Here is a 115,343-nt window from a genome sequence, read left to right on the forward strand (position 1 = left end):
GCCCTTTTTTGCGAAAAGTTCTTTAAGAATTTGATTGTCCAGGCTCAGGTCGGCAAACATCTTTTTCAGGCGTGAATTTTCCTCCTCCAAATCTTTCAGCCGTTTGACGTCAGATGCTTCCATTCCTCCATACCGGCTTTTCCAGTTATAAAAAGTGGCCTCAGAAATGCCATGCTGCCGACAAATCTCCTTAGTAGTGATGCCGGTTTCCTGCTGTTTGAGGATCGAAACGATCTGGGTTTCTGTGAATCTCGTCTTTTTCATCAGTTTAAAATTAAGTGATATTCTCTAATTTCAAACTGTCTGTCATTTAGGGACACTTACATTTCGGCTATGCATAGTCGTTTATATTAACTATTGTACAATCAATTTACAGTTATGTTTGACCTATATTTTCAATCTGGTGATTTCTATAATGATGGTGGCTCTTGGATAAAGGATTTACTGATTCCACTTTTAGGCGTTGGTGTCCCCCTTTGGATATTTTACAAAGGAATTGAAAGCCAACGCTTCCAGGATCAGCAAAAATCAGATGAATTTGATCTTCAACAGTTAATATTTTCACATAATCTTTTTGCATCAGCAGCCGAATTCTCACTTGCAATGCAAGCGAATATAGAATCGGTAGTGTCAAATTTGAAAAGCAGCGATTGGTCAAATGACAATTTACCTACTCCAAGTTCTCATGATCTAAGAAGAATTGTATTTGATTTAGATAGAGAGAAGCTCTTTCATGCATGGAAGCGGAAACTAGCTAGTAACTCGGTATCAACTATATTCGTTGCTTTTGACACAATATATGATGTTGAAAAAGCTTATTCAGCTCGCTGGCTAGAAGCTACAAGAGAAATCACAAATAGGAGGAATAAAATCACCTCTGGCTCAGGAAAGTTAATTCTCGGAATTTCACAAATTGATATAGAAAATAATTTTGACGCTCAGGTCCGTTCTCGATTAATGGAAATATTCGTGTCGCAAAATGAGAAACTAGGGGGAGAAGAACTTGATGCTCAACTCGTCATGCAGCATTTGATTGGCCCAATTTCAGACGAATTTGAGAAAGTAGATACGCATGAGCATCGTAAGTGGTTGCCATTGGCAAAAAATGCTTCTGACTTGATAGCCCTATCACTCCAAATTGAATCCATCAGGAATTCCTTATTAACATATTCATTGGAAACACTTTCTGGAACGCTGAACCCTGCGATAAACGATTTATTAAAGCATTATGATCCTTTTAACGAATATTTAAAACACAAAAATCTTCCAGTTGAAACGGATTGACAAAGGCTTCTAACGTTTGTGTAAGCGACAGTTTACAAATGGTAAGTAGGAATATAATATTACGTTATTGCTTGACTATCATATCGTTAAGTTTGACTTCTAGAACCATTAATGCTTTTATAAGATCTTCAAAACTTAGTGCTTCTCCAAAAATCATATTTTCCCGCATCTGTTTATAATCGGCTTCCCAGGCTGGGAGGAGATTTGGCGGCGGCACGAATGCAATTTTATCAGGGCTATGATTGTCATAGTTTACTTCCGCAAGTGCAGTGAACATTTTGCGGTGGTTGACGATCATTTGATACAGATCAAGGTCTGAGAGCGCTATTTCTGCAAACTCTGTTTGACTTAGCCTTTCAATATCATACAAATGCCTGCTTAATCGGTCGACGCGAACTTTCTCGGGCGCTTTTTGAAACTCCTCGTGCAGAAGGAATATCTTTTCGAGAAATGTCCGTTCAGGATTTACAATAGGAAGCGTAATAGACTTATCAGCAAACATCCGATCACCAAAACGCTCCGCTACTAATGTTGTAAACGTTCTCTTTGTGGTTGGTTCTCTGAGTGAACGGCAACCTACTTCTACCAGGACACCGGGGCGGAGATAGGTTTCCGTCTCGGTCAACTTGGGATAATAAATTTCAATAATGATTGGGTCTTGGTCTGATTGCCCGGTGTCTGTACATTTGATATTAACATTTTTAAAACCGGCTGCTGCAAATTTTGTCGTCAATTCTTCAACAAACTTGGTAGTCATAAAGGAGTATGAGACTTTCCTCAACTTCTTAATTTCTTGTCTGGTTAAATCCCCCGCGAAACCCAAATATTGCCGGTCAAGAGCCAAATCAATATCCTCAGAAAACCTTTGAATTAAATTCCAGCCTTTACTAAGCGAGGTTCCCCCTTTGAAAATCAGTGCAGGTGAGCATTCCATCGAGAATACCAAAGCCAAGGTGTGTACTACCCACCAATCTTTTTCGATGGCCATAGCGGGTAAGCCTATTTTGCGTCCAGTTTCGTTATAGATGTTCAGTTTGGTTGCATCAGAAAGTTGTAACCACGAGCTAAGACTAGGTAAATCAATCATTGGTAATAGTGTGTTAAAGTGCCCTTATTATTTGTCTAATCCATTCGGGAGCCAGTTTTATGTCATGTTGGAGATGATATGGCTTTTCATCTTTCAGTCTGGCTGCTATAATCTCAATTTCTTCGGCGGTGACGTTGCCTTTGCCAATAGAGCGAAGCGCCTGTATTACTAGTTTGCTAATTTCGCCAATAGCCGAAACATTACGGGCACTCGCCTTTTTGAAGGTGATAGTCTGGGTTCCAATTTTGACTTGTCGGGAGGATGAATCTGTGTAGTAAACTATATTCAACGGAACCTGCGTAGTTAGTCCCAATTTATAAAGCGCATAACTGCCCGTGGGAACTGCGCGTGCCTTATCACGCCTTATAATTGCTTCCGCAATGTCTTCAATTCCCGGGAGTATCACGCCAATTACTTCATCTTGCACAGGTCTTACGTAAATTCCCGTGGCCGCACGATGTAACTTGCCACTTTGTACAAGTCGTTCTAAGACTTTTGCAACTGTTTTTGCACTTGAAATGCTGAGAAAACTATCCGGAAAGAACAACGTGCCCCTTGGCGAACGGACTATTCTTTCAAGTATTTGATCATCAGAGCTTTCCATATCAGATCAGATATACGTTTTGTCGCAAATTTAGCTGATATTTGCGACAGTTGGTCAAGCCTGTTGAATATTTCAAGACATTTTCTCAACCCCAACCTCACCTATTCTCCATCCACCCAAGAAAAGCCGGCGCTTTTTCCTTATTGATCAATAACTGATCAGGCGTTTCAATAACCAGCTTAACGTATAGTTTCCGCATAAAATAATGCTCGATTTCCTTGATTGCTGAAAAGTTGACCAGATATTGCCGGTTCATCCGGAAAAATTGCTTTTGGCTCACAGACGCTGCTATCTGATCCAGGGACTGGCTCAGTGAAAATTCTTGTCCGTCGAAACACATGATCATCGAAGTTTCATTTCTAATGTAGAAAAAGGCGATATTTGCGGTTTGGACTGTCGTGTATTTCTGATGCTTGAACACCAAAAAACTGGTTTTCTCAGCTTGCGGAGCCATCCTGCTTAGTAACTCGCTCAGGTCGGGAATTGCTTTTTGCTGGAAGAAGTTTTTGAGATCGTCGACTTTGTCGAGCGCGCCTGCAATGTCTTCTTTCGAGAATGGTTTCAGCACGTAATCCACGCCATTCCGTTTGAAAGCTTCCAGTGAATATTCGTCAAATGCCGTACAAAAAATGACCGGACAAACGATCTCTACCGACTTGAAAATCTCAAAACTCAGCCCGTCGGCCAGTTGGATGTCCATAAAAATCAGGTCTGGCTGCGGCCCCGCCGAAAGTGCCTCAACAGATTCTTCGACACTCTGATATGGACCGGTGATTTTGGCCAGCGGACGCAGTTGCCGTAGCATGTTTTCAAGGGACCGGGCTGTTTTCAGCTCGTCCTCAATGATTACGATGTTCATAAATGATAGGAAGTCTAACCTGAAATAGGTTTTGGCCGTTGATTACCTCAACCTGCTTATTTAATAAATGACTGTATTTGAGCTCGATGTTTTTCAATCCCACGCCCAACGAATCTTCCTGATTCTTTCTGAGCTGGACCTGATTTTCAACCACAATGCTTTCACCTTCCATGAAAATGCGGATTTGCAAAGGTCGGTTCAATGATACAATGTTGTGTTTCAGGCAGTTTTCAACCAATAATTGTAATGTAAATGGAGGGATTAATGTGTCTGAAACGGTGTCATCAAGCTTGTTTTGGAAAATAAATCCATCTTCAAATCTCGCCTTTTGCAGAAAAAGATATGCATTCAAAATGTCCATTTCTTCTTTCAAGGGGATCAAATCCAGCTTGCGGCTTTCCAGCGTATAGCGGTAAAAGTTGGCAAGTTTTAATATAAAATCCACCGATTGCTGATCGCCGGTTTCGACCATTGCTTTGAGCGTATTTAGGCTATTGAACAAAAAATGGGGGTTGACCTGCTGTTTCAAGAGGTCATATTGCGCACTTAGATTATCATTCCGAAACCGTTCCAATTCCATGCTCACATGCTGGTTTTCATAATTCTGCTGCAGCATATTCAGGAACATATAAAACACAAGGTTGATCAAAATTCCACGCACTTCCACCATTAGCATGGCGGGGCCGAAATCAATGTGCGAAAGGATAAGCTGCTGAATGTAAGCCAGTCCCAGCATAAGGACCAGACCAAACGCCAGGGAATTCAGCAATTTGGCATACGATATCTTCTGTCCTTGCGGCTGATTGCTTTTTTGCGAAAGCATGTAGATATTGAAATACCACATAATCACCGCAAACGCAGCCGTAATGCCCGCATTCACAGCCGCTTCCAAAGGCACAAACTTGTGCGAAGCCAACTGCGGCACTGAGGAAAGCAAACCGATCACAACGGAGCTCGTCCAGATGATTTTGTTTGAGACTTTTAAAATTGGTTTTGTTACCATATTCAGTCGTCAATGTGCGATTTTAGTTTTGTTAAGGAAAAACGGCAGCTCGCTGTGACGTTATAAATTGGATCCGTCGTTCTTTTTCCGGCCGGCTGTCGCCAGTCTGATAACCTTTTCCGGTCTGGAAATCATAGTCAAAAGCAAATCGCGTTGCATTTCTATGACGAACATTCACTTGCTCAATGGAATAAATCTCTCCATTCATCCTGGTTCCGTACCATTGCGGCATTGGTTTTTGTTTCCAGGTTACTAATGTATAATGTGCGCCAATGTTTGGTTTGGACAACGAATCATGAGCCGTTTGCAGCGCAAGATCATTTCCATACAGTATTGCAATGGTGCCCGTTTTGTTGTTAATGATAGATTTGATCACCTTTTGGTTTCCGGCATCGTACAGATATTCCGGTGCCAGATTGGCGGTGTTGCGGTCGTCGCAAGACAACATTAAAAATGCCAACGCAATGATATATAGTGAAATGTTCGATTTCATTTTGGTAAAATTATTTAGTCGGAATGTTGAATACAAAGTCATTTTCAGGTGCTAACAGTCGGTGACAATTAGCGCAAGTCTGCTCGAACAGAACCGTTTTGCCTGCCGGTTTCAGATCAAGTCCATCGAATTTAGCAAATCCCCAGCCTTCTGTCGCGCTGTACTTCTTGCTGTCTTTGATCATGAATTGCGCATTTTGAAAGTTGCCCGGCAGCACATTGCCTTCTGCATCCTCGGTCTGTTTTCCCCAAACAACCTTCACTATCCTTGCGCCGTCAGGAAAAGGAAGTTGACGATTTTTAATGGCCGTTACCATAATGTCGTTGCCGTAAACGATCCGCATGCTGCCGCCATCAAATTTGTCTGTAATGCTGATGATCTTCCAGTTTTTGTAATCCGAAGAATAAGGGATTCCGTTTAAAGAAACGGGCGTTTTCGGCGTTGCAACTTGTTGGTTTGAAGAGGTTTGTGACATAATCCGCGCTGTATCCACTTTGTGCCTTCCGGGAAGTGTGTTTACATATTTTTTCAAAACGGCCAGCTCAGATCCGGACACTTTGCCGCCTGAATGTGCCAGCTGATAACGTTTCAAAGGCATCTTTTTCTGCTCAATTGCATTCACCATTTCCCATAGCAACAGCTCTTGCACAGCTGCCGGATTCTTGTCCCATTCTGAAAAGTTAAACCGCGAACGCGCCTCATTAATGTCGTGAGCAACTATGAAAGATGCCGGAGCGATCTTGTCAAACCATTCCACTTTCGATTCATTTGAATGACAATCATAACAAGCCCGCTCCAATATCTGCTTCACATCCGCCGGAACCGCAATTTCGCTCGTCACACGCGGGTTCTCAATGTCGGGCGAGCCGATCTGCAGTCCCACAAAGATTAATGTTAGCACAACCGCTGCACTTTTGTAAAATGTTAACCCTGGCTTCTTCATTTTAATGTAATTGTCTGAGTACCAAAGCTCAAATGTATATTTAATCACTTCTATTCCTGAGCTACAAAGCCCCGAGCCAGACAAAGTTTACCGTGAATTAGACATTGATAAAGGTGAGTTAGACAGCGAAAAAACAAAAACTATTCAGTCATTCACTCATCGCACCGGCGACCCGGTCAAAATTCACCATTAAAACCCCTTGTCTAACTCGTACCCTTAATTGTCCGTTTCGGGGTGATTCTGCTGACGCTGCGCATCAAAACACCTCAATTTTGCCTCAGAACCTAAAAACAAAGCGATATGAAAACTTCAAAAATTATCTACTGGACTGGCGCAGCATTGACTTCATTATGGTTTGGCGCAAGCGGCTTTTTTGAACTGACCAAAAACCCGCTGGTATGGGAAATTACCCAGCAACTCGGCTATCCTGCCCATTTCATTTACATTCTGGGCGTGGCAAAACTTTCCGGTGTGGCCGTGCTGCTGACTCCGAATCGTTTGTTACGATTAAAAGAATGGGTTTTCGCGGGTGTATTTTTCGACATTATCTTTGCCTTCTTCTCCAAACTGGCCGTCCTCGGCTTGCCTGCCGCCATTGACGCAGTCATTGCATTTGTAATGGTTACCGTCACTTATGCAATGTTCAGAAAGCTTTATCCTGCTACTTACGGCAGGATTTAGTTAGCATTAACAGCAGCTGGGATTATAACCAATCAATTTCTTTGTCAAAAACACGAAGCGATTGATTGGTTTTTTTTGCGTTTACTCGCCCTGATCTTTCATTACTTTTTCCCGGTGCTGTTTGCCCCAACTGATCATTTCCAAAATGATCCCGCCAAATGACATGCAGTAATCCGTTTCCGTATACTCAACCAAAACAGGCGTGTCGGGAGTTACCGTTCGTTTGATCAGCTGATTGGCTTCCATATCTTTTAACTCTCTCGACAACATCCGCGTCGTAATGCCGGGAATGCTTCTCTGAATGTCGCGAAAACGCCTGTTTCCATTGCATATTGAGTTAATAATGAGGAGTCTCCATTTGCCGCCAATAACGTACATGGTATCCTGCAATGCCTGAACTTCCTGCTTCTGGTTTCTCGGATCGGACAGGATTTCTCCTGCTTTCCTGATCTGTTCTTCATTCATTATGCCAGTCCTTTTACGGTGCAGATCCTTTTGCTGATATGCGAAGAGCACAGGCGGTTCACACCTGCGCTTGCTTCAAATGCTGCGCTAATTTAAGCCAAATGATCAAAGACTCATTCCTCCATCCATGACGATTTCTGCACCTGTGATAAAGCTTGAAGCGTCTCCGGAAAAATAGGTTACCATTTTGGCCACATCATCGGCACTTCCGATTTTTTTCAGCGGAATGCGCTCGATCATCCAGTCGTCCAATGCAAGGCGGGCTGCCGGATCCAAACCCATTTTATTCAAAATCTCAGTTTGCGTCGGGCCAGGACTGATCGCATTCACCCGGATCTTTCTGGGTGCCAGTTCAATAGCGGCAATTTTCATTACCGCATTCAACGCCGCTTTGCTGGAAGTGTACATGGAAGTATTCGCTCCATTCATGCCGACAACATTGGACGACAAAAAGACAACCGAAGCGCCATCATTCAGGATAGGAATGAATTTGCTAAGTGTAAAATAGGCCCCTTTGAAATTCACATCAATCACATAATCGAAATCACTCTCCGTGGCTGTCTCAATTCCCGCACCACCTAACACGCCTGCATTAATGAACAAAATGTCTAGTTTGCCAAATTGCTCGCTAACCTTTTTTGCCAACGATTCAATGTCCGCAACCTTGCCTTGATCACTTACTAAACCAGTCACGCCAAGCTCGGTCGCAGCCTCCCGGATAGCATTTTCGCGTCGGCCCGTAATGATTACGGCTGCTCCCTGCGCTTTTAATTCTTTTGCAGCTGCATAACCGATGCCGCTATTTCCGCCTGTTACCAGCGCCTTCTTCCCTTTTAAAGTTTCCATTGTCTCCTGAATGTTTTTCGACAAAGGTAAATAGCATTTGGTATCAATATTATACCAGTATACTGTGTGATACCAGCTTACTCGTTGGAAGAATTATGTCTCAATGCACGCTCAATTGAGCCATTACTTCGCAGTTAGTCTTCAGTCAGCACCTTTTTCATCATAATGTCCGTCTGCTCGTCGGCGCCGAATTTGAAGATGTGTTTGTCGAAAGGTTTGAAACCGTTCTTTTCGTAAAATTGGATTGCCTTCACATTTTCTTCCCATACACCCAGCCAAATGTATGTTTTTTGTTCCGAACGGGTGATTTCGAGCGCTTTTTCAAACAACAATTGGCCGATCCTTTTGCCGTGATATTCGTTTTTGACGTAAATGCGCTCGATTTCGAGTGAAGCCGGATCGTGCAGCTCTGTTTGAGCATGACCGGTATTTAATTTCATATAGCCAACAACATTGTCACCCAGCCAAGCAAGGAAAAATTGCGACTCCGGAATATCGAGTTCAAGCGCCATTTTGACCTCACTGAAATTTTCAGTGAGGTATTTGTCCATGTCTGCATCGGTGTTGAATGCTGCAAATGTCTCAAAAAAGGTCTCCCGACCGATTTGCTGAACCGTTGCCAGATCGTTCGCGCTGGCTTTTACTATTGTTAACTGATCCATATTCATGCTGATTTCAAGACAATTTCATCAAAACAAGGCCGGCCGTAATGAGCAAAGCGGCTGTGACGCGCATTGCGTTGACGGGCTCACCCAGTATAAAAGTACCAACCAGGAAAGCTCCGACCGCACCGATGCCTGTCCACACCGTGTAGGCAGTGCTTAGCGGCAAATTTCGCATAGCCAAAGCAAGCAAAGCAAAGCTGGCGATCATTGCGACAATGGTAATTGATGTGGGAACAAGCCGGGTGAAACCTTCCGACTGCTTCATGAAATAAGCCCAGACAACCTCGAGTAGGCCGGCGGCAACCAAATAAATCCAAGACATGACTTTGACCCTTTAGGCCGGGCCGTCCCGAATCGGTTCCCACTATGGGGGAGGCCGTCCTCCTGCATTACGCTGATCCGTTACGATTTGCGTAGCTCTGCAAAACTACGATGTTTTGAAAAATCTCGCAAATTTCATCGTTATTGAGAACGTCACTCACCTTTAATAACCTTTACATTTTTAAACATAAAAGCATTGTCACTAACCCGCACGGGCTTTCCGCTGGCAGTCGTTACATTTCTGAGAACGACCTCTTTGGTCTTGACGTAAGGGTATTTTTCCTTGTAGGAATCATCCGTCATTTCGGGATTAAAATTGGCAAAGATTGCGGGGCCCTCGTAATTTTCCGGATGCTTGGCGTCATCGATACGGAGGTTTTCGATGGTGATTTTCTCGGGCATATAGGCTGTGTAACCAAAATCGTGCTGCCCGGAATTGGAGCCTCCGATTAAAGCAGCGCTGAATGGTTTGCCGTCCGCGGGAACAAAAACGCAGTCGCGGATCACCACTTCTCCCTGCCAAGTGCTGCCATAATCGGAGCGAAGGTTGACGATGTTCCTGCCACGGATAGTGCAATTTTCAATTAATAAAAGTCCGCTGCCGATGGCGTTGATCCCCATGTGCCCAAGTGTAGAATTACGGATGGTTGCATTGGCTACGCCCTGGTGGGCATCGAAACGTGATAGCGTACAATGGTCATAAAGCAGGTTTTTGCAAAAATTAGAACCTAAAATGCCCCAGTATTTATTGTCGTTGATATCATTGGTCTGAGTACAATTGACGAAAGAGACATTCAAGGCCCTGTTGGCGGAAAGATCGTATGACCCCATTGATACAGGCTTGCCAGCCGTGCCGATGGTGCTATATGTTTTGTGGCCCGTCAGGATGGCATTTTTAATTGTCACGTAGGAGCAGTCGTTGATCGTGATAAAACCGCCATAGGGCGCCCCTTGATCGCCCTCGCCTTCAATGTGGTGTTCCAGCCCTTCTACCAGCACATTCGATCGTCTGACCGCAATGTTCCTGCTGTAATAAGTGTACTTTGATTCGGCTTTATTGGCAATGGTGGTAAAGCGTCCCCCGTTGACTTTCAACGGTTTTTCATCAATAGGAAGCGCGGTAATCTCAGTGATCTTGTCAAAATCCCAGATAATGGGCGCATTCATATCCACATTCCCGTTTTTGTCGACAACAAAAATATCGGTCTGCGACGAACCATTGTTCTGGTTAAGACCAAACCGGATGTATTGTTTTACATTGGAATTTGTAACTGTTATCAGGCAGGGGCCGGGCAAAGATGCGTCAATTTTCTTCTGATCCCTTTTAAGCGAATTAATGTTTGCCAGTTTAAATGGTTTCAATCCCGAGCTGACCATAAAAACAGAAGCATCGCGTTTTTGGACTTCGGTATCATCAATAATGAAACCGGCCTTGCCAAAATCAGTGTCCGTCTGAATCATCGCCGTCATGTGTTTTGGGCCAATATAATAAGTGGCGTTATCGTCGGCTTTCACGGTCAGACTGTGCAGGTTGGCAAATGCGTGGGTTGCGGCTATGAAATCAATATCATCCGTTTTTCCATCACCTTTGGCGCCGAATGTGCTATAACGGACAAATCCGGCAGTTTTAAATTTACGAATGTCGTCGGGCGAGACATTCACATGCAATTCGCCATTTTCACCAACAGACACTTGAATCTTTCCCTTTTCGGAAGTGATGACTACGCTATCAGGTCTGCTTTCCCGCTGAGCGAGGGCCAGAAATGTGCAAAAAACGAAGATTATCAGGAGTGTGTATTTCATCGTAGGGATCAGATAGTTGATTATTTTTAACAAAAAAGCAAAACTGACTGACCCGCTACTCTAAATAATCTCCACCCAACCCTCCGTACCATTGACCCGGATCTGCTGCCGGTCGGGAATCAACTTTGTTGCATTCTCCACGCCGACTACTGCAGGCAGGCCGTATTCCCGCGCTATGACGGCTCCGTGGGTCATAATTCCGCCTACTTCGGTGATGAGGCCTTTTATGGAAACAAACAAAGGTGTCCAGCTAGGATCTGTGAAGGTCGTAACCAGAATATCGCCCTCTTCTATATCTGCATCTTCCATGTTCAGAATGACGCGTGCCCGACCTTCTACCACCCCGGAAGAAACCGCCAAACCGACGATGGCCCCGGCTGGTAGGTTTTCGCGCTTGTACCGGCCTGTAATGATCTCACCATCAGAAGTCATCACGCGCGGCGGAGTCATTTTTTCAAATCTTTCATAATCTTCTTTTCTCCGGCTGATGATGTTTTGATCCAAATTATTGGTGGTGACAACCTCGGCGAGTTCTGCCAGATTGAGATAGTAGATATCCTCTTTTTCACGAAAAACCCGCGCTTGCACAAGTCGTTCGGCTTCTTCTAACAGCGCAGTTCTGTAAACAAAAAACCTGTTTACCATGCCATATTTTGGATATTCGCGGTAACCCACAAGATTCCGGATCATGTCGATCATCTGCTTTGTTTCTTTGGCCTTTTGGTCGCCATCGGGTAACTGCCGCAATCGATGCAACAGCTCCTGCTCTTTCTTCAATGCTTCGTATTTTCCTTGCTCAAATTTCCGGCTGCTGGCATTCGGCGTGAAATTCTTAACGTTTCCCAGAATTACCGGAATAAGTATCGACGGTTTTTCGGCCCAGCGGGTTCGTGTAATGTCTATCTCCCCGGCACCGCGCATTCCGTATTTTTTGAGAAAAGCAAGGATCGCATTCTGCGTTTCCTGGCCTCCGTTCAGCCGGGGCAGGGTATCCAGAAAGTTTTCATCTTTTACTTTTTGTAAATGGGCAATTACCTCCGGGTAAGGGCGGACCGCGTCTGCTACGTCCAGCAACGCCAGTCCCATTTCGGAAGTAACATTGTTTGGAACGGATTGCGAAAGCGTGTCGGCTGCATTTTTTTCACCCAGCCATTCATACATTTTCTCGTTCACCCAGGACATTGCATTAATCCCCGCCATTAATATGTCGTAGCTTCGCGGATCGAACAGAGATTTTCTCCATTCCTGAATATCTTCGAGAATAAAGTTGATCAAATCAGCGCCGGATTTTCTTTTAATACGCTGTTTTAGCTCCTCCACCAACATTTCATTCCGCTTGATCAACTCGTTAACGACTTCTACGGAAGCTGCTTCTTTTGAAGACGGAGCGCTCGTTCCCGAAGCATCTAGTGGCGTGGACGGCTCATTCTTGTCTGCCTTTTCCTCAGGCTGCATTTTAATAAAATCCTGCCGTTCGAGAATGGTCAGGAGTGCGTCTTTGATCAGCGGATCTGATTTGCCTAATGTTGTATTTAAAATAATTTCCCTGGTGACGGATGAAGCCAGATTTTCTGCAACGTCTACAAACATCCGTCCGCCTGCTGTACGCATCCTTCCGGGGTTCAATGAAAGGAAAAAAGACAACCCCAATGGTTTCATTGCATCCGTCATCATCTGCTGGTGGCCCACAGACACATAGACGTGCGGGCTGCCCTTAGCACTTTCCGGATCATTAGTCTCAGGAATGGGGAACAAAGTAGTGATCGGACGGCTTTGAACCACATAAAATGTGCCGCCAGCCATGCACCATTCAATATCCTGCGGACTGCCGAAATGTGATTCGATTTTTTTGCCGATGCTTGAAACCTCCAAAATTTGTTCATCTGTAAGTGCTTGTCTGTTCTGCCATTCGGTTTCAATATCCTGTTTCTGAGTGCCACCATGAGTTAAGGCATTGATTAACAACTTCTTTGTGGAGATTTTTTTCTCAATCAAATGACCATCCCGAACTTTATAATTATCAGCACTCACCAGCCCCGAAACCAGCGCCTCGCCAAGGCCGAAGCTAGCGTCGATGGATGTTACCTTCCTGTGCGCAGTAACCGGGTCTGCTGTGAACATGATCCCTGAGACATCCGAAAAAATCATTTTCTGAATAATTACAGACAGCCGGACCTTATGATGATCGAAACCGCCACCTGGGATGCCTGTCTGAATGCGATATGTTACCGCCCGATCGGTAAAGAGGGAAGCCCAGCATTTGCTGATATGCCTCAGGATCGCTTCCTGCCCGATAATGTTCAGATAAGTATCCTGCTGGCCCGCGAAGGAAGCCGTTGGCAGGTCTTCCGCCGTTGCACTGGAGCGCACAGCAAATGCATCTTTTTCATTAAATTTTGTTAGATAACCGGCGATTTCATCCGCCATATTTTTTGGAATAATTACATGCTCGATAGCCGCGCGTATTTTCGCGCTGGCCTCGCTGATTTTCACACGCTCATCCGCTTTAAGGCCCTGTAATGTTTCCAATCGGCATCTGACCTCCTCATTGTTTTCAATTATTTCTTGATAAGCTTGCGTAGTTATACAAAATCCGTCAGGCACCCGCACGCCCCCGATCCTGCACAACTCTCCCAGATTGGCACCCTTCCCCCCGACCGACGCGAGTTCCGTCCGGTCAATATCCTCAAAACCAACAATGTATGCACTTTCATTTCTCATGGCTATGTACTTTATGATTGTTTGTTGTTGAGTTGATCCGTCGCCTCGTTCATTATTTCAATGGCTTTTTGAAAGTAAGCTTCAATGATTTTACTTTCTTCGTCCGAAAAGGATGCAAGCAATTTTTCCGATTTGCTTCTGAATTCCTTGTAAAGCGGCGTCAGGAGCGTCATGATGTTTTCGGTGTTGGGCTCAATGATCACCTTTCTCCTGTCTTCTGCGGCGAACCGTCTTGTTACCAGGTTTTTCTTCTCAAACCGGTCTATCAAACCCGTAACCGCGCCCGTCGTGAGGCCCGTTAATGCCGAAAGCTCGCCGGCTGTCATTTGGCCTCTCTCCATCAGAAAACCCAAATACTTATGGTCAGTGCCCGAAAGCCCTGCCCGCCTGGCAACAGCTTCATGCATTTGAAGCGATGTAAATGCATAGTGCTGGCTCAGCCTTCTTATTTTCCTGAGTAGGTCTTCATCCATTTTTTTATCTTATTTACTAAATATCTTATTCGCAAAGATAATATCAGATTTGTGAGATGTGCAAGTTTGATTGGAAAGGAAATCACAAAAACCCCGCTCCCTTTGCGTTGTAAGCACAAACTTCTTCGTACTTCTTATCAATATCATTTACGAAAATCTTGGAATGGTTAAATTACTTTTTTAATATACCATAATATGTCACCGAGCGTTAACGAATTTTAACCCATATCTAAGTATGCCCAAACCGCTCTACCAGTTACTAATGTTTGCTATGATTTCCGTTTCTGCTTTTGCTCAGGAGCAGGTTACCATTAGTGGTTTTGTTCGCGAAAAGGGAAGTCTGGAACTGCTGCCTGGCGTGAATGTTTACCTGCAAAATTCCACGGTCGGAACCGTTACAAACACTTATGGCTTTTATTCGCTGACAATCCCGAAATCCGATTCTGTCTCAATTTCTTTCTCTTTTGTAGGTTATGAAAGGCAGGAAATAAGGGCTGGAAATGTTGCCAGTCAGCAGATTGACATTTCATTATCCACCGTTAATCAGCTGGACGAGGTTATTATTTCGGGCAAGCGGCAGGATGAAAAGGTGAGCGAATCGGTGCAGATGAGCCAGATTGAAATTCCCATTTCCCAAATCAAAAAAATTCCGGCATTTTTTGGTGAAAAAGATGTGATACGTGTGCTTCAGCTGATGCCAGGCGTACAAAAAGGAACGGAAGGACAAACAGGCCTTTACGTGCGCGGCGGCGGGCCCGATCAGAACCTGATCATTCTGGACGACGCTGTTGTGTATAATGCGAGCCATCTTTTCGGCTTTTTCTCCGTCTTTAACAGCGATGCGCTCAAAAGCGTGGAATTGACAAAAGGCGGTTTTCCGGCACGCTATGGCGGACGGCTTTCTTCGGTTGTTGAGATGAATATGAAGGAGGGAAGCAAAGAAAAGCTCCACGGTGAGGGCGGCATAGGGCTCATTTCTTCACGGTTGACGCTGGAAGGACCATTGGCAAAGAAAAAATCATCCTTCCTCATTTCCGCGCGACGTACATACATCGACGTGCTCGCTGCGCCACTGATCGCGCAACAGCAGTCGGGTTACGACAACAAGGTGAAGCCTGGCTATTTCTTTTATGACCTGAATGCAAAAGTGAACTATGATTTTGGTGCGAAAAACAAATTGTATGTCAGTGGCTATTTTGGGCGTGACAAGTTTAATGTCAGAGAAAAAAGCTCCGATAGTCAGAACAGGTCGGGGCTGAACTGGGGCAATGCTACGGCGACATTGCGCTGGAACCATTTGATCAATCAAAAGCTTTTTGTGAACACGTCGCTGATTTACAGCCATTTCAATTTCAATATTTTCTCTAATGATAAGCAATTTGAAAAAGGAGTGCTGAAAGACGAATTCAGTTTGAAATACAACAGCCTGATCCGCGATTACAGCCTGAAAACGGATTTCGACTATTTTCTTAATGCCAAACACAGCGTAAAATTCGGTGCGCAGATCACTTCCCACCGGTTCGTTCCTTCCGCACTGGCGCTGGACGGCGATTTTTCCGACAGTGACATTGACCTTCAAGCCAAACCCATTAATACCATGGAAGCCGGCGCTTATATTGAGGACACCTGGCAGCCATTTACCGCTTTGAAGATAAATGGCGGTTTCAGGTTAAGTTTTTTTGAAACAAATTCGAAGTTGTATGTGCGCCCGGAACCGAGAATTTCGGCTGCATTGAAATTGGCAAAAGACTTTTCTGTTAAAGCCTCTTATGCCAAAATGAACCAGTATGTGCATCTTTTGAGCAATACAGGACTCGGTTTGCCTACGGATCTTTGGGTGCCTACAACCGACAAGGTGGCGCCGCAACAGTCCAGCCAGATTGCATTCGGCTTCGCGAAAGATCTTGAAAAGCCAGGCCTCGCGCTGACGTTGGAAGGCTATTATAAGAAAATGAACAACATTATCAGCTATAAGGAGGGCTCCTCATTCATCAGTCTGAACGGAGAAAATGCGAACGAGCTGAACTGGGAAGACAACATTACAACAGGCAAAGGCTGGTCATACGGCGCTGAATTTATGGTGCAAAAGAAAACAGGAAAGCTTTCGGGCTGGATAGGATACACATTGTCCTGGACGCAGTGGAAGTTTCCTGAGCTGAATTTTGGCAAAACATTTTACCCCCGTTACGACCGCCGCAACGACCTTTCCGTTGTTGGGATTTACGAGCTCAGCAAACGCATTACATTGTCGGCGACCTGGGTTTACGGGACAGGAAATGCCCTCACGATTCCGGTTTCCAAGTTTATGACTTATAGCAACCGTTTCGTGCCTAATCCATGGGGCATAGCTGCCGATGCCGGCAATGTAACCAATGAATATGGTGAGAAGAACGGTTTCCGCGCCGAGCCATACCACCGGATGGACATTGCCATTCAGTTTCACAAAAAGAAGAAGCGGCATGAAAGAACCTGGGAATTTGGCCTTTACAATGCTTACAACCGCAGAAATCCGTTTTTCTACAACATTGATAACAAAGAAAACCCGAAGGACCCTAACCAGCGGATCAATGTCCTCACACGTTTTTCATTATTTCCCGTGCTTCCTTCTTTTAGCTATAATTTTAAATTCTGACCGAAAATGCGCTTCATTAAAGCCCTTACCCATATCCACGAACCGGTATATTTTCTGTTGGTCATTTGTGCCGTTTTGTTAGCTGGTTGCGAAAGCCTTATTAATGACCTGGACCAGGATAAGCTTCCAAAAACCGAGATAAAGCTGGCCGTTTCCTGTTATATATCACCACAAAGCCCTCGTTTGGAGGCGATCATCACCGAATCGCAACCACTTTTTGGACCTGCCACTTATAATCCTATTATTGTTTCCAATGCAGAGGTTATCCTGGCGGATGATGTCAATCAGGTCCGGCTTCTGTTTAATGATTCCACAAAAAATTACGTTGCCGACAGCGGCGCATTCAAAGTGGTGGCAGGAAAAACATATACATTGACTGTTAATGATGGAAAAAGGTCTGTCCGGGCAAAATGCACGGTGCCTTTTAATAGAGTAAAGACCATGGAGCTGGCCGTCAATAAGGAATGGAATGGATATGGCCCCGATTCATCGGCCTGGTTCCGATTTTCCTGGGAAGATGTAAAAGGAGAAGAGAACTTTTACGCGCTCCGCGGTGCATATACTTTGGAAGAAACTGTGCCGAGATTTTATCCCGAAACGGGTGAAATTACTCCATTTCGATACAGCTATCGTTATGACATTTACGATTATGACAGAGGGGTCTACAATGACATTAACCTCGACGGAATCAAGTTCAATTCTCCCAGAAACGGCGTTTTTATGAGCCCAAAGAGAACAATTACTTATCAGGATAAAAATGGCGTGGAAAAGTCGGTCGAAAATGACCCGCGATTAAGGGACGTACGGATAGAAGTCATGTGCATTGACGAACATTATTATAAGTTCAAACGATCGTTGGAAAACAATGATGACAATCCGTTCGTAGAGCCAACATTGGTATACACCAACATTGAAGGCGGCCTGGGCTGTTTTGCTTCCTTCAACGCAGTTGGTCTGACCGTCAATCCCTGAACTTAAACCGGAACAAAAAAATGACGAAACTTTCGCTTCGTCATTTTGCCCGGGTTTTCAAATGCAGTCTGGTCAGAATTTCAATTCCTTAATTCTCGCAATAACCCGGTTTGCAATGATCTGGTAACCTTTATCATTCAAGTGTATTTCGTCCGTGCCCACATCCGCACGCAGACCTCTCGGGAAATTAAGGTTTTCAAGATCCGTCCTGTCATCATCCGAAGGGCTGTAACTGATCTCTGCCAGCTCGGCATCGGTTGGCGGCGTCATTTCCACGAAAGATTTGCCATACTTAGCGGCAAGCTTCTCATTAATGGCCGTAACCTGCTTGTAATTATCAGTGTCTTTCCGATCCGATTGTCCAAGCAGCACGCCCAGCACAAGGTATCGAGCGGGTGCCGTAATGTAAGCAATGGAGCTGTCCAATGCGGCAATGATCTGATCTTCCGCATCGGATTTCCCAATGTTGTTCCGTCCATACCAAAGTATCTGTGTGGCTGTCTTCAGCCTGGACGCGTCCTCCAAAAGGAACTCTGAATCTTCGGGCACATCCAGTACGCTGACCGCGGCCGGGGTAATGGTGTAATTTTCGCCGAGCTCCGCATTGGCCGTGCGCCGGATTGTGCACCTTACGCCACCTACTGTGCCGGTTCGGCTGTATTCGTCGTAATTTGTTGGTGTGGATAAAAAGGAATTGCTGAGTTTGGTGATCTTAACGGGCTTGATTCCATTCAGCTTATTGCCATCAATGGAAATGGTGAGAGGTGTGCCGCCCTGTCTTACGGCGATGCGTGAGGCAACTTGCCCCACAATCCCGTCGCTCAGAACCGGCCTGCCTGCCAATGCAGCGGCCACAATGCTTCCATAGGGCGCGGTTCCGCCTGCTCCAATTGTGAGACTGTCCCCGAAAAACGCCAGTGTTTTGTCCCTGTCCGGAACTTGCTCTTCTTCTTCCTTCTCCTCAGCTTTATCGCTTTTTGGAAAAATATCTTCTATTATTCCTTCGCAGGACGATAATAGTGTGGTTGTGAAAATGGCCGCTCCAGAATGGAAAAAGAAACGCCTGCGGCTGAATGAATTGTCTGGATTCTTAATGTGCGATTTGTTCTTCTGATCTTCAATCATTTTTAGAAGAGATATGGGGTGGTGCTTATATCTCACTCCAACAATAATCATTCCAACCACAGGCTCATTAATTTACCGTTGAATCAATAAAATTTGTTGCATTTTTCCACGCTATGTTCCTTTGTGAAAAATCAAAAAGCCATGGAACACTTATTCTTACAACTAGCGGGTTTAATTGAAGCAGGATTGGTAATACTAATGCTTTTCATTGGATACAAAATCATCCAGAGCCTCGAAGTAACTTCCTCCAAAAAGTAGTACAATTCTGGGATCGGCGGTCAGCGCAAGGTTAGTTTAAAATAATCACCCTCATCTGATTCGCCCGCTCCTGTAATTTCCCATCCCATTGCCTTGTAAAAGCCGATTGCATTGCTGTTTGCTTGCAAGCATTTCAACGTGGCAGGCCTGCCTAATTCAAGCAAACAGGCATTTAAAAGCAGCTTTCCTATTCCCTTCCCCATAAACGCGGGATCTACAAAAAGGGAATGAATAAAATTCTCGGGCGGCCACCAGGCGATGAAACCAACGGGCGAGCCGGTGGCAATCGCAACCAATATCTCCTCATGCCGAGTGGCCAGGTCAAAATCTGCAAGATCAAAATGCTCGGGATCGGCCCAGAAAAATGCTTCCCTCCTGGATTCCAGAAAAATGCGTCTCAGATCGGAGGCATCTTCCAGGCTGTATTTTTTGATAGTCAAATTCATAAACAAAGTTACCAAACACGGAATCTCAGGAAAAACTGGCCGTTGACCGCGCGTATGGGATATTGTGATGAGGCCGAAATGTTACTAAGCGGTGCTAAAATATTAATTCCTGTCTGAAACCGACCGATTTTATATGCAAGCCCTGCCTTAAAATAAAAAACATTTGCATTCAGAAGCTTATTGATATCCTTCGAGTCCCTTAATGAAACAAATTGCCCTTCCAACGGTTTGTCGTTCCGGTTAAACATCTGAACACGCATCAATGCGCCTGACGTGTGACCGTAAACGACACCAGCTCCTACCAAAAAGTGGTTAACAAATTCATAATGATACTGCAGAGAGACATTTAATCCGATTGTTTTGACCAGATCCGTATTGCGATACCAGTGAGACGAATCCACGCCTGGAATGGTGTCCGTTGCCTGAGCCAGCCGTTTATTGTTGCCGAAATAGGGTTGGCGTGCCTGAAAAGTGAGCATCAACTGGTGCCTGTCACGGAAAGATTTCGAAATCCAAATGCCCGGAATAAGTAAAGTCGCGGGCTTTTTGACACTGTCTATGCTGTTAAACAGAAAATCAGTTTTTGTAAATGGTGTATTGACATTCCATTCCAATCCAACATGAAATGCATTATCCCCTGTTTCTTCGGGCGCATTTTTCAAATCACTAACATTGCTTTTCGACTTTGCTTTGATCTTTCCGGATAAATTGTATTGAGAAATATTTGGTCTGAATGGCATTGGCAAAAGTAGCGATAGCACTGCGTCCTCGTTACGTTTACTATTCTCCGTAACGCCGTGAATGATGTCCGGCCTATTTCCAGAGTCGCCGTCCGGTGTTTGCTTGCCTGTAAATGTTTGCGCGGTTTTCAGCTTTTGCTTATTCGTAGCTGTTTCTGTATCCCTATATTTCGCTTCGCTTTCCGACGCTATTCTTTGCAGGGATGATTTTTTAGTTGAAGATCCATCCTTACCTGAAAGTGCGCCTTTTCCTGAATATGCTTCCTTATTTGACAACGCCTTGCTGTCTGAACGCGCCGATTTATTTACATGAGATCCCGTGCTTTCAATTGTTCCTTTTGCCGCGTGATCGGTTGGGTTTGCCCTTTCCTTGCTTGCAATCGGTTCCTGAATACTCCCTTGTGTCTTATAACTATGATTGTTTTTTAAACTTGCCCTTGACAAATCACCCTCTTTATTTAAAAACAAAACGACTCCAACAACAGTTACCCCAAGCAATGTTAAGCCTGAAATTAATTGTAGTGTGCTGTTTGAAATAATTTTGAATAAGCTGCCCGGTTTTCCTGCAGGCACTTGCGGGGTTAACATATCGTTCATTTTCCCCCAGGCGTCATCAGCCGGGATTTCCGGATCAGGTAACTTTCCGGAGAAAAATTTGTCGATATTTTTGTTTTTGTTTTTCACATTAAAAGATCTTTTCAAAAATTACTTTCAGCTTCTTCCGGCCCTCGCTCAAATGCCATTTCACCGTTCCGTCTGAAATATCCAATGATTCGCCAATTTCCTTTACGCTAAAACCATCCATATAAAACAACCCGAAAACGCGACGTGTCGCAACGGGTAACGCAGATAAGTAAACGATGATGTCAGCAGCTTCAAGCCGGTCGAACGGATTTTCGTCAGACTCGAAGCCCTGTCGATCATCTATTTCCTCATAGTCAAAGTGCTGCGTTTTGCTATCCCGAAGCTGTGTGAGCGCCGCATTGCGGACGGTGGTGTAAAGCCAGTTGAAAAACGCTCCTTTTTGCTCATCAAACTGATCTATGTTTTTAAAAACCTTTAACATTCCATTGTTAACAGCGGTCAGGATCTCATGTTTGTCATCAAAAAATTTCCGGCATAACGCAAAAAGCACAGGATAAAACTGGCGATACAGCTTCTCCTGGGCCTGACGCTCCTGACGCCTGCAACCCGTCAATATTTCGTCTAATGGATCCAATCCGGAATGTTAACAACCGTCAGGACCACTGGATCCGGACGGCTGGGAATCAATAATTGCTTACTAAACTATAATGATTTTTTTGTAAAAATTACTCCGCTGTCATAGGGCCAGCTGATCTCATAACCCGCTCCCGATTTTTTAAGCGTGCCCTGAAAGTTCTTTCCACCAGCACTCACGTAAAGTTGATACGTGGAATCGGGGCTGATGTTGTTTCTATCGAGAAAGATCGTCGCTTCGGATGGTGCTGTTCCCGCTTCACAAGGAAAGCCGCCCAGCACCTCGTTGAATCTGACATCGATCTTCCCAAAATTGTTCATGGCGTTATACGAAATTTGATTATTCCGACAATTGTAGTGCTTTTTGGTTACTACTTTTAGTCGAAGATAAGCCAGCGAGTCCTGCAAAATGGCAGGTGTGATCAGGAACTCCTCACCTGCTTTAAAGGCTTGCCTGCTCGATGTGTCCACATAGTTCAAGCTATCGCCTCCGCCTGTTAAAGTATCGGGACGGAAAATACTATCCCCCGGAATGCTGTCACCCGGGATCGAATCAGCGCTTTGTCTCAGGAAACTTGGTGCCGGATCGTTAAGCTTACTTCGCTCGCACGCAGCGAGTTGGATTAGTCCAAGGAAAATGACGAAAATGATGAACTTCTCTGTTTTCATGACATTGTAGTTTAATATGAATGACAAGTGCCGGCAACCTGCCAATAAAATAAACTACAAGGGATAGCCCCGAGGTTGGGTAACTGATTAAAAAATTGAACATTCCCCTATTGAATGTGCGGCACAGCCGATGAATGACTGTATTTTATCTATAAATGCGGCAATTTCCCAACTACAACTACTTGAAAATGAGATTATAGTTAGTTTTCCGCGGTTGGTCGGCGTTTTAATCCTTCCGGCAGATTTCGTTTTTTTAGGGAATTGCGCGCCTGTACTATTGTATCACCGGACGCAAGGGCGGCTGGAAAAACAAAACCTTTTTAAAATCAGCAAAAACCATGAAAACGCTTATTTCTTCCCTGGTAATCGCCGCAACAGTTGCAATGTCATCTGCCAGTTTCGCTCAAAACAACCATACCTTCAGTGTTTCCAAAGAGACCAAAGATGTGAACTTCGAAGTAAAATCAATTGTGGAGGGTAAAATTGATGTAACAGTCATGAAAAACAAAGGCGAAAGTCTTTCTATTAAATTAACGGACACAAACGGGAATATACTCGCCACCAAGTCATTGGACAAAAAAGATCCCGCTTCGCGCGTCCGGTTCAACCTGAACGAACTTCCAAACGGCGTTTACCATGTGGTGATTACCGAAGGCACATTCAAAGAAACCAAAGAAGTGATCCTGGATACGCAAAATGTGGACAGCTATCGGACCATTACGATGGGTTAACACGTCGCGGCCTGCCTGTCGGACGCTTAAAACCTGATACTCAGGCCGCCATTAACCAATCCTTTGAAGCCATAACCCAACTCCACGAAACCCCCGACTTCTTTTCCCACCCGCACGCCAATGGGCGAATAATGCAGGGTTGGTGACATATAGGAAGTTTCGGAAAGCCCATCGTATTCATTTGTCCAGGAACCAAAAAAGCCTGCGCCCATGGACGAGTACAAGTTGACCCCTGGCCTTTTCAAGTAAAAGAAATTGGTTTCGGCGGCAATAGCCAATGTCCTGGGACGAGGGCCATTATCGATCCATTTAAAAAAACGGGTTTCATGCGCAGCTGAATTATATGCTCCGCTCGCACCTAATGAAAACCTTTCGGAAAGATGATATTTGTAACTTAATGAAAATGCAAAATCATTCACCTCTTTATCGGGAAGCCGGCCCGATAACGCTAAAAAGAAAACGGTGAAAATTTCGGCAGCGACATCTTCCGTTGGCATGATCCCAAAACCTATATTAAGCTCACTCTTCCCTTTATCCTGCGCAATGCAGGGGATTATGGCGCAGATCATCAATACAATTTGCAAAATGAAAGTTTTCATAGTCAGGATGGTTAGGTGAATGGAAAAGGCAAACCGGACAGCGTTTTTGTCCTGATCAAAGTAACTGGAATGATATTAATTTATATCTTGTCCTGCGACATAGATACACGTTGTTCTACGACAAGATTTGATGAAAACCGCAGGTGAGATTAAACCATTGGACCGGATACTGGAGGCTTCGCAGTTTATGCTGTCAGAAGAAGTGAAGGAGCGTTTTACAAAAAACCTGAAACGGTTTATTATTCCGAAAGGGCGGATTATGGTGGATCTCGGGCAGGTTAGCCCCAATCTTTACTTGATAGAAAAAGGCGTCATGCGCACTTATTATTTGCGCGGTTCAGAAGACATCACATCGCTGCTGGTTTCCGACGGGGACATTGTATGCATTGCGGAGAGCTTTCTGCTGCAACAATTGTCAAATGAGGTGCTCGAAACGCTGGAAGATACCATCGTATATGCAATAGGGTACGACGCTTACCGTAAGCTGGTGGAAGAAGATGCTTATATGGCCGGGTTGGCTGTGAAATTGCTGGAACAGCACCTTATCAATTTCACCGACCGTGTCAAAGTTTTCAAGTATCTGTCTGTTGAACAGCGTATTGAGCATTATGTTAATCAACCATCCTCATTGTTCCGCCGCATTCCCGACCATTACATTGCGACCTATTTGGGCACAACTGCCGCAACTTTCAGCCGGTGTTTGAAGACTATTAACTTTGACAAAAGCCGCAAATAAACTTCTGTTTATTTGCGGCTTTTGCATTTTACACAATTAAAAAAACTCGATTCTTAACCAGCCTGCTCAACAGCTTTTGGCTTGCGGCCACGTGGTTTGCCGGTATAAGCTGGCTTTGGCTCGGAACTGGCCAATGCTAATTCGTAGCCCACAACACCTTCTTCATAATTGAATGGTGTTGCTGTAAATGTATATTTCGTAGTATCATAAGCTACGCCGCCTTGTTTCAAAATAATGGCAAGCGGGATCACATATCCTCTGCCGCTTTTTACCAATTCGAATGAGTCCGTACCGTCCGAAGCAGGAATCAGATATACTGTATTGATCTTTCTTTTTCCCTGGTCCGTTCCGATTTTGAATCGCGTAGATTCCGCTTCAATTCCCAATTCTTCAAGAGCAGCAACCGGAAGTACAATTTTACCTGTTGCAGAAATGTAACCGGATGGTTTAGGCTTTGATTTGGTCACCTCACTTTTTGGAAGATTCTCCTGAGGTGAAAAAAACTTAATTGATTTAGCTTTCATAAAATATGAATTAAAATTAGCAGTTATGTCGGGCGAAATTAATAATTATAATTCCCATAAAAAATTTAGCCCAAATAAACATGATCATTTCGGATGAAAAGACCAATCCAATTAAATAAAAACTGAATTAAACTGCTTTCAACCAGTGATTGTAACCGCATTCTATTTACTTCCTCTTTTTGAATTTGGGAGGTTGTACATAGAACTCAACTGTGGCTGCAAACCCGGAAGTACGTACGGGGACGGCACCTTCTATTAACCTGTTGGAGATGTTTTGCCGATACCCGCCAAATATTTCAACACCCGCATAATTACCAATCTTCCGGTTATACGACATGCCCATATCAATGTCGACACGACGGCAAACCCCGAGTGCATCATCATTGAATTTTTGCAGATAATAAGTCCTGCTCACGGCCTCAGACTTTAAGTAAATGATATCCGAAGGTGATATATTTTTCCTGAAAGCGATCTTCTTGGGAAGCATCATTTCCAGCCCTGAATTATCGGAGAAATTGTAGTTAAAAATAAAAACCGGGAGGACTGTTACCCTGAAACTCTTATTCATCATTACACCCAATCCAACTTCCTTATTCATACTTTTCTTACGCAAAAAAGATGCAGACAATGTAAAGTTAACCGGAATTTCACGCCAATATAATCTTCCAAAATCACCACTTTTATTGACATGCGAAGTAAAAATAAACCAGGAACTGCTATCCAGTTTAACCACGGAATTAAGATCCAGCGCGAACGTACGCAAATTCCAGCCCTCCATGTGGCTTACCGGGTTTTCACCAGTGCTTTTAAATTCAAGTTGCTCGGTGCGATAATTGGGACCCAGCAGCACAGTCACTTTTTTATTGTGGACCAGTGGCACCCAGGCGCGCATGAAATATTCTTCCTGTGTAAATCTTTTGGTATCGGTTCCGTTGAAGCGATATGTTTTGCCGGGGGCATGTGTGTTGCGGATGGTCAGCCATTTGGAAGGCGCCATCCCTTCAAGTCCGGGTTTAAGTGACTGGCACACAGCATGTGCGCTCAACAATGTGAGTATAACGAAAAATGGCCCGGGGCTGCGAAACTGCATATATTACACTTGAAAAGGTCTACTGGTACGCGTATGCACACTCATTTGGTCAATGGAAATCCTGAAATACATTCCACATCCCGGCACTAAATCACTTGTTATGAGCAGGTAACGAAATTGGATTTCCAATAAGTTCCAACGAAAAAAGCGGGCATATATATACGTCGTACTATCAAATTAGGGTCATAAATTTTTTCTCATCAAAGTACACTTCAATAAAGTTTTATTTACATTTGTTCATATAAAATGTAACTGCGCGAATACAGACACATTGTGTGTTCCGCAAATGTGATTACGGCATTTCATTTTTATAGTCTCCGTTCATGAATCTTCGGATTCACCAGCATTAATACTCAGCTCTCTTCAAGTCATCATTTTAACAAATGGACGAAATCCGGCCGTTTCACAATTCCTGTTCGCACATTAAAATCGAGAAAAAATGATCAAGATCTGTACACTACTATTAACACTTTTAATCTGTCCGACTTGTTTTGCACAATGGAGCGCTCAACACGATGTAAATAATTTAATTTGTAGCACACCCTTGTACCAAGGTGCGATCAGTCAGTCGGATCCTGAAATAATCAGCGATGGTGACGGCGGTGCAATCATTGCGTGGATCGACTACCGGGACAGAGGTTCCCATATTTACGCGCAACGGATTGACAAGGATGGAATTATTAAATGGCAAAACAATGGAGTGCCCATTTGTACTGCGCCGATGATGAATGCGAGTTTAAGTGGTTTGCAGCTGGCTGTTGACGGCAGTGGTGGAGCAATCATAACATGGAGCGACGAAAGAAATTACAATGGTCCACCGGCCCACATTCCGACCGGTGACATTTATGCACAACACATTAATGCAACCGGTGAAGTGCAATGGAAGAAAGACGGAGTAGTCATCAGCGATGCGGAAAATACACAATCTTCCCCGTTTATTGTAAGTGACAGTCAAGGGGGTGCTTTTATTACATGGCGAGATGATGATAGAAGCACAAATTATAGTGTTTACGGACAACACATTAACGCTTCTGGAACTGCCTTATGGACCACGAACGGTATACTGATAACTTCCTCGCCTAATTTTCATACTGTACATCCGCTGATGGGCGACGGAAACGGCGGTATCATCGTATCCTGGACTCAGAGAGGAATCAGCGTTCATCAAAACTACGTATTTGCCCAACGTATAAATTCTTCTGGAGCTGCAGTATGGCCAGCAGGTGGTGTCCAGGCTGTGTCTCCCACATTTTACCCAGTACAACCAGATTTTATGAGTGATGGACTTGGAGGGTTTTTCCTGACCTGGTCTAAAACTTTGAACCAGTCCTTTGTTACTCACATTTTTGCACAACATGTTTTAGGTAACGGAACACTTGCAAAGCCAGATGCAATTACTATTTGTAGCGCACCTGTGGGGCACAGGGATCCAGTGCTTGTGAGCGACGATAACGGAGGTGCAATCATCGCCTGGCTGGACGGAAGGTCCGGTGATGGATCTACAAATTACAGTATTTATGCACAGCGTATCAATGCTGCGGGAGATGCGATATGGGCAGTAAATGGAGTGAATGTTTCTTTACGCAAGGGCTATCTTAGTCTTCCAAAAATTGTGCGTGATGGCAAAAGTGGTGCTATTATCATTTATAATGAAGACGACCCGTTTGGCATTCGTGGTGTACACATGCAAAATGTATCCAGTACAGGGCAGCCTTTATGGAATTCACTTCCTATTGCGGAATATAGAAGAAATTTTCAGTCAATGGCTATGATCAGTAACGACGATAACGGAGCAATTGTAACTTGGCTGGATGGACGGAAAAACGCTCCGGGAATATATGCTACCCGAATTTTGGAAAACGGCACCCTTCCAGTTACGCTTGTATCATTTAAAGGAGAAACTGAGAGTGGCCATTCAAAATTGACCTGGGAAACTTCTTCTGAAACAAATAATAAAGGGTTTGAGATTGAAAGAAGTATTGACGGAAGAAATTTCAAAAAGATTGGTTACGTTGAAGGAAATGGCACGACCTCTAATGAAAGTAAATCGTATCGCTTTATAGATTCGGAGCCTTTACGTGGCAAAAATTATTACAGATTAAAGCAGTTGGATTGGGATGGAAAATTTGAACATTCTTCAATTGTATTTATTCAACATCCAATTCAGGAAACGTCAAAACTATATCCTAATCCCGTTTCAAACATACTCTTGGTGAACACGCTGGATTTTAAAGGTGAGATTTCAATTATCGATGTAATGGGCCGTGTTGTAGAGAAAGTTTCTGCAACAACAAACGAAACAAACCTGAATGTAGGTAATCTTTCACCCGGCTTGTATCTCTGCCGATTTGGAAATACAACACAGCAGTTTGTTAAAATAAAATGAGCCGGATAATCGGTGATTATCCAGCTCAGATTCAGTTCGTATGTAAACGACAATTTATTTAATGTCCTCGTATTTTCCCTGATTCAGATCGCCGGTTTCAAAGCCTTTTTTGAACCAATACATTCTTTGTTGTGAGCTTCCGTGCGTAAACGCGTCAGGCACCACGTAACCTTGCGATTCCTTCTGGAGTTTATCGTCACCGATTGCGTTAGCGGCAGTCAATGCAGCTTCCAGATCACCCGGTTCGAGGATATTGCTCATCTGCTGGGCATGGTTTGCCCAAACGCCCGCCAGAAAGTCGGCTTGCAATTCAAGCTTTACGGACAACTTGTTGTATTCTTCCTTACTGATCCTGCCGCGCTGTTCTTGCAACTGGCCTGAAATGCCCATCAAATTTTGCACATGATGCCCCACCTCGTGCGCGACCACATATGCGACGGCAAAATCACCGGGCGCCTTGAACCTGTCGCGCAGTTCATTACAAAAGTCGAGATCAATGTACACCTTCTGATCCGCAGGGCAGTAAAAAGGTCCCATAGCGGAAGACGCGCCTCCGCAAGCACTTTGCGTGGCATCTTCAAATATCTGAAGCTTCGGTTTTTCGTACTGGGCATCATTGGCCGTGTAAATATCTGACCAAACGTCTTCAGTACTGCCTAGGACCGCAGACACGAAATCGGCTGTCTTGTCATCAGGACGCGGACCGGGAGGACGGGTTTGTGCAGGTTGTTGCGTTTCCGTTCCTTGTAAATTGCCCAAAATCTCACCAGGGTCCTGTCCAGTTAACAAGCCGATCGCGAGTACGATGATCATTCCAATGCCACCAATCGCAACTTTACCACCGCCAGACATTCCCCGGCGGTCTTCTACATTTCCACTTCTTCGTAAATCCTGCCAACGCATATTTTCAGATGTTTAGATGTTATCAAGTGAATAAAAACCATGCCAATATACGTCACTGATAATTATTGTATAAGTTTAGCTCACAAAAACAAAACAGCCGACAATGAACCAGGAAATTAACCACCCATTACCCGAAGCTTACACAGCGATTGACAATGCCACAAAAGCATCCGGTTTTACAATGGCCTCGGACATTCAGACTTGCTCACTACTTAAAACACTAGCGGCTGCAAAGCCAGCGGGCAAATTTCTGGAACTGGGAACCGGCACCGGATTATCAACAGCCTGGATACTGGACGGTATGGACAATGCCTCTACATTGGTCTCCATTGATAATGAAGCGGAATTTCTGGCTATCGCCAAGGATCATCTGGGGCAGGATTCCCGGCTTACACTAACATTAACCGACGGTGGCGAATGGGTGGAAAATAATCTTACGGAAAAGTTTGACTACATTTTTGCCGACACCTGGCATGGCAAATACTTAATGCTGGACGAAGTGCTGGAAATGCTAAATAAGGGCGCCTACTACATTATCGACGACATGCTCCCGCAGCCCAACTGGCCCGAAGGTCATGATCTGAAAGCGATAAAACTTATTGAAGATCTGGAAAAAAGAACGGATCTGGTTTTGACGAAACAGGTTTGGGCCACCGGGATTGTGATTGCGGTGAAGGTGTGAATGAAAATCGCCGATTTTACATCTTATCAACAATGTAAAATCGGCGATTTTGTTTGTTAGAATGTTATTTCTTGATAATGTGAAAGGACTTGTCTTTCAGCTTAATCAAATAATTGCCAGGAATTAATGGACTGACATCCATTGTCTTGATCCCGTTTTCGTCAGCCTTTCGAAGCACCTCGTTTCCAGAAACGTCGTAAATGGAGATCTCCGTGTTCAAAGTTTCAGAGTCTATATTCAGTGTGTTAGTCACTGGATTAGGAAAAAGGCCCGTCGGTTTTCCTTCAAATTTAACTGACTTGATTGAGCTGTACGCGAACGTTTTGTCCTTATCAATCATTTTCAGGCGATAGTAATTTGCTCCTGTTTGGGGTTTAAAATCGATAAAGCTATACGAGTTTGCCTTTTTGCTATCGCCGGCAGAATAAACAGATCCGATTTTTTCCCAGGCTTTGGCATCATTGCTACGCTGCAATTCAAAATAATCACTGTTCATTTCGGACGCCGTCTCCCATGTCAAGTCCACTTGCTTTTCATTGGCTTTCGCTTCAAACCTGACTAGCTCAACAGGCAATGTGCTCGGATCCGCAAGAATGGGGGCATCGGCGTAGCGCCACGGACCGTAAACTTGCCCGGTGATCGCTAATACAGGACTAAATCTTACACGCGCTCTGATTTTGTTCAGGAAGTCTGTTTTGTCAACCAAGCTTTTCAATTCCACCTCGGTAGTCAGTAAATCCGTCAAATTTCCCTGTCCCGTTGATTGCGTACTATTTGTAATAGGACTCGCATGCGAAAAGCTTTGACCCTGGCCAATGATTTCCCAAACCACCTTACCCTTATTACGTCCCAAAAAGGACTTTGCATACAACCCAACTCCAAAGTCATCCTTTCCCAGATTGTCTTTGCTTATGCTTGTTGAAAGATCGCTGTTGTAAAGGTTGAGGTTTCCTCTGACGGCACGGTCATTATTTACACTGATGCCATCGCCATTGCCATGATAGATGAATGCCCGCCCTGTTCCTGAAAATTGATTAGCACCAGCAATCACATCCTCAATTCCATCAGCGTTAACATCTCCGGCTGAGGATACTGAATAGCCCATGCCAGAATTTATATGGTTTCCACCAATTATAGCAGCAACAGAAGTGATAACACCATTTTCAGAGCCATGATATACGAGCACCGCACCTTCTTTACCCTGGTCATCCGTATAAGCTGGTGATCCGACAAGAATGTCATTATAACCATCCCCATTAACATCCGCCGAGCCAACAGAAGCACCCATTAATGCATCTGCCTGATTACTTTCGATAATTGTTGGTGTGAGCTTTTGAATCCCTAATGAGGCACCATAATATATCGCAACTGCTCCCTCATTAGCTTCGCCATTGCTGTTATTCTTAAGACCGACAATTACGTCAGAGAAGCCATCGCCGTTGATATCCCCTGCGCCAGCCACATCCCACCCCATTAATGCTTTCGTTTTATTCAAATCCAGAATAGTTCCTGAGTTCCCCAAACCATCTTCGCCTCCATAATAGACAAATGCAGCTCCCTCCTCTTGAGTATTTGCACTACCATTAAATTTAAAAGAACCAATGATGACATCATCATAGCCGTCACCATTAATGTCTCCTGCCGAAGAAACAGCGCTACCAAATTCAGATCCAAATTGACTTCCCAATTGAAAATATGCTACGCCATTTTTGATACCAGTTTTTGATCCATAAGAAGCCATAAAAGCACCAACGTTTGGTTTTAAATAAGTACCATAGGAAGGTACTCCAATCACGATATCGTCAAAGCCGTCTGCATTTAAATCTCCCGCACCACTAACTGACCACCCAACTCGTGCTCCTTGCGTTAGATTATATTGAATGTTCGTTATTGCTACTGACAGACCATTAGGCGAACCATAATATATAAATCCGGCCCCACAATCAGTGACCCCTTTTAAATCATAAAGAGGCGCTCCAATAATCACGTCACCATATCCATCGCTATTCACATCACCAGCAGCCGCAACGGAGTGGCCAAAGTTAGCCAAAGCCTGTCCCATTGATATTATCAACATTGTACTTAGATCTACGCCCATCCCGTCTGATCGGTAAAGAAAGGCGGCACCTTCATCGTTAGCACCATTGTCATAAAAAGGTGCACCCACAATCACATCATCATATCCATCTCCATTCACATCCCCCGCGCCCGAAACAGAATAGCCAAGATCAGCACCTGCTTGATTAGCTATAATCTGCACGCTAAAATTTGTTTCAACACTTGCGGCAGATCCATGGAAGACAAGTGCAATTCCATCGTCATTTGTCACTTGATTGTAAGACGGCGCCCCGACAATAATATCACTAAAACCATCACCATTCACATCACCTGCGCTAGCGACGGAAGTTCCTAGTTCGGCTTCGGCTTGACTGCTGGTCACGAAAGATTTTGCCGGTAAACTTCCCGTTATTGAACCGAAATAAACATGCGCCCAACCTTCTTGCACATTTCCAGCGTTATCCCTACCAGGCTCTCCGACAATCACATCACTAAATCCATCGCCATTTACGTCACCAGCACAAGCGACTGAAGAACCAAAAGCGCCTCCGGCTTGGCCGCCTTCCATGAGCGTTTTTGCCTGATTTTGAATTCCTATTCCTTGCGAAGAGGCAAGATGGATACTTACGGCGCCTTCCTGGTTCTGTCCATTTGCATAATTCGGCGAGCCAATTATTACGTCGCTATATCCGTCCCCATTCAAATCGCCCGCACTACTTACTGAATAACCAAATTTTGAACCTTCTTGCTGCCCAAACAATGTCATTGCAGGACTATGCACGATACCCGAGCTTGCGCCAGAATAAATAAATGCCGCACCCAGGTTAGGCGAAAATAGGTTGTCGTAAAAATATGCTCCGACAATGAGGTCGCTAAAACCATCACCATTAACATCTCCTGCACAAGCTACCGATTGTCCATAATATGAAGATGCCTGATTTGATTCTAATGTATCAGACGGGGTGCTTGAGATTCCTGATTGTGAGCCCATAAAGATGAGAGCAGCACCTTCGTTTTGTTCACCATGAGTGAAACTTGGCGCTCCAACAACAACATCACTAAATCCATCTCCATTAATGTCGCCTGCTCCCGCCACAGATTGTCCAAATGACGCTGTTGCCTGATTTGATTCAATCTTCACCGAAGTTAGGTTTAGACCAAATGCAGAACCGTAATAAATGTACGCTGCGCCTTCTTCCGTTTCACTATTCGAATAACCCCATGAACCTACGATAACATCACTAAATCCGTCTCCATTGACATCCCCGGCACTTGACAATGAACTTCCGAAGTACGCATTGCCAACATTACTGTCTCCTGTGTAAGTGATGCCATTGTTAACCGTTATTCCAATAGATGAGCCCAAATAGACAAAAAATGCTCCTTGATTTGGTTTGTTGGCATCATACAAAGGCGCTCCTACAATCACATCACTATACCCATCACCATTCACATCTCCTGCACTTGCAACAGAACTCCCTGCTTGTGCTCCCAGCTGCTTACCAACCAGCAATGCATTAGCATTGCCCGGATTTCCACTTGAAACAAGCGGATCAATGGTCACAGGATAAGCTGCGGACTTTGTGTTTACAGCTATTTGTACTAAACCATCTTTGTAAGACAGCGTTGCCGGGAGATCTTTTCCGTTTGCGTCCCAGCATTTTAGGCCGTCATAGGTGAGCTTTGGTGCATCGTCATTCTTTTCATTTGCATAAAATTCTAGCTTATTGTTAGGCAGCTGCTTGACAATCAGACCCTCGGCGGCCAATTTTACCGCGAGCTCATCAGTGCCGCCAGGCGCGTTTTGTACAATGAAATTTTGTCTGACGCCTGCTTCGGTGTTGATATATTCTTCTGTAAGGATGCCTTGTCTGAGTTGGATCTTGTTTTCGGTAATAACGGTCGCCGTGTCCTCAGATGAGATTGCCAGCTTCCTGCTGTCTGCATATAAACCGTCCAACTTCAAGGTTAACCGGAAGTCATGACCTGCGGAGTCAACGCGGTTTTTGATCGTAAAAAGCCCCGGCTTGAAATACGCGCGCAAATTTTGCTTTCTATTTGGACTTTGCGGAATGCCGGAAACGGGATCCTTCGTAACATGATACTCCCTCGCTGCAATGCTGCTGTAAATGGTCGCGAGCGTGCTGTCCGGAACATTGCCGTTTTCTGACAATTTCCCTTGTTTCGATTTGCCTGCTGAGCGCTGTGCTTCCAGCAATTTGGGCTTATGCGGTGAATCGGCTGTTCTGAAATGATAATACCGCATTGCACTGCACGCAACCAGCAATACAAAAAAAGTGCTTCCTAAGTATTTTTTTCTCATTCCACTTCATGTTAAAAGTTTGCAAATCTGTTACTCACCGCAGCGCTATTCGCTCAGTTTTGTCACAAATTTCAGATTTGCATTAACCTCTTACCATTTCGTTGAATGAAAGGTAGCATTCACTTTTTTGCCGGTAAATATTGCCTTATCGCACCACTAAAACCTTCTGCTGCATTACCTTATTCCTCCCGGTCAACCGGACGATATAGATCCCCGTTTCTGTCCCCTGGATCGGGATGCTGAATGGGCCGTTTTTGCTAATTTTTTCCGACATGAAGACCTTTCCGGATGTGCTGATAAGCTCCATTTTGGTAAAGGAATCATTGATTACCATGTCGATTATGCCGTTGCTGATAAGTGAAGGCCTTACGAAGTTTGCGGATAATGCATCGGTTGACTTTACGACAACGATTTTTGAGTATTCAAAGCTGTCGTCCTGGTCAATCATTTTCAGTCTGTAATAAAGGTCGCTGGTTAAATCGACAGGATGAGAGAAAGTGTATTGCGAGCCTGAAACAGCGTTTTCACCGCTTACCGTGCCAACCTTTTCAAACTGAACAGCATTAAAACTTTGTTCTACGTCGAAGCCCCTGAAATCTTCTTCACTCGAAGTTGACCAGGACAATTTTACCCCTTCATTTCCTCGCGTTCCGGAAAAATTTACCAATGTCAAAGGCAATTGCGAATCGGATATGATACGATAAATAGTGCTGCCGGTTACCGCATAAATTTCTCCGCTTTGGTCTTCACCTATGTCTGTAATTCCTGTTACCGTGGAGGTTTCATAGCTTTTGACGGATTCATCCGCGGAAATTTTGTGGATGTCCCCTGAAAAGTAATCCGTGCCGATATACCAGCCATACATCAGCGGAGAGCGTGTGCCCCGGTATACCACGCCGCCTACCACGGACCTGCCGCGCGTGCCGTTTGCATATGCATAGGCCGGATCCACATATGGCCCGGCGGCATCGCATCCCGTCCGGTCAATGTCTGGCGTGGGTATATCGCCTTCAAAACACCGCCAACCGAAATTGGCATTGTTCAGCTGTGCAGGAGTCCGGTGGTTGATTTCTTCCCTGGCTCCCTGCCCGACGTCCCCGATCCAGATATCGCCGTTAAGCCTGTCGAAACTCCATCGGAAAGGATTTCTTAACCCTAATGCATATACCGGGTTGTTGTAGGGATTCCCTGCCGGAATCGCATATTTAACAGGGTTCGTATCCGGAACATTCACATCTATACGGAGAATCTTACCCAAAAGCACATCCGGATTTTTGGCATTTTGATTGGGGTCATTGCTGCCGCCTCCATCCCCGATTGACAAATACAAGAAACCATCGCTTCCAAAATGCATTTCTCCCCCATTGTGATTGGTATTAATGGGATGTGGAATTTTAATAACTTCGAAGCCTGTGTTGGGATTTACGGTATTGTTACTGGCGGGGTTAGTGGCCCTGTATCTTGCCACCACAAGATCGCCCAGCAGATTGGAATAATAAGCGTAAAAATATCCGTTTGTTTCAAAATCAGGATGAAAAGCAATGCTCAGTAAACCGTCTTCATTGCCTGTAAGCACAACCTGTCCGTTTTGATTCAAATTAAGAAAAGTGATAGGCGTTCCCAATGCACCGGGCGCAAAAACTTTGATTATACCGCCTCTTTCAGCAACAAAAATCCGATTGGAACCGTCACCCGCATGTACAAGTTGCATGGCAGACGTGAGGCCTGTGATAAATGGTTTTTGCGTATCGATCGCAACCTCGGGTGCCTGGGACATTGCCTGACAGATGCAAAGAAACAAGCATGACGAAGTAAGGGAGATTTTGGAAAGAAATTGAAAGTTGAAGTTTTTCATAAGCCAGATAGATTTTAGTAATATTTCTACAATTGCCTTGCATTAATACTACAATATCTGTGCCTTAATGTAACCAACAGCGATTTTAAACAGAAAGGCCGTCTGAATGTAAAATCAGAGGGCCCTTTATCTTCTAGTGCTTAAATGTTGCTAGTTATACTGAAACTCCCCGAATTCACTCGTAATAGTGAGTCTTTTCGTTTCAGAAGCTTCTACCCTGCCTACAATCTGGGCATCGATTCCAAATGATTTCGAAATTTCAATAACCCTCTCTGCATGTTGCGGAGAAAGGTAAATTTCGAGTCTGTGCCCCATATTGAACACTTTATACATTTCCTGCCAGTCGGTTCCACTTTCTTCCTGGATCATTTTGAACAGTGGCGGGACTGGAAGTAGGTTATCCTTGACAATGTGAAGGTTGTCAACAAAATGTAGAATTTTTGTCTGAGCGCCTCCGCTGCAATGCACCATGCCATGAATTTCTGATCTCATTTCTTCCAGCAATGCCTTAGCGACAGGAGCATAAGTCCTTGTAGGTGAAAGCACAAGCTGGCCCACATTCAATGGCGTTCCCTCTACGGGATCGGTCAGTTTCTTTGTTCCGCTATAAATCAGATCCTGGCTTACTTCAGGGTCGTAGCTTTCCGGGTATTTTGTTGCGAGATATTTACCTAAAACATCATGACGGGCAGAAGTAAGGCCGTTGCTACCCATTCCACCATTATATATTTGCTCGTATGTTGCTTGTCCGCAGGATGCAAGCCCAACAATCACGTCACCGGCGGCAATGTTTGCATTATCAACGACTTCCGACCTTTTCATCCGCGCAATCACTGTGCTGTTTACCGTAACCGTCCGAACCAGATCACCCACATCGGCTGTTTCGCCGCCTGTGCTGTAAATTTCGACGCCATAGCTGCGCAACATTTCCAGAACTTCCTCCGCACCATTGATCACCTCAGCGATCACCTCACCTGGAATCCGGTTTTTGTTACGGTCAATGGTCGACGAATATAACATCGGCCCGGTTGCTCCCACGCACAAAAGATCATCCGTATTCATCACGATCGCATCTTGCGCAATGCCTTTCCAAACAGAAATATCGCCGGTTTCTTTCCAATACAGATAAGCCAGGGATGTTTTTGTCCCCGCCCCGTCGGCGTGCATAATGGTGCAATATTCCGGATCGCCGGCCAAAGTATCGGGTACGATTTTGCAAAAAGCTTTTGGAAAAAGCCCTTTATCTATCTTTTCAATTGCCTTATGCACATCTTCTTTGGAAGCCGAGACACCGCGTTGGAGATAACGGTCGGTAGTTTTCATTTGAGCGTATTTAATAAATTTGGCACAAAAATAGCAAAAATCCCCCTATTAATGTCCGTTCACTTAAGTGAACGGCTAGTGGGTGAGGGCGATTGCGGGTTGGCTGGTTCCCATCCGTATTTTTTCATAAATCTTTCATTTTCTTGTTTAAATGACTGCTTGCGGTGATGCTCTTCCTGGTTTTTAATATAATTTCTCACAATTTCTACATGTCGCTCACTTACGCTGACCGCCCAATAATCATCCTGCCACATAAATTTCCGTTTCGTCAATTTATTTTTATTAATCCAAAAAGATGATTCTCCCTTTATAAGCTGTGCGACTTTACTGATGGTCTGTTCTCTAGATAAAGAAACCAAGCAATGCGCATGATCTGTATATCCGTTCACGGCATCCAAAAAAATATCCTTCTCCCAAGCATTCTTATGCATATGCGCAAAGACATTTTTCCGGATTGAATCATTTAAAAACGGGTGCCTATACTTTGTCGCAAATACCATGTGAACCCAAACTCTCGTCCAACTCATAATGAATAATGATTAATTGAAATATTCATTAGACGGTAATCGGTAACCTCGGTCACATCACAAAAGTATCCCCGTCATTTTCAAATGACGGTTTATACCCATTTGCTTGTAAATTTGTAATGTCAATATCATCTTCTACTTCAATTTACAAGTGCTTTGAAACTCTGGCAAAAAGAAAATACGGTTACTTCTGAAAAAATAGAAAAATTTACCGTCGGACGGGATCGCGAAATGGATCTCAACCTGGCGGAATATGATGTACTGGGCAATCTGGCACATGCTAAAATGCTGGAAACCATTGGGCTATTAACCGCTGAGGACCTCAGCGCGTTGGAGCAGGAACTTAAAGTAATTCACTCCCAGATTCAACAAGGCCACTTCGCGATTGAAGATGGCGTAGAAGATGTCCATTCACAAGTGGAATTGCAACTGACCCGCAAGCTGGGCGACACCGGCAAAAAAATCCATAGCGGCCGCTCGCGCAACGACCAGGTGCTGGTGGACATGAAATTGTACACGCGTGCCCGGCTTTTTGAAGTGGTTCAGGCCACAGAAAAGCTTTTCGACGTGCTGGTAAGGCGTTCTGAAGAACACAAAAATGATCTTTTACCCGGCTACACCCATTTGCAGATCGCTATGCCTTCCTCATTTGGCTTGTGGTTTGGTGCTTATGCAGAAGGGCTGATTGATGATGTGATCCAGTTAAATGCCGCTTACCGACTTGCTAACCGCAATCCATTAGGTTCGGGTGCAGGATATGGCTCCTCTTTCCCTTTAAACAGAAAATTAACCACAGAATTGCTGGGCTTTGAAGGGATGCACCATAATGTGGTGTACGCCCAAATGAGCCGTGGGCGCACGGAACAGGCCGCATTAACAGCCATTGCTTCGCTGGCGGCAACCGTTTCCAGATTAGCGATGGACGTTTGCCTTTATAACAGCCAGAATTTCAGCTTCATCGTTTTACCCGACGACCTCACAACCGGAAGCAGCATTATGCCGCACAAAAAGAATCCGGACGTGGCGGAATTGCTTCGCGCCAAGACAAACCGGATGAAAGCATTACCGATGGAAGTGACGATGGTTCTGAGTAACCTGCCGTCTGGTTATCATCGTGATATGCAGCTTTTGAAAGAGATTCTAATGCCTGCTTTCGATGAAATCCTAGATTGTCTGGACATTGCCGCCTTTATGCTGGAAAATATGAAGGTGAAGCAAAACCTGTTGGATGACGCCAAATATGATCTGCTTTTCAGCGTTGAACGTGTTAATGAGTTAGTGATCCATGGTGTTCCTTTCCGGGACGCATACCGCCAGGTCGGCAGTGAAATTGGAGATGGAACATATGCTGCTCCGCGTGATTTGAAACACACGCATGAAGGAAGCATTGGAAACTTGCAAACCATAGAAATCCAGGAGCGTATGAAGTATGAGATCGCCGCTTTTGGATACGACAAGGTTACAGAAGCATTGGAAAAATTATTGCGGGGTTAATCAAAGGATTGTGATATGTGGCGGAAGATAATTGTGCTGTTTCTGGCTATTACTTTGTTCTCGTTTGAGAATGCTGGACCGGGTTCCCTGGCAAAAAATCTGTCAGCACAGCCTTTAAAAGTGATCCTTTTTCTTGATCCCGAATGTCCGGTTTCTAATGCTTATATGAAGGAAATAAAGAGCATTTACGCTGATTATAGTGCCAAAGGAGTTAGTTTCGAAGCTTATTTTCCAATGGAAACAGTGACAGAAAAAGACATTCAAGCATTTTTAAAAAAATATAACGCAACATTCCCCGGCTTTCCCGATCCTGAGCTGCGAAAAGCAAAACGCTACAAAGCGACCGTAATGCCGGAAGTTGTTTTGTTGAATGAAGCTGGCGTTACTGTTTACCAGGGTGCAATCGACAACTGGTTTTACGCATTGGGAAAAAGCCGGCCAAAAGCCACGGAGCTTTATCTGAGAAATGCGTTGGAAGCAACGTTGAATGGTAATCCGATGATGCAAAGCAAAACACAGGCAATCGGCTGTTTGATCAATATGAAGCTGGATTGATAGCGGGTAGGATGTTGTTTCATCCCTCCGGGATTTGCATTTCGCAACCCTTATTATTTGCTACCAATATTGCGTCGCGCTGCGACTTTTAGAAAATGCAAAAAAAGAGGCAGGCCAAGCGGCCCGCCTCTTTTTACTATAACTAAATCTAAAAATATAAAATCAAGGCTTGTCCCACCAAACACGGCCTGCTGCGCTGGTCAGGTCACCGAAGCCAGGCAATGCTGCCATCGCGTCGTAAGCTGCTTTTTTGTTAGCGAAGTTAGGATCTGATTGTGATGGTAATGTAATCGGTGCGCGACGAGGAATAGTCAGCGGAACGTTTAGATACGAGACTCTTGGCAAAGGAACCACCGAAGTCGCGTTAGGATAGCCTGTACGCTTATACAAAGCCCAGCCTTCCTGTGGCTGCTTCATGAAGTTCAGATAGCTCTGGCTCGCAATTTGATCCATCGCCTTTGCTGCATCGAAAGCGACGCCTGGCTGTGCCAGATAAGCGGTGATTTCTGCTGCAGTTGTTGGCGTGTAGTTTGTAAGTTTAGCATTCACACCTACTTCATTATACCAATCCAGAGAGCTTTTCACACCGGCTTCATACCATGTTTTTGCAGCTGCAGCACCCGTGGTTTTGAATGCAATTTCAGCACGCATAAAGCAATATTCTGCATAAGTGATCACAGGAAGATAAGATTGTCCTGTTCCTGCATTTCCTGCCGCATCCGCTTTTCCGGTATTAAACAACCGAGGCTGAATATAGGACAATGTATCAACGGTCTGATTGTTCGACTTGATCGTTTTCAAGGTGTAGTAACGCTGGATGTTAGCCGTTAGTCTGGACTCATCGGGACTTGTAAAGCTTCCTACGTAACGTCTTCCTTCGGTAGTACCAGCTGGAAGTTGCTTGTCAGCGATCAGCAGGTTAATGGTTGCCTGAGCATACTGGTTAGGCGTAAAGAAAGCATCGATACGTGGATCTTTGTTTGTCCACATAAAGTCAACCATTGGTTTTGGCGCTCTCAATTCATCTGTATTCCAGTTTCCGCCAGCTGCATCCCCTGTAAAGTTTGCATTGCCAATGAAAATCCATGCGTCTGCATTGCTGCTCATCAGATCCGTTGCCGGCTGAGCCAGCACGTCTGTGATAATGGCAGTCCCTGCTGCCGGATCTGCTTTCTGCACGCGCATCGCCATTCTTAAACGCAATGCATTCGCAGCTTTGATCCATTTTGAGATATCACCTTTGTAATACTGATCGTAGTTCGCTCCCAAAGAATATTGGGGAACGGATGGCGTAGCTTTCAAAGCTGTAACGGCTGCTTTAATTTCAGCGTCAAGCTTTGCAAAGATCTCCTGCTGCGTATCGTATTTCGGCTGAAGTGTTCCGCCGTAACGGCCCTGGAATGCTTCCGTGTAAGGAAGGCTTCCGTAAATGTCCGAAACGTAAAACGTGTAATACGCTTTAAGAATGCGCGAAAGTTGAATCATTTGATCATAACGAGGCTGTTCGGCAGCATCCAGCTTAGACACCAATTGTTCCAGATCATACAACCTGTCGCCTACGCCATTATAAAGGCGTCCATAACGGTTCGCGAAGTTGTCGAAGTTCAATGTATACGAGCCCTGGTTACCATTCGGGGGCGTTGTATACTGCATCCAGGGCATAATGCGGCGATACAGATCGTAAAACGCTTCAAAATCCTGGTTGTGAATAGCAACCGTTGCCTGCAAAAACTGGTTTTGCGGCGGTATTTCAGTAAGCGCATCGGGATTTTTGTTAATGTCCACGAAAGCTTCCTTTTCGCAGGAAGAGAGAAATCCCACTGCGGCTAGTAACAATATTTTACTTTTTAGAAATCTCATAACAATTTTATTTTTGAATGGGCTGTAACAATTCAGGATTACAATCCTACACTAACTGAAAATCCAAGGTTACGCGAGAAAGGCAGACCGCCATACTCCATAAACTCACCCGCTTTGTTGCTGTACAAACCTTCCGGGTTGATACCGTCTTTCGCTGTGCGATACAGGTAACCCAGGTTACGTCCAACCAGGCTTACGCGAAGTGACTGTATTTTCGCTTTTCCAAGCAATGTAGTCGGAACATTGTAGCCAATAGAAACCTCGCGAAGCGACACCCATGAGTTTTCGAACGTAGAGTACTCGCGGATACCTGATGACCATTGCGTAAGGTTCAGATAATAAGCGTAAGCAGGAATTGGTTTTACATAACCAGCTGCAACTGCGTCTGCGTATGACATGCCGCCCAAATCTTTCGGAGCGCCGTCAACAACAACTTGGAATCCATTCGCCAAAACCCCTTCCGGAATGATACCGTCCGTTTTTGTATTGCCTTCTGCATCTGTGTAAGTTACACCGCCATGCTCAGGATCTCTTCCTGGAAGTGTAAATGCGAATGCTCCTGTCGAAGAACCGTACTGATGCGTTGCTGATGACATCAGACCACCGATTTTCGCGTCAACCTGCGCAGTTGCTGTAAAGTTCTTGTAACGGAAGCTGTTTACATTGCTTGCAAGGAATTTTTCCATAACGGTTCCCAATTCTTTGTCCGCTTTTGATCCGTAAGAACCATTACGAACATAACCGATACCGCCTTCTCCTGAAATCGCTCCGATCACTTTTTGTCCATTCGCAGGATTATTGGCATCATTTGATTCGTAGATCGCAAAACCGTAAGGAGTGATGATCGTCCCATAATCTTTTCCAACTCTTGCAACGGACTTGATATCAGCACCAAAACCAAGGTTCAGTTCGTAAGTTGTGGTTCCTTCAACCAACTCCAACACTTTGTTGCGGTTGCGGGAAAAGTTGACGCTTGTATTCCATTCGAAATCCGCTTTTTTAATTGGCGTTGCCGTTAACAAGATCTCAACCCCTTTGTTCTGAATTCTACCTGCGTTCACGATTCTGCTGCCTACACCCGATTCTGGTGTTGTATTCAAGCTCAGGATCTCGTTTTTAGTGATCTTGTTGTAATATGTTGCGTCGATTCCCAAACGGTTGTTGAAGAAACGGATATCAGCACCAAATTCAACTTCTCTTGCCAAACGGTTTCTCAGGTTGTAGTTAGGAAGCGTGTTTGGATCTCTGAAACCAGACCAGTTAACAGAACTTCCGTCCGCTTGTTGATAAGCAGGCTTTGGCTCATAAACACCAGTTTGGTTGGTTGACCATGCATCTGTGTCACCACCTGTGTAACCCAAGCTGGCCCTTAACTTACCAAATGAAAGCCATGATGGAAGATCCTTCAATGATTCAGTCGCGATCCAGGAAAGACCTACAGAAGGATATGAATAGATGTAGTCACCACTTCCGTTTGCATAAGTCAATGTTGAAGACCAGTCTGTACGATAGCTGGCGCTCAATGTTAACGCATCTTTGTAAGTAAGGTCACCATATGCATAAAGTGCGTCGATTCTTTTCGAAGGTGTAAGGGAGAAGTTCTCGGTTACCAGCGTGTTGATGCTGTTAGATAATGAATAAACATCAGGAACACGAAGACCGCCGTTTGTTCTCATATCAAACTTACGACCACCGATCAGACGATTGGTTTCTCCACCGGCTGACAAGCTGAAATTAAAGTTTTCTCCGATTTGCTTGGTAGCAGTCACCAAACCTTGGAAACGTGTCTGTGATTTGTTTTCCGAATATTCGCGGAATTCACCACCTGAGTAGTTAACATTATCTCCCCTCTTTTGGCTGTTTCCAGTGTAAAGTTCATTCTGAACATTACCGCGAACCAGGAAGCTCAACCAATCTGTGATATTTCCAGTTAAATCAATATTCCCTCTGAACACTTTTTCATTACGGAATTGTCTTTCCTCAAACGTCTGGAACATGAACTCCGTAATGTTGTACGGGTCAGCAGTTCCTCTGCGGCGGCCTCCTGCAACTGGATCAATGTAGTTTTTAGACCAATAATCAATATCCAAGCTACGTGGACGGTTGTACACAAAACGGAAAACCGGGTTGTAGTTTCCTCCCTGACGGATTGGGTTCACCATGTCGTTGTCTGTATAATCTGCACTTACGTCCAGATTCAGGATTTTACCGATTTTTTGTGTTCCGCGGATGTTAAAGTTGTTTCTCTTCAGCTCAGTTCCCGCAACCATGATCGAAGTGTTTTTCAAAGTAGAGAACGATGCACGGAATGAGCTGCGTTCGTTACCACCTTCGATAGCCAGGTTATGGTTGATATACTTTCCAGTTTGGAAGAAGCTCAAAGGATCGTTTGCTTTCCACTCCACCATACGGCCATCCAGGTCACGCACTTGCTGACCTTCAAATTTAGGACCATAAGAGAACGGGAAGTTAGGACGGTCCACTTCTGGAACGCCGTCGGCGCCAGTTGCAAATGTTGAGCTCAGACCTGCACCGTATTCATTTTGCAGATCCAAAAACTTGTAAGCTGTTTCAAATGTAGAAGTTTGGTTGTAAGTAACACCCAAACCTTTGTCCTGACGTCCTTTTTTGGTTTGAACAACCACAACACCATTCAAAGCCTCAGAACCGTAAAGCGAACTTGCAGCTGAACCTTTCAACACAGTCATAGACTCAATGTTGTCCGGGTTGATGTTTTTCATGATGTTACCAAAATCCTGCGCAGCTCCCCAGGAGTCAGCACCTGATGTTCCAGGGCGGATAAGCACACCATCCACAACGAAAAGTGGCTGTGTATTAGGGCTTAATGATGCGTTACCGCGGATACGGATACGTGAAGAGGACATTGGACCACCCGTTCCCTGGTTGATCATAACCCCTGCTACTTTACCCTGAAGCGCGTTAACCATGTTGGCATTTGCAGTTCTGGTAATGTCATTTCCTTGTACGGACTGTACCGAGTAAGACAGTTTCCGAGCCTCCGTAGACATACCAAAACCGGTGATCACTACTTCGTTAAGCGTTTTGTTGTCTTCTTCCAGATTCACCGTCAGCTGGCTTGCATTCCCAACTTCCACTTCCTTGCTGATGTAACCAATAGAAGAAAAAACAAGAACGGAAGTGGCAGAAGGCACACTCACGCTGAATTTTCCATTGGCATCAGTCGCACCACCGGTGTTAGATCCTTTTACAAGGTAGGAAACACCTGGTAATGGATTCTGATCCTTGTCTAGCACCGTTCCATTAACGGTTTTTCTGTCCTGGGCCATGCTCCATGTGCTCCCGATAAGAAGGAGAAGCAAGGTTACCAGACGGGTTAAAGTCGTAAACTTTTGTCTCATGGTAAACTTTAGTAAGTTAAATAAAGGTGGCTTAATGGGTCTTTACTGATGTAACCTAAAATGACATTTCTTAAAAATAGACCGGGCATTTTTGGACAGCATGAGTATTGATAATTCAAAATAAATATAATTATTAACAAAAACATAACATTTATTAAAAAATATTAATAATAAGCATATAAACCTAGTAGAGTGTTTGGCTATATCAACGTTTCACCTTTATTCTGGAGAGTAAATGCTGTCCGATGCGCTCACCCTGAACCTGCCCATTTACGATAGCCGACCTGAAATGGATGCCACCGTATAGCCTGCTGATAGCCGCTTCATCGCTGGCGTCCCTGAAAGATTTAAACCTGCGAACAGGCAGTCCATAAGGGGTTTCAGTGTTATCATCGAAAACAAAATTGTCCCCTAAAATTGCGGTCAGCACAACTGCCGCTGCGGTGGAAATGACGCTATGGCCGCTTGTATACTCAGGAAAAGGTGGCGTTTGGAGCAGTGGTCGCCATTTTTCGTCCATATAAGCATTGATAACCGTCTCAGGACGGATAAACTGGCTTCTGTATTTTTCATCCCAGCAACTGATAAATCCATCGAACAAAGCCATTGACGTCAGCACATAAGCAGCTGCGGTTTCCTGCCAGTTTTTACCTTTACTTTCGGCCGCCTGGCCTGCGATGGATATCCAATGACCTCCGGGTGACAGCTTCTTGGTGGCAAAATTGAGATGCCCCTGGGTGTTGAGATAAAAAGGATTACAGTCCCAGAAACTCGCGATCAGGATTTGTTCTTTGGATAACTTTCCGGTAACATTATAAACCTCCCGCACTTCCCGCATGAACAAACTCGCCGTATCTGTATTATATGCATGTGGCGCAACCGGCTTGAATTGCCCGGCCGAGTCGAGGCTTACCGGGCGGATTTGGGACCAATAAGGCTCCACAGCGTCGATAAAACCAGGTGGAGTTGGCGTCCATTTACCCTTTTGCTTGCTGTAAGTATATCGGCGTTTCGCCCGCGTTAATGCGTAATTGTCTTTCGCTGACCACGTTAAAATGCTGTCGCTTACGGCTTGCCCCAGTTTTATTGAATTATTGTAAACCAATGTGTCCTTCTCCCGGAAGTCATTTAGAATCACATTGACACTGTCTGTCAGCAAATGCTCTGAAAAGACCAGTTTCCCACCGGTTTTTAAAAAAGCGTAAACAGCCGCCAGTTCATAGTTGATCTTTTCATCTTTTTTCAAACCTGCTATATCCGGGAAATGAGCGATTTGTCCGTGTAGCGTTTGATAGTTTTTATCCCCCATAACCAGCGTTTCGTATGCCGCAACATTGGCATAGAGATAGATACGACTGGCAACGGGCGGCGAAAAAATATCATGTACAATGGCACGGGTAAGGTTTTTTTCCGCCCTATGCAAAAGCTTCGGTGACGGCCCGACAAGCGGCGCAAAGCCCGACACGTAATGGCAAACCAGCAACGTTACCAGCATATGTAATGTAAATCGCTTTCTCATTTCTGCCTGGTATGTTCAAATATTATTGGATCGCCACCATTAACGCCTATCACTATACGCATATCATTTAGCCGGATCGCGCTTCTTATTTCACCACCAGCCCAAAATCCGGATCTGTCAGGGCTTACAGTCTCGAACTTGAAGGGCGCTATCTGTCGCAAGGTTACGCCTATGGACGCGTCGCAAGGCCCCAGTTGCACGCGATAGCATGAAAAGTTTCCCGCTAATAGCAGGCCGGTTTTGGTGTCTCCATCCATTTCCACCGGAACAATGGCGCTAACCCTCGAAAATTGCGCCTCCTCGGGCAGTTCGTGGATTTGGAATTTGAAGTCGCCTTTATTTTCTAAAACAATGCTCGATAGTTGCTTGCAATACACCTTTTTACTTTTTTCAACTGCTTCCTGACCAAATATATCCGTCATGGTCGCGTCTGCATACAGCGCGTAGCTCGTGTATTTTCTTTTCAGGAATGGCATCTGGTCCAGCATTTCGTCGCGGGAGAACATTGGGTAATTTTTGTCACCGATAAAGTAAGTGCAGACCGGATCGACCACGCCGTTTTTATCAAAATCATCATAATAGATTGTCACAGGCTGTTCGGCGGACGCTTTGTATTGATTATTAAGGCCGCTGTTTCCTATAACAAAATCCATATCGCCGTCATGATCCAGGTCAACTGGCATTAATGCGGCCCACATGCCGTCTGTGTCTTTTAGTTCCGCGGGAAGCTGTTCTACAAATGCATTACCGGTGTTTTTGAAAACTTTAACCGCCATCCAGTCGCCTATTAGCATTAAATCCGGCTTTCTATCCTGATCCAAATCTTCAAACACCGCACCTGTGATCATTCCCGGATTAAGCAGATCCTTGGACCAATCGGCAGTGACATCCGTGAACTTAACATTGCTTCCCTGGTTATCATTTCTTAAAATATAACTTCTCGCAGCCATCGGAAATGATCCCGGAACAGCGCGCCCGCCAACAAAAAGATCCATATCGCCGTCTCCATCAATGTCTGCACTTACTGCACATTGCTTGGGGTTTTTCATCGATGGCAATGCCAAAACCTCTTCATGAAAATTTCCCTTCCCATCATTGATATACAAATGGTCCCGATAGGCTGGTGCCTGATCTTCAAACTCGTTCCCACCGCTCACCACGTACAAATCCGGGTCGCCATCTTTGTCTGCATCGAAAAATAACGCATTCACTTCTTCACAAGCCACATTTTGTCGCCACGGCTGGGCATTTGCACCTTCAAACTTACCATCCTGTTTTTGCAGGTAAAGCACTCCAAACTGATTGGAAGCGCCTCCGAAAAACAAATCCTCCAACCCATCCCCATTTACATCCGCTTTGGCCAGTGCCGGACCGAGCCTGGATAACTGATAAGGCAAAAGCACTTCGACTTTGAAGTCAACAAATTCATTTTCCTTGTGAATAAAGTCAATACCAATGCTTTGAGCAGCGATTTTTTGAAATAACGTTTTTGCAGGCGTCACATCCCGCTTGCTTGCTTCTTTCGCTTCTGATTCTTTCAATGTCAGGACTTTATCAGTTGGATTCACCAGCATTGCCACTTTTCCGGACGGCCAAACGACTTTCAGCGAATCAATTCTGCCGGTTTTTCCCAAACCAAAATGCAAGTCCGACGTTACTGTCGCCTGGTAACCTCTCACAGGATAAAGCTCCGCATATTGTGAAATGCCATTGGCATAAACCCAAACCTTGCTTCCCAAAGCCTGCGTATTTTTGCCCACGCCTGAGAGCTTGATGGTCAACCCTTTCTGCCCGCTGTTATTTTGATAAATCGAAACCGGTTCGTTAATGTTTGAGATCACAATGTCGAGATCGCCATCGCCGTCGAAATCTGCATAAGCGGCTGCATTGGAAACTGCCTCTTCATTGAAACCCCATTTTTCAGACACATCTTCAAATGCATATTGCTTAGAGGCATCCGCCGTGTTCCGGAACAGATAGTTTCTCAGCTTGTTGGAAGGCATTTTCTGGACAAGGCTGTAAGTCTTAAAATTAAGGTTTCCTTTGCCTACCTCCTTCATTTGCTCGTCTGCAACGGTGTATTTGAGGAAATCCATATTAGTGAAATCGCGCAGATAACCATTGGTAATGAGCAAATCCTTCCAGCCATCATTGTCAAGATCGGCCATTAAGCCAGCCCAACTCCAATCGGTGTTGGAAATACCCGCCATTTGGCCCACCTCACTGAACTTAACATTGCCCTCTGCATCAGTTCCGCGGTTCAAATGCAGCATATTACGCATATTCTGGTGATAATAACCGCTGTCGAGGAGTAAATGATATTGATCGTAAACGTCCGGACCTTTGAGCAATTTTTGTCGGTGATTGTCTTCCGGGAGCATGTCCAGCGTGAGCACATCGGGTTTTCCATCATTGTTAAAATCACTCACATCCGCGCCCATTGAAAATTTGGAAACGTGTGTAAATGATTTTTTCAAAGACTCTGTAAATGTCCCGTTCTTATTATTGACATAATAACAATCCACTTCCGTGTAATCGCTCGTTGTATACAAATCCGGCCAGCCGTCCTGGTTCATGTCTGCCACAATCACGCTCAGACCGAAATTCAATGCATTATTGATGATGCCCGCCTTTTGGGTTACGTCCTTGAATTTCAGTTTCCCAATCTCACTCACGTTCTCAAAAAACCTGTTCCCATAGTAAGGATTGGGCGTTGCGCGCATTTCGCGGGTGTTCAGGAAGGGGTTAACCGTGTGATTCGAGTGGTTCAAAAGGAACATATCCAGATCGCCATCTTTGTCATAATCAAAAAAAGCAGCCTGTGTGGATTGAGATCCAATCGCATTCAAACCAGCATCCACCGCCATTTCCTTAAAAATCGGAACGCCGTTTTTGACGCCCTGATTGATAAAAAGCTCATTATTACGGTCAGATAGCTTGCGGAAAAAGCCTGAATGGCAAACGTAAATATCCAGGAGCCCATCGCCATTTACATCCGCGACGCTCACGCCTGTGGACCATGTTCCGTTGCCCTCGATTTTTGCTTTTTTACTAATGTCTTCGAAACCGATTTTTCCGCCAGCTGATTTGTTGAGATACAACTTATTAGGAACCGTATTTCCCGAAATAAAAAGGTCCGGCTTGCCATCATTGTTGAAATCGCCAATGCCGATGCCGTTCCCATTGTAGAGATATTCGTAGCGGAAAATGTGCAGCGAATCATTCTCTTCGATCTTATTAATAAAATTAACTTTTGTGTCTTTGGGTGACAAAAGTGTGAAGAGGCTTTGCGTTTGACCCGGTTTAGAAGCGCCGAGGAGGGAAATTAGAAAAATAAAGAAAAAGTAGAGTCTACCCATGCGCTAACATTACCCGGTAAAAATGCCTAATTCCATTTGTAGACCAGATTTTCATCTCCGGCCACACGCTCCACATACATTAAAATCAACGTCATCATTTCCTGGTCGCTCCGCATATTTCCCGTCGACATCACCAGTTCTGGCGGACTGTGCGGGTTTGCGGGATTGGCTGCGGTGTTGTCATAAGTGCCTTCCACGTGCACCACGGCGCCTTTTGGCAATAATAAAGGCTTTTTGTATTTGTAAATTTCCTGCCAGCGAAAGTCCCAGGCAGGCACATGCACAAGCTTGATCGTGTCACCCGCCGCGGTGGTCGCATAAGCCTTGAATTCCTTCCCCAGATAATGCATATGCGGCCAGGCGTACAGCAGCGAAACATCCGGCTGGTTATTCGCAATGCGCAGTCGGAAGCTCTTGATCTCATCGGCAAAAATCATGAACGGCGGACTGATATCCTTTTCCCCGATCCCGCCGGAGCCCAAACTGATCACTTTAACCTTCCGTTTGATCGGGCTGGATTTAAAGAAAATATTAACGCCATCAATGCTTTCGGCATCAACAGACGACGGTCCGAAATGCACGGTTACCAGCACGACGCCACGTTTTGGCATGACCCAACCCATATCTTCCGGGTAAGTTTCAACAGTGGTTCCGGGAATCCAGCCGCCATAGTAAGTCATTTCTTTTTTGTATTTGACCCACTCGTAATACTTATCGCCGGAAGGTCCGCTGAGGTCGACAAAATCGACGGAATTATTCAGGTCAATCGCAGGGTCGGCAACCGGGTGGATCGCGAAATTGGCGTGGTGGATGAGTTTTTTGTTATTCGAGGTAAACTCAATGGCTTCAACATTGGCTTCTTGCGCGAGTTCAAAAGGGATTTTGAACATTACAAACCTCTCTGCGGCATCACCTTTGACAATAAATGCGTCCTTAATGCGAAGCGAAAGATCCGGCTTGCGTTTGTAAGCCGTCCCGGCGTTCACCCGCGCCTGTAACTCCTGTTCAGCTTTCAGGTTTTGCTTTCCTTTTGGGACGCCGCCATCAATCCAGCCAACAATGGTTTTAATATCTTTATCGCTCAGCGAGCGGTCATTGGCAAAGGAATTAAAATGGTTATCCGCTTTCCAGGGCGGCATATAACGTGAGCTCACGACCTGTTTGATGAAGTTGGAGCGCTTGGTAACATCCTCAAAAGTGATCAAGGGAAAAGGAGCCGCTTCGCCGGTCCGGTGGCAAGGCACGCAATTGGCATGAATAATGGGCTGGACATCCTTATAAAACTCCGGAACCTGGCCTGCACACAAATCACACAACAACAAAAGCACAAAAATTAGGCCTTTTCGGAACGGCATGGTACTGAGTGGGTTTAACCCACGCAATTTAATAATAGAAAATTGATTTTAAAATAATTTAAGAAATAGGATTTAATGCTATCACCGTCCCCGCCGCTGACTTTGCTGCTGCCAGCAATTCATCTGCGTGACAAATCGTAACCTGCTTAACACCTTCATTTAATGCTTCAAATGCGCTTTCGAGCTTTGGGATCATGCCTTTGTTGATAACGCCGGATGCTTTGTAGCTTGCATAGGAAGTTGGATTGAGTTGTGATATGACTGCGTTGTCATCGTCAGGATCGGATAGGACGCCTTTTTTCTCAAAGCAATAAATCAGGTTTACTTCGAACAACCCGGCCATGGCAACGGCGGTCGCAGAGGCCATTGTATCGGCATTGGTGTTAAGCAATAACCCTTCGATGCTGTAAGTAAGCGGGGCAATTACGGGAATGAGGCCGCTGCTCAATAATGCGTTCACTTGCTTGGCATTTACTGCTTCGATATCGCCCACGAAGCCGTAATCGATGGTTTTCACGAGTCTTTTTACTGAACGTATGATGCCGCCGTCAGCGCCGGTGAGGCCGATGGCGTTACAGTTGAATGATTGGAGCTGGGCAACCAGATTTTTGTTCACCAATCCGCCATAAACCATGGTTACCACGTCCAGCATAGCCTTATCCGTAATTCTGCGGCCTTCCACCATTTGTGTTTCGATCTGCAATTTGGCTGCCATCTGCGTTGCCACCTTTCCACCGCCATGCACGAGGATTTTGGGAGCATCGAGTTTGGAAAAATCGTTCAGAAAACGGGTGCAGGCTTCGGGGTTGTCGATAACATTACCGCCAATTTTTACAACATAAAGGGGCTGGGACATTGTAGTGGGTTTTTACGCTGAATTTGAGCCGGCAAAGTTAGCAGAAACAAACAGCGGTGGAAGCGGAATTTTCTTTGATGAATTTTTTTGGCAAAATTACGTTGACTAAGCAAAGCAGAATTAAAACATTATGAAACGCCGCCTTCTCATTTCCCTTGTTCTTTGTCTATTTTTTTCGCAATCCGTTTTTGCTCAATTACAAAAGGCCAAAGCACACTGGACTTACACATTTTCCAAACCGGAAGTAAAGAAGGGCGAAACCGTGGACCTGGTTTTCACGGCCATTGTTGATAAAGACTGGTACATTTATTCCAGCGATTTTGACCCGGATCTTGGGCCAATGCTGACGACATTCAATTTTGAAAAAAACAATACATTTGAGGTTGTAGGCAAGCTTAAACCGCAGAATCCGAAAGAGAAATTCGAGGAAGTTTGGGGTGGAAAAGTGCGTTATTTTGAAGGAAAAGGTGTTTTTAAACAAACTATAAAAATACTTGCGGACAATCCGGTCATCAAAGGCGCTTCCGAATATCAGACTTGCAGCCATGTAACAGGCCTCTGCATTCCGGGCAATGATGATTTTGAATTTAAAGGCCTGAAAGTCGTTGCTGGCGCGGCAATCAATGACGCACAGCCAACAGTCGGTAAAACAGAATCTGCAACAGATTCATCCTCAACCGTTACAGCCACGCCGACCGACAAATTAGCTGACACTTCTTTCACCATCAACGCAGGTGACGCCGACACATCTGCCCAGGCAGAAGCTGCTGCAACATTATCACAAACATTAAGTTCAGAAGATGAATCGGCCGATAAATCGCTCTGGGGCTTCGCATTAGCCGCATTTTTGTCCGGTTTGGTTGCCTTGCTCACGCCCTGCGTTTTCCCGATCATCCCGATGACGGTAAGTTATTTTACCAATCAGGAAAAAGGAAAGCTGAAAGCATTGATATACGGCATTTCTATTGTTTTGATCTATACATTAATAGGAACCGTTGTTTCGAGATTGAATGGCCCTGCATTTGCCAACTTTCTAAGCACGCATTGGATTCCTAATCTCTTGTTCTTCGCGATTTTCTTCGTTTTTGGATTGTCCTTTTTAGGGCTTTTTGAGATTGTTTTGCCGAGTGGTTTCGTAAATAAAATGGACCAAAAAGCCGATCAGGGTGGTTATGCGGGCGTTTTCTTCATGGCATTTACATTGGTGCTCGTTTCTTTTTCCTGCACAGGTCCTATTGTGGGAAGTTTGCTGGTGGCCTCAGCGGGCGGCGAAGTGGTAAAGCCCATCATTGGTATGGCTTCTTTCTCGGCAGCATTTGCGATTCCGTTCACATTGTTTGCCCTTTTTCCACAATGGCTAAAATCCCTGCCCAAATCCGGCGGCTGGTTGAATACTGTAAAAGTGGTTTTGGGCTTTCTGGAACTGGCATTGGCACTGAAATTTTTCAGCATTGCCGATCAGGTTTACCACTGGCGTTTGCTGGACCGGGAAATTTATCTTGCATTCTGGATCGTAATCTTCGGTCTGTTAGGATTTTATCTTTTAGGGAAAATCAGAACGCCGCACGATTCTCCGCTTGAAAAAGTGAGCGTCCCCAGATTGCTCTTATCCATCGTTACATTCACATTTGTTGTTTACATGATTCCCGGCATGTGGGGCGCGCCGTTGAAAGCATTGGCTGGTTACCTGCCTCCACAATCCACATTGGATTTTGATCTAAACAAAAGGACCGCAGGAGTTGCTTCAAACATTGCCCCCGGCGAAACCAGAAAATACGCTGACCTTTTCCATTTGCCTCACGAACTGGAAGGTTTCTTCGATTATAAAGACGCGTTAGCCTACGCAAAAAAGGTTAATAAACCCGTATTCATTGACTTCACCGGCCACGGCTGCGTGAACTGCCGGGAAATGGAAGCGAGGGTATGGGTCGATCCGGCAGTGCAGCAACGACTTAGAAACGATTACGTAATCGTCGCGCTTTACGTGGATGACAAAACAGAACTGCCTGAATCATCCTGGTACACATCGAAATACGACAACAAAGTCAAAAAAACCATCGGCGCCCAAAATGCTGATTTGCAAATTGTAAAATATAACAACAACGCACAGCCGCATTATTGTTTGGTCGATCATGAGGGAAATTTGCTCGTGAAGCCGAAAAATTACGATTTAAACCCAGCGAATTTCGCGGCGTTTTTGGATAGCGGAAAGGCGGCGTTTAATAAATAGGCCCGCCACGCCCCGCCCCCCCATTTTCCGTTGGCTTAAGCCAACGGAAAATTCTTTTTTTGTGCCTGAAATTAATATTATTCCTTTTCCTGAAACCTGATCGCTTTATGATGAAGAATTGCTCCTTTTTGTTGCTACTCCTTTTTCCTTTCTCTCTCTTTGCGCAAACCTTCCGCCCGCCTGCAACACCCCTGATCACCATTGACCCCTATACAAGCGTTTGGTCGTTTGGTGACCAGCTGAATGGTTCTGTAACGAAGCATTGGACGGGCAAACCGCATTCGATGGATGGCCTTATCCGTGTGGATGGCAAGACTTATCGCTTCATGGGCGCCCCTACGCCGGAGATGAAAACGATTTTGCCAACGGCTAAGCAGTCGGCATATACAGCCAAATTCACAACCGTGAAACCGGATCCCAACTGGTGGTATAAAGAGGGTTATAACATCAGCACCTGGAAACAGGCCCCGGGCCCGTTCGGAACAAAGGATCGTAACGACGCAATGCTCAAAGGCGGAACCGAATTCCAGCAGGAAGTCTGGTATCGCCGCGAATTCACATTGACGGCTGCTGAATTTGAGAAACCAACTCTAAACATTTTCCATTACGATGATGTGCAGGTTTTCATTAATGGCGTTCCCGCATTTGACTGCGCACCTTGTTTTACAGGTGATTATGAGTTTAAGCCGATCAGTCCTTCGGCGCGTAAGGCATTGAAAAAAGGCAAGAATATTTTAGCTGCTTATTGTAAAAATGGCGCTGGCCCGGGATACATTGACATTGGACTGGCGGATGAAATTGCCCCCAAAGGTGCAGACGTGATTCAGCCCGCTAAACAAACCGGTTTTGAGATGACTGCGACCAAAACGCTTTATGATTTTGAAGCAGGCCCCGTGCAGTTGAAAGCCGCTTTTATAGCGCCCTTGCTTTTGAAAGACCTCAATTTGATCTCCCGTCCGGTCAATTATGTAGTATACGAATTGAAGTCTACGGATGGGAAAACGCATCAGGTTGAAATACTTAATGCTGTTTCGGGACTTTGGGCTGTAAATGACGCAAGCCAAAAGGTCGAAGGCAAAAAAGAAACTCAGAATGGACTGTTAATGCTTTCTCTTGGCAATACGGAGCAAAAGCTGTTGGGTAAAAAGGGTGACGATGTCCGCATTGACTGGGGCCGCGCTTATTTGGCTGGCAATGCGTCCGATGTAAAAAGTGCTGGCCTGGGCTCGCCGGGAGAGTTGATCAAAACGTTCTCAAAAGGCGGCTCCGTTAATGAGAATCAAGATGTTTCCTCAAATGCGGATGCCAAATCGATGGCTGTTGTACTATCGGAAAAAATTGGTGGTGACGTGAAAACACTCCATTTAATGCTAGGTTATGATGATGGTTATTCTGTTCAATATTTCGGGCAAAACCTGCGGCCGTGGTGGAATAAGGATGGAAATAAAACCATTCAAGCTGAGTTTAAAAGTGCTGAAAATGATTTTGCCAAAATCATTAAAGAATGTGAGTCAACGGACGAAATGATCTTCGACGATGCTTTGAAAGCTGGTGGAAAGCAATATGCTGAACTTTGCGTTCTGGCCTATCGCCAAGCTATTTCCGCACATAAATTAGTCGCCGATCCCTCAGGCTCTCCATTGTTTTTGTCCAAAGAAAATTTCAGCAATGGCTCCATTGGAACCGTCGATATCACTTATCCATCCGCTCCGTTATTCCTGCTTTATAACCCGACATTGTTAAAAGGAATGATGGAACCGATCTTCTATTACTCCGAAAGCGGCAAATGGACAAAACCTTTCGCCGCGCATGATGTAGGCACTTATCCGCTCGCAAACGGCCAGACTTACGGGGAGGACATGCCTGTCGAAGAATCCGGCAACATGCTAACACTGACTTACGCCATTTGTAAAGCTGAGAACAACATCGAGTTCGCCAAAAAACATTGGAAAGTGTTAAGCATATGGGCCAATTATCTCAAAAAAGAGGGCTTCGACCCAGCTAACCAACTTTGTACAGACGATTTTGCCGGTCACCTCGCGCGCAATGCCAACTTGTCGATCAAGGCAATTATGGGCTTAGCGTCCTATGCGAAAATGGCTGAGCAGCTTGGCGAAACGAAAGAAGCCGCCGAAGTAAATGCATTGGTAAAAGATTTCGCCCAAAAGTGGATGCAACTCGCCGACAGCGGCGATCATTATGCACTTACTTTCGACAACAAAAATTCATGGAGCCAGAAATACAACATCGTTTGGGATGAACTCCTGAAATTGAATGTCTTCCCAAAAACTGTCGCGGAAAAGGAAATCAAATATTATTTAACCAAACAAAAACCCTTCGGCCTCCCACTAGACAGCCGCAAAACCTACACCAAATCCGACTGGATCATCTGGACCGCTACATTAGCTACGAACCAGCAGGATTTCGAAGCATTGGTGAAGCCTGTTTATAAATATGCTATGGAAACCCCCGATCGCATTCCACTTTCCGACTGGCATGAGACTGTGAATGGGAAGTCGGTTGGATTTAGAGCGAGGTCGGTTGTGAGTGGTTATTGGATGAAGGTTTTGGGGGAGAGGTGGAAGTGAGGTCTTTAAAAGCACAAGGGCGGCCCGGAAACATCCGAGTCGCCCTTTATTATTCGATATACTTGTGTGGGATCAATGATTAAACGTTACATCTTTAATCGAATTTTTATCCACAAAAACGTGTGCGTAAGCATAGCTGCCAATTTCGCCACCTGCAAAAAAATCGAAAACTTCTTCGTTACTAACGGCATCAAATGTTATGGTCTGGGGAATCCATGTAGCCTCTTTACCTTTAAGATTTACTTGCACAAACTTTGCGTTTAAATTAATATATATGTTAGTCGCGTATTCTTGCGGCGTCGTGTAAGCACCTTTTAGTTTTGTGGTAGCCAAATAAAACGTGATTGCGTATTTTCTACCAGGAGTCAAATTCTTAATTTTTGTTCCAGCATATGAGATATCGTTTACAGATCCATGGTTAGAAACTGTTACGACAGAATTTGCATTTGGGGCCGTCGGAACCGGAGGCAAAGGCTTCTCCCACGGAAAAGCGTTTCCTCCCCACAAATGCGTAAGGCTGGATGTGCCTGCCGGAATGAGCGGGTCAGCTTGGCCGGGGCCGAAGCTATATGCTTGCCAACCTGCGGGATATACTTCCTTCCCAACTGCCCCAATGGTCGGAGCGAAAAATGGTAACACATATGTCACGCCCTTGTGGCTTGAATGGATATTCTCCTGCTCTTGTTTCAGAGCTGGACTTACGGCCGCATCCTCCTTCGAGCAACTGCTCATAAACATCAAACAAGCCAGGCCAAGGCCGATCGGCAATTTTTGTAATAAATTCATTTTTGTCGTTTTTGTAGTTAAAGAATTGTTTCTGTTACTGGCTACAAAACAAGCTTTTAGATTACTATTTAATCGCTTTCAATGACTGTCCGGGCGTCCAGGGTTATTTGTCGGTTGAGAAAGGTACTGATGAAGACATTTGTGATTTTTGTATAGCAACTATTACTATAAATAGGGTGTGATATAACTTAATGTGAACGGGAAGTCGGTTGGATTTAGAGTGCGGTCGGTTGTGGGTGGTATTGGATGAAGGTTTTGGGGGAGAGGTGGAAGTGAAATTTTTTTATTAACTAGTGGCCAGAATAAAATTCCGGCCACTACTTCTTATAAGGGATCTTCTGGTAGCTGATATTCCTTGACGGAATTGTGATCGACAAAAATATGAGCATAGGCAAACTCACCTTGCTTACTTGTGTAAGCAGTAAAACTTATAATTTGTTCAAACCCCTTGGCTTCAACAATCATGGAAGTCTTAATCCATTTAGTTGGATTACCTGGGTCAATACCAATACCCGTTGGGGTCCCTAGTTCACCATTAGAATTACGAAGAGATACCTCAACTTCATTTGCATACGCCTTGGTAAAGTTATTTTGCGCAAGTTTGGAAACGGTGCTTGCTACATAAAAATCAACAGAGTAAAACTTGCCTGGTTTTAAGTTTTTGATTTTCGTTTCCACTGCAGATCGTTGGTTGGTTGATAAATGATTATCTGACCAAGTTGATTTTGCATGAGTGCTTATAGTGAGTATCGACGTTGCGTTGGGCACATTTGGAATCGGCTGCAACGACTTTTCCCAGGGCAATCCTTCTTTTCCAAACAAATATGTTAAGTTGGAAGTCCCTGTCGGCAATTCAACCAGATCATTTGAATAGGTCAGATCTCTTTGCCAGCCGGCTGGAAGGATATTGGATCCTGTCGGACCGTAGGTTGCCGGCATATTTGGTGCAACCGTTAAAATAGGCGGTATGCCACGCATACTCGCATCCGTCCTCTCATTCTTCGCCGGCTCCGGATTCTGCACATCCTCCTTCGAGCAGCTGCTCATCATCATTAAACCGGCCACACCTAATGCGACTGGTAATTTTTGTACTAAATTCATTTTTTACTGATTTGTAGTTAAACATTTGTTTGTTACTGGCTACAAAACAAGGCTTTATGAATGAGCAAGCCATTCACAATGAACAAGTGGAAGGTTACGGTTACTTCTCGGTAAAAAGCGGCATAGGATAGCAATTTTTGAACAGTAGTTATTCCCGATTGCGCTCGAAAATAGCCCAGTAGCTTGCCGCTAAATTCCAATAAGTACTAATTTATTTACAGGCCACTTTAATAGGACTAAATGCTCTCGCCCCATTTGCATTTCTCCAAACACTTTCCGAATATTCGCATTCCTATAATACAGTACAAATGAAAAACTTACACGATCTGCCCTGTTATGGTGCGGGACGGCGAAAGCCCCCGGATGTTTACTTAGTAACATTAGGACGCCTAAAACAGGGCACCCATTTTGCTGCTTTTTTGTCAAAGAATTGAGGCGATGAAGGCGGCTTAGGATATAATGTGTGTTTTTTAGAATGGCCAGGGCATTTACCTGTGGCCATTTTTTTATGTGTGACTTGCAGAGAACGTCAGCGTCTAAAGATGATAATCTAAACGCGCTTGACTATGAAAATTTACTAGTGTATATTTTGAAATGCTCTGATGAGAGTTATTATACTGGGGTTACGAATTGCTTGGAGCGGCGATTGGCGGAGCATACTTCCGGGCGTAAAGAGACGAGTTATACTTATTCCCGACGGCCGGTTGAGCTAGTATTTTCTCGGAAGTTTAAATATGTTAATGATGCTATTGCTTTTGAGAAGCAGGTTAAGGGTTGGAGTAGGAAGAAGAAGGAGGCTATTATAAATGGGTAATGGAATGAATTGAGCCCCTTATCGGAGTGTCACAACAGCACCCATTGGAAAATATATAGGGCGCGTAGAAAATAGCGCCTTTATAAAGCCTGTCACCCTGAGCGGAGTCGAAGGGGGCGTTACTGCTTGGTAGTAACGCCCCCTTCGACTACGCTCAGGGTGACAGGGGATGGGAGCGTTGTGCACTTCCCTTCGGCGGCTCGGTCCGCTCAGGGCGACAACTCACAACCCTACCCTTCCAAAACCAACTCCTCCCTCCTCTGTTGCTTCTTGGCTTTGCGCTTTGCAAAGCGCTCTTTCACTTTGTCAACGACGTAATAAACGCTCGGAACAAGGAAGATTGTTAGTAGCAGTGAACTTGTCAAACCGCCGATGATTACCCAGGCCATGCCGTTTTTTACTTCGGCACCGTCACCCGATGCGAGGGCGATGGGGAGCATACCGGCGATCATGGCGATGGTGGTCATCAGGATCGGGCGGAGGCGTTCTTTGCCGGCTTCAATTAATGCGTCTTTTAATGCGTGACCTTCTTCTTTCAATTGGTTTGTGAAATCGACGATCAGGATGGCGTTTTTGGCTACCAGACCCAGGAGCATGATCATACCCACGATCGAGAAGATGGTTAGGCTTTCCATGGTCAATGCAAGGGCGGTTAATGCGCCTACTAATGCAACCGGAATCGAGAACAATACCACGAATGGGTAAATGGTGCTTTCATAAAGGGCGACCATGATCAGGTAAATGAGCACGATGCCGAGTACCAGCGCCAAGCCCAGACTGCCGAATGCATCCGCCTGGTTTTTAAGGTCACCACGGTATTCGATAAAAACGCCTTCCGGCAGTTTTACACTAGCCATTTTGGCCTGAATGTCGGCTCCGATAGAACCGGATGGACGGCCAATTACTTGTGAATTAATACTGATAGAACCCAGACGGTCGATGCGTTGCAACACACTTTCGCCCATTCCTTCTTTGATGGTTGCGAATTGGGATAGTTCAAATGCTTGTCCCGCGCTGTTTACAAAACTGAGGTGACGGATATCGTCGGCGCTGGAACGGTTGAACTGGTCTAATGTTACCATAATATCGTATTCCTTGCCGTTTTCCTTGAATTTGGAACGGTCATCGCCCCGGAATGCGGTTTGCAATGCGGCGCCAACCTCGGCGGCGTTGATGCCGAGTTGTGACATTTTTTCACGGTCCAGTGACACACCTACTTCCGGCTTCGGATCATCTACGGAATAGTCCACGTTCGCGGTCCCCGGTATCGATGCTACAACTTCTTTCACCTGCGCAGCCACCTTTCGGATCGTTGGCATATCGGTTCCTTTTACCGCCACCTGGATCGGTGCCTGGTTGGCATTACCCGTGATGGAAGTGGGGGCAACCGTTACTTTTACACCTGGAATTTGCAGGATTTCTTTTTGAATTTGTGTACCAAAATCTTCCGAGGACATGGTACGATCCTTTTTATCAACCAATTGAACCGTTAAATCGGCAATATTGCTGTTGGAAGTTGTGCCTAAACCTGTGCTGCTGTAACCGACGTTGGTAAAGACTTTGGTCACTTCTTTTCTGCCTAACAATAGTTTTTCAACTTTCTGCGCAACCTGATTGGTTTGGTAAATGGATGCAGTTGGCGCCAATTCGACGGAAACATTCAACTCGCCGCGATCACTTTGCTGCATAAATGCTGCTCCGATAAACCCTCCCGGAACCAGTGCGATCGACCCTACGATCAATGCAAGAGACAGTATGAAAACATATCTCTTGTGACCCAAAACCCAGGTCAACATGCGGCCGTATTCGTCTTTGATCCGATCCAAAAACCTTTCGAAACCGAGGTTAAGCTTGCCCCAAAGCGTATTTTTATCCAAAATTTCAATTTTACCAAAACGCGAAGCCAAAAGTGGAGTAAGCGTAAATGATACGAACAAACTCATTAATGTAGAGAACACAACAACGAGGGAGAATTCTCTCAGAATGTTACCGATCAAACCGGAGGTTAATGCGAGCGGCACGAAAACCACGACGTCAACCAATGTGATCGCGAGGGCTGTGAAACCGATTTCTGCACGTCCATCCAATGCGGCCTGCCATCTGCTTTTGCCCATTTCCATGTGGCGGTTGATGTTTTCCAAAACCACAATGGAGTCATCGACCAGGATACCAACGACCAGCGAAAGGGCCATTAATGTCATCAAATTGAGTGAGAAACCTAAAAGGCTCATCAAAATGAAAGTCGGGATCATCGAAGACGGCAATGCTACAAGGATAAACATCGAACTCCGGAAGCTGTGCAGGAACATTAACATCACAATAGATACGATCAAAACCGCAAGTCCAAGGTCAAATACAACAGCATCGGCTGAGGCCAATGTGTAAATGGATTGGTCAGATGCAATGTTAAATTTTAAGCCCGATGAAGCATATTGTTTTTCCAATGTCGTCAAACGCTCGCGTGTCAACTTACTCACATCTACTGCATTGGCATCGGATTGCTTCTGGATTTGCAAAGCAACCGACGGCGCACCATTAATGTGGTTCACGGCAGTTGCGTCGGCAGTGCCGTCATAAACTTCGGCAATGTCTTTCAAAAATATTTGTCCGCCAGTCGAATTACGGCCTACTATGACATTTCTCAGATTTTCAACAGTGGTCAATTTCGCATCAAAACGGATCGAAAGCTGATCTTCCTGTGTCTTAACCTGACCTGCTGGATATGAAGTGTTTGCATTGTTGATCGCAGCCGAAACTTGGGCAATCGACAAGCGATATGCCTTTAATTTATCCTGGCTGATATTGACCTGAATTTGGCGTTCCGTTCCACCAATGATCGTTACCTGGCCTACGCCGGTTACGTTGGAAAGTTGTGGTTTCAGTTTGTCGTCTATCAGATCATATAGCGCTGATGGCGACATATTGGCCGTAACACCCATTCTCAAAACCGGGATTTCGTCGGTTGAGAATTTATTGATTACCGGACGATCGGCGTCATCGGGAAGCAGTGAAATTACTTGCTCCACTTTGCGTTGCGCTTCTTGCTGTGCCAAATCGACGCTGATGCCTTGTTTCAGCTGAATAATCACAGATGAAACGCCTTCCTGAGAAGTGGAATTGATCTGATCCAAACCCTCGATCGCCGAAACGGCGTCTTCAATGTGTTTGGTAACATTGGTTTCAACTTCGTCCGCAGCGGCACCCCGATACGTTGTCATAACACTTACAACATTGGCCTCAAATTTCGGCAACAAGTTGTAAGACAATTGTTTATAGCTGATCACACCAAATAGTATCAACACCGTGAATACTACTATGATGAAGAGCGGTCTTTTTACTGCTACTTCGGTGATTGACATAACATTCTGATTTGTTGATGGATACTATTTTGTAACATTAACTGCCGCACCTTCGCTTAGGTTGATCTGCCCTGTTGTAATCACCGTTTCACCCGATTTCAAGCCTGACAAAACTTCAATATTGTCGCCCAATTCGCGACCTACCTGGATCTTGCGTTGTTTGGCAACACCATTCTCAACTGTGTACACATAAGGATTGCGCACGCTTTCCACCAACGCACTTCTCGGGATCAGCAATGCCTGCTGGCTGCTTTTCTGGCTGAATTCAACACTTACGAATGTTCCTGCGCGCAACTGATTGGAATTTTTAATCACAATCTCCACCGGATAATTGTGCGATTCATCGCCCTGCGGCGCAATGTAAGAGATCACGCCATCGATCTTTTTATCAGGAAAAATGCTTGAACCCACTTTCACATGCTGACCTTCTTTCAACTTATAAACATCGTTTTCAGAGATCATAACTTGCACTTTCAGGCGGGAAACGTCCAGAATTGTTCCTAATGAAGTTCCTATATTCACAAATTCACCCGGCTCAATGTTCTTCTTGATCACGCGGCCGCTGATCGGAGCTGCGATGGAAGCGTCATTGATCTGTTGTTTGATCTGCTCAGCCTGATTTAGTGCGGTTTCGTAATTGTATTTGGTATCGGTTACCTGCACTTCTGTCGCAGCATTACCCGCCAAAAGTTTGTTATAACGATCTGTGTCTTTCTTCAACTTATTGATATTAAGCTCAGTAGCTTGCAACGAAAGCTCTTTCAGCTTACTATCAACCTTAACCAGCGTTGCGCCCTGCGACACGTAAGTTCCAAGGTCATATTTAACAGCCATAACCTTACCGGCAGAGGTCGCCATAATTTCAGCTTGTTTGAACGGAATCAGACTTCCCGTGCGAACCAATTGCTGGTCCGTGCTGCCTTCTTTTACGGCAACAGCGGTCACCGGAATGGTCACATTCTTGTTGTCTGGCATTACTTTCTTTGCGTCCATCTTGGACTTGTTGGCCACCAGACGGAAGCCGATCAGTACACCAATGATTGCGATGGAGCCGATGATGATGAGTTTTCTTTTCATGGTATTCTTAATATTGAAATCTTGTTATGGCAGTGTTGAATAAAAATTGTTGAGTGTGCCTTGTGACTGTTCGATGCCCAGTTTAGCCTGGTAATAGCTTAGCATTGAATTGATATAATTGCTTTGCGCTTCTTTATAAGAGGTTTCTGCATTGAGCAGGTCTGATAAGGTTACGGTGCCTTCTCTGTATTGCAATGTGGTTACGTCGTAAACTTCTTTGGCCAGAGTCACATTACTTTCGTCGTTTCCAAGGTTCAGTTTGGCTTTTTGAAGCTGTGTTGTTGCGTTATGATTTTGCAGCTCGTAATTCTGGACATTCAATTTTAGCTGTTCATTTTGTGTTAAAAGATTCAGATCAGCTTGCTTGTATTGGGCGTCCCTTCTGAAACTATCGAAAATCGGAATGGACAATTTCACGCCTATCGCACCGAAACTAAACCAGTTGCCCCACGACTCACCCAGGTTTTGACCCAGTGACTGCATGCCGTATCGGCCGTAAACGGACAATTTGGGAAGGTAACCCGCTTTAATCCGCTGTTTTTCCAGGGATTGCAGTTGCATGTTAATGTTCTGGATTTTGAAGTCGGTAAGGTTAGCGGCATCAAATTTTTCTGGCTCCACCAATTTGAATGGCTGGTTTAATGGGTTGTCTGTCAGTTCGAGCTGTTCGGCAAGTGGCATTCCCATTTGGAATTTTAGCTGGTTTTGAGCCAGGATTAAATTGCTTTCTGCCAATGTCAACTGTGATTTGATGTTATTCAAACTCACCTGCGTGCGATCGAAATCTACTTTTTTAATGACGCCATTATCCAGTTGCAGCTGCAAGGTGCCAAGTATTTGCTGGGTTTTATCGAGGTTATCTTTTAAAAGGTCAATTTGTGCGCTGGTGACAAAAACCTGATAATAAGCGTCGGTGACATTGAATATGATGGTTTCCTTGGTCTTCTGAGCATTTAACGCAGCGTTTTCAAGGTTCGGCTTGTTAGCTTTGATTCCCACCAGCAATGCCTGGTCGAAAATCACCTGGTCCGCTTGCGCCGAAACGTTGGTAGAGTATTTCGTTCCCAGCGCAACGCGACGATCTTCTCCGCCAAAAAGCGCTCCTGGCAATACGGTCGATTGCAGCTTAATGTTATCATCCAGTGCCCCGCTGCCCGCTACTTGCGGCAAATAACCCGCTAAGGCCTCACGACCCTGTTGCACGGCAATGCTTTCCTTGTACTGAGCAATCTTCACATTGCCATTGTTCTTGATCCCGTAAGCAATGCAATCTTTCAGGCTCAGGCGTGTTTGCGCCCACGAGGGGCCAGCCGTTGCAACGAATGCCAGCATTGCTATGATCCATTTACTTTTCATCTTTTCTGATTATTAATTTTTGTGGCTAATGTTGTATTTAGTTGATAGGTCTACTGGTGATATATCAACTATTTATTTAAAAAATTTTATTTTTCTGCTACGGCTGCTACTCTGTCCAGATAACTCATAAAAGTTTTCCGTTCCTCCTCGGTGAAATGTTCCATCACGCGGTTGTCGAAGGCAATCACTAATGATTGAATCCGCTCACAGACAAACTTCCCGCTCGGTGTTAATGTTACAAGGTTCTTTCTTTTATCCTCTATATCACTTTCAATTTTTAAAAATCCGTCTTTGTGCAATGTCTGCACAGAGCGCTGGATTCCCGCTTTATCTTTTTGAAGCACATTAGCAATGTCCTGCTGCGTCATGGCGTGCTCCTGGAAATATACAACCATGAGTATAGGCAGCTGCTCAGCCAGCACCGGAATCCCTTCCTGAACCAACTGCGCATTCATTTTTTTGAAAACAATCTTCGTCACAACGCCCAGCTTAAATTGCAGGGAGTTTTTCATGTCTTCCTTTATGTTCAAAAAAAATTTAGGATGTGTCGTGTTCATGATGCAAATGTATAATACGTTGACATATCAACCAAATGTTTATTAAAAAAGTTTTTGGAGGCCAAAAACTTTTTTAATGTGCTTACTTACTCAGCGTCTTAATCAACATGCCTTTCGTCACCTTGTCCGAAAGCGACATACCATTAATGATCGCCAACTCATCCATTTGCTTGTCCTGCTGGTTATTATCCTTCAAGGCATCTTTCAAAGAACCATCGCGTTGCACGGTTTTAATTCTGATGCGGTCGGGCTGGCGATTGAGAATGTTGCCATCCGTAACCGACTTGAAACCTTGTGCAATGGATTTGAACTGACCAACACTTCCACTGAAATTCGCAGCTTGCGCCACGCCATGAATTGCGTAAATATTGCCGCCATATTGAATCAGCCAGGTTGCAACCTGAATTGAGTTCGCTGTGGGTGCAGCTTGCTGACCAGTTTGCGTCTGAGCGGCTTGTGTGGAAACCATCACGATGGCAGGATTGCCGTTGATGGAAGTTTTTTCGTTTTCAGACACTTGTAAGCTATAATTTTTGACCACACCCTGAGCCGCCTCTTCCAGAGTTTTTCCAGGTGCAATGGTGAACAGCACCATGGATTTTCCATCTTTTGCAGCCATCTGGAACTGCGCCGGTGAATTTTCATACTGCCAACCGCTCGGAACGGGAAACTGCAATTTCAACTCTGGATGGTAAAACGTATTATTTTCTACAAATCCCTGCTTAGGGTCGGTTCCATAAATGATGCCTTCTATTTTACGCAAATATGCATCGCGGTTCACATTGTATTTAGCCGGATGCTCTTTCTGATATTCCGTAGCCAACTTTTCTACTTTTGTCTGTCTGCCGCCCGGATCCGGGTGTGTAGATTGGAAAGTAGGAATCGTCTGTCCGCTTTTCTCACTGATTTTTTTCAATGTTCCAAAAAAATCGGCCATCTGGTGTGCATCATAGCCGATCTTGCTGGAATATTCCACACCGATTTTATCCGATTCGGTTTCATGTTCGCGGCTGTAACTTAAAAGCAAAAGGCCCAAAGCCTGTTGCGTCTGATCTGCCAGTCCCCTCACTGTTTCAGAAAGCACCATTCCGGCTAGCAGCCCAACCTGCCCAAAGATCTGTGAAGTTTGCTGGCGAGCCGAATGCCTCGCCGTAATGTGGCCAATCTCGTGCCCCAAAACGCCCGCAAATTCTGCTTCATTGTTAAAGTGCGCCATGATACCCCTTGTAAAGTATACGTAACCGCCAGGCACAGCAAAAGCATTGACAACCGGGGAGTCTACAATAAAGAATTGATATGGTAAATCGGGCCTGTGAGAGACATTAGCCATGGCTTTCCCCTTCTCATTAATAAAGGATTGCAGGTTTTTATCATCATAAATACCCATTGTAGCCACAATCGAGGTATGGGATTCGGCGCCAAGCGCTATCTCCTTTTCCTTCGACATAAAGATTATTTCCTTCTTACCGGTAACCGGATTTTTGGAGCACCCGGACAGGAAACCTGCGCTCAGGAGGCACACAAGGATGTGAAATTTCATTTTCATACAATTAAAAAAAGAAAGACTAAACGAGAGAGTTATTCAAAATTAAACGTCTACGCTATTAACGAAAGAATCATGCCAATTGGGAAGTGGGCAGGATGCGTCCGGTTTGCAAACTAAATATATTTTATATTAACTGTGCTAATTATCTAAATTACGCCAAATTGGTATAGAGTTTTTCAATGAAAAGCCGACGCCGGTTCAGCAAGGACAACTGAAATTACATTTACACTATGCATTCGAAAAAAAGTATTTTCAGCCTGTTACCTTCCTGGTTGGTACGCTTCGACTTCATGGGCGTTTTCGAGCAGGATCCGTTTGGCAACTACTTGATTATCAAAAGAATAATTATTTTTATCATTGGTTGGTTTACTTATTACAGATATACCGCAGTTAATAAAATTGAGATTATTGGAAGCGATCAGCTTATCGAACTTCCCGATAACGGCGTACTTTTCCTGTCTAACCATCAGACGTATTTTGCAGATGTCATTGCTTTTTACCACATTTTTTGTGCTACCAAATGGGGCTATAAGGACACCATATCGCCTCCATTTTATTTGTTTTCTCCCCGCGCGCGATGTTATTATGTAGCCGCTTCCGAGACCATGAAAGAAGGCATTCTTCCAAAATTATTCAGCATTGGCGGCGCTATTACCATTGAACGTTCCTGGCGCGCAAATGGTGAAAATGTGAAGCGACAGCTCGATAATGCTGCGCAGGACAAAATCGGAATGGGCCTGAAACATGGCTGGGTCGTAAGTTTTCCACAGGGAACCACAAAACCTTATGCACCGGTGCGGAAAGGGACGGCACATTTGATCAAAGATCACCAGCCCATTGTAATCCCTGTGGTTATCAACGGTTTCAGAAGAGCATTTGATAAAAAAGGTTTACGGTTTAAAAAAAGGAATACCAAGCTGACAGTGCATTTTAAACCGCCCATGCATTTCCTACCAGACGAATCGCTCGAAAGCATGATTGATCGCGTTACGAAGGCGATTGAGCAGGAAGCGCCTAAGGATGGAGCAGCAGCTATTCCCGTAGCCTGACATCCGGATATGCAATCTCTGCGTAAATAAGTCTCGATATCCCACACAACATTCTAATGAAGGGCAAAAAAGTACTAATTACCGGCGGAACAGGGCTGATTGGCAAAAGGCTCACTCAATTGCTGCTTGAAAAAGGCTATGAGGTGGCATACCTGAGTCGCAAAAAGACCAGCATTCCGGCTGTTCAAGTTTTTGAGTGGAATGTTGATAAAGGCTATATCGAGGAAGGTGCGCTGGAAAATACGGATTACCTGATCCATCTTGCTGGCGCAGGTGTCGCGGACGAACGCTGGACCGAAGAACGCAAAAAGCTTATCATTTCCAGTCGTACGGAAACCATTGAACTGATCCGGAAAAAGTTGGTAGAAAAAAACATCCGGCCCACCGCATTTGTCTCTTCTTCGGGAAGCAGTTATTATGGTGAAGACACGGGCAATGTGCGTAACACCGAAAATTCGCCTCCTAACAATGATTTTTTATCGCATGTAACAGTCGTTTGGGAAAAAGCGGCCGATGACATTGCAGCATTAGGCATAAGAACCGTGAAACTCAGGACCGGAATTGTTCTAAGTAATGAAGCCGGAGCAATCCCAAGAATGGCTGCTCCGGCGAAATTCGGCTTTGGTGCCCCCCTGGGTTCGGGTAAGCAATGGATTTCCTGGATCCATATCGATGACCTTTGCCGAATGTATATTGCAGCCCTGGAAAACGAATCGTGGGATGGCCCTTACAATGCCATTGCAAGTCAGCCGGTGACAAACGAGGAGCTTACCAAACAAATCTGTATTGCGCTTAACCGGCCGCAATGGCTGCCCAATGTTCCCGCATTTGCCTTGAAGATGGTTTTTGGAGAAATGGCAAGCGTAGTTTTAGGCAGCAGCTATCTGGTTAATGAGCGAATCACAAAGGAAACCAGTTTCCAATATCACTTTAATGAACTTGACAAAGCATTAAAAGACATTCTGGCCTGATTTAGGCGATTGCAGCCGGTTACTATTCTTCTTCCTCTTCTTTTTCTTCTGCAGTCAAAACCTGAACAGTTTCAAGCCATTTATCTCTCTGTAATTTGGCCTTAAAATTATCCATTACATTCAATTGAATGTTACCATTGCTGAATGTAGACATTTGCAAACCCACAAAAGCCAGCGCTTCATTTAACCTCGCTTCCAGCGGTGTGCTGGTAAAAATGCAATCGTTCCAATACCATTCCAACGACTCCCCGGCCACTTCCTCCACAATGTCGATGTAATCTTGTAATGAATAACCAACAAAAGGCTTTCCAAAGCGCGCCCATAGTAATTGCATTACTGTATCAAGCGACTGCGTATGATTGGTTTTTTTCCTTAAATAAAGATCCAGGATAAGCGCCACCAATGCCCCTTTGTGATAAACAGACACCTTTCGGTTTGGAATGCCTTTTTCGTAACCATCCAGCCAAAGGTCAAAAGACGAATCTGCGAGCGACTGCGTTGCATGCGAGCTGCTTTCGAAATGCCTTTTCATGTAAACCTGTAATTCCTTGATGTAGTTTTCTTCTGTGAAAACGTCTGCACGTTTCAGGAAAAGATCGCCATAATAAGTGGTGCAGCCTTCCGCGACAAAACACGTCCGAAAATAATTTTCTTTGGTAAAATCATATGGAAGCAACTCAGCAGGCCTTATGCGTATAATGTTCCACGCGTGAAACAACTCGTGCGAGCTCACACCTAACAGATCGGAATAAAGCCCTTCGCCCTCGTCATCAGGCCCCAGAACAATCATTGTAGAATTATGATGTTCAACCCCATGATAGAAGGCGGTTGGCAAGATCAAATTAAGGAAATGATAGTCCTTCTCAGGAAACTCGCCCATAGTCGCGATCTGCTCACGAGAGAACCGGCGGAAATCACGTTCGATTCTCCACCAATTTGGCTGCAAGTTACCATGCATCCAAATCGAAAATTTAACACCACGAACCTGATAATCACATTTTTGCAAACTTTCAGACGCAAGTAACGGGCTGTCTACCAACTGATAAAAATCCTTTGCCTTTAATACATTTCCCACAGCAGGAAGTCCGCAAGCAATCTGGTAACCCTCTGGCAATTCAAGCTGAATGGTGTAGGCCTCACCAATACGCCCCTCAGTATACATGCAGAAGTTGATGAAATTGAGATACCACAATTCCTCATCTACGTAACTGCTTCCCGCATTTTGAATGGCTGCATAAAATGTATAGCGGATCCTGACTTCTTTTTCACCCGCCGTTGCAACCTGCCAGCGGTCTTTCGTTACTTTATGAATGGGGAGATTCTGATCGGTTGCGGAGATCGCTTCAATAAATTGAATATTTTTGGCGAAATTTTGTATTTCATATCGTCCGGGTCTCCAAGCAGGAAGCTGAATTTCGATAACATCTGCATCAATTTCAGGTATAGTGTAAGTAATGTTGATGAGATGAGACTGCGGATCAGATACGTAAATATTATAATGCATAGAGAATGAAAGGTAATTTGAGGAGTGGGTAGCACTAATTCAGGTGTAAACCAAAATCCGCGATTTCTACGTTACCAGTTACAATGTTATAAAATAAACGATTTTAAGATGAAAAGTAAAATCCTCCTGTTATGCACGGTCCTGTTTAGCATTATAATCAGTCCGGCATTAATGGCACAAGATGATGAATATTACCGCCCCGACTCGCTCCGAAAAGAGAAAACCGAAGAAGTAGAAAAGCCGCCGGTTGAACAAAGAGAACTGATTGAGAAAAAACCACTAGCCGAATTCAAAGACCGCCCCTTCGTGGACAGAGTGCGGTTAGGCGGCAGTTTTGGGCTAAGCCTGGGAACGGTCACCAATATAAACCTTTCCCCTATGGCTGGTTACGAACTCACCGAAAAGCTGGTGGGCGGCGTAGGCGTGACAGGAATGTATTACAAATCGCGCTACTTTGGTTTCAATGAATTCTATTATGGAGGACGGGGTTTTTTAATGTACTCCATTTTCCCGATGGTCAATGTCATTGCGGAACTGGAAGGTATGAATGTAGAAGTGGATACTTTTACAAAATACGATACACGCAAATGGATCGCGTCGCCCATGCTGGGAGCGTCCTATTCGCAGCCGTTAGGTGCCCGGTTTATAAAGGCCGTTCATTTCACAGCATTGTTTAATTTCAATTATAACAATCAGCTCGATGATTACGGGAATAACATTTCACCTTACGGCAGTCCGTTTGTGTTTCGGATCACATTCCTTTAAAGATTCTGGTTTATACTATATAATAATGAACCACTGTGCCACCGCAGTGGTTTGATTTTTTACCACCTACATGAAAGCTTGCTGCGAAGCCTGCTACAATTTAATAACTGATATTATGGAAAATCCCGTTCTGATTTTTGGTGCCGGCGACCTGGGCGTTCAGGCATTGGATATATTTAAAAGAAACAATGTACTCGTTTACGGCCTTCTGGATGATCATAAGGAGTTGCATGGCAAGGAATTCGGAGACGTGAGCGTGTTGGGAAACACGGACGATGCTGGCTTTTTAAGCATATTAGGAAGCAAATGTGAGGCATTTGTTGCAATAGGTGAACGCTCGGTTCGCGAAAGGCTTGTGGAAACACTTACCGACGAGTACAAAACAATGCCGATCAATGCGATCCACGACAGCGCATTGATCTCTGAAATGGCAACAATAGGCCATGGTAACCTCATTGGTGCGCGGGTAACTGTTGGTGCGAAGTCGAAAATTGGGCATCATTGCCTCGTGCAGACCGCCGCTGTTGTGGACACCTGGGCGCAAGTTGGCGATTACGTGACGATTGGAGCAGGGGCCATTATCAATGACCGTGTAAAAGTCGGCGATGGCGTTTTTATCGGTTCCGGGGCTATTATCGTAGCCGGAATTGAGATAGGCAAGAATGCACGGATTGGTGCTGGCTCGGTTGTGGTTGAAAATGTGCCTGCCAAAGCTACTTATTTCGGGAATCCTGCGCGTAAGATCTGACGCCAATAAAATTCCCCCATAGTTTTTTTATTAAATCGAAAGACATTACCTTTGCAGTCCTTTTGACAGAAAAAGTGAAAGAGCTAAGTAAATACAACATAGACATTTACGGTTTGGAAGACAAACAGTATGCCTATGAAATGGAGTCGGGAGATGCATTTTTCCAGGAGCTGGAACAGGATCTGATCGAGTTTGGCCATTTCAAAACGCATGTTGTGCTCAACAAATCTGCGACTATGATCCAGCTTAATTTTCACACAGTTGGAAGCGTAACGCTCACTTGTGACAGGAGTCTGGAACCATTTGAGGAACCGATTGATCAGGATGATCGCATTATTTTAAAGTTTGGCGATCATAATGAGGAGTTGACGGACGAGATCGAGATCATCAATCGCAATACGAACAGGATTAATGTAGCCCGCTACATTTTTGACTTTATAGCATTAGCGCTTCCCGTCAAAAAAATCCATCCGGACCTGCGGGACGAGGAAGAAGAAATTGATCCGTTGGATGAAGCCGACGGCATTTTGGTTTATTCCTCAGAGGATGTTGAAACCGAAGAAACAGAAGAAGACGAAAAAATAGACCCTCGCTGGGAAGCCCTAAAAAAGCTAAAAGGCGAAAACTAAGCTAGTCAACAGGTGGACTGGCAAGAGAACGTTAACCGTCGGTTTAAACCGACGGAAAAAGAAAACAACAATAAAACAACTTACAGAACATAAAGCATCATGGCACATCCTAAGCGGAGACATTCCACAACCCGTCGCGATACGCGCAGAGCACATGATTTCCTTACCGGAAAACAATTAGGCACTGATTCTTCGACAGGAGAAATCCACCAATTCCACCGTGCGCACGTTCACGAAGGCAACTTGGTTTACAGAGGTAAAGTTGTAGTTGAGAACTACTCCAAAACGGTTTAGTATCAGTCGATGAGTATACCAATTTCGCAGCAGCCGTATAAAAGTTGTTGCGAAATTCTTTTTTACTACGGCACATCTGCTAAATTTACACCTTCGATTTCTAACTTATTAGTCTAAAATAACAGCGTGTAAATGAAAATTGCGGTAGATGCTATGGGGGGAGATTTAGCTCCACAGGCAATTGTTGAAGGGGTTATTCAGGCCGCTTCTGAACTACCATCCGAGGCGAGAATCGTTTTAATTGGCCGTGAAAGTGCGATTTGGGACATTTTTAACCAAAACAATTTCACTCCTACTAATATTGACGTCGTTCACGCAGAAGATGTTATTGAGATGGGGGAACATCCAACCAAAGCCCTTTCTCAAAAACCGAATTCCAGCATCGGGATCGGTTTCAAGCTTCTGAAAGAAAAGGAAGTTGACATATTCTGTAGTGCCGGTAATACAGGCGCTATGCACGTAGGAGCGCTTTTTAGCATTAAGGCGATCGAAGGAATCATAAGACCAGCGATTGCAGGATTTGTACCACAGGTTGGTGGCGGATATTCGATTATGCTGGATATTGGCGCTAACGCCGATTGCAAGCCAGAAGTGCTTGCACAATTTGGAGAAATAGGCTCTATTTTTGCTCAATATACTTTTCAGATAGATAAGCCTCGAGTAGCCCTGATGAACATTGGGGAAGAAGAACAAAAAGGTTCTCTTACAACCCAGGCTACTTATCCCCTGCTCAAACAAAACAAACGAATCAATTTTATAGGAAATATTGAGGGTAAAGATCTCTTTACCAATAAAGCTGACGTAATTGTTACAGACGGCTTTACAGGCAATGTCTTATTTAAATTGGGCGAATCATTTTACGAAATTTCTAAGCAACGAGGTTTCAGCGATGAATTCGTAGATCAAACAAATTACGAATCCATTGGCGGAAGCTCGATCATTGGTGTGAATGGCAATGTCATGATCGCCCATGGGATATCATCGCCGGCAGCAATAAAAAATATGATCGGCTGGGCGTATAAGCAAGTTAAGTCGAAAGCATATTTGCATATTGCGCAGGCATTGAATTAATTTCCAATTGCTGACAACCACGAAATGAGTAAATTGATTCTGTTCCCTTTTACAAAAACCTATTCGGATTTTGAATAGTTAAATTTATCATGACCCATATAAGAGCCTCTATAACAGGAATACAAGGGTATGTGCCTGATTATATTTTGACAAATGCTGAACTTGAAACAATGGTTGCGACAAACGACGAGTGGATCGTCAGCCGCACCGGCATCAAAGAAAGGCATATCCTCAAAGGCGAAGGTTTAGGGAGTTCTCATATGGGTGCCGAAGCTGTAAAGGGATTACTTGCCAAAACAAATACCCTTCCCAGTGAAATTGACCTGCTGATCTGCGCTACTACAACCCCTGACTTTGTTTTTCCCTGCACCGCCAATCTTATCTGTGATATGGTAGGGATCAAAAACGTAGGAAGTTTCGACATTCAGGCAGCCTGCTCAGGTTTTGTTTATGCACTCACCCTTGGCTCTCAGTTTATTGAGACTGGAAAATATAAAAAGATAGTTATCGTAGGCGCCGATAAAATGTCCGCGATTGTCGACTACACCGACCGTAAAACCTGCATTTTATTTGGTGACGGAGCAGGCGCTGTTCTGCTTGAACCAGATACCGAAGGAAACGGAATCATTGATTCTATTATTAAATCAGATGGCGCGGGTTATCCGTATCTGAACCAAAAAGCAGGAGGAAGCCGCTATCCGCCCACACATGAAACCGTTGACGCGCGTTTGCACCACGTATTTCAGGATGGCGCCCAGGTATTTAAGTTTGCTGTGACCAATATGGCTGATATCTCGGCTGAGATCATGGAGAAGAATGGCCTTAGCGGTGATGACGTCGCATGGCTTGTTCCTCACCAGGCAAACAGAAGGATCATTGAAGCAACTGCGCACCGCATGGGTGTGGGAATGGATAAAGTAATGGTGAATATCCAGAAATATGGAAACACGACCTCTGCAACCATTCCACTATGTCTCTGGGATTATGAATCACAATTAAAAAAGGGTGATAATCTCGTACTCGCTGCCTTTGGAGGCGGATTTACGTGGGGTTCCATTTATTTGAAATGGGCCTACGGCGAATAAAATATCAATACTAATTTTTGAATTAAAATGGCAACTACCGCAGATTTGCGTAACGGATTAGTGATCAATTTCAATCACGATCTTTTTCAAGTAATTGAATTTCAGCATGTTAAACCTGGAAAAGGCAATGCATTCGTGCGTACCAAGCTGAAAAGCCTTACTTCGGGCAAAGTTTTGGACAATACATTTTCTTCCGGTGCGGGCATCATACCTGTTCGTGTAGAAAGACATAAATTTCAATATTTATACAAAGACGAAGTAGGTTTCAATTTCATGAATGCCGAAACGTTCGACCAGGTTCTGATCGATGAAAAGCTGGTTACCAATGCCGATCTGATGAAAGAAGGGCAGGAAGTTGAAATCCTGATCAATACGGAAACAGATGCAGCACTTCTTTGCGAATTGCCGCCATTTGTGGAGCTTGTTGTGACATATTCTGAGCCTGGCTTAAAAGGCGATACAGCTAACTCTCCTAAAAAAGCCATTGAGGTGGAAACCGGCGCAAGGATTATGGTTCCTTTGTTCATTGAAGAAGGACAGAAAATTAAAGTTGACACACGCACCTACGATTACGTAGAAAGAGTAAAATCATAATTTCGTAACCTGTGTAAGGTAAATGACCTGGCTTACACGCTTATAACTGAGCCTCAACGGATCAACGCCCACAGTTTAATATTTACTAAATGGAAACCAAAGAAATCCAAAAATTGATTGACTTCATTGCCCAATCGGGACTTGATGAAGTGAACATTGAAACAACAGACCTTAAAATAAAGGTGAAGCGCTATGGTTCTGCACCAACAGCATCATTGTCTTCATCGCAAGCGGCACCAGCTCCTTCGTACGCGCCAGTTACGCCTACAACGGCTGTTACGCATTCCGCTCCTACCGAGCCAACGGTTTCCTCTGAACCAGCATCTTCCAATCTGATTACTATAAAATCGCCAATGATTGGCACATTCTATCGCGCGTCAAGCCCGGAAACACCTGCATTTGCGAACATTGGCGACGAAATTAAGCCAGGCAAAGTGGTTTGCGTGATTGAAGCGATGAAGCTTTTCAACGAAATAGAATCTGAAATCTCAGGAAAAATCGTAAAAATACTGGTTGAAAACGCCACACCGGTAGAGTTCGACCAGCCGTTATTCCTTGTAGAGCCTGTTTAAGGCAATGGACGATCTGTAAAACTTAATTGATTTTCATGTTTAAAAAGATACTCATTGCAAACCGGGGCGAGATCGCCCTGCGTGTTATCAGGACCTGTCGTGAAATGGGCATCAAAACGGTTGCTGTTTATTCCACAGCCGACCGTGACAGTCTCCATGTTCGCTTTGCAGATGAAGCCGTTTGTATCGGCCCGCCGCCAAGCCGCCAGTCCTATCTGAGCATTCAAAATATCATTTCAGCAGCCGAAGTTACCGGCGCAGATGCAATACACCCGGGTTACGGGTTCCTGTCTGAAAATGCTGAATTCTCTCAAATATGTGCCGATTACGGCATCAAATTCATTGGTGCAACTGCCGCCCAGATCAATGGAATGGGTGATAAAGCAACTGCAAAAGCAACCATGATCACAGCCGGCGTTCCTGTCGTTCCGGGTTCGGAAGGGCTTTTGGAATCGGTTGAACAAGGCAAAATGCTGGCAGAAGGCATTGGTTATCCTGTTATCGTAAAGGCAACTGCCGGTGGCGGTGGTCGCGGAATGCGGATCATTAATAAGCCGGACGAATTCGAAAAAGCGTGGAATGATGCACGGACGGAATCTGCTGCAGCATTTGGAAATGACGGATTATATCTTGAAAAATTCGTAGAAGAACCTCGCCACATTGAAATTCAGATCATTGGAGATCAGTTTGGTAAAGTTTGCCACTTATCCGAGCGCGATTGTTCTATTCAGCGTCGCCACCAGAAACTGGTTGAAGAAACACCGTCCCCGATCATCACAGACGAACTACGCGAAAGAATGGGCGCAGCTGCCATCAAAGGTGCGCAAGCCATCGGTTACGAAGGCGCAGGAACGATTGAGTTCCTGGTTGACAAACACGGCGAATTCTTCTTCATGGAGATGAATACCCGTATCCAGGTAGAGCACCCCATTACTGAGGAAGTTACTGATTTTGACCTGATTAAGGAACAAATTAAAGTTGCAGCCGGTGAGCCAATTTCGGGCGTTAATTATACGCCCAAGCTGTTTGCAATGGAATGCCGCATTAATGCTGAGGATCCGGCCAACAATTTCAGACCAGCTCCTGGTAAGATCACCAACCTGCATTTCCCTGGCGGTCACGGCGTTAGGATCGACAGCCACGTTTACAGCGGCTACACCATTCCACCAAATTACGATTCAATGATTGCCAAGCTGATCGTCAGCGGGCAGTCACGCGAAGAAGTGATTACGCGTATGAAGCGTGCATTGCAGGAATTTGTCATCGAGGGAATCAAGACAACCATCCCTTTCCACATTAAGCTCATGGATGACCCGGGTTTTAAATCCGGAAATTTCACAACAAAATATCTGGAAACATTCGACTTTTCGACGCTTTAAAGCGGTGATGATTTCAAAAAAAGGCTGCCAGTGCAAAACTGGCAGCCTTTTTTTTTCGCAACACGATTAATGTATCATTGCGAGCATTTTTGTAGTGGCGTCAAGTCCCTCTTTAATGGTCCTCACCGACGGCGTCCCGTGATAATAACCCGCTAAATGCAGTGTATCGTAAGCTTCGTTTAAGTAAGACAGCAATGTCTTGTTGTACTTCCTAAGCCGGTTACGATAATCTTCAATGCTTTTAGGCTTTGCAAATCTGTCACCTTCTCTTTTCCTCAGATATTCATCAGCAATCATCAGGGCAGCACTATATGCGGTCCCGGAAGCCATCTGAACATATTTAATGTCTTTGTACTCAATCCCTTCCTTCTGGGCCTTCGTACTCAAAATTTCCCGCGCATTAGCGAGATACCTGTCAATTTCCGGATAATCCATGTGCGTGTATTTGTTTGTTAATCATTAAAATTAGTATCTCTATCTTGGAGTTTCCTGGAAAGATAACAAATTTCAAATGAACAAAAATAGCCCGAGCATCAGGCTATTTTTGTATCTCTCTTAAACAGTCGCCGGCAGTGAATATGGCGCTCTGTATTTTCTTGTCAAATACTTGTTAGCATCGTCGTCATTTACAAATTTTTCCGTTTTTGGATCGAAGGTTAATGCTCTTCCGGTGCGGTATGCGATGTTTCCGAGATGCGCCAGGCCGGATGATAAGTGAGCGGTTTCTACCGGGCCGTTGACCATCTTTGGATCTTTCGCGATAACAGCGTCTATGAAGTTTTTATAATGGTCACCGCCTGCTTTGCGCGTTGGGCCGGGCTTCTTTTCTTTTCCAAGGAATGTTTCGTAGAAATCGTAGCCTTTTACCACCATATAGCCCTCGGAACCGTAAAAAATGTTCCCTATTCCAGTGCCGCCTTCGTCATTGGTCATCCAGGGGCGCACTTCAAATTCAATGATCTTTTTTTCTTTGGGATACACAAATGACGAGGTCAGCACTTCCGGCGTTTCCTTTGCATCATTCCACAAGAACTTGCCGCCCGAAGACGTGATCTTTTCAGGGAAACTGTCGACGCCGAGACCCCACATACACATATCCGTTTCGTGAATGCCCTGATTTCCAATGTCTCCGTTGCCGTAGTTCCAATGCCAGTGCCAGTCATAGTGCACATAATTTTTGGAAAAAGGCTTCATTTCGGCGGGACCCGTCCAAAGATCGTAGTTTAGTCCTGCCGGCACGGGTTCGGTGCCTCTGTCGCCAATGTCCGGCCTCCATTTGTATACCAAACCTCTGGCCATATAAACATTACCAATCAATCCGTCCCGCAAATGCTTTACTGCTTCCTGCAAAGCCTCTGAGCTGCGTAACTGGACGCCGTGCTGGACAACTCTTTTGTATTTATGAGCGGCTTCTACAAGCTTCCGTCCTTCGCTAAGATTATGAGAACCAGGCTTTTCAACATATACATCCTTCCCGGCCTGACATGCCCAGATAGCGGCCAATGCATGCCAGTGGTTAGGCGTTGCAATGCTGACCGCGTCGATTGTTTTATCTTCAAAAACCTTCCGAAGATCGTTTTCCGTTTTGACTTTTTTACCCGTTTTCTCCTCAAATTCCTTTGCCCGCGTTTGCAGCACATTATTGTCGGGATCGCAAAGCGTTGCGACTTCAACATTCGCCAGATTCGTAAATCCTTTGATATGGTCCTTTCCGCGGCCATTAACTCCAAGCACCGCTACGCGCAAACGGTCATTCGCACCAAATGCACTTGCCGGGATAATGTATGGAATGGAGAGCGCAACTGCGGCCCCGGTGGAATTTTTGATAAAATCCCTGCGCGAAACTTCGTTCTGTTTATTCATATTCGGGAGATTTAGGATGGGAACAAGACGAGACTGAATGTTAAGACTATATAAATGAGACGATTATTTGGATAAATCCCCTTAGTAACCGATTATAAATAATACCATTATTTTACCGATTAGTACTATTATCCGTCAAAGAATCCGAATAACGCCATATGCACTAACTGTCAGGATGGAGAGGACGCTGATCCAGAAGAAAATATCGTAAGTTAAAGAGGGTTTCAGGGAAGCTGGCAGTTCTTTGAAACGAAAAACGAGCGAAACATACACGATCAGGAGCAACAGAATGGAAGTTGCTATTCCTCCCAAAATCACCATTAGAACCGGCGATTGGATAAACAGAAAAAGTATGCACCACGCGGCAGGTAAAATCCATGAAAGGATCGCTATGCTTTTACGCTGGTTTTCCACAGAATTAAATTTCATCCAGCCCAACTCTCCAAATGCATCTCCCCAAACCCTGGCCCAGCTCGCCGTTGCTGTGAAAAGTGTGGAGTATAGTACAAAAAAAGCACCCACCAGAAAGACGTTCTTTGCCCAGGGCCCGAGCGTTTCCGTAAAGATGCGTGACAACACTTCTATCATTTCATAGCCTTCCGGAACAGCGCCTCCGCTATGCAAGACCGCCGCGCCCAACAAGTAAAATGCAGCAGTAACAATCGTATAGACGACCATTGACAACACAGCATCCAGATACATCACATTAAACCAGCCTTTTGCCCGGTCCGCCCATTCCTTAGTCCCGTCATTTGGGCCGGTGTAGGCCGCATAACCTTTTTCTATACACCAATAATTGTAATACATAATCTCGTCCCCGCCCACCCCGGTGATGCCGAATGCACCAAAAGCGATCGCAACCAAACTGGTTGGTAACGAAAATTGAAGACCTTCCTTAATCTGATCCCAATGAATGGCATATTGGGTGCCCTGCAAGAGAATCAATGATATGAGAATGATGCCGGTAAAAAGAATGATCATTACCAATGATCCCTTTTCCACAGGTCCATAATGCCCGCGATAGACAAGAAATGAAGTAATTAAAACGGAAAGAATAGCCCAGACATTAACCGGAATAGCGGGCCAGGCCATGTTCAAAACAATGGCTACGCCGCCGACGATTCCGCCCACCTGCAATAATTTCAACCCTTGTAAAGAAAGCCATAACCAGATGCTCCAATGTGCTTTTCCCCATTTGCGACCCGGCAACTGGTTGAAGTTATGCATCATGAACGTGCCTGTGTAAATGGCATTCTTACCAAATTCCAGTTGCAACGCCACTTTAACCAAACAGCTTACAATAATGACCCAGAAAGTGATGAAACCGGCCTTAGCACCCAGTGCAGTGGTGGCAATGAGCTCACCTGAACCCACAATCGCTGCGGAAAGTATGAAACCGGGGCCGAGATATTTTAGTCTTCCGGCAAATGTGGAAGGAGGAGAAAGAATCCTGCTCATCTTGAAGCTTTCTTCTGAAAAGCAACACGATGCGCAGGACTACTTTTATTGTTAATCAACTATTAATCAAAGATTACCAACGGCCTGATGGATCTGCTTGACCGTATCTTCGTAATTATCGTCATTGGGTAACCCAAACAGCGACTTTTCCTTAATGATCTTGGCAACGTTCTCAGGAACGAGCTGTTCCCATCCCGGCTCGCCTCTTTTGATCTTTTCAAGCACGCTGTCCGTAGTAATGTGCATATGCTCCTTGTTGTAATTGACAATGTCCTCAATCTTGTCATTGATAACCAGATATTGAAACAATGGCCTCAAATGATCCGGAACGACGAAATTGGCACAACTATAAACCGATCCGTCGGGTTGTAATGTAGGGTAAATGAAGAGCTTAACTTTCCTGCTGAAAAGGGTCGCGAAAGATTCCAGAATTCCCCCGGGAAGCGATTGATAATGTTTTTCTTCAAAAATATCCTGCAAGCTCGGACTTCCCAGCAGCAATCCCGCTTTCAGTTTGGTCAGTCGCGAAAGATAGGCCACCAGACGATAATACTCGTGGTGATTGGAGATCATTACCATGTGTCCCAGTGAACAAAGAATGTCCACACGGTCCAGAAAATCCTTTTCGTCAATATCGCGGTCACCGCTTTTGAGGTTATGCAATGTAAGCTCAGAAATCAGCACGACTTTGGACTCATCCACATCCTCCTCATCCAGGAACTGCTTCTGACCATTGCTGATTAGGTCAATATGGACATTGGTAATGGGCCTTAACCGGCCGCGCATCATCAGAATGTGCTTTTTATATAATGCTTCCGAAGGCTGCAAAACACCACCGTCGCTGCCAAACAAGGCTGCATCCGTAAAACCGTTTTTTACAAGCCGGAGACTCATCAGCCGGTTATCCACTTTGGCAAAATCCGGCCCGCTGAAACGTACCATATCAATTTCAATGCGATCCGTCGTAAGATCGTCCATTAATGATATCAGAAGGGTTTCCGGTGATTTATAATAGAAAAAACAACCATACATCAGGTTGACCCCAATGATCCCCAAAGCCTGCTGCTGCAAAATATTCTCATCATCACGCATCCGCACGTGGATCACGACGTAATTTGTCGGGCCCATGGGCGAAAGCTGAAACTGCAATCCGATCCAGCCATGCGATTCATTGGTTTTCTGGAAATTGAGGGCAACAACGGTGTTGGCAAATGCAAAAAACTGACTCTCTTCACCCCGCTTTTCGGAAAGGCGTTTTTCCACAAGATTGTACTCGCGGTTGAGCATTTTCATCAGGCGGGACTCCACCACGTATCTTCCGCCCTCTTCCGTTCCATATATTGCATCACTGAAAGTCATATCATAAGCAGACATGGTCTTCGCTACTGTTCCCGACGCCCCGCCTGCCTTAAAAAAATAAGCAGCTGTTTCCTGACCTGCCCCTATTTCTGCAAAAGACCCATAAATCCTGCGATCCAGGTTGATCCTTAACGCTTTTTGTTTTGTACCAAGATTCTTTTCGTACATAACTGTATATTAGTAAGATGAAAAGCAATATGTGTAAATATAAGAAAAATACAGTTAACAGTTGATTATGGCTGACTGACTTCAACTACTAAAAAGGAAAAGTTCTATAATTATTGTTCTTGCCAATGCCTAATGTTAATTCATCGATATGGATGCGTACACTACTCATTTGTTCACATATGGCACCTTGATGCGGGGTTTTGATAACCCCTTTGCAGAACGGCTTCAAAATAACTCCGTATATGAGGGAAAAGGATATTTCCCTGGTTTGCTTTATCTGATTTCCTGGTATCCGGGCGCGATTTACGACGCTGATTCTGTATCAAAAGTACACGGGGAGATTTACAGGCTTTCCACGTTCGAAGCCGTGATCCCGGAACTGGACGATTATGAAGACGTTTTTGAAGATGAACAAAGCAGCTTATATGTCCGCAAAACAGTGTCGATCATCAAAGAGAGCGGCGAGACGATCAATTGCTGGGTATATCTTTATAACCAGCCGGTAACCGGTCTGCCATTAATCGAGGAAGGCTGTTTCAAGCATTTGCATTAAGGCGCTCGCCGATGATCCTGAGGCCGTCCAGTGTTAAATTATTGTCAATTTCTACGAACTCGTCCTGCAATGTTTCAATGATGGAAGAAAGTCCGCCGGTGGCAACGGCAATGCATTCGCCTCCCATTTCCTGCCTGATCCGCTGCAAAAGTGATTTAACTAGGCCTTCGTAGCCTAATAAAATACCTGCCTGGATCGCTTCCGTTGTGTTTTTTCCAATGGCTGTTTTGGGTAAAACCAGCGGCACTTCCGGTAATTGGGCCGTGTTTGCAAAAAGCGCTTTCACTGCCGTCATAAGCCCGGGAAGAATCGCTACGCCGAGGATTTTCCGGTCTTTTGAAACCGTTGTGAATGTTAATGCTGTTCCAAAATCCACCACTACGCAATTTTCCCGGTAACGCGTCATCACCGCAACGGAATTGGCAATCAGGTCAGCGCCTATCTCGTGTGGATGGTTAATGGCAATAGAAAGATCCGGATAAATGTCGGGGCCCACGACGATGATCTCATCGCCAAACATGGAGCGCAGCACTTTTTGAATAATGGGCGTCATAGCCGGAACTACGCTGCTCAGCACCACCGTATCCACATCGCCGAACCATAATCCTGCTTCCAAAAAATGCAGTCTGAGCCGGGATTCATAATGTGTTTCATTTTCCTGGACTAGCGAGCGCATGCGCCAGATATATTCCCAGTCATCCGATTGGTAAAGCCCAAAAACAGTGTCGGTGTTACCAACATCAACGGCTAAAAGCATAGCAAAGAATTTACAATTGCAGACAAATTAAAGGCATTAATCTATAATTTTAGCAAAAAATGTGCGTAATGCCTCCTGGCTGTTTTTCTTTCCATCGAAATATCCGTTACCAAAAGTTATATGCACCGCTTCTATCGTTATTGGTTTGCTTTACTGACTGCTTTTCCATTTTTCAATTCATTTGTATCCCGCGCCCAGACTATCCCGGAATGGCAGGACCCGCAGGTTTTCAGCGTTAACACCGAAAAACCACGTGCCGATTTCCTGCCTTATCCTGACGAAAAAAGCGCATTATCCGCAGACAAAAAAACATCCTCGGTTCGCTCATTAAACGGAACCTGGAAATTCAAATGGGCTTCCCACCCATCCAAAGCGATGCCCCAATTTTTTGACCCCAATGTGCAGGACGCGGGTTGGGAAAACATTCCCGTGCCCTCTAACTGGCAGATGATAGGAGCCCGCGAAGGCCGCAAGTACGACCAGCCGATTTTTACCGATAGCAACCAACCTTTCAAGTCACCACCGCGCATTCAGGCAGATACCAATGCTGTGGGCATGTACAGGACCACATTTAATGTTTCGGACGATGTGAAGAGCAAGGAAATGTTCTTACAATTCGCCGGTGTGCAATCTGCTTGTTATGTGTGGCTGAATGGCGTCGCGATCGGTTATCACGAGGACGGCATGACGCCTTTTGAATTTAATATTACCGAAGATGTAAAGCAAGGTCTTAATCATCTGGCCGTTCAGGTAATTAACTGGTCCGATGGCAGTTACCTCGAAAATCCTAACCATTGGCGGTTGTCAGGGATTTTCAGGGATGTAAATCTGCTTGTACGCCCAAAGGTTCTCCTTGCCGATTTTTCAGTCAGAACGCTTTTGGATGCAAATCAGGAACATGCGACATTGAAACTCAGCGCTTTTGTGAAAAATTATACGGAGCAGGCGATTCACGCACATCAGATCTTATTCACATTGTACGATGCCAACAAATCCGTTGTTGTCACGCCTGTCAGCCAAATGGTAGGCAAGCTCGACCCGGCAAAAGAAGGTGCAGTGCGTGTGGATATTCCCATTCCAAATCCAGTCAAATGGACAGCGGAAACGCCTTATTTGTACACATTGTCCGTTCAATTAATGAATTCGGATGGAAAGGTGATCGAAGCCACAAGCCAGGCCGTTGGTTTCAGGGAAGTGAAAATAAGAAGCGGCCAGTTGCTGCTGAACGGAAAAGTGATTACCGTCAAGGGTGTCAACAGGCGGGAATTTGATCCTGAAACGGGTATGGTAATGAGCCGCGAGACCATGATCAATGACATTACATTGATGAAGCAGCACAACATTAATGCAGTTAGGACTACGCATTATCCCAACACTTCTGAATGGTATGAACTCTGCGACCAATACGGGCTTTATGTGATCGATGAAGCCAACATTGATGACCACGAAATTTCAGGGCAGAACATTGTCCTGGCCGATCTGCCACAATGGCGCTCGGCATTTTTGGCGCGGGGCAATGCGATGATAGAACGGGATAAAAATCATCCTTCGGTGATCAGCTGGTCATTAGGAAATGAATTGAAAACAGGGAAAAATTTCATGGATATGGCCGATTACATTGCCCTTGCCGATCCGACACGACCAGTTGACAAGCATCCAACCGTGCTGAACGACTTTGGATTAAACTGGATAGATGAGAAATTAAGTCTCAACAAGCCCGAACGCATTCCTCAGCCAGAGCTCAATGAGATTAAAAAGCGCTATCAGTTTATAAAATTTGAATCACCCGACACAATGCGCATCGGCGAGAAGACGGTAAGCATACTGAATAACTACGATTTTCTACCATTGAATGTGTTTGAGCTGGTGTGGTCTGTCCTGGAAAACGGAAAGGTTATTGGAAAGCCGGGAGTGATCAATAATCTAAATGCTGCGCCAAGGCAGCGGCAACAAATTTCAATCCCTTATGAATTGCCGGCAACGCAAAAACCGGGCGCTGAATATTTCCTGAATATCAGTATACGGATGAAAGACGGCACATTCTGGGCGCCGAAAGCGCACGAAGTTGCGTGGCATCAAATAGCCATTATAAAACCGCAACAACAAGCTCCTGTTCTTAGCCTTTATAATGAGAAACCACTTCGCGTAGCGCAGATCAGCGCTGGCCGCGTCTCGATTACCGGCCAGGATTTTGCGGTAACATTCGATAAAAGAGAGGGAATGATCTCTTTTAAAAATAAGAAGGACGAAATGTTGCAAACACTGCCTGAAACGCTGGAAACGACAAATTCAGAGATGAAAACGCAACGATTGACACCAACTGTTTACAAAGTAACTATCAATAACACACGCCCAGGCAATGCTGGTGAAGTAGCGGTCGCTTCGGAATACATTGTTTATGCAACGGGCGATATTTATATCAAAAAAACTTTCAGCCCGGCCAACTCGTGGCATTCGATTATGAGGTCAAGCCCGCAATTGAGTATGCTGGCTATGTTTAATAAATCACAGTGGTACGGAAGCGATTCTTACACCAGCCAAAGTGCGAATGGAAAAATCGGGCTACACAGTGGAACGGTCCTGGAACCACATTTTATCAATATAATGCCGCTGGCGAATGGGAAAAGCACAAATGTTCGCTGGACCAGCATTACCAATCAGGAAGGGACAGGTTTGTTGGCAGTCAGTGACACGGCTTATCATTTTAACGCTCCTGGGTATACGAACCATGGTCAAACGGCTCCGAACGAGGATCGATCTACACTGGCAGACAAAGCAACATTCAGCTACGCATTCCGCCTCAAACCAATTGACAACACGTCCAACATTGAACAGATCGCAGCTTATACATTGCCTTATGTCGATCAGAAATCTGATTCAAATGTAGCTGCGGGCACTGTAAGCGACCCTGATTCAGAAGAGGAAGAACCCGCAGAAGAAGTGGTTGCAGCGCCCGTTAGAAAGCCTGTGGTACGGAAAGCCCCGGTTAGGAAAAAGCCAACTTACAAACGTAAATCTTCGCGGCGCAGGAGAAGGTAGGCTTACCAAGATTAAAAATTTAGAAAGTCTTAACGCGGAGCAAGCACATATTGCGCTTTCACACTGATAACCTGCGCTATTTTCACAAAAACGACCTGTGGCACTTCAATTTTGTGATCGGTTAATGGCACCTCAAAGTCGGAGTTAATGGTAATTTTGCCGCCTTCTATTTTCATTTTTCCCTTGATAGTCCGTTCTTTGGTAACCCCATGAACGGTGAATTTTCCTGTTGCCGAAACATCATATTGGCCATCTTTCGTATAATCAGGCGCATTATCTACTTTTCCGCTGAACGTTGCGGTCGGATATTTAGCCGATTCAATGTAGTTTTCGTTGAAATGCTCCTGCATGAGTTTATTCGGAAAACTAAACTCCCGCATGTTCATTCTAATGGCAATCTCATTGTTGGCGGTGTTCAAAATCACCTGACTTTTCTTGTTCTCCGCATTCACATTTTCCAGGGGCGTTTCGGAAGAGAATTTCGTATTACCAGTGGACGTGGCGAACTTTCCCTGCGCCAGAAGCGGCCGGAAAGGCATAGCGGAAGTAAGCACGGTTACGAAAACCATGGCTAATAGATGCGTTTTCATAATTGTTTAGTCAGTTTGCTGCCTTCTTATTCTTCTTGTCAAAACTGAAAGTGCGGGAAAGGTTAAACCCGTAATGAATGTCGCCCTTACCCCAGGTGCCGGCCGTTTCCCCGATAAATTGCTTTTCGATCATCCCCAGCGAATTGGTAAAATGCAATTGGAAAACGTGGCCGCCGGTCTCAATGTCAACCCCGAACGACATGGAATCATAATATGGGGCGGTGATTGTGTTTTTTTCCCGCGCTGTATAAAAATATTCCCCGTTCAAAGAAACGCGTTTGGATAATTTGAACCTTCCACCTACACCAAGAGCCAGCAACACTTTTTCATCTCCCAAAACCTCTGGCTTGTTACGGTGCAGGAATGTAGGCGAAAGTTGTAAAGAAAGCCTTTCTCCAAATTTGCGGGCAATAAGAACCTGTGCGGAATAATATAGTTTGTCCTGAAATTCAAGTTCCTTGTTGACCGTCGCAACCCCGGTTCCGCCAAAAAGCGTTATCGAAACGGGAATGTTCCTGGCACCGTCGCTCTGTTTCAGCACTTTTAGTTTACCAAAAAAATCGTAAACCTTTTGTGAAGTGCTCCTGCCTACCCCAATCATGAAATCGTCCGTTATCCCGTATTCAAAACCCATCCGCATTGTCGCCTGGTCCAGTCCGAAAAACTGGTAAGCACCCGAATTAAGCCGTCCAAAACGGTGTGAAATGCGAAAATCCAGATGCTTCTTTTTCATTGTTTCAACGGAATGCCCGTTGACGACGCGCGTGGATTTAAATGTGGCAGAAACGGGCACGGTAACCATGCTATCCTGCTTCGAAAGTTCGCTAAGCAGATCGTCCTGGGCATAGAGAACCGTTGTTGAACAAGTCAACATGAGCATTAGGCGGAGTAATTTCATTGTTTTTGGGCAGTTAGGCTGTAACTGTTAATGTATTGCCGTCGGTGGAAAGGGCAGTTTTGTAAGCTTTTAATGCGGCTGTGGCCGGGCCTTGCGTCACAGCGCCGGTTAGTGCGTATTCAGACTGGTGCGTAGGGCACTGAATGTTATTAGGCCCTGCCTGATATCGAACCGGATTTCCCTCGTGCGTGCAGATCTTGGATAAAGCAACATACTGGTTGGTGGACGTGAATGCCACCAAAACGTCGCCAAAAATTTCGTATTGTCCTGCCGTTTTCAGCTTTTTGGTTGCATCTTTGGTAAGGTCAATGGTGAAGTTGATTGCGGAGCCCGTGGTTGTGCCGGTAACCCCCGTGCCGCTGCCACCGCCGCCTGGATTTGGCTCCGGATCGTCGTCGCTTGATCCGCAGGCTGTCATGGTGGTTCCGAGGCAATAAAAGGCCATGAGTGTGGAAGTGCTCAACCCAAGACTTCTCAGGAATTCACCTCTTTTCATTTTGTCTTCTTTAACGTTCTCCATAGTGAATAATAAATTAGTAGATACAATTCGGGTATGCGGCTCTATTTAAAGGCGGGTGTATAGCGCAATGATATCCACATTCCCACTGTTGTGAGATTTACTTTTCCGTAACCGACACCTTTTACCGGAATGCGGATGTAAGGTTCAGCCACAAGGGATAATTTCTTCGTAATCGTACGTTCGTAGCCAACGGATGCATTGATATGGCTTAGTAAGAACCAGCCCGTTTTGCCTTGCCAGTACGGTTTTTGGCCATGAATATAATGTTCATAATTATAGTTGTAACGCTCTTTTTGGGCATAATATGAGGACACCCCCGTCCCGACAAACCATTTAGACTGCTCATCTCGAACAACATTATACCGCAGCCCCACAGGGATTTCGAACATTGTGCAACTACCGTCAACGTCATAAGGTGTATTAATGTCTGTGACATATTTTGGCAATTTATACTCGCCCGCATTCGCAGTATAATCCTTTACGCTGCGAACAACACCTGCTTGCAGATAAAGTCGCGACGATAAGCCATATTCAATCAACAATGAAAATGCTGCTCCGGGCTTTGTATAATTTTTAAAACCAACCGTCGACAAATCCGGCGAATAACCTAGTCTCACAGCCCATTTGGCATAATCCTTTTTTACTTTTTCAGGCTTTGCGGGTTCACTAGCAGGTTCTGGCGCACTAAATGTTACCGCGGGGATTTCAGGTTGGTTTTCCCAATTCAATGTTCTGCTTGCTAATGTTGCGGCTGAAATCAGTAACCGGGCCTGATCCTCACTGATTGTCTGTTCTATCCTATCCTGATTTGCTATAATATCCTGACTTACCGCATTATTCCCTAAAACTGACCTTACTGCTTTGCTTTCAGCAATCTTGTTAATGGAAAAAGCCCCGTCGCCTCCCTCCTGCTTTGAGCGGTTAGGCTCTAAGTACACTCCGCCTGTCTTAGACTGGCTCCGGGGCAATTTTTTCCTGCGTTGGTAATCGGTAATGTTTGAATTTGATATAGAGGACGATTTCGCAATTTCCGCTTCCTTATTACGTATCATTTTAGAGACAGAGGGAGCCGCTGGCTCCTTGGATTTCCTTGTTGCATTCTCTTCCGCCCTGGAAACAGGGGGAGCCACTGGATCCTCGGGTTTCCTTGTTGCATTCTCTTCCGCCCTGGAAACAGGATGAGCCGCTGGCTCTTCCAGTCTCGGTGTTATGGCTACATTCTGCTTTGTTTTTGCACTTTCTGAGACTGTACTTTTAGTGAAAAAGTAAACTACAAATCCAGCCGGAACCAGCAATGCCAGTAAACCCAATGGCCACCATTTTTTAAACCAACCGCCTGCGACTTTCCCGTCGTGCGCGTCCAAACGTTTCTTTAATTTATTCCAATCCTCCGGGTCAAACTGTGGATCAAGCTCTTCTGATGACTTTCTGAAGAGCTTATCCAGTTCGTCATCTGGTAACTCTATCATAATCGCCAATATTTATTTTGGATAACATTTCTCTTAATTTTTCTCTTGCACGCGACAAATTAGACTTTGACGCCCCTACCGAAATATTCAGCTGGTCTGCAATCTCTTCGTGTGTATAGCCGTCTATTACTGATAAACTAAATACAATTCTGTAAGAAGGGGTCAGTCTTTGGATCAGCTCCATCAGTTCTTCATGCGCGAGCTTGCTGATAACTGTTTCATCAACGGTCACATTGTCCGCAACTTCCACATCATCAAAAACATCGCGGCGTACTTCTTGTCTGTAATGATCGAGGGCTGTGTTAATCATAATTCTGCTCAACCAGGTTTTAAATGAACGGCTGGAATCAAAAGTATCCAGCTTTGTAAAAACCTTATAAAATCCATCGTTGAGTATTTCTTTCGCCTCTTCCCTGCTACGTGTATAACGTAGACAAATGCTCATAGCATAGCCGTAAAACTGTTTGTACAACAGCTCCTGACTGCGGCGGTTTTTCTGTAAACAGCCGTCGAGTAGTTCAATAAGAACAGCGGAGGTATACCCGGGCATGCTATTTGCTCTTTTATCACTATTACGAGAAACCCAAAGCCAGGGTTGCTTGCAAGGTTGCAATTTTTTAGTGATTTTTTATAACTATTTGATAATGTTTTAATTAAGTCACGAATTACCTGTGACTTTTACCCTTCCACACGTAAAATGTGTGGATTTTTTTTCCAAATTGATAGGCATAGCTTAATTACTCGACGTTATAATCCTGACCGGTCAGGAGCAATGGAATGACTGAAAATCGCCCTCATCTCAACATTATTGACTCCCGTTTCCTCGAACTGGATGCGTTACGCGGACTTGCAGCCATCATGGTTGTCCTGTTTCACTATACAATTAATTCTAATGCTGTACTGCTCGGATGGGAATTCCGGTATGGTGTCACCGGCGTTGATATTTTCTTTATGATCAGCGGTTTTGTGATATTCCTGACCATATCCAGGGTAAAACAATGGCAGGATTTTGTGGTTTCAAGATTTGCAAGGTTGTACCCGGCATTCTGGTGCTGCATGTTTCTGACGGCAATCGTTACAATGTTTTTCGAACCGGAATTGGTCAATTTGCAAAGGCTACTAGCGAATATAACCATGATGCCGATATTTTTCGGACAGGAAAACATGGATCAATCGTACTGGACATTATTGGTTGAACTGATTTTCTATTTTTGGATCCTGGTGCTGCTGGTTATTGGAAAAATCAGAAGCATTGTAGGCGCTGGTCTGACATTTACTGTCCTGATTGTTCTTTTTCACGCGTTTTCACCACAATATCCAAGTTTTCACGAGTTCGCCACAAGGAAAATCGAGCTACTGAACCACTTTCCGCTTTTCTTCTCCGGGATACTTTTTTACCTCATCAGGAATGGAATTCATGTGCGCCGAAACTCTTTGCTGATTGTTTTCAGCCTTTTAGCTGCCTGTTTCCTGCACTATCAGGGCGGCAGGTCACAATATCATGTAACACCGACCGAACATTATGTGATCTTCGCTATTTTTCACATTGTTTTCGCATTGGCAATATTTGGCAAACTCGGATTCCTGAATCAGGCACCTTTGCTGTTTCTGGGAAAAATATCCTATTGCCTGTATCTCGTCCATCAGTACATTGGCATGCGTTTGCTGTTGATTTTTACCGATTTTTGGCACATAAATATTTATCCTGCACTGCTGATTACGATTGCAATGGTAGTTTTTATCGCCTACCTGGTCAACAAATTTGTAGAGATCCCGGCTAATCTTTTGATCCGTAACTGGTACAAACACCGGAACCAGAAAGGCTCACATACCCGGTCCCGTGAGATCGCCATGCAATAGTTTCCGTATCTTACTTACTTTTGCTGCCTAGCTGCGCATATTTGAATAGTTTTTTCAAATAATGTGTTCCATATGCACTATACTGATTATTAATGGCCAAAAGTGAAACTACTCCTGAACAACCGTCGCCATTTGCGGTGCGGAAAATAAGCTGGCAAGGGCTTAAAACGACACTTGATCTGCTCAAATACCTTCGGCCCTACCGGATCACATTCTTTATCGGGCTGGTATTTCTCGCGCTTTCCACTGCTACGTCGCTGGCGTTTCCCAAGCTGGTCGGCAGCATTATCGAAGTCATTGAGGGAAAATCGCCTTATACAATCAATCAGATAACGCTTTTCCTGTTTTTTGTGCTGATATGCCAGGCGGTGTTTTCCTATTTTCGTGTTTATCTCTTTACCAAAGTCAGTGAACTGGCAATGACTAATATCCGGTCAGATGTTTTTACCAAAATCATCACCTTACCCATTGCCTTTCTCGAACAGCGTCGCGTAGGAGAGCTGACAAGCCGCATTACTTCTGACGTTTCTCAACTCCAGGGATTGCTTTCTTTCACATTAGCAGAGGTTTTCAGGCAGGTCGCTACCCTGGTCGTCGGCGTTTCCATTCTCTTTTATACGTCATGGAAACTGACGCTTTTCATGCTGGCCACATTTCCGGTCCTGGTTATTGCTTCCGTATTTTTCGGTCGGCATCAGCGCAGGCTTTCCAAAAAAGTGCAGGACGAGCTGGCTGCGGCCAATGTGGTTGTGGAGGAAACATTGCAGTCAGTTAATGTGGTCAAAGCATTCACCAATGAGCCACTGGAAGTAAACCGTTATCAGCAAATCCTGAAAAAAGTCGTAGATCTTTCGCTCTATGCTGCTGCATTTCGGGGCGGGTTTGTCTCATTTATTATTTTTGCGCTTTTTGGCGGGATCGTCGGTGTTGTATGGTATGGCGCCGGGCTTGTCCAGGCGGGCGAATTCGGGCTTTCTGATCTTTTTACATTTATACTTTACACCACATTCATAGGTGCATCCATCAGCGGAATGGGAGACCTCTATGCACAGATCAACCGCGTGATCGGCGCTTCTGAGCGGATTTTTGAAATATTGGAGGAAGAACCTGAGCTGGATCTCGAAACCGCGAAAAACGCTTCGGCCAGTCCAATCGAAGGAAGCATTGCATATCAGGATGTGCACTTCTCCTACCCATCCCGCCCCGATCTTGCTGTTTTAAAAGGGATATCATTTCAAATTCAGGCAGGAGAAAAAATTGCCCTGGTGGGTTACAGCGGCGCTGGAAAGTCTACGATCATCCAGTTGCTTATGCGTTTTTATGATTACCAAACGGGCAACATTCTCGTCGATGGCAAATCTCTTAATGAATATGGCCTCACTGAATTACGCAAGAACATTGCCATTGTGCCGCAGGAAGTAATGCTTTTTGGCGGAACGATCTATGAAAACATTGCCTATGGAAAAGCCAACGCAACCCGGGAGGAAATTCACGACGCTGCCAGGCGCGCCCATGCCAGAGAATTTATTGATACATTTCCCGAAAAGTTTGAAACAGTCGTCGGTGAACGCGGCATCAAGCTTTCAGGCGGGCAGCGCCAGCGCATCGCCATTGCACGTGCCATTCTGAAAGATCCCAAGATTCTGATCCTCGATGAAGCAACAAGTTCACTCGATGCAGAATCTGAAAAGCTGGTGCAGATCGCACTTGACGAATTAATGAAAAACCGCACCACGATCGTCATAGCGCATCGTTTGGCAACGATCCGGAAAGTGGATATGATTTATGTGATCCGCGAGGGCCGCATTGCGGAATCTGGTACGCATCAGCAATTAACAGTTATGAACAATGGTTTATACGCAAATCTGATCAAATTGCAGTTTGAAACCGCAGAAAGCAATTGATGGAAACAAGCAGCATAACCCAAAGATCCCCACGAGAATTTTTTGAAACAGAAAAAAACAAAGCAGCCATCGCGGAAGCAGCCGCTTTGCAGAACTTCAATCAGCTAGCCATTGCCAGGTTGCTCGTATTTTTTGCTATGATTTTCTTCCTATGGCTCTGGAATAATCAAAATCAGCCCGCTTGGGGATTAGTAGCACTCGGTTTACTCATTATTTTCCTCATTTCAATGCGCCGTCAGCAGGCCGCAAAGAGGTTGCGCGATTTGCAGCGTAATTTGGGCATTATCAACTCAGATGAGCTCAACAGACTTTCATTCCGCTTCACCCGGGACGACTCAGGCTTGCAATTTCAGGAAAAGGAACATGCTTTTGGAAGCGATCTGGACATATTTGGAGAGTATTCCTTATACAAACTTTTAAACCGCACGCGAACCGCTGAAGGAAGCCACCGATTTGCCAATTGGCTTAAAAATCATGCAGATACAAAAGAGATCCGGCTCAGGCAGGAAGCTGCTGCCGAATTCAGCAGGCATCCTGAAATGATCCAGTCTCTGGAAGCAACTGCATTACTACATGAACACGCCGCGCAGCAACTGGGCGAATTTCGCCAATGGTCCAGGGAATTCATGGATAAAGACCTGGCGCGATTGTTGAATTTTCGATGGTTTAGCGTTATTACTGTTTCTATTGCAATCCTTTTTCTATTTTCAATCCTTCCTGCCTGGCCCTTGTTGTTGTGCATCGCTGTCAATGTTGTGCTGATAGCGCGTTTCAAAGCGTACATTGACTCCGTTACAAACCGGACAACCGCCCTGGGAAAAACATTGGTTTCCTATGGTGAGATCCTGGAAGTTGCCCAATCCTTTCCTTACCAGTCGCCATGGTGGACGGGTCGCAAGGAGCGAATTAAAGGTTCGGGCAATGCATTGAAACAAGTAGGCGTGCTTTTCGCAAGGCTGGATTACCGCAACAATATCTTTTTCTCCCTGCTTGTGGGCATTCCAACGCTCTGGGATATATTTTGCCTCGCAGGACTCGAAACCTGGAAACAAAATCACCACGACAAGCTTGCTGATTGGCTGGAAGTCCTCGCCGATGCAGAAGCAATGAACAGTTTAGCAGGCCATGCATTTGCCAATCCCGAATATATTGCACCGGATGTAACCGACTCGCCTGAATTTCAAATTGATACCATTGCAATGGGCCATCCGCTCATACCATTGGAGCGACGCATTAGCAATGATTTCAGTGTTTCGGGCACGGGACATACGATACTGGTAACCGGCTCCAATATGTCCGGCAAAAGCACATTCCTCCGGACAATCGGGCTTAATTTTGTATTGGCGCAAATGGGGGCTGTGGTAAGTGCGAAGACTTTTAAATGTGCTCCGGTGCGCGTTTTCAGCAGCATGCGCACGCAGGATTCGCTGGAAGAAAGCACCTCGTCTTTTTATGCTGAACTAAAAAGATTGCGAAAACTGCTGGAACTGGCCGATGAACGAAACTCAGCGCCTGTTTTTTATTTATTGGATGAAATTCTGAAAGGCACGAATTCCTCCGACCGCCACCGGGGAGCAGAAGCATTGATCCGGCAATTGCACACTAAAAAAGCATCAGGCCTTGTTTCCACGCACGATCTCGAACTGGGAGAATGGGGCGCAACAGAAAATTATGTGCACAATTTTCATTTCAGGTCCGATGTTGAAAACGGCGAACTGCTGTTCGATTACAGGCTTCACGACGGGATTTGCAAAAGTTTTAATGCTTCGGAATTAATGCGGATGATGGGCATTGACATAGGCAAATAATGTTTTGCCGGGATTTGCGTAACTTTACAGAGTACAATTACGTTTCTTAGTTCTGATAGTGGATTAAGGATTTATAATTAGATTTAATACTTAATTAATAACAAATAACGATTACTGAAACCTGAATGGAAGTATTAATAATGGCAGGGCAGCTCATTCTGGGCTTATCAATTTTGGTAGGGTTGCATGAATGGGGGCATATGTTTGCTGCAAAGATGTTTGGGATGCGAGTTGAAAAATACTTCATTGGTTTTCCTCCGAAGATATTCAGCTTTCAAAAAGGAGAGACAGAGTATGGCATTGGCGCGATCCCGTTGGGCGGTTTCGTCAAAATATCTGGTATGATCGACGAATCCATGGATACGGAGGCAATGAGTAAGGAGCCTCAACCGTGGGAATTTCGTTCAAAACCAGCCTGGCAACGCTTAATTGTAATGTTGGGCGGGATTATCGTCAATGTGATTGTCGGGATTTTCATATTCATCGTCATCGCATATAACGACGGGGATAAATATCTTTCCAGCACAGAGGTTAACAAATATGGCATTGTAGCCGGCGATCTTGCCAAAGAAATTGGTCTTCAGACTGGTGATAAAATAGTGCGGGTTAATGGTAAGCCGTTCACGAATTTCGACGAGCTAGGAAGCTCCGAGGTTTTGCTGGGAAGCAACAGCTCTTACACAGTTAACCGCGCAGGGAAAGAAGTTGAGATTGACATCCCAAACAATTTTATCGAGAAACTGTCTGATCCTGAGGAAAAAAGAGGCTTTATCCGCCCTTTGGAACCGTTTAAGATCGGTGAGGTTGTGCCGGCATCACCCGCACAAAAAGCAGGTTTGCTAACGGGTGACAAGGTTGTTTCTATCAATGGACAGCCTATCCAGTTTTTCCACGAATTGCAGGCACAGCTGCAAAGCCTGAAAGGCAAAAAAGCAGAGCTGATCGTGCAACGCGGAGCAGGGCAAAAAACATTGAACGCCAATGTGGATGAAGACGGAACACTGGGTTTTTATCCTGAAAGTCTTTTGAATTACACGGCTATCGAATATACATTGCCGCAAGCGATTTCCGCCGGAACGGGCGACGCATTTGCCGTTGTTTACAATAATATCAAAGGGTTTGGTAAAATATTCAGAGGCGAAGTTTCCGCCTCGAAAGCATTGAGCGGACCGATCGGCATTGCCCGTATGTTTGGTGGCGTTTGGGACTGGAGCCGCTTTTGGTATCTGACCGGCTTGCTTTCCATGGTGCTTGCATTCATGAACGCCTTGCCAATTCCGGCACTGGATGGTGGCCATGCGGTGATCCTTTCTTACGAGATCATTTCGGGGCGCAAACCATCAGACAGATTTCTTGAAAACGCTCAGAAAGTCGGCATGGTGCTTTTACTCGGCCTAATGGCTTTTGCAATATTTAATGATGTCTGGAAAGCCGTATTCTAATATATTTTTCAAAAAAAATAAGGAAAGGACCAAGAGCTTAATCCTCTTGCCTTTCCTTATTTTTTTCGTTTTTACCCTGTCCTCATCCGTGCACGATTACCATGTAAGCGTGACGCAGATGCAGTATAATCCTGCGCTCAAAACTTTCGAAGTGAGTATACGTATGTTCACCGACGATCTGGAACGTGCGTTGTCACAGCGTGGGCTGGCCCAAGGAAATGAGAAACAGCGCGTTGTTATAAAGAACGATGACAAAAATGATCCGTTAGTCGAGCGATATGTTTTGAAATCATTCGTTTTGACGGATAGTCAGAAAAAGCCCGTTGCGATTAAATACGTGGGTAAGGAGCAGGAAGAGGATGCGACGTGGGTATATTTAGAAATTCCATTTCAGGGTCCCCTGAATGGTTGTAAGTTACAGAACAGCACATTGATGGAAGTTTTTGATGATCAGGTCAACATGACGAACATTAAAAACGCCTCAGAAAAACGAACATTCTTGTTTAAAAAGGGACAAGCTGTACACATTCTTTAGCCAAAATCCGGTTAGTAAAAAGCCTGACACAGCCGTTGGTGGCATGGCTATTTTGTTTTATTATTCCCTTTCTTTTGAAAGTCATTATTTATATATTGGGAAAAGATTATCTGTCATTTTGACAGAATGCCTATGAAATTTGAACCTTCTGACTTATATAGTCGGCTGCTCATGTCCGATTCGGATATGGATAGCCTTGAAATTGTCCCTCTTGGTGGCCCTGATGGCTCCGACGAGCCATTTGAACTACCTGAAGAACTTGCCATACTGCCAATCAGGCAAACAGTGCTTTTCCCCGGAATGGTAATACCCGTAACCGTCGTGCGCCAGAAAGCCATTCGGTTAGTCAAAAAAATATACAGGAATTCGGATATCAATCAGCGTATATTAGGTGCTGTTACTCAGGCGATTCCAAATAAGGAAGACCCTACGGCTGAGGATCTTTACAATGTTGGAACCGTTGCTCAGATACTGAAAATGATTACGTTACCCGATGGTAATGTAACCATAATCGTGCAGGGAAGACAGCGTTTTGAGATCAAAACAATTTTGCACGAAGAACCTTATCTGACTGCCGAAGTAAAGGCCATTGATGACTCATTTGTTGGCCCTACCAAGAAGGAATCCAAAGCACTTTTGCAATCCTTAAGGGATGGCGCACACAAGATCATGCGCCTGAACCCGGAAATTCCGCAAGAAGCCCGGATTGCGCTGGATAACATTGAAAGCCCTATTTTTCTGATCCATTTTCTTTCTTCAAACATTAATGTAGACGTTGCCGACAAGCAAAAGTTACTGGAAGAAAGAAACGGTCACAAACAGGCGACGCTCTTGCTTCAGTATATGATGCGGGAAATAGAAATGCTGGAATTGAAAAGGGAAATTCAAACGAAAGCCAGTTCCGACATTGATCAGCAGCAGCGTGATTATTTTCTCAGACAACAGATAAAAGTCCTGCACGACGAACTCGGCATGGACAGCCCTGAGCGCGATCTTGACGAAATTCGTCTGAAAGCCAGTCAGAAAAAATGGTCGGATTCTGTCCGCAGCCACTTTGAAAAAGAATTGACTAAGCTGCAACGCATAAATCCAATGGCACCCGAATATCCGGTGACCATGAATTACCTGGAAATGCTTGTTGATCTGCCTTGGGGACAATATACCAAAGACAATTTCGACTTAGTCCGCGCGCAAAAAGTGTTGGACGCAGACCATTTCGGCCTGGAAAAAGTAAAGGAAAGGATCATTGAATATCTGGCTGTTTTGAAGCTGAAAGGCAACCTGAAAGCACCTATCCTTTGCCTGTACGGCCCTCCGGGAGTTGGTAAAACTTCCTTGGGAAAGTCCATCGCGAAAGCATTGAACCGCGAATACATCAGGATGGCGCTTGGAGGCGTGCATGATGAGGCTGAAATTCGCGGCCACAGAAAGACATATATCGGCGCTATGCCGGGAAAAATCATTCAGAACATTAAAAAGGCAGGTTATGCAAATCCTGTGTTCATTCTGGATGAAATTGATAAAGTAAGCTCGGACTACCGCGGCGATCCGTCGTCGGCATTGTTAGAGGTGCTTGATCCCGAACAAAACTCCTCATTTACAGACAATTACCTGGAAGTTGAATACGATCTTTCCAAGGTTTTGTTTGTAGCGACCGCTAATGCTTTGGACACTATCCACCCTGCTTTGCGCGACCGGATGGAGATCATTGAAATGACGGGTTATACGATCGAAGAGAAATTGCAGATTGCAAAACGTTATCTCGTTCCAAAACAACGCAAAGACCATGGCCTGAAATCGACGGACATTAAAATCGACGATTCGGCGCTTACCAGGATCATTGAAGGTTATACAAGAGAATCCGGTGTAAGGAACCTGGAACAAAAAATAGGATCCGTTGTCCGCAAGATTGCGAAATCCGTCGCAATGGAGCAGGACTATCCAAAAACCATCAAACCAGAGCAAATTGAGAAATATCTTGGCGCGGAAATTTTTGACAAAGATCTGTATCAGGACAACGATTTTGCTGGGGTAGTAACCGGTTTGGCCTGGACTTCGGTGGGCGGTGAAATTTTATTTATTGAAACAAGCCTCAGCCGCGGAAAAGGAAATCTTACATTATCCGGTCAACTTGGCGATGTCATGAAAGAATCGGCCGTGGCCGCATTATCTTATCTGAAAGCCAATGCCGACCGCCTGGGCATTGATTACCGGATCTTTAACCATTACGACCTGCACGTACACGTGCCTGCCGGAGCGGTGCCTAAAGACGGGCCTTCTGCCGGTGTAACAATGGTCACTTCCATGGCCTCGATCTTTACGCAGCGCAGGGTGAAACCATTCATTGCCATGACGGGTGAGATCACATTAAGGGGCAAAGTTTTACCAGTGGGCGGCGTTAAGGAGAAGATCCTGGCGGCTCGTCGTGCGGGTGTGAAGGAAATTATTCTATGTGTGAAAAACCGCAAAGATGTGGAAGAGGTGCCAGCAAACTATATCAAGGAATTGTCGTTCCATTACGTGGACCAGATTGATGAGGTGCTGGAATATGCATTGTTGCCGGAGAAAGTAAAAAATGCGACAAACTTCGTTTTTCCCGAAGAGAAAAGAGAAAAAGAAGAAAGTGGATATGTTACTTTGGGCGTTTAAAGCGTTCTCGAAAAATAAATAAGATTTGTTTTCAAAAAAGGCGCCCTTGGGCGTCTTTTTTGCTTAAGGGTTTGGAATTCAAAAACACGTCCTGATATCAACAACTATTCATTACTAAAATGTCCCTACCGCAGCTTTCTCCCGAACTATTGGACCAGCGTCCCGATTTGTTGCCTAACCATCAAAATCTGCTCGCGTTGCCTGAAAAAATCATTCAGTTTGGCACGGGAGTGCTCCTGCGCGGCTTACCCGATTATTTTGTGAACAAAGCCAATCAGCAGGGAATATTTAATGGACGAATCGTAGTTGTCAAGTCGACGAACAGCGGCGGAACGGACGCATTTGCATCCCAACAAAATATTTTTTCACACAGCATCCGGGGAATTGAGGACGGAAACCAGGTAGATAAGCTGGTGATCAACAGCGCCATTAGCAGGACTATTTCGGCCAATAGTAATTGGGCCGAGATCCTGGAATGTGCACATAATGCGGATTTACGGATTATTATTTCAAATACTACAGAGGTTGGCATTCAATTGACAGAGGATAATGTTTTCGCAAGTCCGCCTGCATCCTATCCGGGAAAATTGACCGCTTACTTATTCGAACGCTTTAAAGCATTCAACGGAAGTGCCGACTCAGGAATGGTAATCGTTCCCACTGAACTGATTGTTAACAGCGGACAGAAACTGCGTGACATTGTTTTTGAACAAGCCAGACGCCATAATCTCGACCAAAATTTCATACAATGGCTCGAAGCGCATAACCATTTTTGCAGTTCACTGGTAGACAGGATCGTTCCCGGAAAACCTGATGCAGAAACGGTTGCCTCGATTTCCGGAAATCAAGGTTACAAAGACGATTTGCTGATTGTTTCCGAGGTTTACAGATTGTGGGCCATTGAAGGAAGCGAACATGTGCGATCTGTGCTGAGCTTTGCTGAGGCAGATAAGGGTGTTGTAATCGAACCCGACATTGACTTATACAGGGAATTAAAACTGCGCCTGCTCAACGGGACGCATACGCTTGCTTGCGGCTTGTGCTTCCTGAGAGGCCTTGACACGGTGAGTGAAAGCATGGAAAATCCCGAAACCGCTGCGTTCATTGCCGATGTAATGTTGCGGGAGCTCGCGCCTGCGATCCCTTATCCGGTGGATCCCGTGCGTGCGCAGGAATTTGGCAACCAGGTTCTGGACCGTTTTCGGAACCCGTTTATCCGCCATCAATTGGTTGACATTACGGTTCAGTACACGGCTAAAATGAAGATGCGGAACATTCCCACCCTGCTCAGCTACTACGAAAAATTCGACCAGGCACCCCAGCTTTTTGCAAAAGGTTTTGCTGCATTCCTGAAATTCATGAAGCCTGTTGTACATAAGGATGGCGCCTACTACGGCGATCGTGATGGCCAGCCTTACTCAATCCGCTGCGATGCGGCGCCCTACTTTGATGAAATGTGGAAGTCTGCGGCTTCACCATTGGATCTTGCCATGAGAGTAATGTCTGATATCTCTCTTTGGGATACGGATTTAACCCAACTTCCCGGATTTCTGGATGCTGTAAATGCGCACATGATCGAACCGGAAGCATTGGAAACTTTACGCATCGTTCCAGGCGCAGACGCTCCTAAACTTGACATTTAGTCAGCGCTCCAAAGCCTTAATTTATCATAAAGAGCCTGCGAGGCAATCTCGTTGGAGCTGTAATAGATCTGATCCGTTTTTGTTGTAATAAACAGAAACGGATTTATTTTTTTGTTGACAAATAATTTAATCGTCCGGCCATCTTTGGTCTTGAAATTTCCTTTTGCAAAATCTCCTGCTGCAAAGCCGTTTGATCTATAGGAAATAGGTGGTAACTCCGGAACAAGTTCGATTTTGGCAATGTCCGTTTTGCTCAACTTCAAACCATACATTCCCTTTATTTCCAAATTGTTATCGGAAAATATAAGCTTGCTGTCTTGCAGGCTGGAATAAAGCTGTGTAGAAATCCCGGCGATGATGACCAGCAAAATGGCCATTCCCACATAAGTGCCGGATCGCTGTCCCTTAGTTCCGCGGTAGTATTTGTTGCCTTTTGCAATCAAAAAAACATAGGCTAGCAGCGGATATATAATGATAAAAGAGCCTGCCCAGTTATTATTGAGCAAGGTCAGGATCAAAAAGCCTGAAATCAGCGATATACCAAGGAAAATGTGGAATCTTTTAAAAAACCTGACATAACCAATAATGTCCATCTTGGCCCGGTCGGCTTCCGACATGGTGTTGTAACCGGATAAAATGTATTTCGCGTTGCCAGCCGTCACAGTGAAGCCGAGCGACGTAAAAATGACAGCAAGAATGATTGCGGCGGTAAACATATGCTGATGAAATTGAGGGTAAATCACTTGCAATTTGGGCAAAAAAATCGTTGGCATCATTTTTGACTTCCAACACCCTGAAACTCAAAATCCAGTTAACCCGATTTTTACTATATAAACGTGAAAAGATCTGTAAAAATATTAATAGGAATAGTGATTATCCTTATAATCGCCCGCCTGTTGCTGCCCTATTTTGTGGTACGGTATGTGAACAAAGTTCTCGCTGACATGAATGGTTACACCGGCCATATCGAGGACGTGGACATTCATCTGATCCGGGGCGCTTACCAGATCGACGGCATGAATATCCGGAAGGTCAACGGCAAGATCAAAGAGCCTTTTATCCTGATCCCAAAGATGGACCTTTCGGTGCAGTGGGAGTCTCTACTGAAAGGTAAGCTCGTGAGCGAAGTGGAATGTCACAACCCGGAGATCAACTTTGCATTCAGCAGCAGCGAAGAGGGAAGCCAGACGGGTGCAGAAAACGACTGGACAAAGGTTATCAAGGATCTTTTACCTATTGAAATAAATCGTTTTCAAATCATCGACGGCAAGGTGGACCTTACCAGCATTGTAAGCCAGCCGAAGACGGACCTCACATTAAAAAACTTCCAGCTGGAAATTGCAAATATCCGTAATGTGGAAGAAAAGGGTAAGGCATTGCCATCTCCCGTTAAAGCGACGGGTGATATGCCCGGGTTTGGCGGAACAATGTTGTTTACAGCGAATATGATGCTGCTGAAACAAATCCCGGATTTCGATTATAATATGAGCCTGAAAGACCTCCAACTAGTGAAGTTAAATAGTCTGTCGCGCCAATACGGAAACCTGGATTTCGAAAAAGGGACGATGAGCCTTTTGAGCGAAATGAAAATGGTCGACGGCAAGCTTGAAGGCTATTTGAAGCCGCTTACGAAGGATATGAAGATCTTCAAAATGAAAGAGGAGAACCGGAATGTGAGCCAGTTCTTCCGCGAGTTGCTGGCAGAAGGCGGTGCATTTATTCTTGAAAATAAAAAGAAGGATCAGGTTGCTACGCGGATCCCGCTAAAAGGAACCGTCGGCGACATTTCCACTGACCTGTGGCCAATCATTATCAATGTGTTGCGTAATGCTTACGTGGAAGCGTTTAAAGCCGAATACGACTCGTCAATGAGCGTGAAGGACACTATCAAGGAAGTGCGCAAGGACCGGAAAGAGAAGCGGAAGGAAAAACGTGAAGCGCGGAGGGCGAAGCGCGAGCGCAAAAAAGCGGAACGTAAAAAAGATTAGGTTCCGCTTTCAATAATAATGATATTTTAAAATTAAATGGCTTCCCGGAATTTAGTAACCAGTGCAATGCTTTCGGCAACTTTCTGCTCGATCCAGGCGTATTTACCGTCTGCAATAATGTCTTTTGGAAACAAATTTGAGCCCAAACCAACGGCATATGCGCCTGCTCCGAACCATTCATTAATACTCTCGGCAGTAGGCTGCACACCTCCCGTGACCATGATCTTCACATTGGGCATAGGTCCGCGGATCGCTTTGATAAACTTAGACCCTACGACATCGCCGGGAAAAAGTTTAACAACTTCCGCGCCGGCTTGCTGCGCGTTATAAATCTCTGTTAATGTTGAAACGCCCGGAATCCAGGGAATATTGGCTTTTGCACACGCATAACCAACTGCCGGGTTGAGGCAAGGTGTTACGATAAAGTCGGTTCCTGCATCGATAAATTTCTGTGCAGTTTCCGCATCGTAAATCGTTCCAATGCCCATGGACAATCCTGGCAGGCTTTCTTTTGTGTAAGCGATCAGTTCAGTAAAAACGGTGAATGCGTTTTCGCCGCGATTGGTAAATTCAAATGCCCGAGCGCCGCCCCTGTAACTGGCATTGATCACTTCCTTCGCAATTTCTATATCACTATGATAAAACAAGGGCAAAACGCCAACCTGATTTAATAATTTCAATGTCGTTTCCTTATCCATGTTTTTTGTTTTTTTGAAACAGCAACCGGCTCAATATTGCCAAATCAGCAATTCTAGTTTAACGCTTGATCCTGCCGGATGTTTCTCCCTGCCTGATTGCCTCAACTTCCTGTATCGTGGAAATCAATGCATCCCCTTCAATGGTATGCTTTAATGCTGAGGCGGCAACGCCAAATTCGAGCGCTTTTTGCTGATCATTAAAAGTAATCAATCCGTGTATCAAACCGGCTATAAATGCGTCTCCGCCGCCAACTCTGTCGATAATCGGGTTAATTTCCGTGTCTGCGGTCTCCAAAAGCTCCTTTCCGTTCCAAAGGTAAGCCCTTAGCAGATTGTGTGAAGCGCTGATGGATGTCCGTTTTGTATCAACAATAGTCTTTACCTGCGGAAATGCCTTCTGTAAATTGACGCAGGAATCAACAAAATCGTTTCCTCCAATGCCAAAAATCTCCTTTATATTTTCACTGTTTGCAATCACAATGTCGGTTCCTGCAGTTAACTCAGGTAAGATATCGGATGGTTTTTTACCATATTTCCACAAATTCGCCCTGTAAAAAATGTCCCCTGAAACGGTTAGCCCATACTTTCTGGCCACTTTGATTCCGTCCAGAAGTGCATCCGCAGCTCCCTGTGAAAGTGCAGGCGTGATACCCGCCCAGTGAAACCATTTGGCGTCTTTCAAAATGCTGTCCCAATCAATTTCCTTCGGGTCTATTTCGGCGAGTGATGAATTGGCCCGGTCATAAACGATCTGACTGCCGCGTAATGCTGCACCTGTTTCCAGGAAATAAACAGCCATTCTGGGACCTCCGTAGATGATATGGGAAACATCAACGCCGTGAAAATGAAGATATTGTGCCGCAGCCCTGCCAATAGGCGAGTCGGGAAAGCGGGTTACATGTGCCGTATGATGTCCCCAATAAGCCAAAGCCGTGGATACATTTGCTTCTCCGCCTGCATAGGTAACATTCAGTTGACGAGCTTGTTCAAAACGGGAAAAACCGGGTGTAGAAAGCCGCAAAAGGACTTCTCCAAAAGAAACTATTTGAGCCATACGCAAACCTACCTAAAATCCGAAATAATTACTTGCATTCCGATAAGAAATGTCCTCAACCAGCTTACCCAGCCATGGAATGTCATTGGGCAGCTCACCGTTTTCGACATCATTACCGATAAGGTTACAAAGAATTCTGCGGAAATATTCGTGACGCGGATAGGAAAGAAAGCTCCTCGAATCGGTAAGCATGCCTACAAAACGGCTCAGCAGGCCCATGCTGGAAAGTGCATTCATCTGGCGCTCCATGCCATCCTTCTGGTCCAGATACCACCAGCCTGAACCAAACTGCATCTTACCGGCAATGGTGCCATCGTTATAATTACCTGTCATCGTGGCCAACACCTCGTTATCAGCTGGATTAAGGTTGTAAAGTATCGTTTTGGCAAGTTGATCGGTTGAATCCAGTTTATTAAGAAACTTCGACATAGCCTGCGCCTGGCTATAATCACCAATGGAATCCCAGCCTGTATCCGGGCCGAGCTCCCGCAGCATACGTGCATTATTGTTACGCAAAGCACCCAGGTGGAACTGTTGCGTCCAGGTTTTTGCATGGTCCATTTTCGCTGTTTCAAAAAGCACCATGGATTTGAATGCTTCACGTTGCAGATCGCTCGGACGCTGGCCGTTACGGGCAGCTATAAAAGCTTGTTTTGCAGCTTCTTCGTCAAATGTTGCATAAATGTGCTCCAATCCGTGATCCGAAAGTTTTCCTCCCATGGATGCGAAAAAATCGTGGCGGTTTTGTAACGCGGCCAGGAGCCCTTCATATGTGTTAATTTCTCCCAAACCGGAAGTTTCGCCAAGCTTGGTAAGATATTGGTTAAATTCCTCCGGTGAATCGATCAGTAACATTGCCTTGTCCGGGCGGAATGTCGGCAGCACTTTAATGTCAAACCCGCCGTCTTTAATCGCCTGGTGATCAGATAGCGGGTCTGTTGGATCATCCGTCGTACAAATGATCTTTACATTCATTCTTTTCAAAAGATTTTTTACAGAGAAGTCCGGCTGTTTCAATTTCGCCGAACATTCTTCATAAATCTCTCTTGCCGAATCTTTATTTAATAAAATATCAATATCGAAATAGCGAAGCAATTCCAAATGTGTCCAGTGATACAGCGGGTTGCGCATGGTATAAGGTACGGTAATCGCCCATTGCTCAAATTTTTCCCAATCGCTCGCATTGCCTGTACAAAAGCGCTCATTAATGCCGTTTGCGCGCATAGCACGCCATTTGTAATGATCGCCATACAGCCAGATCTGCGTTATATTTTCAAACTGCTTATCCGCCGCGATCTGATCGGGAGGAAGGTGGCAGTGATAATCAATGATGGGCATTTCTTTGGCATAATCATGATAAAGAATGCGCGCAGTTTCCGAACGAAGCAGAAAATCGTCCGATATGAATGTCTTTTGTGCAGTAGCGATTGTTGTCATACCCCCACCCCAAAAGGGGCTATTTTGATGTTGTTTTACGTTCAGGTTCTTTTGCCCCCAACCCCCTAAAGGGGGCTTTATTTTATATGTTAAGATCAATGCAAAGTTCCCATTAGGGATTTAGGGGCCAAACCCCAAAGCTAACCTACTAGCGGAAGCGCCAAGTCCCCTTTAGGGGATTTAGGGGCCAAACCGCTCAATAGCATATTCCAACCCCCTTAACTCAGCCAGTCCGCGCAGGCGGCCGATAGCGGTGTATCCGGGATTTGTTCTTTTAGACCCTGACAGATCGTCGAGCATTCTGTGACCGTGGTCCGGACGGAACGGCATTCTTAAATCTGTCCTGCCGATTTCCATGCGTCTTTTTTGCTCGGTAAGCAATGCTTTCATGACATTATACATGTCCACGTCACCGTCCAAATGATCGGCTTCGTAAAAACTGCCATCGTGCTCTCTTTTTGTTGCCCGCAAATGGATGAAATGAATGCGGTTGCCCAGTCTGTCCACCATGCCGCTGAGATCATTATCAGGCCTTACGCCATAGGAACCTGTGCAAAAGCAAATGCCATTGGCCTCATTATCATATGCTTCCAATAACAACAGCGCATCATTCTCTGTGCTTACTACCCTTGGAAGACCCAAAATAGGATAAGGAGGATCATCCGGATGAATAGCAAGCCTCACGCCAGCCTCCGCGGCCACGGGCGCAATGGCCTGGATGAACTGATACAAATGAGTTCTCAATTCCAGATCACCTACATGCGCATATGCACTCAATGCAGTCCTGAATTCTTCAATGGTGAAGCTTTCTTCCGACCCTGGTAAACCTGCAATAATGTTCCTTACCAACTTTGTTACCTCAGCCTCTTCTGCATTATCCAGCCAGTTTTTAGCTCTTTTCTTTTGCTCATCACTGTATATTTCCTCTGCTTCCGGTCTCTTTAAAAGATAAAGATCAAAAGCCGCGAAATGTGTTGCATCAAATCGCAAACCTGTTGAGCCATCCTTCATCGGGGCATCCAGATCGGTCCTGGTCCAGTCCAGGATGGGCATGAAGTTGTAGCAAACGGTGTCTATGCCGCATGCGCCCAAATTCGCTAAGGTTTGCTGGTAATTTTTAATATATCGTTCAAAATCTCCGGTCCTGGTTTTGATCGCTTCGTGCACGGGGACGCTTTCCACCACCGACCACGTCAGTCCGGCTTGCTCGATCATTTCCTTACGCGCCTTTATTTCAGCGATTTCCCACACTTCCCCATTACGGATATGGTGCAATGCTGTTACAATTCCCGTTGCTCCGGCCTGGCGGACGTCCTGTAATGTTACAGGGTCATTGGGGCCAAACCAACGCCATGTTTGTTCTAATGCCATTGTTATAATTATGCTACTAACCTATGTTCCGGAACGCGTTCGCGCAAGACTTTCAAAGCCCGGCTCATTTGTGTTTCCACTGTTTTGACTGAAATTTCAAGCTTTTCCGCAATGTCGCGGTAGCGCAGGCCCTCTTCACGGCTGAGCCGGAAAATAATCTGGCATTGCCTTGGCAAAGCCTGAATGCATCCTTCCACGTGATCGAAAAACTCATTGAAAGTCAGTTCCTCAACGGGCGAAAAATGGTCTGCATGCGACATATTCCACTGCACTGAATCGAGGGATTCGCGCTCATTCTGCCGATGGATCCTGAGTTTCAGATAATCCAGTGCCTGATTTCTCACTGCTCTGTAAATGTAAGCCTGAAACGAAGTATGCACTTCAATCTGCTCCCGATTTTTCCAAAGTTTTACAAACACATCAGAGACAACTTCCTCCGCAATCTCCCTGGTAATGACCACACGCATTGCATAATTACAAAGAGATCTGTAATGATGTGTAAACAATTCCCGAAAAGCATGGTAATCTCCGGTTGCCACTACTTTGCCAAATAAATTTTCCAAAGCACTTTTCTGGGAATGGGCAGATGGTAGGGTGTTGGTAAATGATTTTGCTTCCATTAATGAGCTAGGTTAATTATAGAAAATTTCCATGATTAGTAGTGGTGTGAGGTGCAGTGCCCTCGTCAACAGTGAACCTAGTTTAACCATTGGTTCGTTGATACACAAAATATAATCTTGAAAAAAATCAATAAATTTACGCAACCGTTCCCGGAACCGTTCCCGTTTCCGTAATTTTTCCCGGAACTTGGTGCACACTTTGTAATTTGTGCAACAAACTGCGATTAGTGCATTCTTTATACAAATTGTTGCAATTGTATTATTCCCATACTAATTCATGAAAAAAGTCTCTATCACCATTAAGGAAATTGCCAGACAGCTCAACATTTCAAAATCCACGGTGTCACGGGCACTGCGCGACAGCAGCGAAATCAGTGAAGAGACAAAAAATAAGGTCATCGAGCTGGCGGAAAAACTCAACTATTACCCCAACCCGATTGCCATTAGTTTGCTTAAAAACCGCACGCAAACAATTGGCGTGATTGTACCCGACATTGCCAACCGTTTTTATTCGTCCGCGATTGGAGGCGTGGAAGACATTGCGTATAGCCGGGGTTATCATACAATGATCTACCAGAGTCATGAATTGCTCGAAAGGGAGCGGTCCGCTTCACGGCACATTGCATCACGGCGCGTCGATGGCCTTATCGTGGCCATTTCCAGCCAATCGGAAAACATTGATCATTTTGTGTCTTTGCAGGAACAGGGCATTCCCGTTGTGTTTTTTGACCGGGTAAGTGATGCCATGCAAACGCATAAAGTGCGAGTGGATGATTACAAGGGTGCATTTGAAGCAACAGAACACCTTATCAAGAGAGGTTGCAAACGCATTGCGCACATTGCAGGCCCCAAGCCCGTTTCCATTACCCGATTTCGCCTGGAAGGTTACAAAGATGCTTTGAGGAAATACGACATTGATTTTAAAGAGGAATGGGTCCTGCATAGCGAAATCACGCAAGCGGGAGGGACAGAACGCACTTACCAGCTTATGGCCTTGCGCGAGCGCCCAGATGCAATTTTTGGGGCAAGTGACCGGATTACCATGGGGATCCACTGGGCGCTGCGGCAGCTCGGTTACCGCATGCCGGACGATGTTGCGGTGGTAGGGTTTTGTGATTTGGCTATGTCTTCCTTACTCGATCCGCCGGTAAGTTCGGTTACGCAGCCTTCTTTTGAAATGGGGCAGCAAGCAACGTCTCTGCTTTTGGATCTGATAGAAAGCAAAAATACCCCGGCCGAATATGAGACCAGGGTATTGCCTTCGAATCTTGTGATTAATAAATCTTCAATGCGGATAACGCGATGAGTCTTATCCCGTGAGCGTCAACCGGTAATCGTTTTCAGCTTTCTTTCAAACTCTGAAAGGATCTTTTCTTTCATCTGTACCTTCCGTTTCTGAATGTTGATACGTCCTGCTGCCTGCTTGTCCTGCTCAGGATCGCCCGTTGCAGTCCGGTCAAATTCAAGTATAGCAAATTCCAGGTCGCTTTTTTCGCGTTTTGCCAGCCATTCCAGCTCACGATACTTCGTTCTAAGCTGCTCTTCCGGGCTTTTTAATTCAAATGCAGGATATTTCCGGCTGATTACACGGGCGAGATAGCTAAGTTCAAATATCTTGTCACAGACCATTCTGAAACGCTCCGCGAGTTCTTTATCTGCCATTTTGAAAGGAATCTTGATTTCCTTCCATTTGCTCAAAAGCACTTTTGCTTCCTGCGACGCCTCAATGATGTCCGGTGCGCGAAGCAATGTTTCAGCTTGTTGCAATAATTTCTGCTGCTCTACAATCCTTGGATCAACGCGTACTTTTGGCTCAATGCCTTTGGCAAGGTTGTATTTGTCATAAAACAATTTCAGAAAGTGCCTGTAAGCCTTATTAACCTTGAAAAAACGCTTTGGCGGCACTTCTCCAATGTTGTTCCAGGCATTGCGCACTTCCCTTGCTTTCTGATAAGCATCGTCAAGATCACGTGAATAGCTCAGCGTTTTGGTGATCTTGATCAGCTTTTCGTATTCTTCTATACGGAACTGGTTAATTTTATTCTGCTCATCGAAATAATCCCTGCGTCGTTGGAAGAAATCATCCAGGATTTGTTGAAATGTAGTTTCCACTTCTTCCTGATATTCCTTCTCCACAGGCCCGGTGCGGATCCATTTGGCTTTGATTTCCTGAATCTGGTCCGTTGCCGCGGTGTAATCTTCAATAGCCGCCGCCACTTTCACATCCTCGATCAATGCGCGTTTGATTTCCAGGTTTTTAAGCTGGTTAACCTCAATCAAACCTTTCAGATACTCCTCTTTTTCTTCCAGTCGCTGCAACAACGGAACAAAGTCCCCAAGTGCATCAAAACCTTTAAGCTTACGTTGAAGCTGGATCAGCTTGGTCAGATAAGAACCCTTATTAAGTGCCTCGTCTATTTCTTGTTCCAACTGCTCCACTTTGTTCAGAACGATGTTAAAACGATTTTTAAAGTAATCAATCGCTTCCTGCTCTGTTCTCTTTACTTCTCCAATTTGCCGGTCGGGGAATTCCAAATACCCCTTTAAAAATACTTTGCTGTCTTTAACATAGCCGTATTCATCATTCAATGTGGCATTTTCCATTCTTTCAATTTTTTTATCTGCTAAGTGTAGGGATAATAACGATATTTGTTACGCACAAATTAAACAAAAAATGAGTAACGAAACCATTATTTTCTCAATGTCGGGGGTTAACAAAATCATTCCTCCAAACCGGCATATCATTAAAAACATCTATTTATCCTTTTTTTATGGTGCAAAAATCGGGGTTTTAGGTTTAAACGGATCAGGTAAATCGACGCTTTTACGCGTAATAGCAGGAATTGATAAGGATATTCAGGGAGACGTGGTTTTCTCTCCCGGCTATTCTGTTGGAATGCTTGAACAAGAGCCAAAACTAGACCCAAATAAGACTGTAAGAGAAGTTGTAGAAGAAGGCGTTCAGGAAATTGTTGACCTTTTAAAGGAATATGACAAGATCAATGAGGCTTTTGGTGAAGAAGATGCCGACTTTGACAAACTCCTTGAACGTCAGGGAGAAGTGCAGGAAAAACTGGATTCGACAGACGCCTGGAACCTGGACAACAGACTGGAAATTGCGATGGATGCGCTGCGTTGCCCGCCCTCGGACGCCTTGGTTTCTACGCTTTCGGGTGGTGAAAAACGCCGGGTTGCGTTGTGCCGTCTGTTGCTTCGCCAGCCTGACGTTTTGCTGCTGGATGAGCCTACCAACCACTTGGATGCGGAATCCGTGCTTTGGCTTGAAGAGCATTTGAGACAATATAAAGGAACGGTTATCGCCGTAACCCACGATCGTTACTTCCTGGATAATGTGGCTGGCTGGATCCTGGAACTGGATCGCGGCGAAGGCATTCCCTGGAAAGGAAATTATACTTCCTGGCTTGAACAAAAGCAGGAACGTTTGAAAAAAGAAGAAAAAACAGAATCAAAACGCCAGAAAACATTGCAGCGCGAGCTCGAATGGGTGCGTATGGGTGCAAAAGGACGCCAGGCAAAATCCAAAGCGCGTTTGGGCGCTTACGAGCGCTTATTGGGTGAGGAAGGTCGAGAGAAAGAGGAAAAATTGGAAATCTTCATCCCGGCAGGACCCCGTCTTGGGAACAAGGTGATTGAAGCACATAATGTTTCAATGGGCTTCGGCGACAGGCTTTTATACGAAAATCTGAACTTTGCATTGCCACCTAACGGAATCGTCGGCATTATTGGTCCTAACGGCGCTGGTAAAACGACGCTTTTCAAACTGATTACCGGCCAATTGAAACCGCTCGAAGGACATTTTGATGTAGGCGACACGGTGGAACTGGCTTATGTGGATCAGGAACACGACAATCTGGATCCTGCGAAAACCGTTTACCAGAGCATTGCAGACGGAAATGACTGGATCATGATCGCAGGCAAGCAATCGAACGCCCGCGCATATGTGAGCCGTTTCAACTTCGGCGGCGGCGACCAGGAAAAGAAGGTCGGAAACCTGTCCGGTGGAGAGAGAAACCGGGTACATTTGGCGATGACATTGAAAGAAGGCGGCAATTTGCTTTTGCTTGATGAGCCTACAAATGATTTAGATATCAATACATTAAGAGCACTAGAAGAAGGTTTGGAAAACTTTGCAGGTTGCGCAGTGATCATTTCCCATGACCGGTGGTTCCTTGACCGCGTTGCGACGCATATCCTGGCTTTTGAAGGCGATTCTCAGGTTTACTGGTTTGAAGGAAATTTCTCAGAATATGAAGAAAACCGCAAGAAACGCCTGGGTTCCGATCTGACGCCAAAGCGGATCAAGTACAAGAAATTAGCTTAGTAAAAACAGTTAATCATTATCAATGAGTCAGATTTCATCTTTGGATAAAATACATTTCATATCAATTGGTGGAAGCGTCATGCACAATCTTGCCATTGCGCTTCATTTAAAAGGATTTCTCGTAACGGGTTCGGATGACGAAATTTATGAGCCATCGGCAAGCCGTCTCGAAAAATACGATTTGCTTCCGTCAGTAACGGGCTGGTTTCCCGAAAAAATCACAGCTGACCTTTCAGCTGTGATTTTGGGCATGCATGCGCGGCAGGACAATCCTGAGCTGGCCAAAGCAAAGGAACTGGGGATTAAAGTGTATTCTTATCCTGAATATATTTTTGAACAAAGCCAGAATAAACAACGCGTTGTCATTGCAGGAAGTCATGGAAAAACGACCATTACTTCCATGATTTTGCACGTTTTGAATTATAACAAGCGTGTTTTCAATTATCTGGTCGGTGCGCAGATCGAGGGTTTTGATAACATGGTGAAGCTTTCCGAGGAAGCGCCCCTTATTGTGATCGAAGGAGACGAATATTTCACTTCACCCTTGGACCCGACACCGAAATTCATGCATTACCAGCCGCACATTGCACTAATCAGTGGCATTGCATGGGATCATTTCAATGTGTTCCCAACCTGGGAATCGTATGTAAAGCAATTTGAATTACTGGCTGATTCTTTACCAAAAGCGGGCGGGATTATCTTCGACGAAACCGATGATATGCTGGATGTGATTGGTCAAAAAGAACGCCCGGACGTTGTGAGCAAGCCTTACCACGCACATCCTTACAAAATTGAAGATGGCAAAACGATCCTGATCACG

Annotated in this window: 95 protein-coding genes (1 of these 95 running past the window's edge); 37 read left to right on the forward strand and 58 right to left on the reverse strand. The window is 44.9% G+C overall.

The genetic code is table 11. The features are described from left to right. A partial coding sequence (tnpA, locus tag B5X68_RS23420; protein WP_141110303.1) for an IS66 family insertion sequence element accessory protein TnpA occupies positions 1-264 on the reverse strand: 264 nt, incomplete at its 3' end. Positions 265-378: 114 nt separating this feature from the next. Between tnpA (B5X68_RS23420) and B5X68_RS23425 the strand changes: the two genes are divergently transcribed. Next, on the forward strand, positions 379-1,284 hold the full coding sequence (locus tag B5X68_RS23425; RefSeq protein WP_082217206.1) for a hypothetical protein: 906 nt from the start codon (positions 379-381) through the stop codon (positions 1,282-1,284). 64 nt (positions 1,285-1,348) lie between these two features. On the opposite strand, the gene B5X68_RS23430 is transcribed toward B5X68_RS23425, so the two are convergent. The 6 genes from B5X68_RS23430 to B5X68_RS23455 all read right to left on the reverse strand — a co-directional run bounded on the left by B5X68_RS23430 (position 1,349) and on the right by B5X68_RS23455 (position 6,273). Beyond that, positions 1,349-2,371: a nucleotidyl transferase AbiEii/AbiGii toxin family protein gene (locus B5X68_RS23430; RefSeq protein ID WP_082217207.1), complete on the reverse strand. Its 1,023-nt coding sequence runs from the start codon at positions 2,369-2,371 to the stop codon at positions 1,349-1,351. A 13-nt stretch (positions 2,372-2,384) separates the two neighbouring features. Beyond that, a complete protein-coding gene (locus tag B5X68_RS23435) occupies positions 2,385-2,975 on the reverse strand; it encodes a DUF6088 family protein (RefSeq protein ID WP_170916716.1) in 591 nt (196 codons plus the stop codon). Positions 2,976-3,072: 97 nt separating this feature from the next. Beyond that, positions 3,073-3,834 carry a LytR/AlgR family response regulator transcription factor gene (locus B5X68_RS23440; protein ID WP_082217208.1) on the reverse strand — a complete coding sequence of 254 codons (762 nt, stop codon included), beginning with the start codon at positions 3,832-3,834 and terminating at the stop codon, positions 3,073-3,075. Beyond that, positions 3,815-4,837: a sensor histidine kinase gene (locus tag B5X68_RS23445; RefSeq protein WP_082217209.1), complete on the reverse strand. Its 1,023-nt coding sequence runs from the start codon at positions 4,835-4,837 to the stop codon at positions 3,815-3,817. Before B5X68_RS23445 ends, B5X68_RS23440 begins: the two co-directional genes overlap by 20 nt. A gap of 31 nt (positions 4,838-4,868) precedes the next feature. Then, positions 4,869-5,330, reverse strand: coding sequence for a hypothetical protein (locus B5X68_RS23450; protein WP_082217210.1), 462 nt, complete (start codon positions 5,328-5,330; stop codon positions 4,869-4,871). A 10-nt stretch (positions 5,331-5,340) separates the two neighbouring features. Next, a complete protein-coding gene (locus tag B5X68_RS23455) occupies positions 5,341-6,273 on the reverse strand; it encodes a heme-binding domain-containing protein (protein WP_082217411.1) in 933 nt (310 codons plus the stop codon). 300 nt (positions 6,274-6,573) lie between these two features. Here B5X68_RS23455 and B5X68_RS23460 point away from each other — a divergent pair, with 300 nt between their 5' ends. Beyond that, positions 6,574-6,954, forward strand: a complete 381-nt coding sequence (locus B5X68_RS23460; RefSeq protein ID WP_082217211.1) for a DoxX family protein — start codon at positions 6,574-6,576, stop codon at positions 6,952-6,954. An 81-nt stretch (positions 6,955-7,035) separates the two neighbouring features. Here B5X68_RS23460 and B5X68_RS23465 read toward each other — a convergent pair whose 3' ends face one another. The 7 genes from B5X68_RS23465 to B5X68_RS23495 form a co-directional block, all read right to left on the reverse strand. Beyond that, on the reverse strand, positions 7,036-7,419 hold the full coding sequence (locus B5X68_RS23465; RefSeq protein WP_082217412.1) for a winged helix-turn-helix transcriptional regulator: 384 nt from the start codon (positions 7,417-7,419) through the stop codon (positions 7,036-7,038). A gap of 105 nt (positions 7,420-7,524) precedes the next feature. After that, positions 7,525-8,265 carry an SDR family oxidoreductase gene (locus tag B5X68_RS23470; protein WP_082217212.1) on the reverse strand — a complete coding sequence of 247 codons (741 nt, stop codon included), beginning with the start codon at positions 8,263-8,265 and terminating at the stop codon, positions 7,525-7,527. Positions 8,266-8,399: 134 nt separating this feature from the next. Continuing rightward, entirely contained in the window at positions 8,400-8,927 is a 528-nt protein-coding gene (locus B5X68_RS23475) for a GNAT family N-acetyltransferase (protein ID WP_082217413.1), read from the reverse strand. Positions 8,928-8,940: 13 nt separating this feature from the next. Continuing rightward, positions 8,941-9,252 (reverse strand): DMT family transporter, encoded by a 312-nt coding sequence (locus tag B5X68_RS23480; RefSeq protein WP_082217213.1) that lies wholly within the window; start codon positions 9,250-9,252, stop codon positions 8,941-8,943. 152 nt (positions 9,253-9,404) lie between these two features. Beyond that, positions 9,405-11,054: a hypothetical protein gene (locus B5X68_RS23485; RefSeq protein WP_082217214.1), complete on the reverse strand. Its 1,650-nt coding sequence runs from the start codon at positions 11,052-11,054 to the stop codon at positions 9,405-9,407. Between the two features lie 60 nt (positions 11,055-11,114). Next, complete coding sequence (gene ppsA, locus B5X68_RS23490; RefSeq protein ID WP_082217215.1) at positions 11,115-13,775, reverse strand: phosphoenolpyruvate synthase; 2,661 nt, start codon at positions 13,773-13,775, stop codon at positions 11,115-11,117. A gap of 11 nt (positions 13,776-13,786) precedes the next feature. Further along, entirely contained in the window at positions 13,787-14,248 is a 462-nt protein-coding gene (locus B5X68_RS23495; RefSeq protein WP_082217216.1) for a MarR family winged helix-turn-helix transcriptional regulator, read from the reverse strand. A gap of 235 nt (positions 14,249-14,483) precedes the next feature. Between B5X68_RS23495 and B5X68_RS23500 the strand changes: the two genes are divergently transcribed. Then, positions 14,484-16,880 (forward strand): TonB-dependent receptor, encoded by a 2,397-nt coding sequence (locus B5X68_RS23500; protein WP_082217217.1) that lies wholly within the window; start codon positions 14,484-14,486, stop codon positions 16,878-16,880. Between the two features lie 6 nt (positions 16,881-16,886). Continuing rightward, positions 16,887-17,852, forward strand: coding sequence for a DUF4249 domain-containing protein (locus B5X68_RS23505; RefSeq protein WP_082217218.1), 966 nt, complete (start codon positions 16,887-16,889; stop codon positions 17,850-17,852). Between the two features lie 72 nt (positions 17,853-17,924). On the opposite strand, the gene B5X68_RS23510 is transcribed toward B5X68_RS23505, so the two are convergent. From B5X68_RS23510 to B5X68_RS23530, 5 genes are all read right to left on the reverse strand, one after another. Next, positions 17,925-18,977 (reverse strand): SGNH/GDSL hydrolase family protein, encoded by a 1,053-nt coding sequence (locus B5X68_RS23510; protein ID WP_229208539.1) that lies wholly within the window; start codon positions 18,975-18,977, stop codon positions 17,925-17,927. 278 nt (positions 18,978-19,255) lie between these two features. Next, a complete protein-coding gene (locus B5X68_RS23515) occupies positions 19,256-19,681 on the reverse strand; it encodes a GNAT family N-acetyltransferase (RefSeq protein ID WP_082217219.1) in 426 nt (141 codons plus the stop codon). Between the two features lie 8 nt (positions 19,682-19,689). Further along, the gene (locus tag B5X68_RS23520) at positions 19,690-21,123 is read right to left on the reverse strand and encodes a hypothetical protein (RefSeq protein ID WP_082217220.1); all 1,434 of its coding nucleotides are present in this window, start codon (positions 21,121-21,123) and stop codon (positions 19,690-19,692) included. After that, the gene (locus B5X68_RS23525; protein WP_082217221.1) at positions 21,107-21,640 is read right to left on the reverse strand and encodes an RNA polymerase sigma factor; all 534 of its coding nucleotides are present in this window, start codon (positions 21,638-21,640) and stop codon (positions 21,107-21,109) included. The genes B5X68_RS23520 and B5X68_RS23525 overlap by 17 nt, the downstream gene beginning before the upstream one ends. Positions 21,641-21,708: 68 nt before the next feature. After that, positions 21,709-22,308, reverse strand: coding sequence for a hypothetical protein (locus B5X68_RS23530; RefSeq protein ID WP_082217222.1), 600 nt, complete (start codon positions 22,306-22,308; stop codon positions 21,709-21,711). A gap of 338 nt (positions 22,309-22,646) precedes the next feature. On the opposite strand from B5X68_RS23530, the gene B5X68_RS23535 reads away from it, so the two are divergent. Continuing rightward, complete coding sequence (locus B5X68_RS23535) at positions 22,647-23,039, forward strand: T9SS type A sorting domain-containing protein (protein WP_082217223.1); 393 nt, start codon at positions 22,647-22,649, stop codon at positions 23,037-23,039. 26 nt (positions 23,040-23,065) lie between these two features. Here B5X68_RS23535 and B5X68_RS23540 read toward each other — a convergent pair whose 3' ends face one another. Then, positions 23,066-23,638 carry a hypothetical protein gene (locus B5X68_RS23540; protein WP_082217224.1) on the reverse strand — a complete coding sequence of 191 codons (573 nt, stop codon included), beginning with the start codon at positions 23,636-23,638 and terminating at the stop codon, positions 23,066-23,068. A gap of 130 nt (positions 23,639-23,768) precedes the next feature. Between B5X68_RS23540 and B5X68_RS23545 the strand changes: the two genes are divergently transcribed. Beyond that, positions 23,769-24,374, forward strand: coding sequence for a Crp/Fnr family transcriptional regulator (locus B5X68_RS23545; RefSeq protein ID WP_082217225.1), 606 nt, complete (start codon positions 23,769-23,771; stop codon positions 24,372-24,374). A 53-nt stretch (positions 24,375-24,427) separates the two neighbouring features. Here the strand turns inward: B5X68_RS23545 and B5X68_RS23550 are convergent, their stop codons facing one another. Both B5X68_RS23550 and B5X68_RS23555 read right to left on the reverse strand, forming a co-directional pair. Next, a complete protein-coding gene (locus B5X68_RS23550; RefSeq protein ID WP_082217226.1) occupies positions 24,428-24,898 on the reverse strand; it encodes a hypothetical protein in 471 nt (156 codons plus the stop codon). A gap of 166 nt (positions 24,899-25,064) precedes the next feature. Beyond that, complete coding sequence (locus B5X68_RS23555) at positions 25,065-25,988, reverse strand: DUF6268 family outer membrane beta-barrel protein (RefSeq protein WP_082217227.1); 924 nt, start codon at positions 25,986-25,988, stop codon at positions 25,065-25,067. 439 nt (positions 25,989-26,427) lie between these two features. Between B5X68_RS23555 and B5X68_RS23560 the strand changes: the two genes are divergently transcribed. Next, positions 26,428-28,374, forward strand: coding sequence for a T9SS type A sorting domain-containing protein (locus B5X68_RS23560; RefSeq protein WP_082217228.1), 1,947 nt, complete (start codon positions 26,428-26,430; stop codon positions 28,372-28,374). Positions 28,375-28,428: 54 nt separating this feature from the next. Here the strand turns inward: B5X68_RS23560 and ypfJ are convergent, their stop codons facing one another. Further along, entirely contained in the window at positions 28,429-29,277 is an 849-nt protein-coding gene (gene ypfJ, locus B5X68_RS23565) for a KPN_02809 family neutral zinc metallopeptidase (protein WP_082217229.1), read from the reverse strand. 103 nt (positions 29,278-29,380) lie between these two features. On the opposite strand from ypfJ, the gene B5X68_RS23570 reads away from it, so the two are divergent. Beyond that, positions 29,381-29,959, forward strand: a complete 579-nt coding sequence (locus tag B5X68_RS23570; protein ID WP_082217230.1) for an O-methyltransferase — start codon at positions 29,381-29,383, stop codon at positions 29,957-29,959. Positions 29,960-30,023: 64 nt separating this feature from the next. Here the strand turns inward: B5X68_RS23570 and B5X68_RS23575 are convergent, their stop codons facing one another. From B5X68_RS23575 to tnpA (B5X68_RS23590), 4 genes are all read right to left on the reverse strand, one after another. Then, positions 30,024-34,340 carry an FG-GAP-like repeat-containing protein gene (locus B5X68_RS23575; RefSeq protein WP_082217231.1) on the reverse strand — a complete coding sequence of 1,439 codons (4,317 nt, stop codon included), beginning with the start codon at positions 34,338-34,340 and terminating at the stop codon, positions 30,024-30,026. A 145-nt stretch (positions 34,341-34,485) separates the two neighbouring features. Then, positions 34,486-36,195 (reverse strand): PQQ-dependent sugar dehydrogenase, encoded by a 1,710-nt coding sequence (locus B5X68_RS23580; RefSeq protein ID WP_082217232.1) that lies wholly within the window; start codon positions 36,193-36,195, stop codon positions 34,486-34,488. Between the two features lie 150 nt (positions 36,196-36,345). Beyond that, complete coding sequence (locus B5X68_RS23585) at positions 36,346-37,518, reverse strand: AIR synthase-related protein (protein WP_082217233.1); 1,173 nt, start codon at positions 37,516-37,518, stop codon at positions 36,346-36,348. A 59-nt stretch (positions 37,519-37,577) separates the two neighbouring features. After that, a complete protein-coding gene (tnpA, locus tag B5X68_RS23590; protein WP_082217234.1) occupies positions 37,578-38,045 on the reverse strand; it encodes an IS200/IS605 family transposase in 468 nt (155 codons plus the stop codon). A gap of 156 nt (positions 38,046-38,201) precedes the next feature. Here tnpA (B5X68_RS23590) and argH point away from each other — a divergent pair, with 156 nt between their 5' ends. Beyond that, positions 38,202-39,539 (forward strand): argininosuccinate lyase, encoded by a 1,338-nt coding sequence (gene argH, locus B5X68_RS23595; RefSeq protein WP_082217235.1) that lies wholly within the window; start codon positions 38,202-38,204, stop codon positions 39,537-39,539. A gap of 15 nt (positions 39,540-39,554) precedes the next feature. Continuing rightward, positions 39,555-40,094, forward strand: coding sequence for a thioredoxin domain-containing protein (locus B5X68_RS23600; protein WP_082217236.1), 540 nt, complete (start codon positions 39,555-39,557; stop codon positions 40,092-40,094). A gap of 162 nt (positions 40,095-40,256) precedes the next feature. On the opposite strand, the gene B5X68_RS23605 is transcribed toward B5X68_RS23600, so the two are convergent. The 6 genes from B5X68_RS23605 to argB form a co-directional block, all read right to left on the reverse strand. Continuing rightward, positions 40,257-41,954 carry a SusD/RagB family nutrient-binding outer membrane lipoprotein gene (locus tag B5X68_RS23605; protein ID WP_082217237.1) on the reverse strand — a complete coding sequence of 566 codons (1,698 nt, stop codon included), beginning with the start codon at positions 41,952-41,954 and terminating at the stop codon, positions 40,257-40,259. A gap of 38 nt (positions 41,955-41,992) precedes the next feature. Continuing rightward, entirely contained in the window at positions 41,993-45,334 is a 3,342-nt protein-coding gene (locus B5X68_RS23610; RefSeq protein ID WP_229208540.1) for a SusC/RagA family TonB-linked outer membrane protein, read from the reverse strand. Between the two features lie 205 nt (positions 45,335-45,539). After that, positions 45,540-46,853 (reverse strand): vanadium-dependent haloperoxidase, encoded by a 1,314-nt coding sequence (locus B5X68_RS23615; protein WP_082217238.1) that lies wholly within the window; start codon positions 46,851-46,853, stop codon positions 45,540-45,542. Further along, positions 46,850-50,212, reverse strand: a complete 3,363-nt coding sequence (locus tag B5X68_RS23620; protein WP_082217239.1) for a VCBS repeat-containing protein — start codon at positions 50,210-50,212, stop codon at positions 46,850-46,852. The genes B5X68_RS23615 and B5X68_RS23620 overlap by 4 nt, the downstream gene beginning before the upstream one ends. Before the next feature lie 26 nt (positions 50,213-50,238). Then, on the reverse strand, positions 50,239-51,567 hold the full coding sequence (locus tag B5X68_RS23625; RefSeq protein ID WP_082217240.1) for a c-type cytochrome: 1,329 nt from the start codon (positions 51,565-51,567) through the stop codon (positions 50,239-50,241). 58 nt (positions 51,568-51,625) lie between these two features. Beyond that, on the reverse strand, positions 51,626-52,423 hold the full coding sequence (gene argB, locus B5X68_RS23630) for an acetylglutamate kinase (RefSeq protein ID WP_082217241.1): 798 nt from the start codon (positions 52,421-52,423) through the stop codon (positions 51,626-51,628). A 130-nt stretch (positions 52,424-52,553) separates the two neighbouring features. Between argB and B5X68_RS23635 the strand changes: the two genes are divergently transcribed. Together B5X68_RS23635 and B5X68_RS23640 are read left to right on the forward strand one after the other, a co-directional pair. Next, positions 52,554-54,653 (forward strand): protein-disulfide reductase DsbD family protein, encoded by a 2,100-nt coding sequence (locus tag B5X68_RS23635; protein ID WP_082217242.1) that lies wholly within the window; start codon positions 52,554-52,556, stop codon positions 54,651-54,653. Positions 54,654-54,763: 110 nt separating this feature from the next. Next, on the forward strand, positions 54,764-57,241 hold the full coding sequence (locus tag B5X68_RS23640) for a glutaminase family protein (RefSeq protein WP_141110405.1): 2,478 nt from the start codon (positions 54,764-54,766) through the stop codon (positions 57,239-57,241). Positions 57,242-57,313: 72 nt separating this feature from the next. Here B5X68_RS23640 and B5X68_RS23645 read toward each other — a convergent pair whose 3' ends face one another. Beyond that, positions 57,314-58,027: a hypothetical protein gene (locus B5X68_RS23645; RefSeq protein WP_082217244.1), complete on the reverse strand. Its 714-nt coding sequence runs from the start codon at positions 58,025-58,027 to the stop codon at positions 57,314-57,316. Positions 58,028-58,351: 324 nt separating this feature from the next. Next, complete coding sequence (locus B5X68_RS23650) at positions 58,352-59,128, reverse strand: hypothetical protein (protein WP_141110398.1); 777 nt, start codon at positions 59,126-59,128, stop codon at positions 58,352-58,354. A 508-nt stretch (positions 59,129-59,636) separates the two neighbouring features. Between B5X68_RS23650 and B5X68_RS23655 the strand changes: the two genes are divergently transcribed. Then, complete coding sequence (locus B5X68_RS23655; protein ID WP_082217246.1) at positions 59,637-59,942, forward strand: GIY-YIG nuclease family protein; 306 nt, start codon at positions 59,637-59,639, stop codon at positions 59,940-59,942. 230 nt (positions 59,943-60,172) lie between these two features. Here the strand turns inward: B5X68_RS23655 and B5X68_RS23660 are convergent, their stop codons facing one another. The 5 genes from B5X68_RS23660 to B5X68_RS23680 form a co-directional block, all read right to left on the reverse strand. Next, on the reverse strand, positions 60,173-63,301 hold the full coding sequence (locus B5X68_RS23660; protein ID WP_082217247.1) for an efflux RND transporter permease subunit: 3,129 nt from the start codon (positions 63,299-63,301) through the stop codon (positions 60,173-60,175). A 24-nt stretch (positions 63,302-63,325) separates the two neighbouring features. After that, positions 63,326-64,378 (reverse strand): efflux RND transporter periplasmic adaptor subunit, encoded by a 1,053-nt coding sequence (locus B5X68_RS23665; protein WP_082217248.1) that lies wholly within the window; start codon positions 64,376-64,378, stop codon positions 63,326-63,328. A gap of 24 nt (positions 64,379-64,402) precedes the next feature. After that, complete coding sequence (locus B5X68_RS23670; RefSeq protein ID WP_082217249.1) at positions 64,403-65,734, reverse strand: TolC family protein; 1,332 nt, start codon at positions 65,732-65,734, stop codon at positions 64,403-64,405. 86 nt (positions 65,735-65,820) lie between these two features. Continuing rightward, positions 65,821-66,246, reverse strand: coding sequence for a MarR family winged helix-turn-helix transcriptional regulator (locus tag B5X68_RS23675; RefSeq protein ID WP_229208541.1), 426 nt, complete (start codon positions 66,244-66,246; stop codon positions 65,821-65,823). A gap of 127 nt (positions 66,247-66,373) precedes the next feature. Then, the gene (locus B5X68_RS23680; RefSeq protein ID WP_082217251.1) at positions 66,374-67,837 is read right to left on the reverse strand and encodes a M48 family metalloprotease; all 1,464 of its coding nucleotides are present in this window, start codon (positions 67,835-67,837) and stop codon (positions 66,374-66,376) included. Positions 67,838-68,067: 230 nt separating this feature from the next. On the opposite strand from B5X68_RS23680, the gene B5X68_RS23685 reads away from it, so the two are divergent. Together B5X68_RS23685 and B5X68_RS23690 are read left to right on the forward strand one after the other, a co-directional pair. Next, a complete protein-coding gene (locus tag B5X68_RS23685; RefSeq protein WP_082217252.1) occupies positions 68,068-68,886 on the forward strand; it encodes a lysophospholipid acyltransferase family protein in 819 nt (272 codons plus the stop codon). Between the two features lie 56 nt (positions 68,887-68,942). Further along, entirely contained in the window at positions 68,943-69,857 is a 915-nt protein-coding gene (locus tag B5X68_RS23690) for a TIGR01777 family oxidoreductase (protein ID WP_082217253.1), read from the forward strand. 22 nt (positions 69,858-69,879) lie between these two features. Here the strand turns inward: B5X68_RS23690 and B5X68_RS23695 are convergent, their stop codons facing one another. Continuing rightward, positions 69,880-71,361, reverse strand: coding sequence for a M61 family metallopeptidase (locus tag B5X68_RS23695; RefSeq protein ID WP_082217254.1), 1,482 nt, complete (start codon positions 71,359-71,361; stop codon positions 69,880-69,882). Positions 71,362-71,469: 108 nt separating this feature from the next. Here B5X68_RS23695 and B5X68_RS23700 point away from each other — a divergent pair, with 108 nt between their 5' ends. The 9 genes from B5X68_RS23700 to accC all read left to right on the forward strand — a co-directional run bounded on the left by B5X68_RS23700 (position 71,470) and on the right by accC (position 78,498). Further along, on the forward strand, positions 71,470-72,126 hold the full coding sequence (locus tag B5X68_RS23700) for a hypothetical protein (protein WP_082217255.1): 657 nt from the start codon (positions 71,470-71,472) through the stop codon (positions 72,124-72,126). 115 nt (positions 72,127-72,241) lie between these two features. Further along, positions 72,242-72,874 carry an acetyltransferase gene (locus B5X68_RS23705; RefSeq protein WP_082217416.1) on the forward strand — a complete coding sequence of 211 codons (633 nt, stop codon included), beginning with the start codon at positions 72,242-72,244 and terminating at the stop codon, positions 72,872-72,874. A gap of 74 nt (positions 72,875-72,948) precedes the next feature. Continuing rightward, positions 72,949-73,503: a YceD family protein gene (locus B5X68_RS23710; protein WP_229208542.1), complete on the forward strand. Its 555-nt coding sequence runs from the start codon at positions 72,949-72,951 to the stop codon at positions 73,501-73,503. A gap of 99 nt (positions 73,504-73,602) precedes the next feature. Next, positions 73,603-73,797: a 50S ribosomal protein L32 gene (gene rpmF / locus B5X68_RS23715; RefSeq protein WP_082217257.1), complete on the forward strand. Its 195-nt coding sequence runs from the start codon at positions 73,603-73,605 to the stop codon at positions 73,795-73,797. A gap of 132 nt (positions 73,798-73,929) precedes the next feature. Then, positions 73,930-74,868 (forward strand): phosphate acyltransferase PlsX, encoded by a 939-nt coding sequence (plsX, locus tag B5X68_RS23720; protein ID WP_082217258.1) that lies wholly within the window; start codon positions 73,930-73,932, stop codon positions 74,866-74,868. A gap of 89 nt (positions 74,869-74,957) precedes the next feature. Continuing rightward, positions 74,958-75,953, forward strand: a complete 996-nt coding sequence (locus B5X68_RS23725) for a beta-ketoacyl-ACP synthase III (protein WP_082217259.1) — start codon at positions 74,958-74,960, stop codon at positions 75,951-75,953. 27 nt (positions 75,954-75,980) lie between these two features. Continuing rightward, complete coding sequence (gene efp / locus B5X68_RS23730; protein ID WP_082217260.1) at positions 75,981-76,547, forward strand: elongation factor P; 567 nt, start codon at positions 75,981-75,983, stop codon at positions 76,545-76,547. Between the two features lie 89 nt (positions 76,548-76,636). Continuing rightward, positions 76,637-77,119 carry an acetyl-CoA carboxylase biotin carboxyl carrier protein gene (accB, locus tag B5X68_RS23735; RefSeq protein WP_082217261.1) on the forward strand — a complete coding sequence of 161 codons (483 nt, stop codon included), beginning with the start codon at positions 76,637-76,639 and terminating at the stop codon, positions 77,117-77,119. A 35-nt stretch (positions 77,120-77,154) separates the two neighbouring features. Further along, a complete protein-coding gene (gene accC / locus B5X68_RS23740) occupies positions 77,155-78,498 on the forward strand; it encodes an acetyl-CoA carboxylase biotin carboxylase subunit (RefSeq protein ID WP_082217262.1) in 1,344 nt (447 codons plus the stop codon). A gap of 66 nt (positions 78,499-78,564) precedes the next feature. Here the strand turns inward: accC and B5X68_RS23745 are convergent, their stop codons facing one another. The 4 genes from B5X68_RS23745 to B5X68_RS23760 all read right to left on the reverse strand — a co-directional run bounded on the left by B5X68_RS23745 (position 78,565) and on the right by B5X68_RS23760 (position 83,346). Continuing rightward, complete coding sequence (locus B5X68_RS23745; RefSeq protein WP_082217263.1) at positions 78,565-78,933, reverse strand: DUF5618 family protein; 369 nt, start codon at positions 78,931-78,933, stop codon at positions 78,565-78,567. Positions 78,934-79,053: 120 nt separating this feature from the next. After that, the gene (locus tag B5X68_RS23750) at positions 79,054-80,361 is read right to left on the reverse strand and encodes a Gfo/Idh/MocA family oxidoreductase (RefSeq protein ID WP_082217264.1); all 1,308 of its coding nucleotides are present in this window, start codon (positions 80,359-80,361) and stop codon (positions 79,054-79,056) included. 135 nt (positions 80,362-80,496) lie between these two features. Further along, positions 80,497-81,819: an Nramp family divalent metal transporter gene (locus B5X68_RS23755; protein WP_082217265.1), complete on the reverse strand. Its 1,323-nt coding sequence runs from the start codon at positions 81,817-81,819 to the stop codon at positions 80,497-80,499. 66 nt (positions 81,820-81,885) lie between these two features. After that, complete coding sequence (locus B5X68_RS23760) at positions 81,886-83,346, reverse strand: BCNT domain-containing protein (protein ID WP_082217266.1); 1,461 nt, start codon at positions 83,344-83,346, stop codon at positions 81,886-81,888. 148 nt (positions 83,347-83,494) lie between these two features. On the opposite strand from B5X68_RS23760, the gene B5X68_RS23765 reads away from it, so the two are divergent. After that, entirely contained in the window at positions 83,495-83,899 is a 405-nt protein-coding gene (locus tag B5X68_RS23765) for a gamma-glutamylcyclotransferase family protein (protein WP_082217267.1), read from the forward strand. Here the strand turns inward: B5X68_RS23765 and B5X68_RS23770 are convergent. Beyond that, positions 83,883-84,656 (reverse strand): type III pantothenate kinase, encoded by a 774-nt coding sequence (locus B5X68_RS23770; RefSeq protein WP_082217268.1) that lies wholly within the window; start codon positions 84,654-84,656, stop codon positions 83,883-83,885. The genes B5X68_RS23765 and B5X68_RS23770 overlap by 17 nt on opposite strands. 120 nt (positions 84,657-84,776) lie before the next feature. On the opposite strand from B5X68_RS23770, the gene B5X68_RS23775 reads away from it, so the two are divergent. After that, positions 84,777-87,695, forward strand: a complete 2,919-nt coding sequence (locus B5X68_RS23775) for a glycoside hydrolase family 2 TIM barrel-domain containing protein (RefSeq protein ID WP_082217269.1) — start codon at positions 84,777-84,779, stop codon at positions 87,693-87,695. 29 nt (positions 87,696-87,724) lie between these two features. Here B5X68_RS23775 and B5X68_RS23780 read toward each other — a convergent pair whose 3' ends face one another. The 5 genes from B5X68_RS23780 to B5X68_RS23800 are packed head-to-tail and all read right to left on the reverse strand — an operon-like array spanning position 87,725 to position 91,722. Further along, the gene (locus B5X68_RS23780; protein ID WP_082217270.1) at positions 87,725-88,285 is read right to left on the reverse strand and encodes a YceI family protein; all 561 of its coding nucleotides are present in this window, start codon (positions 88,283-88,285) and stop codon (positions 87,725-87,727) included. 10 nt (positions 88,286-88,295) lie between these two features. Further along, the gene (locus B5X68_RS23785; RefSeq protein ID WP_082217271.1) at positions 88,296-89,183 is read right to left on the reverse strand and encodes a DUF5777 family beta-barrel protein; all 888 of its coding nucleotides are present in this window, start codon (positions 89,181-89,183) and stop codon (positions 88,296-88,298) included. Between the two features lie 13 nt (positions 89,184-89,196). Continuing rightward, on the reverse strand, positions 89,197-89,703 hold the full coding sequence (locus B5X68_RS23790) for a QcrA and Rieske domain-containing protein (RefSeq protein WP_082217272.1): 507 nt from the start codon (positions 89,701-89,703) through the stop codon (positions 89,197-89,199). A gap of 41 nt (positions 89,704-89,744) precedes the next feature. Next, positions 89,745-91,172: a porin family protein gene (locus tag B5X68_RS23795; protein WP_082217273.1), complete on the reverse strand. Its 1,428-nt coding sequence runs from the start codon at positions 91,170-91,172 to the stop codon at positions 89,745-89,747. Then, positions 91,153-91,722 carry an RNA polymerase sigma factor gene (locus tag B5X68_RS23800; RefSeq protein WP_082217274.1) on the reverse strand — a complete coding sequence of 190 codons (570 nt, stop codon included), beginning with the start codon at positions 91,720-91,722 and terminating at the stop codon, positions 91,153-91,155. The genes B5X68_RS23795 and B5X68_RS23800 overlap by 20 nt, the downstream gene beginning before the upstream one ends. 227 nt (positions 91,723-91,949) lie before the next feature. Here B5X68_RS23800 and B5X68_RS23805 point away from each other — a divergent pair, with 227 nt between their 5' ends. From B5X68_RS23805 to B5X68_RS23835, 7 genes are all read left to right on the forward strand, one after another. Continuing rightward, a complete protein-coding gene (locus B5X68_RS23805; protein ID WP_082217275.1) occupies positions 91,950-93,032 on the forward strand; it encodes an acyltransferase family protein in 1,083 nt (360 codons plus the stop codon). Positions 93,033-93,124: 92 nt separating this feature from the next. Continuing rightward, positions 93,125-94,936, forward strand: coding sequence for an ABC transporter ATP-binding protein (locus tag B5X68_RS23810; RefSeq protein ID WP_082217276.1), 1,812 nt, complete (start codon positions 93,125-93,127; stop codon positions 94,934-94,936). Then, a complete protein-coding gene (locus B5X68_RS23815) occupies positions 94,936-96,744 on the forward strand; it encodes a MutS-related protein (RefSeq protein ID WP_082217277.1) in 1,809 nt (602 codons plus the stop codon). The genes B5X68_RS23810 and B5X68_RS23815 overlap by 1 nt, the downstream gene beginning before the upstream one ends. Before the next feature lie 125 nt (positions 96,745-96,869). Next, the gene (gene rseP, locus B5X68_RS23820; RefSeq protein WP_082217278.1) at positions 96,870-98,186 is read left to right on the forward strand and encodes an RIP metalloprotease RseP; all 1,317 of its coding nucleotides are present in this window, start codon (positions 96,870-96,872) and stop codon (positions 98,184-98,186) included. Positions 98,187-98,274: 88 nt separating this feature from the next. Then, on the forward strand, positions 98,275-98,721 hold the full coding sequence (locus B5X68_RS23825; protein ID WP_212568036.1) for a DUF6702 family protein: 447 nt from the start codon (positions 98,275-98,277) through the stop codon (positions 98,719-98,721). 132 nt (positions 98,722-98,853) lie between these two features. Then, positions 98,854-101,370 carry an endopeptidase La gene (lon, locus tag B5X68_RS23830; RefSeq protein ID WP_082217280.1) on the forward strand — a complete coding sequence of 839 codons (2,517 nt, stop codon included), beginning with the start codon at positions 98,854-98,856 and terminating at the stop codon, positions 101,368-101,370. A 119-nt stretch (positions 101,371-101,489) separates the two neighbouring features. Further along, positions 101,490-103,013 (forward strand): tagaturonate reductase, encoded by a 1,524-nt coding sequence (locus tag B5X68_RS23835; protein WP_082217281.1) that lies wholly within the window; start codon positions 101,490-101,492, stop codon positions 103,011-103,013. Here B5X68_RS23835 and B5X68_RS23840 read toward each other — a convergent pair. Continuing rightward, positions 103,010-103,729: a DUF3784 domain-containing protein gene (locus B5X68_RS23840; RefSeq protein WP_082217417.1), complete on the reverse strand. Its 720-nt coding sequence runs from the start codon at positions 103,727-103,729 to the stop codon at positions 103,010-103,012. The two genes, B5X68_RS23835 and B5X68_RS23840, sit on opposite strands and share 4 nt — an antisense overlap. Before the next feature lie 120 nt (positions 103,730-103,849). Here B5X68_RS23840 and B5X68_RS23845 point away from each other — a divergent pair, with 120 nt between their 5' ends. Beyond that, positions 103,850-105,001, forward strand: a complete 1,152-nt coding sequence (locus tag B5X68_RS23845; protein ID WP_082217282.1) for a DUF748 domain-containing protein — start codon at positions 103,850-103,852, stop codon at positions 104,999-105,001. 32 nt (positions 105,002-105,033) lie between these two features. On the opposite strand, the gene B5X68_RS23850 is transcribed toward B5X68_RS23845, so the two are convergent. The 5 genes from B5X68_RS23850 to B5X68_RS23870 form a co-directional block, all read right to left on the reverse strand. After that, complete coding sequence (locus B5X68_RS23850; RefSeq protein WP_082217283.1) at positions 105,034-105,699, reverse strand: bifunctional 4-hydroxy-2-oxoglutarate aldolase/2-dehydro-3-deoxy-phosphogluconate aldolase; 666 nt, start codon at positions 105,697-105,699, stop codon at positions 105,034-105,036. Positions 105,700-105,757: 58 nt separating this feature from the next. Further along, the gene (locus B5X68_RS23855) at positions 105,758-106,753 is read right to left on the reverse strand and encodes a sugar kinase (RefSeq protein ID WP_082217284.1); all 996 of its coding nucleotides are present in this window, start codon (positions 106,751-106,753) and stop codon (positions 105,758-105,760) included. 12 nt (positions 106,754-106,765) lie between these two features. Next, positions 106,766-108,190, reverse strand: coding sequence for a glucuronate isomerase (gene uxaC / locus B5X68_RS23860; RefSeq protein ID WP_082217285.1), 1,425 nt, complete (start codon positions 108,188-108,190; stop codon positions 106,766-106,768). Positions 108,191-108,370: 180 nt separating this feature from the next. Beyond that, complete coding sequence (gene uxuA, locus B5X68_RS23865) at positions 108,371-109,561, reverse strand: mannonate dehydratase (RefSeq protein WP_082217286.1); 1,191 nt, start codon at positions 109,559-109,561, stop codon at positions 108,371-108,373. Between the two features lie 8 nt (positions 109,562-109,569). Next, a complete protein-coding gene (locus B5X68_RS23870; RefSeq protein WP_082217287.1) occupies positions 109,570-110,181 on the reverse strand; it encodes an RNA polymerase sigma-70 factor in 612 nt (203 codons plus the stop codon). Positions 110,182-110,458: 277 nt separating this feature from the next. On the opposite strand from B5X68_RS23870, the gene B5X68_RS23875 reads away from it, so the two are divergent. Then, on the forward strand, positions 110,459-111,487 hold the full coding sequence (locus B5X68_RS23875; RefSeq protein WP_082217288.1) for a LacI family DNA-binding transcriptional regulator: 1,029 nt from the start codon (positions 110,459-110,461) through the stop codon (positions 111,485-111,487). A 17-nt stretch (positions 111,488-111,504) separates the two neighbouring features. Here B5X68_RS23875 and B5X68_RS23880 read toward each other — a convergent pair whose 3' ends face one another. Beyond that, positions 111,505-112,785 (reverse strand): DUF349 domain-containing protein, encoded by a 1,281-nt coding sequence (locus tag B5X68_RS23880; protein ID WP_082217289.1) that lies wholly within the window; start codon positions 112,783-112,785, stop codon positions 111,505-111,507. Positions 112,786-112,855: 70 nt separating this feature from the next. On the opposite strand from B5X68_RS23880, the gene ettA reads away from it, so the two are divergent. After that, positions 112,856-114,523, forward strand: a complete 1,668-nt coding sequence (ettA, locus tag B5X68_RS23885) for an energy-dependent translational throttle protein EttA (RefSeq protein ID WP_082217290.1) — start codon at positions 112,856-112,858, stop codon at positions 114,521-114,523. A gap of 22 nt (positions 114,524-114,545) precedes the next feature. Beyond that, positions 114,546-115,343 carry the 5' portion of a UDP-N-acetylmuramate--L-alanine ligase gene (locus B5X68_RS23890; protein WP_082217291.1) on the forward strand. Its footprint extends 585 nt past the window's final position, so 798 of the gene's 1,383 nt are visible here — the first part of the coding sequence; it begins with the start codon at positions 114,546-114,548; its stop codon lies off the right edge, out of view.

The sequence above is a fragment of the Dyadobacter psychrophilus genome, assembly GCF_900167945.1.
GTDB classification, from domain to species: Bacteria; Bacteroidota; Bacteroidia; order Cytophagales; family Spirosomataceae; genus Dyadobacter; species Dyadobacter psychrophilus.

Bases quoted from the DNA above. Each gene is read 5' to 3' on its own strand.
- B5X68_RS23750 (WP_082217264.1), bottom strand. From the start codon at position 80,361: ATGAATAAACAGAACGAAGTTTCGCGCAGGGATTTTATCAAAAATTCC.
- B5X68_RS23765 (WP_082217267.1), top strand. From the start codon at position 83,495: ATGGATGCGTACACTACTCATTTGTTCACATATGGCACCTTGATGCGG.
- argB (WP_082217241.1), bottom strand. From the start codon at position 52,423: ATGTCCCAGCCCCTTTATGTTGTAAAAATTGGCGGTAATGTTATCGAC.
- B5X68_RS23445 (WP_082217209.1), bottom strand. From the start codon at position 4,837: ATGGTAACAAAACCAATTTTAAAAGTCTCAAACAAAATCATCTGGACG.
- B5X68_RS23540 (WP_082217224.1), bottom strand. From the start codon at position 23,638: ATGAAAACTTTCATTTTGCAAATTGTATTGATGATCTGCGCCATAATC.
- B5X68_RS23535 (WP_082217223.1), top strand. From the start codon at position 22,647: ATGAAAACGCTTATTTCTTCCCTGGTAATCGCCGCAACAGTTGCAATG.
- B5X68_RS23610 (WP_229208540.1), bottom strand. From the start codon at position 45,334: ATGAGACAAAAGTTTACGACTTTAACCCGTCTGGTAACCTTGCTTCTC.
- B5X68_RS23835 (WP_082217281.1), top strand. From the start codon at position 101,490: ATGTCCCTACCGCAGCTTTCTCCCGAACTATTGGACCAGCGTCCCGAT.
- B5X68_RS23875 (WP_082217288.1), top strand. From the start codon at position 110,459: ATGAAAAAAGTCTCTATCACCATTAAGGAAATTGCCAGACAGCTCAAC.
- rpmF (WP_082217257.1), top strand. From the start codon at position 73,603: ATGGCACATCCTAAGCGGAGACATTCCACAACCCGTCGCGATACGCGC.
- B5X68_RS23665 (WP_082217248.1), bottom strand. From the start codon at position 64,378: ATGAAAAGAAAACTCATCATCATCGGCTCCATCGCAATCATTGGTGTA.
- B5X68_RS23850 (WP_082217283.1), bottom strand. From the start codon at position 105,699: ATGGATAAGGAAACGACATTGAAATTATTAAATCAGGTTGGCGTTTTG.
- B5X68_RS23645 (WP_082217244.1), bottom strand. From the start codon at position 58,027: ATGAATTTATTACAAAAATTGCCGATCGGCCTTGGCCTGGCTTGTTTG.
- B5X68_RS23615 (WP_082217238.1), bottom strand. From the start codon at position 46,853: ATGAGAAAGCGATTTACATTACATATGCTGGTAACGTTGCTGGTTTGC.
- B5X68_RS23660 (WP_082217247.1), bottom strand. From the start codon at position 63,301: ATGTCAATCACCGAAGTAGCAGTAAAAAGACCGCTCTTCATCATAGTA.
- B5X68_RS23655 (WP_082217246.1), top strand. From the start codon at position 59,637: ATGTGTGACTTGCAGAGAACGTCAGCGTCTAAAGATGATAATCTAAAC.
- B5X68_RS23680 (WP_082217251.1), bottom strand. From the start codon at position 67,837: ATGAAAATGAAATTTCACATCCTTGTGTGCCTCCTGAGCGCAGGTTTC.
- B5X68_RS23495 (WP_082217216.1), bottom strand. From the start codon at position 14,248: ATGGATGAAGACCTACTCAGGAAAATAAGAAGGCTGAGCCAGCACTAT.
- B5X68_RS23440 (WP_082217208.1), bottom strand. From the start codon at position 3,834: ATGAACATCGTAATCATTGAGGACGAGCTGAAAACAGCCCGGTCCCTT.
- B5X68_RS23460 (WP_082217211.1), top strand. From the start codon at position 6,574: ATGAAAACTTCAAAAATTATCTACTGGACTGGCGCAGCATTGACTTCA.
- B5X68_RS23570 (WP_082217230.1), top strand. From the start codon at position 29,381: ATGAACCAGGAAATTAACCACCCATTACCCGAAGCTTACACAGCGATT.
- B5X68_RS23435 (WP_170916716.1), bottom strand. From the start codon at position 2,975: ATGGAAAGCTCTGATGATCAAATACTTGAAAGAATAGTCCGTTCGCCA.
- tnpA (WP_082217234.1), bottom strand. From the start codon at position 38,045: ATGAGTTGGACGAGAGTTTGGGTTCACATGGTATTTGCGACAAAGTAT.
- B5X68_RS23745 (WP_082217263.1), bottom strand. From the start codon at position 78,933: ATGGATTATCCGGAAATTGACAGGTATCTCGCTAATGCGCGGGAAATT.
- B5X68_RS23700 (WP_082217255.1), top strand. From the start codon at position 71,470: ATGAAAAGTAAAATCCTCCTGTTATGCACGGTCCTGTTTAGCATTATA.
- B5X68_RS23485 (WP_082217214.1), bottom strand. From the start codon at position 11,054: ATGAAATACACACTCCTGATAATCTTCGTTTTTTGCACATTTCTGGCC.
- B5X68_RS23690 (WP_082217253.1), top strand. From the start codon at position 68,943: ATGAAGGGCAAAAAAGTACTAATTACCGGCGGAACAGGGCTGATTGGC.
- B5X68_RS23775 (WP_082217269.1), top strand. From the start codon at position 84,777: ATGCACCGCTTCTATCGTTATTGGTTTGCTTTACTGACTGCTTTTCCA.
- ppsA (WP_082217215.1), bottom strand. From the start codon at position 13,775: ATGAGAAATGAAAGTGCATACATTGTTGGTTTTGAGGATATTGACCGG.
- B5X68_RS23560 (WP_082217228.1), top strand. From the start codon at position 26,428: ATGATCAAGATCTGTACACTACTATTAACACTTTTAATCTGTCCGACT.
- B5X68_RS23430 (WP_082217207.1), bottom strand. From the start codon at position 2,371: ATGATTGATTTACCTAGTCTTAGCTCGTGGTTACAACTTTCTGATGCA.
- B5X68_RS23670 (WP_082217249.1), bottom strand. From the start codon at position 65,734: ATGAAAAGTAAATGGATCATAGCAATGCTGGCATTCGTTGCAACGGCT.
- B5X68_RS23505 (WP_082217218.1), top strand. From the start codon at position 16,887: ATGCGCTTCATTAAAGCCCTTACCCATATCCACGAACCGGTATATTTT.
- B5X68_RS23545 (WP_082217225.1), top strand. From the start codon at position 23,769: ATGAAAACCGCAGGTGAGATTAAACCATTGGACCGGATACTGGAGGCT.
- B5X68_RS23780 (WP_082217270.1), bottom strand. From the start codon at position 88,285: ATGAAAACGCATCTATTAGCCATGGTTTTCGTAACCGTGCTTACTTCC.
- B5X68_RS23515 (WP_082217219.1), bottom strand. From the start codon at position 19,681: ATGAATTTGACTATCAAAAAATACAGCCTGGAAGATGCCTCCGATCTG.
- B5X68_RS23580 (WP_082217232.1), bottom strand. From the start codon at position 36,195: ATGAAAAACTTCAACTTTCAATTTCTTTCCAAAATCTCCCTTACTTCG.
- B5X68_RS23810 (WP_082217276.1), top strand. From the start codon at position 93,125: ATGGCCAAAAGTGAAACTACTCCTGAACAACCGTCGCCATTTGCGGTG.
- accB (WP_082217261.1), top strand. From the start codon at position 76,637: ATGGAAACCAAAGAAATCCAAAAATTGATTGACTTCATTGCCCAATCG.
- B5X68_RS23755 (WP_082217265.1), bottom strand. From the start codon at position 81,819: ATGAGCAGGATTCTTTCTCCTCCTTCCACATTTGCCGGAAGACTAAAA.
- B5X68_RS23510 (WP_229208539.1), bottom strand. From the start codon at position 18,977: ATGATTGAAGATCAGAAGAACAAATCGCACATTAAGAATCCAGACAAT.
- B5X68_RS23815 (WP_082217277.1), top strand. From the start codon at position 94,936: ATGGAAACAAGCAGCATAACCCAAAGATCCCCACGAGAATTTTTTGAA.
- B5X68_RS23795 (WP_082217273.1), bottom strand. From the start codon at position 91,172: ATGATAGAGTTACCAGATGACGAACTGGATAAGCTCTTCAGAAAGTCA.
- efp (WP_082217260.1), top strand. From the start codon at position 75,981: ATGGCAACTACCGCAGATTTGCGTAACGGATTAGTGATCAATTTCAAT.
- B5X68_RS23790 (WP_082217272.1), bottom strand. From the start codon at position 89,703: ATGGAGAACGTTAAAGAAGACAAAATGAAAAGAGGTGAATTCCTGAGA.
- B5X68_RS23855 (WP_082217284.1), bottom strand. From the start codon at position 106,753: ATGGCTCAAATAGTTTCTTTTGGAGAAGTCCTTTTGCGGCTTTCTACA.
- rseP (WP_082217278.1), top strand. From the start codon at position 96,870: ATGGAAGTATTAATAATGGCAGGGCAGCTCATTCTGGGCTTATCAATT.
- B5X68_RS23600 (WP_082217236.1), top strand. From the start codon at position 39,555: ATGTGGCGGAAGATAATTGTGCTGTTTCTGGCTATTACTTTGTTCTCG.
- B5X68_RS23470 (WP_082217212.1), bottom strand. From the start codon at position 8,265: ATGGAAACTTTAAAAGGGAAGAAGGCGCTGGTAACAGGCGGAAATAGC.
- lon (WP_082217280.1), top strand. From the start codon at position 98,854: ATGAAATTTGAACCTTCTGACTTATATAGTCGGCTGCTCATGTCCGAT.
- B5X68_RS23640 (WP_141110405.1), top strand. From the start codon at position 54,764: ATGAAGAATTGCTCCTTTTTGTTGCTACTCCTTTTTCCTTTCTCTCTC.
- uxuA (WP_082217286.1), bottom strand. From the start codon at position 109,561: ATGGCATTAGAACAAACATGGCGTTGGTTTGGCCCCAATGACCCTGTA.
- ettA (WP_082217290.1), top strand. From the start codon at position 112,856: ATGAGTAACGAAACCATTATTTTCTCAATGTCGGGGGTTAACAAAATC.
- B5X68_RS23695 (WP_082217254.1), bottom strand. From the start codon at position 71,361: ATGCATTATAATATTTACGTATCTGATCCGCAGTCTCATCTCATCAAC.
- B5X68_RS23550 (WP_082217226.1), bottom strand. From the start codon at position 24,898: ATGAAAGCTAAATCAATTAAGTTTTTTTCACCTCAGGAGAATCTTCCA.
- B5X68_RS23585 (WP_082217233.1), bottom strand. From the start codon at position 37,518: ATGAAAACTACCGACCGTTATCTCCAACGCGGTGTCTCGGCTTCCAAA.
- B5X68_RS23800 (WP_082217274.1), bottom strand. From the start codon at position 91,722: ATGCCCGGGTATACCTCCGCTGTTCTTATTGAACTACTCGACGGCTGT.
- B5X68_RS23455 (WP_082217411.1), bottom strand. From the start codon at position 6,273: ATGAAGAAGCCAGGGTTAACATTTTACAAAAGTGCAGCGGTTGTGCTA.
- plsX (WP_082217258.1), top strand. From the start codon at position 73,930: ATGAAAATTGCGGTAGATGCTATGGGGGGAGATTTAGCTCCACAGGCA.
- B5X68_RS23685 (WP_082217252.1), top strand. From the start codon at position 68,068: ATGCATTCGAAAAAAAGTATTTTCAGCCTGTTACCTTCCTGGTTGGTA.
- B5X68_RS23530 (WP_082217222.1), bottom strand. From the start codon at position 22,308: ATGAAAACAGAGAAGTTCATCATTTTCGTCATTTTCCTTGGACTAATC.
- B5X68_RS23725 (WP_082217259.1), top strand. From the start codon at position 74,958: ATGACCCATATAAGAGCCTCTATAACAGGAATACAAGGGTATGTGCCT.
- B5X68_RS23650 (WP_141110398.1), bottom strand. From the start codon at position 59,128: ATGAATTTAGTACAAAAATTACCAGTCGCATTAGGTGTGGCCGGTTTA.
- B5X68_RS23805 (WP_082217275.1), top strand. From the start codon at position 91,950: ATGACTGAAAATCGCCCTCATCTCAACATTATTGACTCCCGTTTCCTC.
- B5X68_RS23635 (WP_082217242.1), top strand. From the start codon at position 52,554: ATGAAACGCCGCCTTCTCATTTCCCTTGTTCTTTGTCTATTTTTTTCG.
- B5X68_RS23605 (WP_082217237.1), bottom strand. From the start codon at position 41,954: ATGAGATTTCTAAAAAGTAAAATATTGTTACTAGCCGCAGTGGGATTT.
- B5X68_RS23870 (WP_082217287.1), bottom strand. From the start codon at position 110,181: ATGGAAGCAAAATCATTTACCAACACCCTACCATCTGCCCATTCCCAG.
- B5X68_RS23760 (WP_082217266.1), bottom strand. From the start codon at position 83,346: ATGTACGAAAAGAATCTTGGTACAAAACAAAAAGCGTTAAGGATCAAC.
- B5X68_RS23770 (WP_082217268.1), bottom strand. From the start codon at position 84,656: ATGCTTTTAGCCGTTGATGTTGGTAACACCGACACTGTTTTTGGGCTT.
- B5X68_RS23465 (WP_082217412.1), bottom strand. From the start codon at position 7,419: ATGAATGAAGAACAGATCAGGAAAGCAGGAGAAATCCTGTCCGATCCG.
- B5X68_RS23880 (WP_082217289.1), bottom strand. From the start codon at position 112,785: ATGGAAAATGCCACATTGAATGATGAATACGGCTATGTTAAAGACAGC.
- B5X68_RS23575 (WP_082217231.1), bottom strand. From the start codon at position 34,340: ATGAGAAAAAAATACTTAGGAAGCACTTTTTTTGTATTGCTGGTTGCG.
- accC (WP_082217262.1), top strand. From the start codon at position 77,155: ATGTTTAAAAAGATACTCATTGCAAACCGGGGCGAGATCGCCCTGCGT.
- B5X68_RS23500 (WP_082217217.1), top strand. From the start codon at position 14,484: ATGCCCAAACCGCTCTACCAGTTACTAATGTTTGCTATGATTTCCGTT.
- ypfJ (WP_082217229.1), bottom strand. From the start codon at position 29,277: ATGCGTTGGCAGGATTTACGAAGAAGTGGAAATGTAGAAGACCGCCGG.
- B5X68_RS23625 (WP_082217240.1), bottom strand. From the start codon at position 51,567: ATGCCGTTCCGAAAAGGCCTAATTTTTGTGCTTTTGTTGTTGTGTGAT.
- B5X68_RS23425 (WP_082217206.1), top strand. From the start codon at position 379: ATGTTTGACCTATATTTTCAATCTGGTGATTTCTATAATGATGGTGGC.
- B5X68_RS23840 (WP_082217417.1), bottom strand. From the start codon at position 103,729: ATGTTTACCGCCGCAATCATTCTTGCTGTCATTTTTACGTCGCTCGGC.
- B5X68_RS23450 (WP_082217210.1), bottom strand. From the start codon at position 5,330: ATGAAATCGAACATTTCACTATATATCATTGCGTTGGCATTTTTAATG.
- B5X68_RS23705 (WP_082217416.1), top strand. From the start codon at position 72,242: ATGGAAAATCCCGTTCTGATTTTTGGTGCCGGCGACCTGGGCGTTCAG.
- B5X68_RS23475 (WP_082217413.1), bottom strand. From the start codon at position 8,927: ATGGATCAGTTAACAATAGTAAAAGCCAGCGCGAACGATCTGGCAACG.
- uxaC (WP_082217285.1), bottom strand. From the start codon at position 108,190: ATGACAACAATCGCTACTGCACAAAAGACATTCATATCGGACGATTTT.
- B5X68_RS23620 (WP_082217239.1), bottom strand. From the start codon at position 50,212: ATGGGTAGACTCTACTTTTTCTTTATTTTTCTAATTTCCCTCCTCGGC.
- B5X68_RS23675 (WP_229208541.1), bottom strand. From the start codon at position 66,246: ATGAAAAACTCCCTGCAATTTAAGCTGGGCGTTGTGACGAAGATTGTT.
- B5X68_RS23480 (WP_082217213.1), bottom strand. From the start codon at position 9,252: ATGTCTTGGATTTATTTGGTTGCCGCCGGCCTACTCGAGGTTGTCTGG.
- B5X68_RS23555 (WP_082217227.1), bottom strand. From the start codon at position 25,988: ATGCAGTTTCGCAGCCCCGGGCCATTTTTCGTTATACTCACATTGTTG.
- B5X68_RS23785 (WP_082217271.1), bottom strand. From the start codon at position 89,183: ATGAAATTACTCCGCCTAATGCTCATGTTGACTTGTTCAACAACGGTT.